This window comes from Methylobacterium mesophilicum SR1.6/6, assembly GCF_000364445.2.
Lineage (GTDB): Bacteria > Pseudomonadota > Alphaproteobacteria > Rhizobiales > Beijerinckiaceae > Methylobacterium > Methylobacterium mesophilicum_A.
Genome location: NZ_CP043538.1, coordinates 3819277 through 3929839, shown reverse-complemented (window position 1 = coordinate 3929839; position 110563 = coordinate 3819277). Strand labels below are relative to the sequence as shown.

General features: G+C 70.6%; 109 protein-coding genes and 4 pseudogenes (2 of these 113 running past the window's edge). 48 read left to right on the top strand and 65 right to left on the bottom strand.

Annotated elements, in window-relative coordinates; translation table 11 throughout:
• From MMSR116_RS18830 to MMSR116_RS18820, 3 genes are all read right to left on the bottom strand, one after another.
• Positions 1–175: the start of a hypothetical protein gene (locus MMSR116_RS18830; RefSeq protein ID WP_010687348.1), read on the bottom strand. 215 nt of this gene lie to the left of the window's left edge; the window shows 175 of its 390 coding nt (coding positions 1–175); it begins with the start codon at positions 173–175; its stop codon lies off the left edge, out of view.
• Between the two features lie 129 nt (positions 176–304).
• Positions 305–1351 (bottom strand): Holliday junction branch migration DNA helicase RuvB, encoded by a 1047-nt coding sequence (ruvB, locus tag MMSR116_RS18825; RefSeq protein WP_010687349.1) that lies wholly within the window; start codon positions 1349–1351, stop codon positions 305–307.
• Positions 1352–1597: a DUF6894 family protein gene (locus MMSR116_RS18820; RefSeq protein ID WP_010687350.1), complete on the bottom strand. Its 246-nt coding sequence runs from the start codon at positions 1595–1597 to the stop codon at positions 1352–1354.
• A 233-nt stretch (positions 1598–1830) separates the two neighbouring features.
• On the opposite strand from MMSR116_RS18820, the gene MMSR116_RS18815 reads away from it, so the two are divergent.
• The 5 genes and pseudogenes from MMSR116_RS18815 to MMSR116_RS18800 all read left to right on the top strand — a co-directional run bounded on the left by MMSR116_RS18815 (position 1831) and on the right by MMSR116_RS18800 (position 9639).
• The gene (locus MMSR116_RS18815; protein WP_191991826.1) at positions 1831–2193 is read left to right on the top strand and encodes a hypothetical protein; all 363 of its coding nucleotides are present in this window, start codon (positions 1831–1833) and stop codon (positions 2191–2193) included.
• 185 nt (positions 2194–2378) lie between these two features.
• A complete protein-coding gene (locus tag MMSR116_RS18810) occupies positions 2379–5393 on the top strand; it encodes a PAS domain S-box protein (RefSeq protein ID WP_010687352.1) in 3015 nt (1004 codons plus the stop codon).
• 227 nt (positions 5394–5620) lie between these two features.
• Complete coding sequence (locus MMSR116_RS18805; RefSeq protein WP_010687353.1) at positions 5621–6181, top strand: PAS domain-containing protein; 561 nt, start codon at positions 5621–5623, stop codon at positions 6179–6181.
• Positions 6162–6422, top strand: a pseudogene (locus MMSR116_RS32415) (chemotaxis protein CheB); the annotation flags it as partial. The gene MMSR116_RS18805 and the pseudogene MMSR116_RS32415, both read left to right, overlap by 20 nt.
• Positions 6423–6540: 118 nt before the next feature.
• Entirely contained in the window at positions 6541–9639 is a 3099-nt protein-coding gene (locus tag MMSR116_RS18800) for a CheR family methyltransferase (RefSeq protein WP_280178348.1), read from the top strand.
• A gap of 164 nt (positions 9640–9803) precedes the next feature.
• On the opposite strand, the gene MMSR116_RS18795 is transcribed toward MMSR116_RS18800, so the two are convergent.
• From MMSR116_RS18795 to MMSR116_RS31965, 8 genes are all read right to left on the bottom strand, one after another.
• A complete protein-coding gene (locus MMSR116_RS18795) occupies positions 9804–10220 on the bottom strand; it encodes a DUF1236 domain-containing protein (RefSeq protein WP_010687355.1) in 417 nt (138 codons plus the stop codon).
• Between the two features lie 44 nt (positions 10221–10264).
• Positions 10265–10504: a hypothetical protein gene (locus MMSR116_RS18790; RefSeq protein ID WP_010687356.1), complete on the bottom strand. Its 240-nt coding sequence runs from the start codon at positions 10502–10504 to the stop codon at positions 10265–10267.
• Between the two features lie 165 nt (positions 10505–10669).
• On the bottom strand, positions 10670–12073 hold the full coding sequence (locus tag MMSR116_RS18785) for an Asp-tRNA(Asn)/Glu-tRNA(Gln) amidotransferase GatCAB subunit A (RefSeq protein WP_010687357.1): 1404 nt from the start codon (positions 12071–12073) through the stop codon (positions 10670–10672).
• A gap of 6 nt (positions 12074–12079) precedes the next feature.
• A complete protein-coding gene (locus MMSR116_RS18780) occupies positions 12080–13000 on the bottom strand; it encodes a DUF1028 domain-containing protein (protein WP_010687358.1) in 921 nt (306 codons plus the stop codon).
• A gap of 149 nt (positions 13001–13149) precedes the next feature.
• On the bottom strand, positions 13150–13896 hold the full coding sequence (locus MMSR116_RS18775; protein ID WP_010687359.1) for an ABC transporter ATP-binding protein: 747 nt from the start codon (positions 13894–13896) through the stop codon (positions 13150–13152).
• Positions 13889–15694 (bottom strand): branched-chain amino acid ABC transporter ATP-binding protein/permease, encoded by a 1806-nt coding sequence (locus MMSR116_RS18770; RefSeq protein ID WP_010687360.1) that lies wholly within the window; start codon positions 15692–15694, stop codon positions 13889–13891. Before MMSR116_RS18770 ends, MMSR116_RS18775 begins: the two co-directional genes overlap by 8 nt.
• Positions 15687–16520: a branched-chain amino acid ABC transporter permease gene (locus MMSR116_RS18765; RefSeq protein WP_010687361.1), complete on the bottom strand. Its 834-nt coding sequence runs from the start codon at positions 16518–16520 to the stop codon at positions 15687–15689. Before MMSR116_RS18765 ends, MMSR116_RS18770 begins: the two co-directional genes overlap by 8 nt.
• Positions 16496–17209 (bottom strand): SDR family NAD(P)-dependent oxidoreductase, encoded by a 714-nt coding sequence (locus MMSR116_RS31965; RefSeq protein WP_244625490.1) that lies wholly within the window; start codon positions 17207–17209, stop codon positions 16496–16498. Before MMSR116_RS31965 ends, MMSR116_RS18765 begins: the two co-directional genes overlap by 25 nt.
• Positions 17210–17847: 638 nt before the next feature.
• Here MMSR116_RS31965 and MMSR116_RS18755 point away from each other — a divergent pair.
• The 7 genes and pseudogenes from MMSR116_RS18755 to MMSR116_RS32560 all read left to right on the top strand — a co-directional run.
• Positions 17848–19569, top strand: a complete 1722-nt coding sequence (locus MMSR116_RS18755) for a long-chain-fatty-acid--CoA ligase (protein WP_158169060.1) — start codon at positions 17848–17850, stop codon at positions 19567–19569.
• A 57-nt stretch (positions 19570–19626) separates the two neighbouring features.
• Entirely contained in the window at positions 19627–20031 is a 405-nt protein-coding gene (locus tag MMSR116_RS18750) for a MerR family transcriptional regulator (protein WP_202882056.1), read from the top strand.
• Positions 20032–20442: 411 nt separating this feature from the next.
• On the top strand, positions 20443–21579 hold the full coding sequence (locus MMSR116_RS18745) for a thiolase family protein (RefSeq protein ID WP_158169058.1): 1137 nt from the start codon (positions 20443–20445) through the stop codon (positions 21577–21579).
• On the top strand, positions 21576–23900 hold the full coding sequence (locus tag MMSR116_RS18740) for a 3-hydroxyacyl-CoA dehydrogenase/enoyl-CoA hydratase family protein (protein ID WP_348529322.1): 2325 nt from the start codon (positions 21576–21578) through the stop codon (positions 23898–23900). Before MMSR116_RS18745 ends, MMSR116_RS18740 begins: the two co-directional genes overlap by 4 nt.
• 4 nt (positions 23901–23904) lie before the next feature.
• Positions 23905–25695, top strand: coding sequence for an acyl-CoA dehydrogenase C-terminal domain-containing protein (locus MMSR116_RS18735; protein ID WP_158169056.1), 1791 nt, complete (start codon positions 23905–23907; stop codon positions 25693–25695).
• A gap of 77 nt (positions 25696–25772) precedes the next feature.
• Positions 25773–26081 carry an SCP2 sterol-binding domain-containing protein gene (locus tag MMSR116_RS18730; protein ID WP_158169054.1) on the top strand — a complete coding sequence of 103 codons (309 nt, stop codon included), beginning with the start codon at positions 25773–25775 and terminating at the stop codon, positions 26079–26081.
• A gap of 61 nt (positions 26082–26142) precedes the next feature.
• A pseudogene (locus tag MMSR116_RS32560) lies at positions 26143–26376 on the top strand (electron transfer flavoprotein subunit beta/FixA family protein); the annotation flags it as partial.
• A 258-nt stretch (positions 26377–26634) separates the two neighbouring features.
• Here MMSR116_RS32560 and MMSR116_RS18720 read toward each other — a convergent pair.
• The 6 genes from MMSR116_RS18720 to MMSR116_RS18695 form a co-directional block, all read right to left on the bottom strand.
• The gene (locus MMSR116_RS18720; protein WP_158169052.1) at positions 26635–27789 is read right to left on the bottom strand and encodes a substrate-binding protein; all 1155 of its coding nucleotides are present in this window, start codon (positions 27787–27789) and stop codon (positions 26635–26637) included.
• Between the two features lie 82 nt (positions 27790–27871).
• Positions 27872–28717, bottom strand: coding sequence for a nitrilase family protein (locus MMSR116_RS18715; RefSeq protein ID WP_010686555.1), 846 nt, complete (start codon positions 28715–28717; stop codon positions 27872–27874).
• Positions 28718–28888: 171 nt separating this feature from the next.
• On the bottom strand, positions 28889–29515 hold the full coding sequence (locus tag MMSR116_RS18710) for an ANTAR domain-containing response regulator (RefSeq protein ID WP_010686554.1): 627 nt from the start codon (positions 29513–29515) through the stop codon (positions 28889–28891).
• Positions 29512–30666: a transporter substrate-binding domain-containing protein gene (locus MMSR116_RS18705; RefSeq protein WP_010686553.1), complete on the bottom strand. Its 1155-nt coding sequence runs from the start codon at positions 30664–30666 to the stop codon at positions 29512–29514. Before MMSR116_RS18705 ends, MMSR116_RS18710 begins: the two co-directional genes overlap by 4 nt.
• Before the next feature lie 223 nt (positions 30667–30889).
• Positions 30890–31222 (bottom strand): hypothetical protein, encoded by a 333-nt coding sequence (locus MMSR116_RS18700; RefSeq protein ID WP_244625489.1) that lies wholly within the window; start codon positions 31220–31222, stop codon positions 30890–30892.
• Positions 31223–31352: 130 nt separating this feature from the next.
• A complete protein-coding gene (locus MMSR116_RS18695) occupies positions 31353–31586 on the bottom strand; it encodes a DUF4160 domain-containing protein (RefSeq protein ID WP_039894468.1) in 234 nt (77 codons plus the stop codon).
• A gap of 337 nt (positions 31587–31923) precedes the next feature.
• Here MMSR116_RS18695 and recD2 point away from each other — a divergent pair, with 337 nt between their 5' ends.
• The 3 genes from recD2 to MMSR116_RS18680 all read left to right on the top strand — a co-directional run bounded on the left by recD2 (position 31924) and on the right by MMSR116_RS18680 (position 36989).
• The gene (gene recD2, locus MMSR116_RS18690; protein ID WP_010686550.1) at positions 31924–34119 is read left to right on the top strand and encodes an SF1B family DNA helicase RecD2; all 2196 of its coding nucleotides are present in this window, start codon (positions 31924–31926) and stop codon (positions 34117–34119) included.
• Between the two features lie 221 nt (positions 34120–34340).
• Complete coding sequence (locus tag MMSR116_RS18685) at positions 34341–34661, top strand: DMT family transporter (RefSeq protein ID WP_158169050.1); 321 nt, start codon at positions 34341–34343, stop codon at positions 34659–34661.
• A 165-nt stretch (positions 34662–34826) separates the two neighbouring features.
• On the top strand, positions 34827–36989 hold the full coding sequence (locus MMSR116_RS18680) for a molybdopterin-containing oxidoreductase family protein (protein WP_158169049.1): 2163 nt from the start codon (positions 34827–34829) through the stop codon (positions 36987–36989).
• A gap of 6 nt (positions 36990–36995) precedes the next feature.
• On the opposite strand, the gene MMSR116_RS18675 is transcribed toward MMSR116_RS18680, so the two are convergent.
• The gene (locus tag MMSR116_RS18675; protein ID WP_158169047.1) at positions 36996–37553 is read right to left on the bottom strand and encodes a DNA-3-methyladenine glycosylase; all 558 of its coding nucleotides are present in this window, start codon (positions 37551–37553) and stop codon (positions 36996–36998) included.
• A 256-nt stretch (positions 37554–37809) separates the two neighbouring features.
• Between MMSR116_RS18675 and MMSR116_RS18670 the strand changes: the two genes are divergently transcribed.
• The 3 genes from MMSR116_RS18670 (at position 37810) to MMSR116_RS18660 (ending at position 41911) form a co-directional block, all read left to right on the top strand.
• On the top strand, positions 37810–39063 hold the full coding sequence (locus MMSR116_RS18670) for a flavin monoamine oxidase family protein (protein ID WP_244625488.1): 1254 nt from the start codon (positions 37810–37812) through the stop codon (positions 39061–39063).
• 5 nt (positions 39064–39068) lie between these two features.
• Positions 39069–40106: a ribonuclease Z gene (locus tag MMSR116_RS18665; protein ID WP_158169043.1), complete on the top strand. Its 1038-nt coding sequence runs from the start codon at positions 39069–39071 to the stop codon at positions 40104–40106.
• Between the two features lie 80 nt (positions 40107–40186).
• Positions 40187–41911 carry an adenylate/guanylate cyclase domain-containing protein gene (locus MMSR116_RS18660; RefSeq protein ID WP_158169041.1) on the top strand — a complete coding sequence of 575 codons (1725 nt, stop codon included), beginning with the start codon at positions 40187–40189 and terminating at the stop codon, positions 41909–41911.
• Between the two features lie 123 nt (positions 41912–42034).
• Here MMSR116_RS18660 and MMSR116_RS18655 read toward each other — a convergent pair whose 3' ends face one another.
• Positions 42035–43264, bottom strand: coding sequence for an MFS transporter (locus MMSR116_RS18655; protein WP_158169039.1), 1230 nt, complete (start codon positions 43262–43264; stop codon positions 42035–42037).
• 92 nt (positions 43265–43356) lie between these two features.
• On the opposite strand from MMSR116_RS18655, the gene gcvA reads away from it, so the two are divergent.
• From gcvA to MMSR116_RS18630, 5 genes are all read left to right on the top strand, one after another.
• Positions 43357–44244: a transcriptional regulator GcvA gene (gcvA, locus tag MMSR116_RS18650; RefSeq protein ID WP_158169037.1), complete on the top strand. Its 888-nt coding sequence runs from the start codon at positions 43357–43359 to the stop codon at positions 44242–44244.
• A 198-nt stretch (positions 44245–44442) separates the two neighbouring features.
• A complete protein-coding gene (locus MMSR116_RS18645) occupies positions 44443–46587 on the top strand; it encodes a helicase-related protein (RefSeq protein WP_158169035.1) in 2145 nt (714 codons plus the stop codon).
• Between the two features lie 480 nt (positions 46588–47067).
• On the top strand, positions 47068–47364 hold the full coding sequence (locus tag MMSR116_RS18640) for a hypothetical protein (protein ID WP_280178347.1): 297 nt from the start codon (positions 47068–47070) through the stop codon (positions 47362–47364).
• Positions 47365–47635: 271 nt separating this feature from the next.
• A complete protein-coding gene (locus MMSR116_RS18635; RefSeq protein WP_010687629.1) occupies positions 47636–47977 on the top strand; it encodes a hypothetical protein in 342 nt (113 codons plus the stop codon).
• A gap of 428 nt (positions 47978–48405) precedes the next feature.
• Positions 48406–48867: a MucR family transcriptional regulator gene (locus tag MMSR116_RS18630; protein WP_010687628.1), complete on the top strand. Its 462-nt coding sequence runs from the start codon at positions 48406–48408 to the stop codon at positions 48865–48867.
• 547 nt (positions 48868–49414) lie between these two features.
• On the opposite strand, the gene MMSR116_RS18625 is transcribed toward MMSR116_RS18630, so the two are convergent.
• Together MMSR116_RS18625 and MMSR116_RS18620 are read right to left on the bottom strand one after the other, a co-directional pair.
• A complete protein-coding gene (locus MMSR116_RS18625) occupies positions 49415–49657 on the bottom strand; it encodes a hypothetical protein (RefSeq protein WP_010687627.1) in 243 nt (80 codons plus the stop codon).
• Between the two features lie 32 nt (positions 49658–49689).
• Positions 49690–49944 (bottom strand): hypothetical protein, encoded by a 255-nt coding sequence (locus MMSR116_RS18620; protein WP_010687626.1) that lies wholly within the window; start codon positions 49942–49944, stop codon positions 49690–49692.
• 167 nt (positions 49945–50111) lie between these two features.
• Between MMSR116_RS18620 and MMSR116_RS18615 the strand changes: the two genes are divergently transcribed.
• Together MMSR116_RS18615 and MMSR116_RS18610 are read left to right on the top strand one after the other, a co-directional pair.
• On the top strand, positions 50112–50564 hold the full coding sequence (locus MMSR116_RS18615) for a LexA family protein (protein ID WP_010687625.1): 453 nt from the start codon (positions 50112–50114) through the stop codon (positions 50562–50564).
• The gene (locus MMSR116_RS18610) at positions 50561–51889 is read left to right on the top strand and encodes a Y-family DNA polymerase (RefSeq protein WP_039894979.1); all 1329 of its coding nucleotides are present in this window, start codon (positions 50561–50563) and stop codon (positions 51887–51889) included. Before MMSR116_RS18615 ends, MMSR116_RS18610 begins: the two co-directional genes overlap by 4 nt.
• A gap of 450 nt (positions 51890–52339) precedes the next feature.
• Here the strand turns inward: MMSR116_RS18610 and MMSR116_RS18605 are convergent, their stop codons facing one another.
• From MMSR116_RS18605 to MMSR116_RS18575, 7 genes and pseudogenes are all read right to left on the bottom strand, one after another.
• Positions 52340–52540, bottom strand: a complete 201-nt coding sequence (locus MMSR116_RS18605) for a hypothetical protein (RefSeq protein WP_010687623.1) — start codon at positions 52538–52540, stop codon at positions 52340–52342.
• A gap of 175 nt (positions 52541–52715) precedes the next feature.
• Positions 52716–52988: a hypothetical protein gene (locus MMSR116_RS18600; RefSeq protein WP_010687621.1), complete on the bottom strand. Its 273-nt coding sequence runs from the start codon at positions 52986–52988 to the stop codon at positions 52716–52718.
• A gap of 262 nt (positions 52989–53250) precedes the next feature.
• Positions 53251–53499: a hypothetical protein gene (locus MMSR116_RS18595; RefSeq protein ID WP_010687620.1), complete on the bottom strand. Its 249-nt coding sequence runs from the start codon at positions 53497–53499 to the stop codon at positions 53251–53253.
• A gap of 108 nt (positions 53500–53607) precedes the next feature.
• Positions 53608–54264: a LuxR C-terminal-related transcriptional regulator gene (locus MMSR116_RS18590; RefSeq protein WP_010687619.1), complete on the bottom strand. Its 657-nt coding sequence runs from the start codon at positions 54262–54264 to the stop codon at positions 53608–53610.
• 324 nt (positions 54265–54588) lie between these two features.
• Positions 54589–54726 (bottom strand): annotated as a pseudogene (locus MMSR116_RS18585) (IS110 family transposase); the annotation flags it as partial.
• Between the two features lie 536 nt (positions 54727–55262).
• A complete protein-coding gene (locus MMSR116_RS18580; RefSeq protein ID WP_158169033.1) occupies positions 55263–55565 on the bottom strand; it encodes a hypothetical protein in 303 nt (100 codons plus the stop codon).
• 26 nt (positions 55566–55591) lie between these two features.
• Positions 55592–57061 (bottom strand): methyl-accepting chemotaxis protein, encoded by a 1470-nt coding sequence (locus MMSR116_RS18575; protein WP_010687617.1) that lies wholly within the window; start codon positions 57059–57061, stop codon positions 55592–55594.
• A 695-nt stretch (positions 57062–57756) separates the two neighbouring features.
• Here MMSR116_RS18575 and MMSR116_RS32555 point away from each other — a divergent pair.
• Positions 57757–58216 (top strand): annotated as a pseudogene (locus MMSR116_RS32555) (IS3 family transposase); the annotation flags it as partial.
• 386 nt (positions 58217–58602) lie between these two features.
• Here MMSR116_RS32555 and MMSR116_RS18565 read toward each other — a convergent pair.
• From MMSR116_RS18565 to MMSR116_RS18550, 4 genes are all read right to left on the bottom strand, one after another.
• On the bottom strand, positions 58603–58797 hold the full coding sequence (locus MMSR116_RS18565) for a hypothetical protein (RefSeq protein ID WP_010687615.1): 195 nt from the start codon (positions 58795–58797) through the stop codon (positions 58603–58605).
• Between the two features lie 108 nt (positions 58798–58905).
• Positions 58906–59199 (bottom strand): hypothetical protein, encoded by a 294-nt coding sequence (locus MMSR116_RS18560; RefSeq protein ID WP_010687614.1) that lies wholly within the window; start codon positions 59197–59199, stop codon positions 58906–58908.
• 231 nt (positions 59200–59430) lie between these two features.
• The gene (locus tag MMSR116_RS18555) at positions 59431–59706 is read right to left on the bottom strand and encodes a hypothetical protein (RefSeq protein WP_158169031.1); all 276 of its coding nucleotides are present in this window, start codon (positions 59704–59706) and stop codon (positions 59431–59433) included.
• 369 nt (positions 59707–60075) lie between these two features.
• A complete protein-coding gene (locus MMSR116_RS18550; RefSeq protein WP_010687612.1) occupies positions 60076–60330 on the bottom strand; it encodes a hypothetical protein in 255 nt (84 codons plus the stop codon).
• A gap of 235 nt (positions 60331–60565) precedes the next feature.
• On the opposite strand from MMSR116_RS18550, the gene MMSR116_RS18545 reads away from it, so the two are divergent.
• Positions 60566–60826, top strand: a complete 261-nt coding sequence (locus MMSR116_RS18545; RefSeq protein ID WP_010687611.1) for a hypothetical protein — start codon at positions 60566–60568, stop codon at positions 60824–60826.
• A 380-nt stretch (positions 60827–61206) separates the two neighbouring features.
• Here MMSR116_RS18545 and MMSR116_RS18540 read toward each other — a convergent pair whose 3' ends face one another.
• Together MMSR116_RS18540 and MMSR116_RS18535 are read right to left on the bottom strand one after the other, a co-directional pair.
• Positions 61207–62070 (bottom strand): class II aldolase/adducin family protein, encoded by an 864-nt coding sequence (locus MMSR116_RS18540; RefSeq protein ID WP_010687610.1) that lies wholly within the window; start codon positions 62068–62070, stop codon positions 61207–61209.
• Positions 62071–62114: 44 nt separating this feature from the next.
• Entirely contained in the window at positions 62115–63419 is a 1305-nt protein-coding gene (locus MMSR116_RS18535) for an MFS transporter (protein WP_010687609.1), read from the bottom strand.
• A gap of 130 nt (positions 63420–63549) precedes the next feature.
• Here MMSR116_RS18535 and MMSR116_RS18530 point away from each other — a divergent pair, with 130 nt between their 5' ends.
• From MMSR116_RS18530 to MMSR116_RS18520, 3 genes are all read left to right on the top strand, one after another.
• The gene (locus MMSR116_RS18530; protein WP_010687608.1) at positions 63550–64479 is read left to right on the top strand and encodes a LysR substrate-binding domain-containing protein; all 930 of its coding nucleotides are present in this window, start codon (positions 63550–63552) and stop codon (positions 64477–64479) included.
• Between the two features lie 344 nt (positions 64480–64823).
• Positions 64824–66185: an NAD(P)H-dependent oxidoreductase gene (locus MMSR116_RS18525; RefSeq protein WP_010687607.1), complete on the top strand. Its 1362-nt coding sequence runs from the start codon at positions 64824–64826 to the stop codon at positions 66183–66185.
• 254 nt (positions 66186–66439) lie between these two features.
• On the top strand, positions 66440–67864 hold the full coding sequence (locus MMSR116_RS18520; protein WP_010687606.1) for a hypothetical protein: 1425 nt from the start codon (positions 66440–66442) through the stop codon (positions 67862–67864).
• Positions 67865–67976: 112 nt separating this feature from the next.
• Here the strand turns inward: MMSR116_RS18520 and MMSR116_RS18515 are convergent, their stop codons facing one another.
• The 4 genes from MMSR116_RS18515 to MMSR116_RS18500 form a co-directional block, all read right to left on the bottom strand.
• Entirely contained in the window at positions 67977–68729 is a 753-nt protein-coding gene (locus MMSR116_RS18515; protein WP_010687605.1) for an ABC transporter ATP-binding protein, read from the bottom strand.
• Positions 68730–68737: 8 nt separating this feature from the next.
• Positions 68738–70564: a branched-chain amino acid ABC transporter ATP-binding protein/permease gene (locus tag MMSR116_RS18510; protein WP_010687604.1), complete on the bottom strand. Its 1827-nt coding sequence runs from the start codon at positions 70562–70564 to the stop codon at positions 68738–68740.
• 7 nt (positions 70565–70571) lie between these two features.
• Complete coding sequence (locus MMSR116_RS18505) at positions 70572–71447, bottom strand: branched-chain amino acid ABC transporter permease (RefSeq protein ID WP_010687603.1); 876 nt, start codon at positions 71445–71447, stop codon at positions 70572–70574.
• Positions 71448–71616: 169 nt separating this feature from the next.
• Entirely contained in the window at positions 71617–72780 is a 1164-nt protein-coding gene (locus MMSR116_RS18500; protein WP_010687602.1) for an ABC transporter substrate-binding protein, read from the bottom strand.
• Positions 72781–73333: 553 nt separating this feature from the next.
• Here MMSR116_RS18500 and MMSR116_RS18495 point away from each other — a divergent pair.
• The 4 genes from MMSR116_RS18495 to MMSR116_RS18480 all read left to right on the top strand — a co-directional run bounded on the left by MMSR116_RS18495 (position 73334) and on the right by MMSR116_RS18480 (position 76301).
• Entirely contained in the window at positions 73334–73873 is a 540-nt protein-coding gene (locus MMSR116_RS18495; RefSeq protein WP_010687601.1) for a twin-arginine translocation signal domain-containing protein, read from the top strand.
• Positions 73874–73883: 10 nt separating this feature from the next.
• On the top strand, positions 73884–75452 hold the full coding sequence (locus MMSR116_RS18490) for a GMC family oxidoreductase (protein ID WP_010687600.1): 1569 nt from the start codon (positions 73884–73886) through the stop codon (positions 75450–75452).
• A complete protein-coding gene (locus MMSR116_RS18485) occupies positions 75452–75721 on the top strand; it encodes a hypothetical protein (RefSeq protein ID WP_039894968.1) in 270 nt (89 codons plus the stop codon). Before MMSR116_RS18490 ends, MMSR116_RS18485 begins: the two co-directional genes overlap by 1 nt.
• Before the next feature lie 127 nt (positions 75722–75848).
• Positions 75849–76301: a hypothetical protein gene (locus MMSR116_RS18480; protein ID WP_010687598.1), complete on the top strand. Its 453-nt coding sequence runs from the start codon at positions 75849–75851 to the stop codon at positions 76299–76301.
• Positions 76302–76459: 158 nt separating this feature from the next.
• On the opposite strand, the gene MMSR116_RS18475 is transcribed toward MMSR116_RS18480, so the two are convergent.
• From MMSR116_RS18475 to MMSR116_RS18445, 7 genes are all read right to left on the bottom strand, one after another.
• On the bottom strand, positions 76460–76696 hold the full coding sequence (locus MMSR116_RS18475; RefSeq protein ID WP_010687597.1) for a hypothetical protein: 237 nt from the start codon (positions 76694–76696) through the stop codon (positions 76460–76462).
• An 81-nt stretch (positions 76697–76777) separates the two neighbouring features.
• A complete protein-coding gene (locus tag MMSR116_RS18470) occupies positions 76778–78088 on the bottom strand; it encodes an adenylate/guanylate cyclase domain-containing protein (protein WP_010687596.1) in 1311 nt (436 codons plus the stop codon).
• Positions 78089–78221: 133 nt separating this feature from the next.
• Positions 78222–79619 (bottom strand): TAXI family TRAP transporter solute-binding subunit, encoded by a 1398-nt coding sequence (locus tag MMSR116_RS18465; RefSeq protein WP_010687595.1) that lies wholly within the window; start codon positions 79617–79619, stop codon positions 78222–78224.
• A gap of 12 nt (positions 79620–79631) precedes the next feature.
• Complete coding sequence (locus tag MMSR116_RS18460) at positions 79632–80552, bottom strand: DMT family transporter (RefSeq protein WP_010687594.1); 921 nt, start codon at positions 80550–80552, stop codon at positions 79632–79634.
• 25 nt (positions 80553–80577) lie between these two features.
• Positions 80578–81846, bottom strand: a complete 1269-nt coding sequence (locus MMSR116_RS18455; protein ID WP_010687593.1) for an arsenic transporter — start codon at positions 81844–81846, stop codon at positions 80578–80580.
• Between the two features lie 69 nt (positions 81847–81915).
• Complete coding sequence (locus tag MMSR116_RS18450; protein ID WP_039894967.1) at positions 81916–83139, bottom strand: metallophosphoesterase family protein; 1224 nt, start codon at positions 83137–83139, stop codon at positions 81916–81918.
• Positions 83140–83490: 351 nt separating this feature from the next.
• Positions 83491–83682, bottom strand: coding sequence for a hypothetical protein (locus tag MMSR116_RS18445; RefSeq protein ID WP_010687591.1), 192 nt, complete (start codon positions 83680–83682; stop codon positions 83491–83493).
• Between the two features lie 264 nt (positions 83683–83946).
• Between MMSR116_RS18445 and MMSR116_RS18440 the strand changes: the two genes are divergently transcribed.
• The 6 genes from MMSR116_RS18440 (at position 83947) to MMSR116_RS18415 (ending at position 89228) form a co-directional block, all read left to right on the top strand.
• Positions 83947–84357 carry a YeeE/YedE family protein gene (locus tag MMSR116_RS18440; RefSeq protein WP_010687590.1) on the top strand — a complete coding sequence of 137 codons (411 nt, stop codon included), beginning with the start codon at positions 83947–83949 and terminating at the stop codon, positions 84355–84357.
• Positions 84354–84836: a YeeE/YedE family protein gene (locus MMSR116_RS18435; RefSeq protein ID WP_051072333.1), complete on the top strand. Its 483-nt coding sequence runs from the start codon at positions 84354–84356 to the stop codon at positions 84834–84836. Before MMSR116_RS18440 ends, MMSR116_RS18435 begins: the two co-directional genes overlap by 4 nt.
• A 266-nt stretch (positions 84837–85102) precedes the next feature.
• The gene (locus tag MMSR116_RS18430; protein WP_010687588.1) at positions 85103–85903 is read left to right on the top strand and encodes a MetQ/NlpA family ABC transporter substrate-binding protein; all 801 of its coding nucleotides are present in this window, start codon (positions 85103–85105) and stop codon (positions 85901–85903) included.
• On the top strand, positions 85903–87054 hold the full coding sequence (locus MMSR116_RS18425; protein ID WP_010687587.1) for a methionine ABC transporter ATP-binding protein: 1152 nt from the start codon (positions 85903–85905) through the stop codon (positions 87052–87054). Before MMSR116_RS18430 ends, MMSR116_RS18425 begins: the two co-directional genes overlap by 1 nt.
• Positions 87055–87100: 46 nt before the next feature.
• A complete protein-coding gene (locus MMSR116_RS18420) occupies positions 87101–87754 on the top strand; it encodes a methionine ABC transporter permease (RefSeq protein WP_010687586.1) in 654 nt (217 codons plus the stop codon).
• Positions 87755–87809: 55 nt separating this feature from the next.
• Positions 87810–89228, top strand: coding sequence for an LLM class flavin-dependent oxidoreductase (locus MMSR116_RS18415; protein ID WP_010687585.1), 1419 nt, complete (start codon positions 87810–87812; stop codon positions 89226–89228).
• Positions 89229–89237: 9 nt separating this feature from the next.
• Here MMSR116_RS18415 and MMSR116_RS18410 read toward each other — a convergent pair whose 3' ends face one another.
• A complete protein-coding gene (locus MMSR116_RS18410) occupies positions 89238–90290 on the bottom strand; it encodes a helix-turn-helix domain-containing protein (protein WP_051072334.1) in 1053 nt (350 codons plus the stop codon).
• Positions 90291–91135: 845 nt separating this feature from the next.
• Between MMSR116_RS18410 and MMSR116_RS18405 the strand changes: the two genes are divergently transcribed.
• Positions 91136–92518, top strand: a complete 1383-nt coding sequence (locus tag MMSR116_RS18405; RefSeq protein WP_010687583.1) for an FAD/NAD(P)-binding protein — start codon at positions 91136–91138, stop codon at positions 92516–92518.
• 7 nt (positions 92519–92525) lie between these two features.
• Here the strand turns inward: MMSR116_RS18405 and MMSR116_RS18400 are convergent, their stop codons facing one another.
• The 5 genes from MMSR116_RS18400 to MMSR116_RS18380 form a co-directional block, all read right to left on the bottom strand.
• On the bottom strand, positions 92526–92891 hold the full coding sequence (locus MMSR116_RS18400; RefSeq protein WP_010687582.1) for a response regulator: 366 nt from the start codon (positions 92889–92891) through the stop codon (positions 92526–92528).
• Positions 92888–94360, bottom strand: a complete 1473-nt coding sequence (locus MMSR116_RS18395; RefSeq protein WP_085988074.1) for a sensor histidine kinase — start codon at positions 94358–94360, stop codon at positions 92888–92890. The genes MMSR116_RS18400 and MMSR116_RS18395 overlap by 4 nt, the downstream gene beginning before the upstream one ends.
• A 201-nt stretch (positions 94361–94561) precedes the next feature.
• Positions 94562–95056 carry a ferritin-like domain-containing protein gene (locus tag MMSR116_RS18390; RefSeq protein ID WP_010687580.1) on the bottom strand — a complete coding sequence of 165 codons (495 nt, stop codon included), beginning with the start codon at positions 95054–95056 and terminating at the stop codon, positions 94562–94564.
• Between the two features lie 79 nt (positions 95057–95135).
• Positions 95136–95357, bottom strand: coding sequence for a hypothetical protein (locus MMSR116_RS18385; protein ID WP_010687579.1), 222 nt, complete (start codon positions 95355–95357; stop codon positions 95136–95138).
• A 142-nt stretch (positions 95358–95499) separates the two neighbouring features.
• Complete coding sequence (locus tag MMSR116_RS18380; RefSeq protein WP_010687578.1) at positions 95500–96000, bottom strand: DUF3016 domain-containing protein; 501 nt, start codon at positions 95998–96000, stop codon at positions 95500–95502.
• Between the two features lie 211 nt (positions 96001–96211).
• Here MMSR116_RS18380 and MMSR116_RS32275 point away from each other — a divergent pair, with 211 nt between their 5' ends.
• Positions 96212–96340 carry a hypothetical protein gene (locus MMSR116_RS32275; protein WP_010687577.1) on the top strand — a complete coding sequence of 43 codons (129 nt, stop codon included), beginning with the start codon at positions 96212–96214 and terminating at the stop codon, positions 96338–96340.
• 9 nt (positions 96341–96349) lie between these two features.
• Here MMSR116_RS32275 and MMSR116_RS18375 read toward each other — a convergent pair whose 3' ends face one another.
• Both MMSR116_RS18375 and MMSR116_RS18370 read right to left on the bottom strand, forming a co-directional pair.
• Positions 96350–96628, bottom strand: a complete 279-nt coding sequence (locus MMSR116_RS18375; RefSeq protein WP_010687576.1) for a hypothetical protein — start codon at positions 96626–96628, stop codon at positions 96350–96352.
• 69 nt (positions 96629–96697) lie between these two features.
• Complete coding sequence (locus tag MMSR116_RS18370) at positions 96698–96946, bottom strand: DUF6894 family protein (RefSeq protein WP_010687575.1); 249 nt, start codon at positions 96944–96946, stop codon at positions 96698–96700.
• Between the two features lie 122 nt (positions 96947–97068).
• On the opposite strand from MMSR116_RS18370, the gene MMSR116_RS18365 reads away from it, so the two are divergent.
• Complete coding sequence (locus MMSR116_RS18365; RefSeq protein ID WP_010687574.1) at positions 97069–97323, top strand: hypothetical protein; 255 nt, start codon at positions 97069–97071, stop codon at positions 97321–97323.
• Between the two features lie 103 nt (positions 97324–97426).
• Here MMSR116_RS18365 and MMSR116_RS18360 read toward each other — a convergent pair whose 3' ends face one another.
• From MMSR116_RS18360 to MMSR116_RS18345, 5 genes are all read right to left on the bottom strand, one after another.
• The gene (locus MMSR116_RS18360) at positions 97427–97891 is read right to left on the bottom strand and encodes a MucR family transcriptional regulator (protein WP_010687573.1); all 465 of its coding nucleotides are present in this window, start codon (positions 97889–97891) and stop codon (positions 97427–97429) included.
• A gap of 617 nt (positions 97892–98508) precedes the next feature.
• A complete protein-coding gene (locus tag MMSR116_RS18355; protein WP_010687571.1) occupies positions 98509–98733 on the bottom strand; it encodes a hypothetical protein in 225 nt (74 codons plus the stop codon).
• A 158-nt stretch (positions 98734–98891) separates the two neighbouring features.
• Positions 98892–99500, bottom strand: coding sequence for a PAS domain-containing protein (locus MMSR116_RS18350; protein ID WP_010687570.1), 609 nt, complete (start codon positions 99498–99500; stop codon positions 98892–98894).
• Positions 99501–99652: 152 nt separating this feature from the next.
• Positions 99653–99802: a hypothetical protein gene (locus MMSR116_RS31400; protein WP_010687569.1), complete on the bottom strand. Its 150-nt coding sequence runs from the start codon at positions 99800–99802 to the stop codon at positions 99653–99655.
• A 98-nt stretch (positions 99803–99900) separates the two neighbouring features.
• Positions 99901–100428 carry a hypothetical protein gene (locus tag MMSR116_RS18345; protein ID WP_039894989.1) on the bottom strand — a complete coding sequence of 176 codons (528 nt, stop codon included), beginning with the start codon at positions 100426–100428 and terminating at the stop codon, positions 99901–99903.
• Positions 100429–100853: 425 nt separating this feature from the next.
• Here MMSR116_RS18345 and MMSR116_RS18340 point away from each other — a divergent pair, with 425 nt between their 5' ends.
• A complete protein-coding gene (locus MMSR116_RS18340) occupies positions 100854–101690 on the top strand; it encodes an outer membrane protein (protein ID WP_010687567.1) in 837 nt (278 codons plus the stop codon).
• A 222-nt stretch (positions 101691–101912) separates the two neighbouring features.
• On the opposite strand, the gene MMSR116_RS18335 is transcribed toward MMSR116_RS18340, so the two are convergent.
• The 4 genes from MMSR116_RS18335 to MMSR116_RS18320 form a co-directional block, all read right to left on the bottom strand.
• Positions 101913–102326, bottom strand: a complete 414-nt coding sequence (locus tag MMSR116_RS18335) for a VOC family protein (protein WP_010687566.1) — start codon at positions 102324–102326, stop codon at positions 101913–101915.
• 76 nt (positions 102327–102402) lie between these two features.
• On the bottom strand, positions 102403–102582 hold the full coding sequence (locus MMSR116_RS18330) for a hypothetical protein (protein WP_010687565.1): 180 nt from the start codon (positions 102580–102582) through the stop codon (positions 102403–102405).
• A 143-nt stretch (positions 102583–102725) separates the two neighbouring features.
• Positions 102726–104060 carry an MFS transporter gene (locus MMSR116_RS18325; RefSeq protein ID WP_010687564.1) on the bottom strand — a complete coding sequence of 445 codons (1335 nt, stop codon included), beginning with the start codon at positions 104058–104060 and terminating at the stop codon, positions 102726–102728.
• Between the two features lie 661 nt (positions 104061–104721).
• Entirely contained in the window at positions 104722–106293 is a 1572-nt protein-coding gene (locus MMSR116_RS18320) for an ABC transporter substrate-binding protein (protein WP_039894964.1), read from the bottom strand.
• Positions 106294–106640: 347 nt separating this feature from the next.
• Here MMSR116_RS18320 and MMSR116_RS18315 point away from each other — a divergent pair, with 347 nt between their 5' ends.
• Positions 106641–106871: a hypothetical protein gene (locus MMSR116_RS18315; RefSeq protein WP_010687562.1), complete on the top strand. Its 231-nt coding sequence runs from the start codon at positions 106641–106643 to the stop codon at positions 106869–106871.
• A 431-nt stretch (positions 106872–107302) separates the two neighbouring features.
• On the top strand, positions 107303–107602 hold the full coding sequence (locus tag MMSR116_RS31960; protein WP_010687561.1) for a hypothetical protein: 300 nt from the start codon (positions 107303–107305) through the stop codon (positions 107600–107602).
• A 39-nt stretch (positions 107603–107641) separates the two neighbouring features.
• Here the strand turns inward: MMSR116_RS31960 and MMSR116_RS18305 are convergent, their stop codons facing one another.
• Both MMSR116_RS18305 and MMSR116_RS18300 read right to left on the bottom strand, forming a co-directional pair.
• Complete coding sequence (locus tag MMSR116_RS18305) at positions 107642–107890, bottom strand: hypothetical protein (protein ID WP_010687560.1); 249 nt, start codon at positions 107888–107890, stop codon at positions 107642–107644.
• Positions 107891–107927: 37 nt separating this feature from the next.
• Positions 107928–108401: a CYTH domain-containing protein gene (locus MMSR116_RS18300; protein WP_039894962.1), complete on the bottom strand. Its 474-nt coding sequence runs from the start codon at positions 108399–108401 to the stop codon at positions 107928–107930.
• A gap of 245 nt (positions 108402–108646) precedes the next feature.
• On the opposite strand from MMSR116_RS18300, the gene MMSR116_RS18295 reads away from it, so the two are divergent.
• A complete protein-coding gene (locus tag MMSR116_RS18295) occupies positions 108647–109105 on the top strand; it encodes an NUDIX hydrolase (protein ID WP_010687558.1) in 459 nt (152 codons plus the stop codon).
• A gap of 278 nt (positions 109106–109383) precedes the next feature.
• Positions 109384–109581 carry a hypothetical protein gene (locus MMSR116_RS18290; protein WP_010687557.1) on the top strand — a complete coding sequence of 66 codons (198 nt, stop codon included), beginning with the start codon at positions 109384–109386 and terminating at the stop codon, positions 109579–109581.
• Positions 109582–110240: 659 nt separating this feature from the next.
• Here MMSR116_RS18290 and MMSR116_RS18285 read toward each other — a convergent pair.
• Positions 110241–110563, bottom strand: the final stretch of a protein-coding gene (locus tag MMSR116_RS18285; protein ID WP_010687556.1) for a PAS domain-containing protein. The gene runs 2497 nt beyond the window's last position; 323 of the gene's 2820 nt are visible here — the last part of the coding sequence; its start codon lies beyond the right edge, outside the window — the gene reads right to left on this strand; the stop codon is at positions 110241–110243.

The window sequence follows — 110563 nt, the reverse complement described above, 5'->3', positions numbered from 1 at the left end:
TGCGCTCCTCCCGGGTCTCGCAGAGGCAGCGGTCGCGATAGGTGCCCAACGACGCCGCGAGCGGCTGCAGGGCGGTGTCGCTCTGCTCGGCGAGGCCGACGATCCGGTCGTGGGTGCCGCCGATGCAGACGGCGCTGCGCGCCTGAGCCGCGTTGAGCGCCTGCAGCGACGCCATGATCGCCGCCGCACCGTCCGTCTGCGCGACGATGCTCCGTACCTGCCTCGCGCGTGACCGAAAAATACGGGTCAGGCGGCGCGCACCGCCGCTTGGCCGAGGCCGGGACAAGGCGCTGACAGGGGGAACTCAGGCGGCGACCGGATCCCGCTCCCGCTTCGGTTGGGCGATGCCGAGATGGCGGTAGGCGTGGCGGGTGAGCACGCGGCCGCGGGGCGTGCGCTGCACGAAGCCGCGCTGGATCAGGTAGGGCTCGATGATGTCCTCGATCGCGTCCCGAGGCTCCGACAGCGCCGCCCCGATCGTCTCGATCCCCACAGGCCCGCCCCCGAACGAGCGCGCGATCAGACCCAGGTACTTGCGGTCCATCACGTCGAGCCCCGCCCCGTCCACGTCGAGCAGCTGCAGCGCCCGGTCGGCGATCGCCCGCGTCACCGTCTCGGCCTCCGCCACGACCGCGAAGTCCCGCACCCGCCGCAGCAGACGCCCCGCGATCCGCGGCGTGCCCCGCGCCCGCCGCGCGATCTCGTTGGCCCCCTCCGCCGACATCCCCAAGCCCAGAACCCGCGCGCCGCGGGCCACGATCTGCTCCAGCTCGTCGATCTCGTAGAACTCCAGCCGGATCGGGATGCCGAACCGGTCGCGCAGCGGCGTGGTCAAGAGACCCGCCCGCGTCGTGGCGCCCACCAGCGTGAACTTGGGCAGCTCGATCTTGACCGAGCGCGCCGCCGGGCCCTCGCCGATGATCAGGTCGAGCTGGTAGTCCTCCATGGCCGGATAGAGGATCTCCTCCACCGCCGGGTTGAGCCGGTGGATCTCGTCGATGAACAGGACGTCGCGCTCCTCCAGGTTGGTCAGCTGCGCGGCCAGGTCCCCGGCCTTGGCGATCACCGGACCGGAGGTGGAGCGGAAGTTCACGCCCAGTTCGCGCGCCACGATCTGGGCCAGCGTGGTCTTGCCCAGGCCTGGCGGGCCGACAAACAGCACGTGGTCGAGCGCCTGCCCGGTCTTGCGCGCCGCCTCGATGAAGATCTGCATGTTCGCCCGCGCCGCCCGCTGACCGATGAACTCGGACAGGCTCAGCGGACGGACCGTCTGATCAACGTCATCCCGGCCCGCGCCCGTCCTCAGCGGGGCCGTCTGCGGCTGCCGGACCGTCTTCGTCGGCGTCGTCATTCAGGCCGCCACCTTCACCCGGTCGAGCGACGGCTCGAAGGGTTGGACCAGCACGCGGCGCCCGGTCAGGTCGTGCACGCTGACGCGCCACTCGGCCCAGTCGCTCCGGCTCGCCAGAGACTGCCGCACATCGGCCGCAACCTGCCGTGCCCGCTCGACCAAGCGCGATGATGCGCGAACCTCGCGACCCCGCGCATCAAACACGCATTCGAGACCGTTGGTACAGTGAAACCGGTAGCGTGCCATCCCTCGCTCCTCCGCGTCGATATGGGCGCGTCCCACTCTTCGTTCACTATATGTTCTCGTTTCGGCAGGATCCAGCCCCGGCGAAGCGCCGCAGGGCGGCTGGACCGCGCCAAAACGATCCTCCGGCGATCCGCAACGATCCGCAACCCGGCCTTGGGAGTTGGAGAACAGTTCGCAGCCGGTCTGAAGGTCCGGCTCCGAGGCGATCAGAGCGATGGAGCGTCGGACGGGTCATGGAATCGGTCGTGGAACGGATCTGGTCTCTTCGATGGATGATCGCCCTTCTGGTCGTGGGCGCGCCCGTCGCGGCGGCCGCGCAGGGTGGGGGCCTCGTCGTCCAGGACACCAAGCTCCACACGCCGCCGGATTCGCACGAGCCCCAGCGCGCGCAGGTCGACCTGCGCAATCCAGGCCCCGATGCGGTGGTGCAGGTGACGCTCCTCTGCACGTTCACCGGTGCCGGCGGCTCGGTCCTCGACACGCAGACGACGTCGGTGCCGCGCGTTCCCGCCCGCGCCAGCGTGCGGGCGGAGGCGATCTATTATGGCTGGCCCCGGGCCAACGGCGCGGCATGCCGGCTCGCCGAGGGGCGTTAGAGCACTCCCTGCCGAACCGGATACCGGTTCCGCGCAAGGGATCGCATCACAACGAGAACCGAGAGTTGTGACCGCCCTGCCCGCGGACACCGCGCGGGCGACGGACGCCCGAGGATCTGCGTTGAGTGCCGGCCCCGTGTGGCGCCGGAGGCCCGTTTCCGGCAGAAGGCCGTCACCAACCCTTTGTGAACGGCAGTCCCGCCCCACGTGACCGTTTCCGCCGCCAGCCCGAACGAGACCGCCCGTGCCTCCTGCCCGCGCACCGGCCCGGTCGCGCGCGCGGCGAGGGTGCCGGATCCGGCCGCCCGGCGCGGGGTCTGACCGTGAACGCCGCCGGAACCGACGACCTCCTGCAGCGCGTCCGTGCGCTGGAAGCGGAGGCCGCCGAACTCCGCGACCGGGCTCAGCGGCAGCGGGCGATCCTCGACAGCACCACCCAGTTCGCCGTTATCGCGACGGACCGAGAGGGCCACGTCACCGACTGGAACACGGGCGCGGAGCGCATCCTCGGCTGGAGTGCAGGCGCGATGCGCGGCAAGTCCATCGCACGCCTGTTCACCGCCGAGGACCGGGCGGCGGGCCGCCCCGAAGCCGAGATGCGCGCGGCCCTGGACCACGGCCGGGCCGAGGATGACGGCTGGCACATGCGCGCCGATGGCAGCCGCCTCTGGGCGTCGGGCGAGATGATGCCGCTGCGCGACGGGGCTGGCGCCCATCTCGGCTACGTGAAGGTCCTGCGCGACCGCACGGACCTGCACGCCACCGGGTTGGCCCTGCGGGCGGCCGAGGGCGGCCTGGTCCGGGCACAGGAGGCCGGCGGGATCGGCCTGTTCTCCGTGGCAGTCGATGACGGAATCGTGGAGCCGACCCCCCATTTCTGCCGCCTCTTCGGCCTGCCGGAGCGCGAGACCTACCCGGCCGCGGCGCTCGAAGCGCTGATCGTCCCGGAGGACCGGCCCCGCGTCGCGACCGCTGGAAGTTTCGAGGACGGCGCGATCCTCCGGGATGTCGAGTACTGCATCCGGCGGCCGGATACCGGGGAGATCCGCTGGATCGCGCGTCGGGGCGACCTTGAGCGCGACGCCGACGGGCGACCCGTCCGGTTCTCCGGCGTGGCGCGCGACATCACCGAGCAGCGGCAGGCCCAAGAGGCCGTCCGGGCCGGCGAGGAGCGCTACCGGACTCTGTTCGAGGCCATCGACGACGGCTTCTGCATCATCGCGTTCTTCGACGGTCCGCACGGCCCGCTGAGCGACTACGTCCACGTCGAGGCCAACCCCGGCTACGAGCGCCACACCGGGATCCCCGACATCGTGGGGCGGACGCTGCGCGACCTCGTCCCGGCGGAGGATGCGGAAGCTTGGCTCACGCTCTACGGCGGCGTGCTCCGCACCGGCACCGCGATCCGGTTCGAGCGCTACTTCGCGCTGGTGGACCGCACCATCGAGGTCTCGGCGGCCCGGATCGAGCCGGCAGCCCGGCGCCAAGTCTCGGTGCTCTTCCGGGACATCACTGCCCGTCGGAAGGCCGAGGATGCGCTGCGCGCCAGTGAGGCCATCGCCCGGACCAACGTCGAACGCGTGCAGCTCGCCCTGGCGGCCGGAGCGATCATCGGCACGTGGCTCTGGGACCTGCCCAGCGACCGCTTCACCGTGGACGAGGCGTTCGCCAAGAGTTTCGGCCTCGACCCCGCCCTCGGGCGCGACGGCCTGACCCTGGCGCAGGTGGTGGAGACCGTCCACCCGGACGACCAGGCGGGGCTCGCCGCGGCGATGCAGGCGGCGATCGCGCGGGGCGGGACCTACGCGCACCAGTACCGGGTCCGCCGCGCCGACGGGCACTATTACTGGCTGGAGGCGAACGGCCGGGTCGACCACGGGCCGGACGGGACGCCCCTGAGCTTCCCCGGCGTCCTCATCGACGTGGAGGAGCGCCGCGCCGTCGAGGCCGAGCGGGACCGGGTCACCGCCATGCTGCGCGCGCTCAACGAGACCCTGGAGCAGCGCGTCGCGGAACGGACCGCCGAGTTGATGCGGGCCGAGGAGGCCCTGCGGCAATCGCAGAAGATGGAGGCGGTCGGCCAGCTCACCGGCGGTCTCGCCCACGACTTCAACAACATGCTGGCCGGGGTCGTCGGCTCGCTCGAGCTGATGCAGACCCGGATGCTGCAGGGCCGGGTCGGGGACCTCGACCGCTACATCACCGCGGCGCAGGGCGCGGCCAAGCGCGCCGCCGCCCTCACCCACCGCCTGCTCGCCTTCTCGCGCCGCCAGACCCTCGATCCGAAGCCGACCGACGCGAACCGTCTGGTCGAGGGCATGATGGAACTCGTGCGCCGCACGGTCGGCCCCGCGGTGGCGATCGAGACGGTGGGGGCCGGCGGCCTGTGGCCCACCTTGGTCGACCCGAGCCAGCTGGAGAACGCGCTGCTCAACCTGTGCATCAACGCCCGGGACGCCATGCCGGCGGGCGGGCGCATCGTCATCGAGACGGCCAACCGCTGGCTCGATCACCGTGCCGCGCAGGAGCGCGACCTGGAGCCGGGCCAGTACGTGTCGCTCTGCGTCTCGGACAACGGTACCGGCATGACCCCCGACGTGGTCGCGAAGGCCTTCGACCCTTTCTTCACCACCAAGCCCATCGGCGAGGGCACGGGGCTCGGCCTGTCGATGATCTACGGCTTCGCCAAGCAGTCGGGCGGGCAGGTCCGGATCTACTCGGAATACGGCCACGGCACGATGGTCTGCCTGTACCTGCCGCGTCACCTCGGCGAGGCGGAGGGCGAGGCGGCTCTGCCGGACCTCGCCCACGCGCCGCGGGCCGAGCAGGGCGAGACGGTCCTGGTGGTGGACGACGAGCCGACCGTGCGGATGCTGGTGACCGAGGTTCTGGAAGACCTCGGCTACGCGGCGATCGAGGCGGCGGACGGCGCCTCGGGCCTCAAGGTGCTGCAGTCGGACGTGCGCATCGACATGCTGATCACCGATGTCGGCCTGCCCGGCGGCATGAACGGCCGCCAGATGGCCGATGCCGGGCGCGAACGGCGCCCGGACCTCAAGGTCCTGTTCATCACTGGATACGCCGAGAATGCCGCGCTCAACCACGGCCACCTCGGCCCCGGCATGCAGGTGATGACGAAGCCCTTCGCCCTGGAGGCGCTTGCGACCCGCATTCGGGGCATCATCGCGGGCGAGGGGTGAGGGGGCCTGGACTCAAGCGGACGGGTTGGGAAGCATCGCCCGGTTGACAGGTCTGGTGGTCCAGGCTTTCCCCCGCAGAGAAGGAGTGCCGCAGTGCCCCGCATCCTCCAGGGCCGGCAGCGCGCAGAGGACGAGCCGGGCGGCGCGTGCCATCAGGACGGGCCGCCCTAGATCGAGCGTTCGGACACACCGCGTCGGACCGAAACGGAGGCGACAGAGAACCTGCCGTGGACACGCATACCATCCCGACCGAACTTAAGGCCTATTTCGAGACCTCCCACATCGCGCTGGCGCTGGCCTCCGTCGGCGACGACAACCCCCTGCTGCTGGTCAACGCGCCCTTTCGCACCCTGACCGGGTACGAGGACGCGGATGTCGTCGGCCGCAACTGCCGCCTCCTGCAGCGCGATGCCGAGAACCGCGAAGCGCGCGCCAAGATCCACGCCTTCCTCGAGGGCGACCGGCTGGCTTCGGTGCGCACGCCGATCGTGAATTTCCGCAAGGACGGGCGGCCGTTCGTCAATCTGCTGTACATGTCCAAGCTGAAGACGCTGTCGGGCGAGGTGCGCTTTCTTTTCGCATCCCAATTCGACGTCAGCCGCTCGCAACCCGAGTTGCTTTCCGCGTACGATACCGAACTCAGCCGGACCTTGTCCCGGCTGAGTCCGACGCTTGCTGAGAGTGGTATGGTCATCGAGGGGTCCCTGATGACCATCGCCAACACGGTCGCCACCGTCGCGCAGGCCAAGCTCACGCTCGCGGATCTCGATGCACCAGGATTTCCATAACGAGCCCGGAGGCGCCGCCTCCGAGGTTCTGGGCGGCAGCGGGCAGGTGGTGCCGGCTCCCTTCGCCGGGCCGGTGGTGGGGATCGGCGCCTCGGCGGGGGGGCTCGAAGCCCTGCGCGAGATGCTGGCGCGCGCCCGGCCGCCGACCGGCATGGCCTTCGTCATCGTCCAGCACCTCGACCCGAACCACGAGAGCATGCTGGCCCAGCTCCTCGACCGGCAGACCGAGCTGCAGGTGCTCCAGTGCGAGGGCGGCGAGCGCATCGCGGGCGACACGGTCTACATCATCCCGCCCGGGCGCGGGCCTCGCCATCCAGAACGGCGTCCTCGAACTCACCCAATTCGTGCAGCCGCGGGGGTTGCGGCGGCCGATCGACGACTTCTTCCTGTCGCTCGCCGTCGACCAGCAGGCGAACGCCGCCTGCGTGATCCTGTCGGGCACGGGGGCGGACGGCACGACGGGCCTGCGCGCCGTGAAGGAGCACGGCGGTGTCTGCGTGGCGCAGCAGCCGGACACGGCGCGCTACGACGGCATGCCGCTCTCGGCCGTGGGGACGGGCCTCGTCGACTACGTGCAGCCGCCCGGCGAGATCGTGGACTGCCTCGCGGCCTTCTTCCGCCGCCGCGGCACCGATACCGGCGGCGGCGAGGAATCCGGTCCGGTCGCCGATCATCTGGACGACCTCTGCCGGGTGCTGCGCACGGCCGTCGGTCACGATTTCGCCGGCTACAAGCGGACCACGCTGGTGCGGCGGGTCGAGCGGCGCATGCACGTGCTGGGCCTCGAATCCGCCCGCGCCTATCTCGCCCGCGTCCGCGCCGACAAGGCCGAGTGCGAGGCGCTGTTCCGCGACCTGCTCATCAACGTCACCCGCTTCTTCCGCGACGCCGAGCTGTTCGAGATCCTCCGCGAGCGGGCGATCGAGCCCCTGCTGCGCACCCGCAACCCGGACGAGGACGTCCGGGTCTGGATCCCCGGCTGCTCCAGCGGCGAGGAGGCCTACAGCATCGCCATGCTGTTCGCCGACGCGGCCCGCCGCCTCGACCTGCCGCCGGCGGTCCAGATCTTCGCCACCGACATCGACGAGCGCATGCTCCAGATCGCCCGGGAGGCGAACTACCCGGCCGCGGCGCTCGCCGACATCCCGGCGCATCTGCGCGAGCGCTACATCGTGCCCCACGCCGAGCGCTTCACGATCGCGGCCGAGATCCGCGACCTGATCCGCTTCTCCAGCCACAGCCTGGTCAAGGACCCGCCCTTCTCCCGGGTGGACCTGCTCTCCTGCCGCAACCTGCTGATCTATTTCGACGATCGGCTCCAGCAATCGGTGGTGCCGCTGTTCCACTACGCGGTGCGGCCCGGCGGCTACCTGTTCCTCGGCCCCTCGGAGAGCGTCAGCCGCTTCGAGCAGCTCTTCCCCGCCATCGACCAGCACGCCCGCCTGTTCGAGCGGCCGCCGGGCGCGCCGCACTACCCGATCGACCTGCCCGGCAGCGCCCGGCGGAGCGAGCCGAGGCAGGGCGGCCGCGGGGAGCGCCGGGGCGAGCCGTCGATCGCCGACGAGACCGTGGCGGTGCGGCGCGTGGTCGAGCGCTACGCCCCGCCCAGCATGGTGCTGAACGAGGACGGCGGCATCATCGCTGCCTACGGGCGCCTGAGCCGCTACTTCGACTTCCCGGTCACGCGGACCGGCGGCACCAGCGCCATCACGCTGGCGCGGCCGGGCCTGCGCGACGTGATCGGCCCCCTGCTCCGCCAGACCCGGGACACGCGCAAGCGGGTCGTCGTCCGGGACGTGGAGATTCGCTCGGATTACGGCACCCAGGCGATCGAGCTGGTCTGCGATCCCCTGCCCGACGGGGCGATGCTGCTGATCCTGCGCGAGACCGGCACGTTCCAGCCGTCGGACGACCTCGACCTCATGGAGATGGACGCCGGCGGCGACCACGTAGAGGCCCTGGAGGAGGAGCTGCTGCGCACGCGCTACAAGCTGCGCTCGGCCGTGGAGGAACTGGAGACGACGAACGAGGAGCTGAAGAGCTCGAACGAAGAAATGATGTCGATGAACGAGGAGCTCCAGTCGACGAACGAGGAGCTCTCCACGGTCAACGACGAGCTGAAGACCAAGGTCGAGCAACTAACAGTTGCCAACGCCGACCTGCGCAACTTCTTCGAATCGACCGACCTCGCCGTCATCGTGCTGGACCGCGAGCTGCGGGTGCGCAGCTACACGGCGGCGGCCTTGACGATCTTCCCGCTTCAGCCGGGGGACCGCGGCCGGCCGCTGGCCGACGTGGCGAGCCGGCTCGCCGGCCAGGACTACCTGCACGACGCGCAGGAGGTCTGCGCCGGCGGCTCGACGATCGTCCGGCGCATCACCACCCGGGACGGTGACCGGACGCTGTCGTTGCGGGTCCTGCCCTATCGCCTGCAGAACGGCAGCGTGGACGGCGCCACCCTGGTGCTCACCGACATCACCGAGGCCCTGTCGCTCGAGCGTCAGCTCGCCGCTGAGCGGGAGCGCCTGGAACTGGCCGTCAAGGCCGGGGGGATCGGCGTCTGGGAGTACAGCCCCGACGCCGGGACCATCCTGGTCGACAGCACCGCCGGCGCGATGTTCGGCCTCGCGCCCGACACCGCCCATCCCACCGCGGCCCTGATCGCCTGCGTCACGCCCGAGGACCGCTCCGGCCTGGAGGCGGCCCTCGCCGAGGCCGCGCACGGGCTGGACGAGTTCGAGGCCCGCATCCGGGTCCGCCCGGCGGAGCACGCGCCCCGGCACATCCGCAGCTACGGGCGCCTGACCCGGAGCGGCGACCGCAAGCGGATCGTCGGCGTCTGCATCGACGTCTCGCCCGAATACGCGCTCGCCGAGACCCGCGACCTGATGCTGCGGGAGATGAACCACCGGGTGAAGAACCTGTTCGCGATCATCGGCGGCATGATCTCGGCGGGCGCCCGGACGCACCGGGAGATCGGGGTCTTCGCCTCCGACATGCGCGACCGCATCTCGGCGCTGGGGCGGGCGCATTCCCTGGCCGATCCCACCGACGGCCAGGGCATGAGCGACCTCGCGGGCCTGATCGGCGCGACGCTCCGGCCCTACCGTGACCACGTCCCGACGGTGATCGAGGGGCCGCTCGTCACCATCAACTGGCGGCACGTGTCGTCGCTGGCGATGATCCTGCACGAATGGGCGACGAACTCGGTGAAGTACGGGGCCCTCGGGGCGGAGGACGGATCGCTGTCGGTGACCTGGGAGCGGACGGACGGACTCGTCCTCGCATGGCGCGAGCGGATGGCCCGCGTCCCGGAGCCGAGGCCCGGACGGGGTTTCGGGACGATGCTGGTGGAGATGTCCCTGCGCCAGCTCGAAGCGACCGTGACGCGCAGCCACGACGCCGCCGAGTACCGGATCACGCTGCATCTGCCGGAGGCGGCACTCCTGCGGAGCTGACGCGCGTTCAGGGTGCGCACGTCGAAGTGAGTCACCCGTCCTTGCGAGCGCAGCGAAGCATTCCAGGGCAGCGCCATGCTGGGCGATGACGCGCGACACTGGATCGCTTCGCTGCGCTGCCAAGGACGGGACGGAGCGCCGGGACGAACCGGCGCCCCACCCCCTCAGTCGATGACCTCGACGATGCGGTGACCGCGATCGACCAGAACCGGCTGGTCGTTGACGATCGTGTAGCGGTAACCCGGCCGCACCCGGTACTCGGTGGGCACGTCGTAATAGGTCACGCTGTCCTCCGGCAGGACGGTGCCGACCCGGACCGGACCGCCCCAGCTGTACGAGCGCACGCCGCGGTCGCGGACGTAGCTGCGGAAGCGCGGGCGGTCGTCGACGCCCAGGATTCCGCCCACCGTACCGGTCGCCGCGCCGACCGCGCCGCCGACGATGCCGCCGACCGGACCGGCTGCGGCCGAACCGGCCTCGGCTCCTTCGGCCGCACCGCGCAGGGTTCCCTGCGCCTGGGCCGAGATCGGGAGGGCGAGCACGCCGGCGGTGGCCAGCGCGAGAAGGATCTTGTTCGTCATGAGGATAACTCCTGGAACGTCAGAGGAAGCGGCGAGGCGGTGCCTCAGTTGCAGCCTTCCTTGTGGACGGTCTTGGAGTTGCCCATGCCGTCCTCCTTGTGGACGGTCTTCGAGCCGCAATCGACGCTGCCGGTGGTAACCTCGCGCTTCTCGACGACGGTATCGCGGTGGTCGACGACGGCGGGGCCGTCGCGGCGGATCACCGTGGTGTCCTCGGCGCTCGCCGGCACGGTCGCGCCGCAGAGGGCCGCGAACAGGGCACCCGAGAGAAGAACAGTACGCATTGATAGCCTCCTGAATTTAACTGAAGGCAGCAACGGCAAGATTGGAAAAGCGTTCCACGAATCCCTGCCCGTATAATGCGCATGCGTTCCGCACGAACCCGGGTATTGATTGCGGACAATTGAATGGAATCGCCCCGTTCGGCGGCCCCCGACGCGCCGATCGCTTCAGCCGACCAGGGGCGGCACCCGGGACCACCAGTCGTGCGCCCGCTCATACTGGTGGGCGACGCGCAGCATCAGGGGTTCGCCGAAGGGCCGCGCGGCGATCTGCAGGCTGATCGGCAGCCCGCGCCGGTCGAACCCGCAGGGCAGCGCGATCGCCGGCAGGCCGGTGAGATTGAACGGGTAGGTGAGGCGCCAGGAAGCCGCCAGGACGCTCTCCGGCCGGCCGCCGATCGCCACGCTGGTCTCGTCCGTCCGCCACGCGGTGAGCGGGGCGGTCGGGCCGACGATCACGTCGGCTTCCGCCAGGATCGCCGCCATCTCGGCCATGATCAGCGCCCGCACCTGCTCGGCCCGCAGGTAATCCGGCCCGGTCACCAGCCGGCCCATCTCCACGAGGTCGCGGACATCCCCGGCGAAGCCCGCCACGTGGCCCAGCGCGATGCTGCGGTCGTGGTAGGCCGTCGAGGAGGCGAGTTCGATGGCGTAGATGGCCCCGAGCCCGTGGCGGAGGGCGGGCGCCGTCACGTCCCGGACGGTGCAGCCCTGACGGGCGAAGAACCGGATCGCCTCCTCGACGGCGGCGGACACCGCCCCGTCGACCGCGTCGAAGAAGTGATTGCGGATCACCGCGACCCGCAGGCCCCGGATCGGCCGGTCCAGCCCGGCCGTGTAGTCGGGGACCGGGGCCGCGCGCGAAGCGGCCGGGTCGTCCGGGTCTGGGCCGGCGAGCACCTGCAGCATCAGGGCGGCGTCGGCCACCGTTCGGGTCAGCGGCCCGGCATGGTCGAGGGACCAGGAATGCGGCACGATCCCCGACCGGCCGATCCGCCCGTAGGTCGGCTTGAGGCCGACGACGCCGCACAGGGCGGCGGGAATCCGGATCGAGCCGCCGGTATCCGAGCCGAGGGCGGCCGGGCAGAGGCGCGCCGCGACCGCGGCGCCGGAGCCGCCGCTGGAGCCGCCGGGCACCCGGTCGAGGTCCCAGGGGTTGCGCGTCGGCGGCGTGACCATGCCCCAGGCGAATTCGTGCATGCGCACCTTGCCGAGGATCACCGCGCCGGCCGCGCGCAGCCGCGTCACCGCGTGGCTGTCCGCCCGCGGGAAGGTCAGGGCCTCCACCGCGGTGCCCGCCCGGGTCGGCAGGTCGGCCGTCGTGTAATTGTCCTTGATGGCGATTGGGACGCCGTGCAGCGGGCCGCGCGGGCCGCCCCGGGCGATCTCGGCATCGGCCGCGCGCGCGGCGTCGAGGGCTGCGGGCGACAGGTGCACGAAGCTCCCCAGATCGCCGTCGAGGCGCCCGATCCGGTCCAGGCAGGCACCGACGAGATCGGCGCTCGACAAGTCCCGCGCCGCGATCCGCTGCGCCAGCTCCGTGATCGGCAGCTGCCAGGGAGCATCACTCATGGGGCATCACTCATGGGGTACCCGGCGGTAGGGCAAGGTCGGATCGAAGACGACGGGCGGATGGATGTCCGCGAGGTCGAGGGTGCGCAGCCGCGCGATCTCGGCGAGGACCGGCGCGAACTGGGCCAGCAGGTACGCGACCCGCGCAGGCTCCTGGCGCAGGCCGACGACGTCGCGCAGGAGGTCGGGGGCTCCGACGGCCTCCGCGCCCGGCCGCTCGGCGGGCGGTTTGAGGAGCATCGCCACGACGTCATCCGGAAGGGCGCCGGCCGGACCGTCCTTCCGGGGCATGCCGGCCACGAACGGCACGAGCTGGCGGCGGGCGACCAGGAGGACGCGGCGCAGCTCGGCGACGGGCTCCGCGTGCTCGTCGACCCGCAGGTCGAGGAGCGGGTAATCCTCGCCGGCGACGATCCGGAGCGAAGCCGACTGCTTGCCGCGCTTGTCGCCGCCGGCGGCGTCGCCGGCCTCCAGGGCGCGCATCAGCCGCTCGTCGAGGTCGCAGGCGGCGCCCCCCGCGAAGGCCTCCGCCATGGCGTCGATCACGCCGGGTCCGGCGAGCATGTTGCCCTGGACGGCGTAGCCGGGACCGGTGCGGTGGCCGGCCGCCGGCGTGCAGCCGGCGCCGGTCCAGGCCGCGCCGGTCCCGCGCGCGTCGACGAGGCCGAGCTGGCGCAGGTCGGGCCGGTCGTCGGTTGCGAGGGCCGCCGCCAGCGCCGCGTCGGGATCCTGCCCGCCGGCCAGCCCGTCGAGGATGCGGGCGGCCAGATAGGGGTTCACCCAGGATTGTGTGGTGACGGCGCCGATCCCGGCCCTGAGGAACGGGCACAGCCCGCCCACCGCCGGGACGGCGCTCGCCACCGCGACGCCGAGCTGGCCGGTCCGCGGGCAGCGGGCGGCGATCGAGAAGGTGTTGAGTTCTCTCATGCGCTTTCGGCTTCCCCCTCCCTACTCCCGATTCACCACCGTCTTTGCGAGCGCAGCGAAGCAATCCAGCAGCGCCCCGTCCGGGAGCGTGGCGCGACCCTGGGTCGCTTCGCTGCGCTCGCGATGACGGTGGCGGATCCGGGTCGACCTCACACCGCCAGATGGTCGATGACGCGCGCCTGCGCGTCCGGCGCCCGCGCCGACCCGCTGTCGACGATCTCGCCGAGCTTGAGGACGGCGTAGCGGTCGGCGAGCGCCAGGGCGAAGGCGACGTGCTGCTCCACCACCAGCATGGACACGCCCGAGTCCCGCTCGGCCTGGAGCACGCCGCGCAGGCGCTCGACCATGGAGGGCTGCACGCCCTCCGAGATCTCGTCGATCAGCAGGAGGCGCGGGCGCAGCATCAGGGCGCGCCCGAGGATCAGCATCTTCTGCTCGCCCCCCGAGAGCGTGCCGGCCCGCTGGGCCAGCCGGTCCTTGAGGAAGGGGAAATGGCCGAACAGCCGCTCCAGCGCCTCCGGCAGCATCCGGTCGGAGGGCACCGCGAGGCGCAGGTTGTCGCGGATCGACAGGTCCTGGAACAGCGGCTGCTCCTGCGGCGCGTAGCCGACGCCGAGCGCGTTGAGCTTGGCGGGGGTGAGGCCGGCGAGCGCCTGGCCGCCGACGGTGATGCCGCCGCCGCGCAGGGCCACCATGCCCAGGATGGTCTTGAGCAGCGTGGTCTTGCCCATGCCGTTCTTGCCGAGCAGCGCCACGATCTCCCCCGGCCCGACCGAGAGGGACACGTCCTTCACGATCGAGACGGCGCCGTAACCGCTCGACACCCCGTCGAGGGCGAGGGCGGCCTCCGCCGGCCCTGCTGCCTCCCGCACCGCCGGCCGTGCTGCCTCAACCATGGCCGCCTCCCGCATAGATGGTCCGGACCAGCTCCGAGCCGACGACCGCCTCCACGGTGCCGTCGAGGACGAGCCGGCCCTGGTGCAGCACCACGATCCGCGACGAGATCTCGCGCACGAAGTCGAGGTCGTGCTCGACCAGCACGGCGGCGATCCGTCCCCCGGCGGTGAGCGCCTTGAGGACGGTGCCGATGGTGGTGCGCTCGGCCTTGGTCAGGCCGGCGGTGGGCTCGTCCAGCAGGATCAGCCGCGGCTCCAGCGCCACCACCATGGCGAGTTCCAGCGCCTGCTTCTGGCCGTGGGACAGGAGGCGCGTCGGCTGCGTCAGCTGGCGGTCGAGGCCGGTCATGCGCAGCACGTCGAGGGCCGCCTGCGGCAGGCCCAGCGTCTCCGCCTGCCCGACCGGGCTCAGGCCGTCGTGGGACGCCCGGGCGAGGCGGAGGCAGTCGGCCACCGACAGGCTCTCGAACACGCTCGCCACCTGGAACTTGCGCCCGATGCCGAGGCCGACGATCCGGTTCGGCGTCAGCCCGGTGATCGGCGTGCCGCCGACGGCGATCGCGCCCTTGAACGGCTCGGTGCCGTCGCTGAGGCAGCGCATCAGCGTGGTCTTGCCGGCGCCGTTGGGCCCGACGAGGCTGACGAGCTCGCCCGCGCGGATCTCGAGGTCGATGCCCTCCAGAACCGTCAGGGCGCCGTAGGCCTTGGCGAGGTTCTCGACCTTGAGGATGGGGGTCGCGGCGGCGGCCTGCTCCGCGGCGGCCACCCGCGCGACGAGGCGCGGCGGCGCCGGCTGCCGCCGGCCCACCGGCAGCGCCCGCCAGAGGCGGCCGACGAGGTCGGCGAGGCCGCCCGGCAGCAGGATGATGATGGCCACGAAGGCCGTCCCCAGGAGGAGCTGCCAGAGGAACGGCAGGTCGCCGGACAGGTTCGCCGCGAGGTAGTCGATCGCGATGGTGCCGAGCACCGGGCCGAGCAGCGTGCCGCGGCCGCCGAGCGCGACCCAGATGACCAGCTCGGTGCCGAACAGGAAGCCGGCATTCTCGGGCGCGACCACCCCGGAGGCGTTGGCGAACAGGAAGCCCGCGAGCCCGGCGACGGCGGCGAGCGCGGCGGTCAGCCGGATCTGCAGGCGCCGCGGGTTGAGGCCGAGATAGGCGCAGCGCGCCTCGTTGTCCCGGAGCGCCACGAGGGCGCGGCCGGCATCGGCCCGGACCAGGATCCAGGCCGCCAGCGTGACCGCGATCAGGAACAGGGCCGCGAGGCGGAAATAGCCCTCGATCTCGAAGGGCAGCACGTCGAAGCCGACGAGGCCGCTGCTGGAGCCGGTCCATTCCCCGCCCGAATAGATGAGCTGCACCACGACGATCGGGACGACCAGCGAGATCACCGAGGCGTAGAGCGGGGTCGAGCGGTGGTAGAAGGACAGCCAGCCGACCGCGAGGCCGAGCAGGGCCGGCACTGCGAGCGCCGCCGCGACCGCCGCGGCGATCCCCAGCGGCGTCGCCCCGTAGGCGGCGAGGATCATCGCGGTGGCGTAGGCGCCGATGCCGAAGAAGGCCGCCTGCCCGAAGGTCAGGATCCCCGCGAAGCCCCAGAGCAGGTCCACCGTGACGGCCAGCACCGCGTAGATCATCGAGCGGGTCAGGACGTTGACCGCGAAGGTGTCGAGGAAGAGCGGCGCGATCCAGAGGGCCAGGGCCGCCAGGGCCGCGACCACGACGGGCGCCGCTCGGGACAGGCGTCGCCGGCGGGGTGCCGCGGCGGCGCGCTCGGCGACGGGCAGGGTCTCAAGCACGGGAGAAACCTTTCGGGCTGATCCGCAGCACGAGGGCTGCGAGCACCGCGACCGCGATGCTGCCCAGGATCGGGCTCACGAAGGTGCTGATCAGGACCTGCGCGGCCCCGAAGACCAGGCAGGCCGCCGCGAGCGCCAGGTACGAGGCGTCGGCGACCATCACCAGCATGAAGGCGCCGATCAGCCAGGAGACGCCCATGTTCGGGTCGACGCTGGTGAGCGGCGTCAGCAGGACGCCGGCGAGGCCCGCGAAGCCGGCGCCGAGCATGAACACGACGAGGCGCACGCGCCCCGTGTCGATGCCGAGGCTGCGCGCCAGGGTCTCGTTCATGATCACCGCCCGGGCCGAGAGGCCGAGCCGGGTCCGCTCGATGGTGAGCGCGAACAGCGTGCCGATCGCGAGCGCGATGCCGAGGGCGACGAGGCGGTAGGCGGAGTAGTCGACGCCGAGGATCTCGACGGTGCCGGCGTAGAGGTTCGGGGTGAGCTGGACGTCGCGGCCGAAGGCCAGGGTGATGAGCTGCCCGACCACGATGCCGAGCCCCCAGGTGGCGAGGATCGCGTCCAGCGGCCGCCGGTAGAGCGGGCGGATGATGAAGTGCTCGGCGAGGCCGCCGAGCGCCGCGCCGATGACGAAGGCCAGCGGCAGCGCCAGCCACGGATTGAGCCCGAGCCGGGCGGTCACCACCGCGCAGTAGGCGCCGACCGTCAGCCACGCCCCGTGGGCGAAGTTGATGATCTTGAGCACGCCGAAGATCGCCAGGAGGCCGATCGCGACGATGAACAGGATCGCCGCCGTGGTCAGGATGTCGAGGGTGAGCAGCATCGGGGTTTCCGGGTGCGCGGGATCGGGGACGGCGCGGCGGGTGACGCTGTGCCCCCTCCCCCCTCCGCGGGGGAGGGTGGCCGTCGCGTCGACCGCGACCGGGTCCGGCGACGGGAGGCGACGCGTTCGACGAAACGGACGCCGGTGGCGCCCATCACCGGGCAGAGGGCGTTCACCCGGATCTTCCAGGGCGCAAGTTCGAGGGCCAGGGACTTCGAGGCGAGGCTCGCCGCTCCCTTGGAGGCGTTGTACCACGTCAGCCCCGGCTGCGGACGCAGGGCCGCCGTCGAGCTGACGTTGAGGATGACGCCGCCGCCCGCGTCGCGCATCAGCGGCGCGATGGCGCGGACGTAGTGGAAGATCGACTTCACATTGACCCGGAACACGCGGTCGAAGAGCGTCCGCCCGCCGTACCGACGCCCAAGTCGAAGGCAGACGACCGGCGCAATCTGTCCCGAGAGCGTAAGCGCGTGGGCCCGCGCGGTCGCGCGAGGCATGGTGATCGTGGCCGGGTTCCAGAAGATCGACGACACGCCGCCCGAGCCCGACGCCGCCCCCGCGTACGACAGACCCTGGGCCTGCGTGCTCTGCTCCCGGATCCCAAACGCACCCGCATGCGCCTCCGTCATTCCACAGACCGAGGCAAGCAGCGCGGCCGCTCCGACACGAAATCCGATGTTGGCAACCATACCTTTTCCCCCAGATCTGCAGATCTCATCGATGCAGAAAGATAATTTTTTGTTTTGTTACGTGTGGCGACTTCTGTCTCAGGCCCGTCACGGCTTCGCCTGGCACTGTGACCTCACCGGACATCGCCGTTCGCAAGATCGGCATCATGACCTATACGTCATCAAAGTGACTTAAGGGGTATAAAACTGCAAGGTTGAGACGCCGCGTTTGGCGGTTGAAACCGGTTGCAGCCGGTCGAGCCGCGGTGGGTGTGCCCTTTTGGCACCAATGCCGGCACAGTTTCGACGCGGACGGCACCGCTTCTGCCTCGCGCGACCGCGCGGGCCCACGCGCTTACGCTCTCGGGACAGATTGCGCCGGTCGTCTGCCTTCGACTTGGGCGTCGGTACGGCGGGCGGACGCTCTCACGCACCCGGTCCGCCCAGCCCGTTCGCGATCCTCGCATCGTCCCACGCGGTCGGCGACGCCCCGCGTGCCACGCGCGTGCGCAATCCGTGGCCCGGGAGCGTCAGACGCCCGTTCGCCGATCGGGCTTGCACGAGTCTGACCTATTGGGATATTAGTTGACGTATACGTCAGTCCTGGCCTGCCTAAGCGAAGCGCTCCCAAAAGAGCCGAGCAGGAGAGGGAGGGGAACATGTCGGCCATTCACATCGATGGCGTGCTCGGCGAAGCGGCCGCGTCCGCTCAAGCACGGCGACAAGTCGCTGGATCGAGCACGCTGCCGGATCTTCTCGATCAAAGCGTGTCGCGCTTCCCGGACCGGCCGGCGCTCGAATTCTGCGGGCGGGCTTGGACCTATCGCGAGGTCGGCGCTCTGGCCGATCGGTTGGCGGCGGGTCTCGCACGACTGGGAGTCGGGCGCGGTGTCCGGGTCGGACTGTGCCTGCCCAACACGCCGTATTTCGTGGTCTTCTACTTCGCGGTCCTCAAAGCCGGTGGAACCGTCGTCAACTTCAACCCGCTCTACACGTCCCGGGAATGCGCGACCCAGATCCGCGACTCGGGGACGACGGTGATGGTCGTGTCCGACATCGCCCGGATCTACGATCCGGTCGCCGCGGTCGCGGACGAGGCGGGGTTGCACCACCTGGTGGTCTGTCCGCTCGCGGACGTGCTGCCCCTGGGCCGGGGCGTTCTCTATCGCCTGTTCAGGCGGTCGGAAACCGCCCGGGTGCCGGCGGATGCGCGGCACGTCCGCTGGGCCAGGCTGGTCGGGCGTTCCGGTGGATCCCGGACGCGTGCCACCGTGCGCCCCGACGATGTCGCGCTGCTACAATATACCGGCGGGACGACCGGCACGCCCAAGGGGGCGATGCTGACCCACGCCAATCTCGCCGGGAATGTCGCTCAGCTGGCCCCGCTCGTCCGGGAGGCGGGCTTGCGGGACGGCCGCGAGCGTGTCCTGGCCGTCATCCCGCTATTCCACGTCTTCGCCATGACGGTGGCGATGAACCTCGCGCTCAAGATCGGCGCGCAGATCATCCTCGTTCCACAGTTCAAGATCGATCAGCTCCTCGCCACCATCGCCCGAACGCGGCCGACCTTCTTTCCCGCGGTCCCGACGCTCTTCGGGGCCATCAACAAGGCGGCGGAAACCGCGACGGTCGACCTTGGATCGATCCGGCTGTGCATCTCGGGCGGTGCCCCGCTGCCGGCCGAAATCGCCGCCCGTTTCGAGGCGCTCACGGGATGCCGCGTGTCGGAGGGCTACGGCTTGACGGAGTGTTCGCCGGTCGTCTGCGTCAACCCGTTCGATGCCCGCCGCCGCGCCGGGTCGGTCGGTCTGCCGCTGGCGGACACGGCCATCGAGATCCGCGACCCGCGTCACCCGGATCGGATCCTGCCGCCCGGCGCGAAGGGCGAAGTCTTCGTCCGGGGTCCGCAGGTCATGGCCGGCTACTGGCGCCGTCCGGCTGAGACGGCCGAAATCCTTCTCGACGGCGCGCTGAAGACGGGGGATATCGGCTACCGCGACGCGGACGGCTTCCTGTTTCTGGTCGACAGGATCAAGGATCTGATCCTCTGCGGCGGATACAACGTCTATCCACGCCAGATCGAGGACGCGCTCTACGAGCACGAGGCCGTCGAGGAGGCGGTCGCGATCGGCATTCCCGACGCGTATCGCGGCGAGAGCCCGAAAGCTTTCGTGAAGCTGCGCGCCGGGCATGATACGACGCCGGAGGCGCTTCGGGTTTTCCTGGCGGCGCGGATCTCGAAGATCGAGCTGCCTCGGGAGATCGAGATCCGGGCGAGCCTGCCGAAGACGGCGGTCGGCAAGCTGTCGAAGAAGGAACTGGTCGCGGAGGAGCGCGACCGCGCCGATCGCGCGGCCCTGGACAGGCGGGCGTCGGCATGACGTTGACGCTCCATAGAGTCCAGGAATACGGTGGCCTCCCGTTCGAGAAGGCTCTCTGTGTCCGACACACTGTATACTGTGACCCAACTCGCCAAGGAATTGGGGGTCACGGCGAGGACAGTCCGCTTCTACGAGGACAAGGGGCTTCTAAATCCGCAGCGGGCCGGGAACACGCGCATCTTCGCGCACCGCGACAAGGTGCGGCTGATCCTCATCCTGCGGGGCAAGCGCCTGGGCTTCTCGCTGCGCGAGATCAAGGACTACCTCAATCTCTACGACGTCGATCCGACGCAGAAGGAGCAGTGGCGCGACCTTCTGAAGAAGATCGAGGGCCGAATCGATCAGCTCGTCGAGCAGCAGAAGGCTCTCGTCGAGACGCTCGGCGAGTTGGAGAAGCTCAAGCACTACGCGCTGGCCGCCCTCGAAACCGCCAAGCCGGCCAACACGCGGCGGGCGCGCTAGAGCGCTCTCTGCCGGTTCGGCGCCAGGAAGCGCGCCCGAACCACGCTTCCGAGCCCTGTCCGGTCGCGCTGCCGCGCTTCACGACCGCGTCCTGCCGGGTATCCGAGGGGACGATCCCACCCATCGTCCTCATCCTGAGGCGCCGGAACGCAGCGGAGGCCTCGAAGGAGCCCTCCAGCCGGCCGCGCGATCCCGGGAGCCCTCCTTCGAGGCTCGCTGCGCTCGCACCTCGGGATGAGGGTGTCGGGTTGGAAGGCCGCCTTTCCGAGCTAGGCCAGTCCCGCCGCGGCGCGTCGCGAGCGGGAACCGCCCGCGGACCCCGTCTCGAAATACGCGCCTGCGCCGCTCCGCTTTCCCGCGGGCGGCCGTCACCCCCGCACGCCCCCTTCGTGATCGTTCCGAGAGGATAGCATGACCGACGTCTTCATCGCGGGCTACGCCCGCTCGCCCTTCACCCTGGCCAAGAAAGGGGCTCTCGCCCGGGTCCGCCCGGACGACCTCGCCGCGCAGGTCGTGCGCAAGCTCGTCGCCGATACCGGCATCGCCTCGAAGGACATCGAGGATCTGATCGTCGGCTGTGCCTTCCCCGAGGGCGAGCAGGGCTTCAACGTCGCCCGGTTGATCGGTCTGCTCGCCGACCTCGACCTCAGCGTCGGCGGCGTCACCGTGAACCGCTTCTGCGGCTCCTCGATGCAGTCGGTCCACATCGCGGCCGGGCAGATCATGCTCGGGGCCGGCGAGGCCTTCATCTGCGCGGGCGTCGAGAGCATGAGCCGCGTGCCGATGATGGGCTTCAATCCGATGCCGAACCCGGCGCTCCACGAGAAGCGGCCCGGCGCCTACATGGGCATGGGCGACACCGCCGAGAACGTCGCCCGCCGCTGGCAGATCACCCGCGCCGATCAGGAGGCCTTCGCGGTGGAAAGCCACCGCAAGGCGGCGCAGGCCCAGGCCGAGGGGCGGCTCGCCGCCGAGATCGTGCCGATCGCCACCAAGGCCGGCACCGTCGAGGCCGACGGCTGCATCCGGCCCGATGCCAGCGCCGAGGGGCTCGCCGGCCTCAAGCCGGCCTTCCAGCAGGACGGTTCGGTCACCGCCGGCACCTCCTCGCCGCTGACCGACGGCGCCTCGGCGGTGCTCGTCTGCAGCGCCGCCTATATCCGCCGCACCGGCCTCAAGCCGCTGGCACGGATCGCCGCCGTCGGCGTCTCGGGCTGCGAGCCGGAGATCATGGGCATCGGTCCCGTCGCCGCCTCGCGGAAGGCCATGGCGCGGGCGGGCATCACCGCGGACGCGCTGAGCGTGGTTGAACTGAACGAAGCCTTCGCCTCCCAGGCGCTGGCCTGCATCCGCGACCTCGGCCTCGACGAGACGACCGTCAACATCGACGGTGGCGCCATCGCGCTCGGCCATCCTCTCGGCGCCACGGGCGCCCGAATCGTCGGCAAGGCGGCCGCGCTGCTCGCCCGCGAGGGCGGTCGCTTCGCGCTGGCCACCCAGTGCATCGGCGGCGGCCAGGGCATCGCCACCCTTCTGGAGCGCGCATGATGACCGGGATCCGCAAAGTCGCCGTCATCGGCGCCGGGGTCATGGGCTCCGGCATCGCCGCCCATGTCGCCAATGCCGGCGTGCCGGTGCTCCTCATGGATGTCGTGCCGGAGGGCGCCGCCGACCGGAGCGCGCTGGCCAAGGACGCCATCGCCAAGATGCTGAAGACGGAGCCCGCCGCCTTCATGTCGCCGCGCGCCGCCAAGCTCGTGGAGGCGTGCAACATCGAGGACCATCTCGACCGGCTCGGCGAGGCCGACTGGATCATCGAGGTGGTGGTCGAGCGCCTCGACGTGAAGCAGACCCTCTACCGGCGCATCGATGCGGTGCGCCGGCCCGGCACTGCGATCTCGTCCAACACCTCGACCATCCCGCTGGACGCGCTGATCGAGGGGATGCCCGAGGCGTTCGCGAAGGACTTCCTGATCACCCACTTCTTCAACCCGCCGCGCTACATGCGGCTCTTGGAGATCGTCACCGGCCCGCGGACCGATCCGGCGCTGGCCGCGGCGGTCGCCGGCTTCGCCGACCGCCGGCTCGGCAAGAGCGTCGTGCGCTGCAAGGACCGGCCGGGCTTCATTGCCAACCGGCTGGGCATCTTCTGGATCCAGAACGCCATCGCGGCGGCGATCGACCTCGGCGTGCCGGTGGAGGAGGCCGACGCCGTGATGGGTCGCCCCTTCGGCATCCCGAAGACCGGCGTGTTCGGCCTCGTGGACCTCGTCGGCCTCGACCTGATCCCGCACACCACCAAGAGCCTGCGGGCGGCCCTGCCGTCGGAGGACGCGTTCCACGCCACGTACCGCGAGATGCCGCTGATCACGACGCTGATCGCGGAGGGCTATACCGGCCGCAAGGGCAAGGGCGGCTTCTACCGCCTGAACCGGGCGGGCGCGCAGAAGACCAAGGAGGCCATCGACCTCAAGACGGGCGAATACCGGCCGTCCGCCAGGGCGGACCTGCCCGGCTTGAAGGAGGCGAAGGGCCCCCGCGCGGTGCTCGACCTGCCGGGCCGCGTCGGCGGCTACGCCTGGACGGTGATCGGCCCGACGCTGGCCTATGCCGCCGGCCTCGTGGGCGAGGCGAGCGACGAGATCGCCGCCATCGATGAGGCCATGCGCCTCGGCTACAATTGGAAGTGGGGTCCGTTCGAGCTGATCGACCGGATCGGCGGCGCCTACGTGGTCGAGCGGCTGGCGAAGGACGGTCACGCCGTCCCGCCGATCCTCGCCGGCCTGGACGGCCGGACCTTCTACCGGGTCGAGGATGGCCGCCGGCAGGTTCTGACAGTCGGGGGCGACTACGAAAACATCGTCCGTCCCGAGGGCGTGCTGCGGCTGGAGGACATCAAGCTCGCGGGCAAGCCGCTCCTCAGGAACGGCTCGGCGGCCCTGTGGGACATCGGCGACGGCGTGGTCTGCTTCGAGTTCACGTCGCAGAGCAATGCCCTGGACGAGCAGATCCTGGTCCTGCTCGGCAAGAGCATCAAGCTGGTCAGGGACAAGCACAAGGCGCTGGTGGTCTACAACGAGGCGACCAACTTCTCGGTCGGCGCGAATCTGGGTCTCGCCCTGTTCGCCGCCAACATCGCCGCCTGGGGGGAGATCGAGAAGCTGGTCTCGCTCGGCCAGCAGACCTATGCCCAGCTGAAATACGCGCCGTTCCCGGTGGTCAGCGCCCCCGCCGGCATGGCGCTCGGCGGCGGCTGCGAGATCCTGCTCCACTCGGACGCGGTGCAGGCCCATGCCGAGAGCTATATCGGCCTCGTGGAGGCCGGCGTCGGCCTCGTCCCGGCCTGGGGCGGGTGCAAGGAGATGCTGGCCCGCTGGCAATCGGCGCCGAAGCTGCCCAACGGGCCGATGCCGGCGACCGCCAAGGTGTTCGAGACGGTCTCGACCGCCACCGTCGCCAAGTCCGCCGAGGAGGCCCGCGACCTCCTGTTCCTGCGTCCGACCGACGGCATCACCATGAACCGGGACCGGCTGCTCGCCGACGCCAAGGCCAAGGCCCTGTCGCTGGTCGAGGGCTACGCGCCGCCCAAGCCCGTGACGCTGACGCTTCCCGGCCCGTCCGGGGCGCTGGCCCTGCGCATGGCGGCCGAAGGCTTTGCCCGGCGGGGCATCGCCACGAAGCACGATCTCGTAGTGGCGGCGGAACTCGCCGCGGTGCTCTCCGGGGGCGAGGCCGACAGCCTCGATCCCGTCGACGAGGCGGCGATCCTCGAGCTCGAGCGCGAGAGCTTCATGCGCCTCGTGCGGACGGAGGCGACCCTCGACCGGTTCGAGAGCGTGATCGAAACCGGCCGGCCGGTGAGGAACTGACGCGATGCAGACCTACAAGGCTCCCCTGCGCGACATGCGCTTCGTGCTGCACGAGCTGCACGCCGACCAAGAGGCCCCGGTCCTGCCGGGCCTGGAAGACTTCACCCCCGACGTCGCCGACGCCATCCTCGAGGAGGCGGCGAAGTTCTGCGAGGAGCGGCTGCTGCCGCTGAACGCCTCCGGCGACGCGGAGGGCTGCCTGCTCGAGAACGGCGCGGTCCGCACGCCGAAGGGTTTTCCGGAGGCCTACCGGGCGTTCCGGGAAGGCGGCTGGACCGCGATGGGGGCGGATCCGGCCTATGGCGGCCAGGGCCTGCCGGCAGGCATCAACAAGCTGGTCGAGGAGATGATCTGCTCGACCAACCTGTCCTTCGGGCTCTATCCGGGGCTCAGCCACGGCGCCTACAAGGCGCTGGCGGACCACGCCTCGGAGGAACTCAAGGCCGCCTACCTGCCGAAGCTCGTGGACGGGACCTGGGCGGGCACGATGTGCCTCACGGAGGCCCATTGCGGCACCGATCTCGGCCTGCTGCGCACCCGCGCGGTGCCGCAGGCGGACGGCTCCTACACGGTGACGGGCTCGAAGATCTTCATCTCGGCTGGCGACCACGACCTTACCGAGAACATCATCCATCTCGTCCTGGCGAAGCTCCCGGACGCGCCGAAGGGCGTGAAGGGGATCAGCCTGTTCCTCGTGCCGAAATTCCTGCCCCGGGCGGACGGGACGCCGGGTGAGCGCAACGGCGTCTCCTGTAGCGCCCTCGAGCACAAGATGGGCATCAAGGCCTCGGCCACATGCCAGATGTCCTTCGACGACGCCACCGGCTGGCTCGTCGGCGAGCCGCACAAGGGCATGCGCGCGATGTTCACGATGATGAACAGCGAGCGCCTGTCGGTCGGCATCCAGGGGCTGGGGGCCGGCGAGGCCTCCTACCAGGGCGCCGTCGCCTATGCGCGGGAGCGGCTCCAGGGCCGCTCGCTGGTCGGCACCAAGCGTCCGGATTTGCCCGCCGACCCGATCATCGTGCACCCGGACGTGCGGCGGATGCTGATGACGATCCGCGCCACCAACGAGGGCTGCCGGGCGCTCGGTGCCTGGGTCGCCCGCAGCCTCGACGTGATGGAGCACCACCCAGACCCCGCCGAGCGGCGCCGGGCGGAGGATTTCGCCGCGCTCATGACCCCGGTGGTGAAGGCGCTGTTCACCGATCTCGGCTTCGAGGCCGCGAGCATCGGCATGCAGGTCTATGGCGGCCACGGCTTCATCCGCGACCACGGCATGGAGCAGTATGTCCGCGACGCCCGGATCTCGATGATCTACGAGGGTACGAACGGCGTGCAGGCCCTCGATCTCGTGGGCCGCAAGCTCCCGGCCCATGCCGGGCGGTACCTGCGCAGCTTCTTCCACCCGGTGCTCGCCGCCCTCGACGCGGCGATCGAGGACGATGACCTGTCGTCTCTGGCCCAGCCGCTGGCCAAGGCTTTCGGCGCGCTGCAACTCGCCACCGCTCACATCGCCCAGCGGGGCCTCAAGGATCCGGAGGAGGCGGGCGCCGCCGCCACGGAGTACCTGCGGCTCTTCGGGTTGGTGGCGCTCGGCTACATGTGGCTGCGCTCCGCCAAGGTCGCCCACACGGCGCTGAAAGCCGGCACGGACGAGCGCGACTTCTACGAGGCGAAGCTCGCCACGGCCCGCTTCTACATGGAGCGCGTCCTGCCCCAGGTCGCGGGCCTGCTGGCGGCCGTGAAGTCCGGCAAGGGCGCGATGATGGCGCTCGACGAGGCGATGTTCTGACGCGAAACCCCCGCGCCCTGCCCGAAGGCCGGGCGGGGGGCATGCGTTCATTCCAGGCGAAACGACGGAGGCGAGCGATGGCGGAACTCGGGCAACTGGTCGAGTCCATCGAGGAACGGTCCGAGGCGCTCAGCACCCTCGGTTACCGGGTGCGATTCGATCTCACCGATGGCGGCAGCATCCTGGTGGACGCGACCGGCGGCGGCGTGAACGTTTCCACCGGCGAAGGCGGCGAGGCCGACACGGTGATGAAGCTGAGTTCCGACAACCTGCTCAAGCTGGTGCGCGGCAAGCTGAGCCCGATGATCGCGTTCTCCACCGGCCGCCTGAAGGTCCAGGGATCGCAGGGCGTGGCGATGAAGCTCGCCGGCTTGCTCGACGCCTGATGCCGCCGCGCAGGACGTGACGCCGGTCACCGGCGATCGGAAGATCTTCAGGAGAGGCAGGATGAAGGTTCTGGTGCCCGTGAAGCGGGTGGTGGACTACAACGTGAAGATCCGCGTGAAGGCCGACGGCTCCGGGGTCGAGCTCGCCAACGTGAAGATGTCGATGAACCCGTTCGACGAGATCGCCGGAGCGGCCGTTGCCGGGCTCACCGGTCCTGCCGGCCCGCGCGCCCGGGCCCGTCCCGCCCGCACGTCACGCCGACGGCGCGGGCGCCGCCGCGGCCCCGACCGCGGACAAGGCGGGGCGCGGGGCCGACGCGGGATCGGGGACGGCGCGGGGGTGACGCTGTGCCCCCTCCCCCTCCGCGGGGAGGGTGGCCCCTGCGTCAGCAGGGGTCGGGAGAGGGGAGCGACGCTTCAGAAAAGGGCGCGACCTTCATGAAGGCCGGCGTTTCATCCTGCCCCGTCGCTCCCCTCTCCCGACCCCCTTCGGGGGCCACCCTCCCCCGCAGAGGGGGGAGGGAGAGAAGCGGCTCCCCCAGCCCCCCGCCCCTCACTGCAGCTTCGGGCACTGCGCGCCGGGATCGACGTCCTTGAAGGTGCCGGCGACCTTCACGGTGCCATCCTTCTGGATCTGGCCGAGGTACATCGTCAGCGGCGCGTGGTGCTGCTTGCTCATGGTGATCGTGCCCCGAGGCCCGGTGAAGCTCACGGTCGGCAGCGCCTCCAGCACCTTGGCGGTCTCGGTCCCGCCGGCCTTCTCGACGGCGGCCTTGTAGAGGTAGATCGCCTCGTATTCCGGCACCGAGAGGTCGTTCGGGGTGCGCAGCTCCGCGCCGAACTTCTTCTGCATCGCCGCCAGGAAGGCCTTGTTCTCGGCGCTGTCGATCCCGGTGACGTAGGAGGCCGAGAGGTAGACGCCCTCGGCATCCGCGCCCATGCTCTTGGCGGTGCCCTCGTCGAGCGCGAGGTTGGCGAAGGGCAGCGTCACCCCCGCGCCGCGCAATTGCTTGGTCAGCGTGACGTTCGGCGCGCCGCCCGCCGTCGAGGTGATCAGCGCGTCGGGCTTGGCCTCCTTCAGCTTGGAGATGATGGCGGTCCAGTCGCTGCCGTCCATCGGCAGGTATTCCTCGCCGACCACCTTGCCGCCGGTCTTCTCGACGTAGCTCTTGGCGAAGCCCAGCATGCCGCGGCCGAAGGCGTAGTCGCTGCCGATCAGGAAGTAGGTCTTGGCGCCCTGCGCCTTGAAGGCGTCCACCACCGGCGGCACCTGCTGCTCCGGCACCCAGGCGTCCACGAACAGGTTCTTGTTGCAGGAATGGCCCTCGTAGAACGAGGTGTAGATGTACGGCACCTTCCCCTTGGTGACGGCGGGCAGGCCGGCGTTGCGGGCCGCGCTCGTCTCCATCGAGATCAGCACGTCGACCTTCTTCTGGTAGATCAGGCTGTCGAAGGCCTTCTGGGCGCCGGCCGCCCCGGAGGCATCGTCGGCCACCTCGAGGACGAGCTTGCGGCCGAGCACGCCGCCCTTGGCGTTGATCTCCTCCACGGCGAGTTCGGCCGCCTGCACCACCGAGGGGGCGACGACGCTGTTGGCGCCCGACAGGCCGACGGGCACGCCGATGACGATCGGCTTGCCGTCGGCGGCCGGCGCGGCCGTGGCCGCGAGGGCGAGCGCCGCGGCGCCGGCGAGGGACCATTTCACCATGAACGAACTCCTGAGGACGGACTGGGGGACGGGCTTGGGTGACGGGCTTGGGTGACGGACCGGGGCGGGGGCGGATCCCGGCTCAGCCGTAGAGGTCGGTGCGGCGGTCGCGCAGGAGCGAGTTGAACGCGTTGAGGTCCTTGCGGCCGGCCTCGTCGAGGTCGACCAAGGCCGAGAGGGTCTCGGTCCCCTCCCGGCTCGCCGGGCCGGCGAGCGGCCAGCCCTTGGGACCGATGATCAGGCTCTGCCCCTCGAAGGGCTGGCCGCGCTCGATCCCGACCCGGTCGGCGCAGGCGATGAAGATGCCGTTCGAGTGGGCGGCGGCCCGGTGCAGGGTGTTGGCCATGGCGGCTTCGCCCTCGGGCTGGTTGGGCATCGGCACCCAGTTGGTCGGGATGCAGACGATCTCCGCGCCCCCGAGCGCCAGCTGGCGGAAGGTCTCGGGGAACCAGCCGTCGTAGCAGATCGCGATGCCGACCTTGCCGAGGGCGGTGTCGAAGACCGGAAAGCCGAGATCGCCCTTGGCGAAGAACACGTTCTCCTGGTCCCAGAGATGGGCCTTGCGGTAGGTGCCGATGTAGCCCTCCGGCCCGACGATCACGGCGGCGTTGTAGAGGGTCTCGCCGGCGGCTTCGGCGATCCCCGCCACGATGTGCACGCCGAGCTCCGCGGCCAGCGCCGCCCAGGCCCGGGTGGTCGGGCCGTCCGGCACCGGTTCGGCCAGCGCGGCGGCCTCCGCGGCGGATTCGAACACGTAGCCGGTGCTGGCGAGTTCCGGCAGCACGATCAGCCGGCTGCCCTCCGCGGCGGCGGCGCGGACGAGATCCGACGCGCGCGCCACATTGGCGGCGACCGCACCGATCTGCGGCTCGAACTGAATGCACGACACCCGTATCGGCGCGCGTGCGGAGGCGTTCGCTCGGATCATGCTGGTTCCAAAACGCAAAAAGCCCCTGGGCGCGAAGTTCATCCGCGAACCAGAGGCTTCAAAGCCGAGATGTGATGCAGCCTGTCTGCTGCGGGGCAGCCTTGCCCGGTCCGGCAACGATACGCCGGGCCGGACGGACCGCAAGATCATAAATGCGGCATGCTGCTGCGATCAGGTCTTTTCCGCCAGCGCGATGCGCAGGCCGAGACCGCTCATCGCCTCGTGGGCCGACACCACGCCCTCGGCGACGCTCGCCATCGGCACCCGGGCGGCCGTGGCCCGCTCCCGGAGCATCCTGTAGGCGGCTTCCTCGTCGATCCGGTTCAGCTCCACGAGCAGCCGGACCGCCTTCTCGACGGTGCGGCGGCCCTTCATGGTCTCCTCCAGCCGGTTGATCTTGCTGGTGAGCCGGCCCTCGTAGCCGCGCCGGTAGCGGGCCAGGGCGAACTGGGTCAGCACGCCCCGGGGATGGAGGGGCTTGTTGAGCACGCCGTGGGCGTTCACGTCGGCGATCGCCTTCAGGGAGGTCGGGCTCTCGTAGGCCACGATGGCGATGACCGCCGGCTCGGTCGCCTCGATGGACGGCAGCAGGTGCATCACCTGCGCGTCGTCGAGCTGGATGAACAGCGTGTCGATCTCCGGCGGCAGGGCGGCGGGGGGCGGCCAGGCGAGCGAGACCGCGCAGCCGAGGCGGCGCAGCTGCTCCAGGAGCGCGGCGCCCTCCTCGTCTCGGGGATGGATGACGAGGGCGCGCGCCCGTCTCAGGTCGTCCAGGATCCTGCGGGCGGGGGCGGTCACGCGGCGAGCCCCTCCTCCAGCCAGTTCGTCTCGAAACGCGACCAGGCCAGGTAGGGATCCGGCCGCACCGGCCGGCGCGCCCGCCAGACGACATCGAACTGCCCGTCCGCGCGGGCGACGCCGATGCCGGGGGTGAGCCAGATGTGCCGCGTCTCGCCGTCGAAGGCGAGCTCGCCCTCCGGTGCCGCGAAGCGCTGCCGCAGGGCCGCCGCGCCGAGGCGCTCGGCATCGAGGGTACCGGCCTCCGCCAGGGCGCGGGCGAAGAGGTGGACCTGGGCGTAGGCGGTCTCCGACCACATGCTGGTCGGGCGCTCGGCCCCGAACCGGGCCTGGAAGGCCGTCACGAAGCGCCGGTTCTCCTCGGACGCCAGGGCGCCGAAATACGGGGCGGCCAGCACGTGGCCGGCGCAGTGCTCGGGGCCGATCGCCCGGATCTGCCCCTCCGCCATGGTGAGGCTGGCGATCGGGCAGCGGGCGCGGTCGATCCCGGCTTCCGCGTAGGCCCGGTAAAGCCGCTCGGCGCCGCGCCCGACCACGGTGGAGAACACCGCGTCCGGCGCGGCCTGCCGGATCTCGGCCACCATGGCGGCGTGGGCCGCGTCATCCGCGTCGAGGGGCGCGTAGCGTTCGCCGACGATGGTCCCGCCCTTCGCCTCGATCAGGTCGCGCATCACCCGGTTCGACTCCCGCGGGTAGATGTAGTCGGACCCGATCACGAAGATCCGGGGACCGTGCTCCTGCAGGAGGTAGTCGGCCAGGGCGAAGACGTTCTGGTTCAGGGTCGCGCCGGTGTAGATGATGTTCTCCGAGTACTCGAAGCCCTCGTAGATCGACGGGTACCAGAGCAGGCCGTTGTGCCGCTCGACGGTCGAGAGCACCGACTTGCGGCTCGCCGAGAGCGAGCACCCGAACACCACCTCGACCCCGTCCTCGGCGAGCATGCGCCGGGCCAGGTTGCGGTAGGCATCGTTGTCGCCGGCCGGGTCGTAGCAGACCGGCTCGATCGGGCGCCCGAGGATCCCGCCGGCCGTGTTGATCTCCTCGATGGCGAGCGCCGTGCCGAGGAAGTGCTCGGTCTCGGTGACGCCGCTCACGCCGCTGCGGGAGAACAGGACGCCGACCCGCCACGTCGCCTCATCCTTGGCCGCCATGGTCCCTCCAGGCTCGCCGCAGGCGCCCGGACGGCGACCGCGTCACCCACCGTCCTACCCGACGGACCCGCTCCGGCGGAAGCCGCCGGACGCCGCTGGACGCCGCGGCGCGTCAGCGCCCCCACAGGCGGCACAGCGGTCCGGCTCGAAAGCGGACAGGGTCACTGTCCGGAACGGGCGCCGACAGCGGACGCGACTTTCCGATCCGCGCTCCTGCGGCCGGCTACCTGTCTGCCCCGTTCCGATCGAGTTGCCGGCACGCAAGCGCGATGGCGCGCGGGATTTCACGGTCCTTGACGTAGTAGGCCACGAGCCGGCGCGCGATGCCGAGCTGAGCGGCAGCGGCATCGAGCGTCAGCTTGTTGCGCGTCAGAAACGCCGAGAAATCTGCGTTGGTCATGGCTTGGGCTGCCATCTCCTCGATGGCCTCCGCGCCGATATCCAGATCCTCGTTGCCGGGCCACACGATCGAGGCGCCGTAATCGCCGAGACGCACGGTATCGAAGGCCACAGCCCCGTCGCGCAGGGGCTTGAAGACCTTGAAGCTGAAGATCATCGGCGCGAGATCGACCGTTTCTGTGCGCCCGGCGCGCGAGCCCGAAGCCCACGTGACCCGCACGGCGTGCCGGCCGTTTCCAGCCTCGACGCGCGACAGCTTGGGGAGTGCTCGGCCTACGGTGACGATGTCAGTCCCGCTCATTGAGACGCCTCCACTCCGTCATCAAGGCTTCGGTCTGGTCTGCCGCCCAGGCCACGGCTTCAGCCAACGCCTTCCGCTCGTAGGTTCCTTCGATCACCCGCAGCGTTTGGATGTCGATCAGGGCGTGGAAGTCAGGACCGATCATGTGGAAGTGCGGTGGGTTGTGATCGCGTGACCGCAGGTCGACCTTGAAGCCATCGAAGCGCTTGAACGTCGGCACGCGAGAGCCGCCTCATCACGGTCCGGCAAATATAGTGCACTACGTGCACTGTCGCAAGAGTCCGGGGACGTGGCGCTGACCACGGGCGGCGTGTCCGTATTCAATCATGCTGTGATCGTCGGACCCCTTCATCGAGGCTGCGACGACGGCACGCTCGGGCGCGGCCGGGAGTCGGGCTGCGGATGCCATCGACCTTATGCCAGCGGACCCGCGCGTGACGACGGGTCGCGGCGCTGTCCCCGCCCCGGAGGCTGCCCCACCGTTGCTCCCCCTGCGGCGAGCCCCGATCTTCGACGCCAGGATGTGCCGTCCCGGGCGCATCCGCGCCGGCCCCGGGATGAACCAGCGAGCGACGCCACAGCCCCCCGACCGCGGCCAGCCCGTCGAGGCGCTGGCCGGGACGATCGAGCGCGTCACCTTCCACAGCCCCGAGACCGGCTTCTGCGTCCTGAAGGTCCAGGCGCGCGGCAAGCGCGACCTCGTGCCGGTGATCGGCCACGCGCCGGCCATCGGGGCGGGCGAGTGGATCACAGCCACCGGCATCTGGCACACGGACCGCCAGCACGGCCTGCAGTTCAGGGCCGACACCCTCAAGGTGACGCCGCCGACCGGGATCGCCGGCATCGAGAAGTACCTCGCCTCGGGCCACATGCGGGGCATCGGCCCCGCCATGGCCAAGCGGATCGTCGCGGCTTTCGGGGAAGGCACGTTCGAGATCATCGAGGCCGATCCCGGCCGCCTCACCGAGGTCGGGGGGATCGGGCCCAAGCGCGCCGCCCGCATCGTCGCCGGCTGGGCCGAGCAGAAGGCCGTGCGCGAGATCATGCTGTTCCTGCACGCCCACGGCGTCGGGACCGCCCGGGCGGTGCGGATCTTCAAGACCTACGGCCACGAGGCCATCGCGGTCATGACCGAGGATCCCTACCGGCTGGCCAAGGACATCCGCGGCATCGGCTTCAAGACCGCGGACGCCATCGCGATGAAGCTCGGGCTCACCCGGGAGGCGCCGCAGCGCCTGCGGGCCGGGATCTCGTTCGCCCTGCAGACCGCCACCGATGCCGGTCACTGCGCCCTGCCGGTGGCCGAGCTCGTCACCCTGGCGGTCGAGCTGCTGGGCGTGGAGGCGCCCCTGATCCGCGCGGCGCTGCTCGAGGTCCTGGAGACCGGCGAGGTCGTGCAGGACATCGTGGGCGACAAGGCCTGCATCTTCCTGGCCGGCCTGCACGCCGCCGAGCGGGCCATCGCCGAGCGGCTGCTGCAAAGGGCGCAGGGCGCGCCGCCCTGGCCGGAGATCGACCTCGACCGGGCGCTCCCCTGGGTGGCGGAGAAGACCGGCAAGACGCTCTCGCCCTCGCAGGGCGAGGCGGTGCGGCGCGTGCTCGGCGCCAAGCTCGCCGTGGTGACCGGCGGCCCGGGGGTGGGCAAGACCTCGACCCTCGACACGATTCTGCGGATCCTGCGGGCGAAGGGCGTGCGGGTGCTGCTCGCCGCCCCCACCGGCCGGGCCGCCAAGCGGATGAGCGAGCAGACGGGGCTGGAGGCCAAGACCCTCCACCGCCTGCTGGAGATCGACCCGAAGCACGGCGGCTTCTCGCGCAACGCGGAGAACCCGCTGGCCTGCGACCTGCTCGTCGTCGACGAGACCTCGATGGTCGACGTGCCGCTGATGAACGCCCTGACCAAGGCGATCCCCGAGCACGCGGGCCTGCTGCTGGTCGGCGACGTCGACCAGCTGCCATCGGTCGGGCCGGGGCAGGTGCTCGCCGACATCATCGCCTCCGGCGCCGTGCCGGTGGCGCGGCTAACGGAGGTTTTTCGGCAGGCAGCCGAGAGCCGGATCGTGGTGAACGCCCACCGGATCAATGCCGGACAGATGCCCGAACCGGCCCCGCGCGGCGCGGAGAGCGACTTCCACCTCATCGAGATCGACGAGCCCGAGGCGGCCGTCGGGACCCTGGTCGAGGTGGTGACGCGGCGCATCCCGGCCCGGTTCGGCCTCGATCCGGTGCGCGACGTGCAGGTGCTCACCCCGATGCAGCGCGGGGTGCTCGGCGCGCGCAACCTCAACCACGCCCTCCAGGCGGTGCTGAACCCGGACCCGGCGATCTCGGTGGAGCGGTTCGGCTGGCGCTTCTCCCCCGGCGACCGGGTGATGGAGAGCCAGAACGACTACGACCGGGAGGTGTTCAACGGCGACCTCGGCACCGTGGCGCGCATCGACCCGGAGGAGGGCGCGGTGATCGTCGAGTTCGAGGGGCGGGAGGTGATCTATCCCTACGGCGAGCTCGATACGCTGGTGCCGGCCTACGCCACGACGATCCACAAGTCGCAAGGGTCGGAATACCCGGCGGTGGTGATCCCGGTGGCGATGCAGCACTGGACCATGCTGGCGCGCAACCTCCTCTACACGGGCGTGACCCGCGGCAAGCGGCTGGTCGTGCTGCTCGGGCAGCGCAAGGCGGTGGCGGTGGCGGTCCGCGGCGGCACGATGAAGCCGCGCTGGACGAAGCTGCGGGACTGGCTGGGCGGGTGAGGAAAATTAGGCGCGGAAGGCGCCGCTTCTCCCCTCCCCCGCAGAGGGGGGAGGGAGGGCGCGTGGTGGATTCAGGCCGCCCATCGCCGCAAGCCGCCGGCCCACCGGCAGCCTTGAACGCCGGTTGCCGCGGCCCCAGCTAGGCCGTGCGAGGCCACGTCCTCCCTCTGCTTGCGCGGAGCACAAGCCCGGGACGGCCCGGCCCTTTCAGGAGGGCCGCCATGGCCTGGATCTATCTCGTCGCCGCCGGCCTGCTGGAGGTCGCGTGGTCCTACGCGATGAAGCTGTCGGACGGCTTCACCCGCCCCTGGCCGACCGCCGTCATGGTCGCCACCATGGTGGGCAGCGTCGGCCTCCTGGCCCTGTCCATGCGCACCCTTCCCCTCGGCACCGCCTACACGATCTGGACCGGCATCGGCGCGGTCGGCGCCTTCGCGGTGGGGGTGGCGGTCCTCGGCGAGCAGGCCAGTCCGGCCCGGCTGGTCGCCGCCGGCCTGATCGTCGCGGGCCTCGTCACCATGAAGCTCGCCGGCGACGCCTGACGCCTCCGAGCTGAACTATGACGCAGGGATACACTGCGTATTTCCGATCTCACCGGCGGCCAGGCGGTGAGATTGGTAATTTTTCTCCTTCTAAGGTACGCAGGTGAAGGATCAGCGATCGAAGCCCGCCGGACAAAGAGGCTTCACGCGCTCTGCGGAGGACCCATGAACGAGATCGTCAAGCCGGACTCCCTGATCGTCGCCGAGGCCGAGAGCCTGACGGAAACCTTCTTCGGGGGCTGCCCGCACGATTGCCCCGACACCTGCTCGATGCTGTTCGACGTCAAGGACGGCCAGCTCCAGGGCGTGCGCGGCAACCCGGACCACCCGATGACCCGGGGCGGCCTCTGCGTGAAGCTGAAGGACTACGAGAAGCGCCACTACCACCCGGACCGGCTGCTCTACCCGATGAAGCGGGTCGGCCCGAAGGGCTCGAAGCAGTTCGAGCGGATCACCTGGGACGAGGCGCTGGACACCATCGTGTCGCGCTGGAAGGCGATCATCGACCAGCACGGGCCGCAGGCCATCGCGCCCTACAGCTACCTGGGCAACCAGGGCCTCGTGCACGGGCTGAACGGCGGCGACGCCTTCTTCAACCGCATGGGCGCCACCGTGACCGAGCGGACCTTCTGCGGCGAGGGCTCGTGCACCGCGTGGCTCCTCACCGTCGGCCCGACGGCCGGCCTCGACCCCGACAGCTACATCCACTCCAAGTACATCGTGATCTGGGCCTGCAACTCGGTCAGCACGAACCTGCACCACTGGGCGATCGTGAAGGACGCCCAGAAGAAGGGCGCCAAGGTCGTGGTGATCGACACCTACGCGTCCCGCACCGCCAAGGCCGCCGACTGGCACATCGCGCCCAAGCCCGGCACCGACGGCGCGCTCGCCATGGCGCTGATCAATTCCATCATTGCGCAGGGCCTCGTCGACCAGGACTACGTCGACAATTACACGGTCGGCTACGAGGAGCTGAAGGAGCGGGCCGCGGACCGCACCCCCGAATGGGCCGCCGAGATCACCGGCGTCTCCGCCGACGACATCCGCAAGCTCGCCTACGAGATGGCGACCGAGCAGCCGGTGGGCATCCGCATCGGCGTGGCGCTGGAGCGCCATTACGGCGGCGGCCAGACCATCCGGGCGGTCGCCTGCATCCCGGCGCTCACCGGCGCGTGGCGCCATGTCGGCGGGGGCATCACCCAGTTCGGCGTCTGGGAGCACCCCTACAAGTTCGACGTCATCTGCCGGCCCGACCTGATCCCGGAGGGCACCCGGGTCGTCTCGAACCTGCAGATCGGCCGGGCGCTCACCGGCGAGATGCAGCTCGATCCGCCGATCATGTCGATGATGTGCTGGAACTCGAACCCGGTCACGCAGGCGCCCGAGACCGACAAGATCGTCGAAGGCCTGATGCGCGAGGACCTGTTCATGGTCTCGGCCGAGCACTTCATCTCGGACACGGCCTCCTACGCCGACATCCTGCTGCCCGCCACCATGGGCGCCGAGATGGAGGACATGATCCTCTCCTGGGGCCACCTCTACCTGACCTACAACACCAAGTGCGCCGAGGCGCCGGGCGAGGCGATCCCCAACAACGAGATCTTCCGCAGGCTCGCCGCGCGGCTCGGTTTCGAGGAGGAGAACTTCAAGTGGAGCGACGCGGAGTGCCTTGAGCACTACGTCGACTGGAACGCCCCGGCCTGCGAGGGCATCGACCTCGCCTACATGCGCGAGCACGGCTTCGCCCGCCTCAAGGTCGGCACGCCGGACGACCGGGCGCCGCACCGGGAGGGGAACTTCCCGACGCCGACCGGCAAGTGCATGCTCAAGGTCGAGGGCGCCACGAACTTCGTCGCCCCGCCGTTCCGGCAGATGTACGAGGGCTTCCAGCCGGGCGAGGCGCTCGACCCGCTGCCGGACTACCTCGGCCCGCGCGAGTCGCACACGAACGATCCCGAGCTCGCCAAGCGCTACCCGCTCAACATCGTCTCGCCCAAGAGCCACTACTTCCTGAACTCCTGCTACGCCAACATGGAGGACAAGCAGAAGGGCCAGGGCGAGCAGTTCGTGCTGATCAACCAGCACGATGCCGATGCCCGCGGCATCCGGGAGGGCGACCGGGTGAAGGTCGGCAACGACCGCGGCGCCTTCAAGGGCGTGGCGCGGATCACCGACGACGTGAAGGCCGGCATCGTGGTGGCGACGCTGGGCTACTGGCGCCAGCTCAACGAAGGGACGGTGAACAGCATCTCGTCCGGTGCCTTCACAGACATGGGCCACGCGCCCTCGTTCTCCGACAACCTCGTCGAGGTCGCCAGGGCGAATTGAGCCCGGTCACGGGCCGACCCGCCGTGCCGGCCGGCTCACGAACCGGGAGCCGGCCAGCAGGAACCGCCAGGGCGTCTCGGCGCCGCGGGTGATCCCGATCCGCCGGTCGGCCACGACTGCGGCCGACCCGGCGCGGGGCACGAACCGGAACGGCGCCTGCGCCACGGGCGCCCCGTCCAGCGCGTCGGTGACGCCCAGCGCCTGGCAGAGCCGGCCTGGGCCGGCGCAGAGCAGCCGCGGCGCCTCCGTGCCCCGGCGCGCCGCCATGGCGGGAAGCCCCTCCGTCGGCTCGAGGGCCCGGAGCAGCACCGCGCTGCCGGGCTCGCAGACGAGGTTCAGGCACCAGTGCATGCCGTAGGAGCGGTAGACGTAGGCGTGGGCGGGGGGCCCGAACATGCTGGCGTTGCGCCGGGTCGGCCCGGCGAAGCTGTGGGAGGCCGGATCGGTCCGGTCGTAGGCCTCGGTCTCGACGATGATCCCGCCCGCCGCGCCGACGAACAGCCGGGCGCCGATCAGCTCGGCCGCCACCGCGGCGGCGTGGCGGGCGAAGAAGGATTCCAGCATCGGGCCTCCGGTTTCGGGCGGGCTACCAGATTCCGCAATCCTGCGATCCGCACCGTCGTTCCGAGGCGCCGCAGGCGAGCCCGGAACGATGCGAGCGCGGATCACGGGGACGATTCCGCGGCCGCCGACGCTGCGTCGGCGTCATCCGGGACGGGGCAACCCGGCCCCCTCCCCTCGGGTTGGCCCCACCACACGGACACGCGCGCCGGGGAGGCGTTGGAATCTGAGCATTTCCGGGACGGTCGATGTCGCCATCGTGGGCGCGGGCGCCGCGGGCCTCGCCGCGGGGCGGCGACTGTCCGCGGGCCGGCCTGAACTGCGGATCCAGGTGCTGGAGGCGCAGGACCGCACCGGCGGGCGGGCGCACACGGTCGTGCCCGACGCCGTCGGCGCGCCCCTCGACCTCGGCTGCGGCTGGCTGCACGGCGCCGAGCGCAATCCGTGGCTCGCCATCGCCGGGGACTTCGGTTTCCACGTGGACCGCACCCCCGCTCCCTGGGACGTGCAGTACCGGGACCTCGGCTTCCCGCCCGCGGACCAGCGCGCCTACGAGGCCGCCTCGGAGGCGTTCCAAGCCCGGCAGGCGGCGGCCCAGGGCGATCCCGTGGACCGGCCCCTCGGGGCGCTCCTCGAACCGGACGATCCCTGGAACGGGCTGCTCAATGCCGTCAGCACCTACGTGAGCGGCGCCGAACTCGACGACCTCTCGACCCACGACGCCGCCCGCTACCAAGTCCACGGATCGGACTGGCGGGTGACGGAGGGCTACGGCCGCCTCGTGGCGCGCTACGGCGACGGCCTGCCGGTGGCGCTCGGCACGCCGGTATCGCGGGTCGACCACGGGGCGGCCGGCCCGGTCCGGCTGGAGACCCCGCGCGGGACGCTCCGGGCCGGCGCCGTCGTGGTGACGGTCTCGACCAATGTGCTGGCCGAGGGCGCCATCCGCTTCGATCCGCCCCTGCCCGGCAAGCAGGCGGCCGCGCACGCCCTACCCCTCGGGCTCGCCAACAAGGTCTTTCTCCACCTCGTCAGGCCGGAGGAACTGCCGGCGGACGCCCACCTGATCGGCAACCCGCGCAGCGCCCGGACGGGCGCCTACCACCTGCGCCCCTTCGGCCGGCCGGTGATCGAGGGCTATCTCGGCGGCGCGCTGGCCCGGGACCTGGAGCGCGCGGGAAGCGGGGCCGCCGCCGCCTTCGCCCTCGACGAGCTGGTGGCGCTGCTCGGCGCGGATTTCCGCCGCCGGGCCACGCTCCTGACCGCCACGCGCTGGGGGCAGGACGCGGCGATCCGCGGCTCCTACGCGTATGCCCGGCCGGGCGCCGCGGATCGGCGCGCGGTCCTGGCAGCGCCCGTGGGCGAGAGGCTGTTCTTCGCCGGAGAAGCGACGTCCCCGGACGCCTTCACCACCGTGCGCGGCGCCTACGAATCCGGGCGCCGCGCGGCGGACGAGGTTCTGGCCGCGCTCGGAGGGCAGGCGGTGGGTCCGTCCCGCGGGCCGGCGCGTTGACCGGCGTGCCCCACCTCGTCCAGGCCCGCCTCGTCAACGACCCGTTCTCGGATCCCGGCGTCCATCTCGACTTCCGCCACGCGCGCCGTGCCCTGCTGTTCGATCTCGGCGACGTCGCGTCACTGTCGGCCCGCGAGCTGATGCGGGTGAGCGACGTCTTCGTGTCGCACGCCCACATGGACCATTTCGCCGGCTTCGACCGTCTGCTGCGGATCTGCCTGCATCGCCCGCTGCCCCTGCGCCTCGTCGGGCCGGAGGGGTTCATCGCCCGGGTCGCGCACCGCCTCCACGCCTACACGTGGAACCTGCTCGGGCCGCACACGCCGGATTTCCGCATCCGGGTCGAGGAGTTCGACGGCACCCGCCTCGTGCGCGCGGCGGAGTTCCGCGCCCCGGAGCAGTTCGCCGAGCGCGCGGTCGCGCCGACGGATCCCGGGCCCGGCCGGGTGCTGACCGAGGAGGAGTTCCGGATCGACGCGGTGCGACTCGATCACGGCATCCCGTCGCTTGCCTTCGCGCTGGTCGAGCCGGTGCGGGTGAATGTCTGGCAGGGGGCGCTGGAGCGGCTCGGCCTCGTGCCGGGCCCTTGGCTCGGCGCGGCCAAGCGCGCGGCGCGCCGCGGCCTGCCGCCGGAGACCGCCGTGCCGGTGGCCGAGGGCCGGACCCTGCCCCTGGGCGACCTCGTCGCGGACCTCTTCCGGGTCGGCCCGGGCCAGAAGGTCGCGTACGTCACCGACACGGCGGACACGCCGGACAACGTCGACCGGATCCGCGCCCTGGCGGCCGGCGCCGACACGCTGTTCATCGAGGCCGTGTTCCGGGAAGCCGACCGGGCGGCGGCCGCGCGCACCCGGCACCTCACCGCCGCCCGCGCCGGGGCGCTGGCCCGGGACGCGGGGGTGCGGCGCGCCGTGCCGTTCCACCATTCGGCCCGCTACGCCGAGGCGCCGGAGGCGCTGACGCGGGAGTTCTGGGCCGCCTTCGCGGGCGGACACCCGAACCTGGCCGACGCGGACCGGCCTCGCGCCGCCGAGGTGAAATAAATCCGACACGGTCGAAGTCTTGCTGGTACGAGAAGCGCCAAACAGGCGGGCAAGCGGCCGATCCCAGCGGACCTCCCAGCATGATGCGGACCCTATCGATCGCGACGCTGCGCTCCGCCGAGCCGGGCGCGCGGGACCGCGCGGCCGCGCCCGCCACCCGGAGCCCCCTGAGCCTGCGGCGCCTCCGGCTGGGCAGCGGCCTGATCCTGTTCGGCTACGTGCTGACCCACTTGGTCAACCACGCCCTGGGCAACGTCTCCCTCGACGCCATGGAGGACGGCCTCGACGTCGTCACGGTTGTCTGGCTCAACCCGCTGGGCCTGACGCTGCTCTACGGCGCGCTTCTGGTCCATCTCGTGCTCGGGCTCCAGGCGCTCTACGCGGCCCGCTTCTTCCGCTGGCGGCCGTCCGAGACCCTGCAGCTGGTCTCAGGCCTGCTGATCCCGCCGCTGCTCATCAGCCACATCGTCGGGACGCGGGTCTCTTTCGCCACCGAGGGGCTCGAGAAGGGCTACGCGCAGGAACTCTACGCCTTCTGGGTGGCCGCGCCGCCGCTGGGCCTGATGCAGGTCGCCGTCCTGATCGTCGCCTGGATCCACGGCTGCATGGGCCTGCACTTCTGGCTGCGCCTGAAGCCGGCCTTCGGGCGCATGGCGCCCTGGCTGCTGGCGCTCGCCGTCCTGGTGCCGGTCCTGGCGCTGCTGGGCTTCGCGCAGGGCGGCCGGATGATCCTGGCCCTGGCGCAGGATCCGGCGTGGCGGGCCGAGGCCCTCCGGCCCGTCCATGTCGGGCTGCCCGATCAGGTGGCGCGGCTCGCCGCCATCCGGGACGGGATGCTGGGGACTTATGCGGGGCTGGTGGCGGCGGTCGTGGCGGCGCGCGGCGTGCGGACGCTGGCGGAGGTCAAGCGCGGCACGATCCGGCTGAGCTACCCCGACGGCCGGATCGTGCGGGTGCCCCGGGGCACCAGCGTGCTGGAGGCGAGCCGGCGCAACCGGATCCCCCATGCCAGCGTCTGCGGCGGCCGCGGCCGGTGCTCCACCTGCCGGATCCGCGTGACCGACGGCAGCGACGGCGCACCCAGCCCCGGCCGCACCGAGCGCTCGGTCCTGGAGCGCATCGGCGCCGGGCCGGGGGTGCGCCTCGCCTGCCAGTTCCGGCCCGAGACCGACATGGCGGTGGTGCCGCTCCTGCCGCCGCAGCCGCGGGCGCGGCAGGCGGACCTCCTCGACCGGGCCCAATCCGGCGAGGAGCGGTTCATCGTGGCGATGTTCGTCGACCTGCGCGGCTCGACCCGGCTCGCCGAGGAGCGCCTGCCCTACGACACGGTGTTCATCATCAACCGCTTCCTCGGCGCCGTGGGCGACGCCGTGCGCGAGGCGGGCGGCTCGACCAACCAGTTCCTCGGCGACGGGCTGCTCGCCCTGTTCGGCCTGGAGAGCGAGCCCGAGGCGGCGGCCCGGGACGCCCTGCGGGCGGTGGAGCGCATCGCCGAGGCGGTCGACACCCTGAACGACCTGCTGGCGGCCGACCTGGAGCACACCCTCCGGTACGGGATCGGCGTCCATGCCGGCCCGGCCATCGTCGGCGCGATGGGCGACGCCACCGACGCCCGCTTCACGGCGCTCGGCGACACCGTCAACGTCGCGTCCCGGCTGCAGGGGCTGACCAAGGCGCTGGGCTGCGTGGCGGTGGTATCGGAGGCGGTCTACCGGGCGGCGCGCGTGGCGCCGGAGGCGATCCGGGACGTCGCGGTGGACGGGCGGTCGGAGGCGGTGCGGGTCAGCGCCCTCGGGAGCGCCTGACGCCTCCGTCCTTGCGAGCGCAGCGAAGCAATCCAGGGTGGCGCCACACTGCCAATAGGTCCCGCTGCCCTGGGTCGCTTCGCTGCGCTCGCGATGACGGGTGATCCGTGCGGAGGGCGCGTGTCACGCCCGGTGCGGGTGCTCCGCCCCCAGCCGCGGCGCCAAGACCAGCATCAGCGGCACCACGGCGAGCGCCGTCCCGGCCGACGCCACCGCGGCCCAGTGCGGGCCGGCCGCGTCGCCGAGCCTTCCGTAGAGCAGCGGCGCGGCGAGGGCGCTGCCGCCGAGCGTCCAGGTGTAGAACACCGCGAAGGCCCGCTCGACGCGGCCCCCGGGGGCGAGTTCCGGCACCGTCCCGTAGAGCACCGAGGAGGTGCCGTTCAGCATCACGCCGAGCACCGGCAGAAGGATCAGCCCGGGGGCGAGCGGCAGCACGATCACCGCCAGGATCGCCAGCGCCGTCCCGGTCTCGGTGAGGATCACGGTCCGCGTCACGCCGAGACGCTCGCCGAGGCGCCCGCACACGGCCTTGCCGAGCGCGCCGCCGACGAAGACCAGCGACAGCGCGAGGCCCACGGTGGTCAGCGCCGCGCCCTTCTCCTGCAGCAGGAACGGCAGGTAGAGCAGGAAGGCCGGCCGGGCGGCGTTGTCGAGCATGCCGATGGCGACGAGGAGCCGGAAGCCCGTGGGGCTCCGCGCGCCGCCGGTGGCCCGATGGGCCACCCGCTTGGACGCTGCCGGGCCCTCGTGTGATGCCGGCTCACGCGGAAGCAACCGCCAGACCGCCAGCGCCACGACGATTCCCGCCCCGGCGATCACCCACAGCGCGTGTCGCCAGCCCGTCAGGGTCAGTAGCAGGCCGACCAGCGGCGGGACCGCCGCCTTCCCGAGATCGCCGGTGAAGTTGTAGGTGCCCAGCGGCCCCCGCGCGCCGGGACCGTAGGCCCGGGCGATCACCGCCGAGGCCAGGGGGTGCTGGGTGCTGCTGCCCGCGCCGCCGAGCAGGAGGCCGATCCCGAGCCCGACGAGGCCGCCCGAGGCCCCCGCGATCGCGTAGCCGGCCGCGCTGAGCAGCGTCCCGAGCACCAGCACGGTCCTGGCGCCCCAACTCTGGGCGAGGCGGCTCGCCGGCATCTGCAGGGCCGCCAGGGCGCCGTTGTAGAGTGAGCGCAGGAATGCGAGGGCCACGTAGTCGAGGCCGAACTCCGCCTGCCAGACCGGCAGCAGCACGTAGATCAGATCCGTGTAGCCGTCGTGGAGGGCGTGGTTGACCCCCGCGGCCGCCAGCGTGCGCCGGGCCTCCGGCACGGGGGCCCGTTCGGACGAGGCGGTCAGATCGGACGCGACGGACATCCAGCTTCCTTCGTGGTTGCCGCGCAGCATGCCGCCCTGGTCGGTGGCTGACAAACGACTTAAGCTGACGCTCGCGTGAGGAAACCTGACCCGTGCACCGCCGCCTGCCGCCGCTCAACGCCCTGAAGGCCTTCGAGGCGGCGGCCCGGCACGGGAGCTTCACCCGGGCGGCGGACGAGCTGCACGTCACCCACGGCGCGGTGAGCCGGCACGTGCAGATGCTGGAGGCGTGGCTCGGCCTGCCGCTGTTCGCGCGCCACAACCGGCGCGTGGCCCTCACCGAGGCGGGGGCGGACTACGCCACCGAGATCGGCGCCGCCCTCGACCGGATCGCCCTGGCCACCGCCCGCCAGGCCGAGCGCGGGCGGCCGCGCCTGCTGCACGTGAACGCGCTGGCCACCTTCACCCTGCGCTGGCTCATCCCGCGCCTGTCCGGATTCCAGGTGGCCAACCCGGCGATCGAGGTGCGGCTGACCACCTCGAACGTGCCCCTGGCGAGCCTCGCGGAGCCGTTCGACGTGGCAATCCGGGGCGGTCCGGACAGCCGTCCGGGCCACGTCGCGCAGGCCTTCCTGTCCGAGCGGCGCATTCCCGTGTGCAGCCCGGCGCTGCTGCAGCGCCTGCCGCTCGAAGGGCCGGAGGATCTCCGCCGGCACACGCTGCTGCACGCCGCGACGCTCCAGCGGGTCTGGCCGGACTGGCTGCGGGAAGCGGGCGTTCCGGACCTGACGCCGCAGGCCTCGGTGACGCTGGAGCACTTCTACCTGACGCTCCAGGCCGCCCTCGACGGGCTCGGCGTCGCCATGGGCCCCGAGCGGCTGATCGCCGACGACGTGGCCGCCGGCCGCCTCACCCTGCCCTTCGCCGGCCCGTCCCTGCCGGCGCGGAGCTACTACACCTACGTCCCCGAGCCGCGGGCGGAGGATCCGGCGGTCCGGGCCTTCTGCGGCTGGCTCGCCGAGGCGGCCCGGCGGCCGTGAGATCCGTCCTTGCGCGCGCAGCGAAGCAATCCAGGGCAGCGCGACATCTGTCAGCGTGGCGCAACGCTGGGTTGCTTCGCTCCGCTCGCAAAGACGGTTCGGAGTGGCGCCCGGGTGCGGTCCGGCGCATGGATCGGATCCGGAACGCGCCCGACACAGTCCGGGTTGGCGTGAGACGCTTCTGCCGAAGGTGACCGCATGGCGCGCAAGCGTCTCCGCCCGACGATCGAGAGCCTGATCGACTCCCTCGGCCGCCTCGGCGTCGCGCCGGACGCGGTCGATCTCGACCGGCTGCTCGCTCAGCTCGAGCTACCCGATTACGGCGCCGAGGTGGAGGACGACCGCGTCGCCCGGGCACTGCGCGAGATGCAGGCGGCCCGGGCCTTCGCGGAGACCGGCATCCCGGCGATCCGGAAGGCGATCCCCACCCTCCGGGCCGTGGTCACCAAGGACCACCGCATCACCTGGCTGATCCGCACCGAGATCCCGCTCCTCGACAACGGCCGCCTGGACCTGCGCCTCGACATCGCCCCCGAGCCGGAGGCGGCCGAGATCCTGGCCCGCATGGCCGCCCGGAACGATCCGGCCCACCGCCTGGAGGCCTTGCGCGAGGCGGTGGCGCGCACCGCGCTCCAGGCCACCCGCGCCCTGCACAAGCCGGTCGACCGGCTGCGGGCGCAGCTCCTCGTCGACCTGCGCGAGGTCGGGGCGGACGCCGCTGCCTACATCGCCCACATGGACCGGTCGCTCCGGTCCCGCGTGTTCACCTACGGTCCGAAGCTCGCCCGCGGCCTCAACGACACGCTGACCCCCGTGCGCCGCCACGCCAAGGCGGTGGCCCGCGAGGGCTCGCGCCTGCGCCGCCTGCGCGATCAGGTCGGCTTCGGGGCGTATATCGAGCGGTTCACCGCCGCCCGGCGCCTCAACCGCAAGATCCTGTTCCACATGGGGCCGACCAATTCCGGCAAGACCTACGCGGCGCTCCAGCACCTGACCGCGGCCGAGACCGGGGCCTACCTCGCCCCGCTCCGGCTCCTGGCGCTGGAGAACTACGAGACCCTGCGCGAGCGGGGCTTGCGCGCCGGCATGATCACCGGCGAGGAGGTGCTGGGCGAGGCCAACCCGACCCATACCGCCCGCACCATCGAGACCGCCGACCTGACCCGGCCGATCGACGTGGCGGTGATCGACGAGATCCAGATGCTGTCGGACCCCGACCGCGGCTGGGCCTGGACCAACGCGCTGTTCGGCGTCGCCGCCAGGACCGTGATCGTCTGCGGCTCCGACGACGCGCTGTCGTATGTCCGCCGCGCCGCCGAGGCCGCCAACGAGTCTCTGGAGGTGATAACCTTCACCCGCAAGTCGCCGCTCCTGTTGCTGGAGGAGCCGGTGCCGCTGGAGAAGGTCGAGGCCGGCGACGCGGTGGTCGCCTTCTCCCGCCGGGCCGTGCACGAGAACCGCGAGATCCTGGTGGCGCGGGGCCACCGGGTGGCGACGATCTACGGCGCCCTGTCGCCGGAGGTCCGCCGGGCCGAGGCCGCGCGCTTCCGCTCCGGCGAGGCCAACGTGCTGGTCACCACCGACGCGATCGGCATGGGGCTGAACCTCGGCCCGCTGAAGCGGATCGTGTTCTCGGCGGTGCGCAAGTGGGACGGCACCGCCGAGCGGGCGCTGACCCATTCCGAGATCCGCCAGATCGCCGGCCGGGCCGGCCGCTACGGCCACCAGGATGTCGGCTACGTGGCGGCGACCGACCCCTACGCCGCGGAACCGATCCGCACCGCCCTCTCGGGCGCCCCGACGGCCCCGGCGGCCGACACGCGCTTCTTCGTCCGTCCGGATCTCGGGGCGATCCGCTCGGTGGCCGAGGAGATGCGCACGCACAGCCTGCACGAGGTGCTGACCCACTTCGCCCGGGCGACCTTCTACGCGGGCTCGCCGTTCCAGCCCTCGGCCCTGGAGGAGGTGCTGGAGGTCGCCCGGATCGTCGACCGGGCGCGGCTGCCGATCGAGGAGAAGTTCGCGTTCTCGGTCTGCCCGATCGACCGGCGCGACGAGATCGCCATGAGCCTGCTGGAGCGCTGGTGCCAGGCCAGGGCCGCCGGCCTCACGGTCCCGGCCCTGCGGGGCAACCTCGCGGGCGAACTCGACTATCAGGAGCGGACCGTGAAGCTCGCCAGCGCCTATCTGTGGCTGTCGCGGCGCTTCCCCGAGACCTTCGACGACGTCGACGCCATCCGCCACATGCGAGGCCGCGCCAACGACGCCATCGAGCAGCACCTGCGGGAGACCGCGACCCGCAAGGCCGAGCGGCGGAGCCGGCGGACGAGCGGGGCGCGGTGAGACGCAGCATCCGGGCATGAAAAAGCCCGCCGCGCTTCAGGACGCGGCGGGCTTTGTAATGTGATGGCGAGATGATGTTGGTTGCTGGGACCAGCAACACCCGATCTCGGCGTGATCCGACGATTCGTTCCGTGCACAGATCGTTGGCCATGAGGGAATGCCACGCCCTACTCTCGCGCCTGATCGAAGGAGTTATACTGAAGTGAGCGGAGTAGTTGCTCGAGCCGAGACGGGCTCGGCGCCCTTCAAGCCCGGCACCTCATAGCCCGGCACCTCGGTCGCGGTGTCGAACACCCCGGCCATCAGATCAGCACCCCGCCACCGAAGCTGACGAAATTCACGAACAACGTGCTGGAGGCGAAGGCGATCGGCAGGCCGAATACTACTGGATCAGCCGGCGACATAGCCTAACCGTAATTACCCACGGGGTAGCTTGGTCGTCGGTTGAACGCCCGCGGCTGCGCTCCTGCCGAGCCAAGCTTGCCTCTTGCGCGGGTCGTCTCTTGCGCGGGGCGAATTTCGCTGATTCCTTCGTGGGATGCGATCTTCGAGTTCGGCAAGGTCGACGCCATCGGCCATTCCGGCATCATCGTGGTCCTCCTGGCCATCGCGGCCGACGATGCAACGGCAACCGTGCGGGCCCGGCAGGCGCTGATGGCGCCGGCCTACTATGGCGGCGCGCTCGCAGCCTTCCTGGTGCTGTACTATCTCGGCCACGCCGCCCTGTTCGACGCGGCGCCCCGGTTCCACGAACTCGCCAAGCTGGCGGTGATCTGAGGCGGGCAAGCGGACTGGACCGGTGGCCTGCCGCCGTCGTCGATCCGTGTCGAAGGCGTGGTCGCAGCCTGTGACCGCCGTGAACCACGCTCAGGACGTGCGCGACGCGGGTGCATGTGCCAGGCAGGCTGCGCCAGTTCATGCCGCCCGAGATACGGTTGGCGGTCGCGCCGGTGTCCTGGGACGAGCCCGGGCGTCATCTTCGTTCCACGGCTCCAGATCGTTAAGTGTTCAGCGTTAGCCGTCGCTCTCCAGGATTGGAGAAGGCACGATGGCCCGGCTCGGTTACCTGATGGTCGACGGTCTCGCGTTCGTACTGGCCGGCATTGGACTGACGGCAGCAGTAATGGGCCAAGCGCCAAAACTGCCGACTTCGGCCACGGTGCCGCCGGCAGCGCCGGCCGCGTTGGCCGAGCCTGTCACGACCGGCGCTCTCACGCCGAAGGGCGACGATGTGGCCGCCAGCAAGGCGGTCGCGCAGCCGGGACCGGTCGCTGGATCCGCCGGTGGCGCAGCCCGGGTCTGGGTCGACCCACCGCACCGCTGGACCGCCGCCGGCCGAGGGGAACCGGCGATTGATCAGGCCACCGGATTGCGCCTCCCGCGACCATAGTCCCGCCACACGATCGAGCACGGGACGAGCGCATGAGGCTGCCGCCGCGCCGAGCCCGCTTCGTCCTGGCGGCGCTCGGAATCGTCGTGCGGGCGCGGCTTGCGGATGGGGCTTGCGGGCGCGGCTTGCGGACGGGGCGGTGCTGTCGCCCGAGAGCCCGTTCGAGGCCGTCCTGAACGTCGTCCGTGCGGATGGCTGAGCTACAGCAGCGCCGCTGCCATTCGTGCGGTTCCGATATTCAGCTGTAGCATGGCTCCTCGGATCCCATTCCTATCAGCATTCGTATTGTCCTCGACAGCACTTCCAAGCTGTAAAATCGGATGGCTCAAATCTGTGCGGCAGATTGACAGCATTGCGTGTTTTCAACTTGCCGGCGGAGTTCGACCGGCACATGTCGACCCTGAGGGCGCACATCAGGAACGTACAGCATGTCAGAAGAAAACGCTGAGCTCGGCTCCAACGTCACCGCATTGACTGGCGACATCGTCGCTGCCTACGTCTCAAACAATGCCGTTCCGGTAGCGGAACTGCCGAACCTGATCCGGAGCGTGCACGGAGCCGTGGCAGGCTTGGCTTCCGGCAGCTCAGCCAACCCAGCTTCGGCAGAGCCGATCGAACGGCCTTCCGCCGCCGAAATCCGCAGGTCGATTCAGCCAAACGGGATCGTCAGCTTCCTCGACGGTCGATCCTACAAGACGCTCAAGCGGCACCTCACGGCTCACGGGCTCGAGCCCCAGGCCTACCGCGCGCGCTTCGCTCTTCCGGCGGATTACCCGATGGTAGCCCCCCGCTACGCCGCCCAACGCTCGGCGCTGGCCAAGGCGATCGGTCTCGGCCGCCCCGGTGCAATGGCCCATGCTGAGGCGAAGGGTCGTCGCAAGGCCGCCTGATCGCACTGACGCGGCGGAAAAGCAGCTCCTGCGCCCACGGGACGCCGCGCCCACGAAGCAGCGGGGTCTTCGCGTTTCGGGGCGCATCGGCATCGCGCTCATCGCCGGCCGCGCCGGAGGCGGCCGGGTCGCGGATCGGCGGCGGTCGCCGAGCTGACGGAACCCCGTGCCCGCCAGCGCGCAGACTGATCCGCGATAGCGCAGCGACAGATCCCTTCAGCCCCGCCGGCACCGGCGCGCCGGGCATTTTCGTTGAAGCTGAAAGGTCGCTCGATCTGTCATCGAGCCGGGGTTTCCTGTTTTCGTGGCGCTGGTACGGTCGCAGCCGTGTCTCCCCCTTCGACTCTTCAGAGACGCACCAGCCTTCCGCCCGCCCGGTTCGCCGCGGCGGGCTTTTTCGTGCGTCGACCTGCTAGGTGTTTGATCCCGGCGCGGCCGCGGCGATCGCCGCCGATCGGATCGGATCGGATCGCCTTCGGTCCGATGGCCGGCGACCGCCTCGCCGCGGGCCGGGCGGGCCGGTCTGGGAGTTCGTGGCGCGGGGACGTCAGAACGGCCACGCCTCGTCCTTCGGCTCCGGCATCCCTCCCTCGCCGGGTGCCACGAGCTCCACGATCTCATCGAGCGGCTGCGTCACCCGGATCGTTCGACCCGCCGCCGTGATGAAGGTCTCGTTGCGCATCAGGTCGGTATCGCTCAGCGCCTGGACGCTCGTGACACGGAGCAGGTGCCGACAGCCATCGCCGTCTTGGACCTGCAGGAAGTTCCCGACCCGTCGAACGGCCGACATGTCGCTCTCCCAATCCTTCTGCATGCCGGGCTTCAGCCGCCCTGCAGGCTCTCGGCGAAATCGTCTGGGATCTCGCCCCACTGCCCGAGGATCGTGACGCCCTCCAGCTCGCCGGTCTCGTCGTCGGCCACCACCTTCAGCGCGGCCGCGCCGGGCATCCGCTTGGCCAAGTTCTCGGCCTTCTTCAACGCACCGCTCTCTGTCTGAGCGGGCTCCTGGCGAGCCGGCCGCAGCCTCTTGCGATGGAGCTCGAAGGGCTGCACCACGAACGCCGTCTTCATCGCCATCTTCGCCTCACTTCTGCAAAAGGCGGCGTAAGCTGACGCCACGATTCGCCTTCTACCCCACTGTCCACACCCGTCCACGGCGCATTTTGGTTCGATGACCTCGCCGATTGAACCACCGGGCCGCCTGATGTTTGTTCTTCGTCTGTTCTAGCACGGCGGGACCACGGGTGCACCTCAACCGGATCGACGAACTGCTGGTCCAAAGCGCTGACGCCGTCCGCATCCCACTGATCGGACAGGCGCTGTGCGCCGGCTTCCCCTCGCCCGCGGACGACTTCGTCGAGGATGCGCTGGAGCTGCCGCGCTGGCTCGTGCCGAACCCGCCCGCCACCTTCCTGTGGCGGATCAGTGGATCGTCCATGGAGGGCGCCGGCATCTACGACCGCGATCTCGCCTGCGTCGACCGCAGCCTGAAGGCCGGTCACGGCAGCATCGTCGTGGCCGCGATCGACGGCCAGATGAGCTGCAAGCGCCTCGTCATCGAGGGCAACGTCGCCCGGCTCGCCTTCTGCAATCCCGAGATGCCCGCCTTCGCGATCGAGGAACTCGGCGAGAGCGTGCTCTGGGGCGTGGTGCGCTTCTCGATCCGCTGGCATGTGGCCCGCGGGCAGCTCTCGTGAGCACCCCCGACGCGCGCCTGCGTGACCGGATAGGCGGCGGCCGCGCCGTGGCGCTGATCGACGGCAACAGCTTCTACTGCGCGTGCGAGCGCGTGTTCGATCCCAGGCTCGCCGCGGTGCCGGTGATCGTGCTCTCCAACAACGACGGCTGCGCCATCGCCCGCACGGCCGAGGCGAAGGCGCTCGGCATCAGGATGGGCGACCCGTATTTCAAGATCCGCGACCTGTGCCGGGCCCGGGGCGTGCGGGTGTTGTCGTCGAACTACACGCTCTACGGCGACATGTCGGGGCGCACCAACGCGGTCTACCGTCGGTTCAGCCCGCAGGTGGAGATCTACTCCATCGACGAGAGCTTCCTGAACCTCGCCGACGTGGCGCCGGCCTTGCGCGTCGAACTCGCCCGGGACCTGCGGGCCACCGTCCGGACCTGGACGGGCATTCCCACCTGCGTGGGCATCGGGCCGACCAAGACGCTGGCCAAGCTCGCCAACCACATCGCCAAGTCCGTGCCGGCGCTCGACGGCGTGTGCGACCTGACCGACCCGGTGGCCTACGCGCACTGGCTGTGCCGGATCGACGTCGCGGCAGTGTGGGGCATCGGCCGCGCCTCGCTCGCCAAGCTGGAGGCCATGGGCGTCGAGAGCGTGGCGGACCTGCGCGACCTGGACCCGCGGCCGGTGCGCAAGGGCCTGACCGTCGTGGGCGAGCGCATCATCCACGAGCTGCGCGGGCTGGCCTGTCTGCCATTGGAGATGGTGCCGGCCCGGCGGAAGGGCTGCGCGGTGACGCGCTCGTTCTCCAGCCGGGTCGAGGACCGCGCGACCCTTGAGGAGGCGGTATCGGCCCACGCGACGCGGCTCGGCGAGAAGCTGCGGCGCGAGGGGCTCGGCACCAACCATGTGTCCGTCTTCTATCACACGAGCGAGCACGACCACGGTGCCCCGATGCGCTCCGTGTCCATCACGGTCACCTTGCCGGAGCACACGTCGGACACGCTGGCGCTGATCAAGGCGGCGCGGCACGGGGTGGCGAAGACGTGGCGCGAGCCGGGCGAGCGGCCCTGGCGGTACGCGAAGGCCGGCCTCGTCACCAACGACCTCGTGCCGCTGTCGCACAGCCCGCGGGCGCTGATCGGCGCGCTGGACCGGGCGCGGTCGGGGCCGCTGATGGCGGCGATGGATGCGTGCAACGCGCGCTGGGGTCGCGGCGCGGTCGTGCCGGCGCGGGCGGGCTTGGTCAGCCGGCGCGACTGGAACACCAAGTTCGAGATGCGCACGCCGCGCTACACGACCCAGGTCAGCGAACTGCCGGTCGCCCATGCGTGACGGTCGTCGCTCACGTCTCGGCGTTCCCGCGGATGCCGCGCGTGGCAAGCCATTCGCGCCCGGCCGGCGTGAGGCGCCCCGCGTGCCGACCGGTTTGCCCGCGGGTCGCGCGTTCCCCGACGTCCCTGAACTCGCGCAGCGCCGGCATCGCGGTTGGATCGGCGTCGTGGCACAGGCCGCCGGGGCTGGCGGCGACGGCTCGCAGCGCTGCAAGGTGGCGACCGCGGGCTGGCGCCGGCGGTTCGGCGGGCGCGCCGACGGCTCTTGCGGCGGACCGGGCGAGTCCATCATCCCGTACTCGATCGCGAGCGCGAGCAACGCGCCATCCATCAGCGTTTCGCCAGCGACGCGCCGAGCGGAAACTCGTCGCTCCAGGGTTCGACGCTAGGGCCGCGGGCCCGGAGCGCGTCGGCGGCCTCCGCGCCAGGACCGGCAATCTCGCTCCCGTCGCTACTGCGCCGCGATGAGCATCCAATTGCGGGCCCGGGCCAGACGATCATCGTCCGGCAACAGCGGCATGTCGGCGATGACGCGCTCCACGATATGGCGCGTGGTCGCCTCGTCGAGGCCGAGGCCCTCCGCGAAGCCGTAGAGCTGCCTCATCAGGCGGGCGACGACGACCTCGTGCTCGTGGTTGGGCTCCTCGCTCAACGCTTCGTCACCCTCCGCCGCCGCTCCAGCGGCAAAGCCTTGCCGAGGAGGCCGATCCTCTGGATGATCGGCTCGGCCGGCGTGCCGGAGGTCGTTTCGCACGCGCGCGCGACCGCCGCTCGGATGGGCTTCAGCGCCTCGACAGGATCCGTCGGAGGCGCAGGCTCTGACGCCATCACCGCCACCTCTCCTCCTTGCAGGCGAGAAGGTAGGACACGTGCATGCAGCGCGATTGCGCCGCCTGCGATCTCGCGTCCGCCATGCAGGCCTCCATGCCCATGGAGAGCAGTCCACGATCCAGGTCTCTTTCGGAGGCGCACGTGAAGATCGGCTCGAAGCCCTCGAAGCGGCTGACCTGCCAGAAGATGGCGACGATCGAGAGCAGGCAGAATGCTGCGACCAGGATCTTGCTGTCGTAGAACCAATGCCGGCCCGCGGCTGTGGCCACCGCCTCGCTCACCCCGTCACCGGATGGGCCGGCAGGATTGTGGTCCGGACCATGGTGCGCCTCCCCGCCACCTTGTCTTCAGCGCCTCGGCCGCGCCCGCGTTCGTCCGGACCCTCTCGACGCGGTCGAGGGTCCAGGCCTTCGCGAGCGGGTAGGCCTCGCTTGCCTAAGTCGATGCCCTGGGTCGAGGCGATCACCATCCACGAGAGCTACTGCAAGCCAGAGGCAGCGTCGAGCAGCCCGTGACGACGCAGGACCGTCCTCAATCCGGGTGTACGTCCTTCAATTCGAACAGCATCGTCCCAGGCCTCAGATCGGCCGAACCTTCTCCCGCCAAGATGACCAGCGGCCAATGCGACGTGTCGTTCGGACGACCCGAGTGGCGGCGCGTATGCTTCGCCCACGCCGTCGCTTCGCGAATGGCAACGTCCAGATCGCGAGCTTCGAAGTGGAAGCGCTTGAACGAGGTCTGGCCACTCAGTTGGCCCAACGTGAAATCGTAAAGCGGCATGGACCTGTTCCAATGGAAGATGCGCATTGCAAGCCAGAGGCTTCGCCTTGTCGCCGGGCGCTGAAGCCTGGATCGAAGCGCCTGGATGGCTGACCGACGCGGCGCGCTTCAATGCCGAAGCCGATACGTGTCGCGCTTGGCCTCTGTGTCGATGACGGGAGGCAGGCTGAGCTGTCGGGCGAGCGAGACCAGATCCTTGAGCCGGCCCGTCTGGGTCTTGCGGCGCAGGTTGAGCCGGTGGGTCTCGACGGTGCGCACGCTCAGCGCCAGCCGCCGGGCGACCTCCTTGTTGCTGAAGCCGGAGCTGAGGAAGCGCAGCACCTCGGCCTCGCGGGGCGTGAGGCCCAGGCTGTCGGCCGCCTCGCTCGCCGCCGCACCGGGCTGCTCCGGCGGCGTCAGGCAGTCCGAGCCCTCCGCGAGCGCCAGCAGCGCGGCGCCGAGTTCCCGGGGCGACTTCGAGCGCGCCACGAACGCGTCGACGCCCGCAGCCAGCAGCGCGCGCAGGTCATCCGCCGCGAGCGCGCCGAAGGCCACCAGCGTGCGCAGGTTGGGCTGACGCTCCTTCAGGCCGACGATGCGGGCGATCCCGTCGGCGAGCCGGATCTCGTCGAGGAAGATCAGCGCGACGGTCGTGTCGGTGTTCGCCCGATCCAGATCCGCCTCGCCGATCGTGTGGAGCTCGGGCATGTGCTCCAGTGTCGCGCGAACAGTCGCGCTCAGGTCCTGCGGTTCATCAAGGATCAGGACGCCAACGGCCGTACTCATGACCTCGCACCTCTCTCTCCCGGCTTGAGACAAGTGGCCGGGCTCGGGTACGTAGTTTCAATTCTTATTCCAGATTTTTCGCGCCGATATTGATCAAAAATGCACCTTCCAGCGGAAGGTAAATACCTGTGGCGCACAAGATTGTCTCAATCTGGAACGCCCAGTTTCGAGGGGCGCGCTGAATCAACTTTCCCAGCGAATGACTGTCTGCCCAAGCTGCCACGTACCCAGGTGAAACGCATCGTCAGGTGCGCGCTCGCGACAGCGGCGCTCCGAAGTCGCCCTTCTTCGCGTCCTCCCGACCGCGCTTGATGCGGCGATCCGATCGGCGATGCGGAGGCGGGCCGCCAGTTCGAGCGCAGGGCGCAGGCCCCGCGCCCTCTCGATCCCGAACCCGGCGAGCAGGCCGCGGATCATGGTCACCAGCTGCGTGCGTTGCTTGGCCAGCCGGTCGCGCGTCCGGGACGCGTACCGTATGACATCATGGCACCGTCTTTAACGCAAAGCTCATTGTGGAAGATGGACGGCAATCTCTGTTGTCGTGCTGACGGAGCTCTGCGCTTTCTTTGGACGCCGATGTGATCCTGAGCCCGCGCAGCAGGGATCCGCGCATTTGCCCCCATCCGGCAACAGCACCTGAGAGAAAATCTCTCGGCAGCATTGCACCTTGCAAATCAAGGCACAGCAATATCGGAGACTCTGTCAGAGATCGGCCGGGGCTGCCAGATATGGCTCAGCTCTGACGACTGGTATTGAGGTCGCCAGCAGGCCGCCTGCCTGAGCCGGATTTGCACCGGTCCGCCTCTGGGCTGCAACGCACGGAAGCGGACCTCGCTGTGTCGGTCAGATGTTTACAATCATCAAGGATAATATCGAACAAGATAGGGTCCGGTGGGGTGCAAGTTTCCAGATATGCGCCCGTTTTATCTTCACAGGATACTTACTGTGAAGGCAATGACGTCGCTATTAAAATATCAAATTTGATATCGAATTTTGGACTATTCATGTATTTGATTCGGCAGCTCATTTGATTTGACAGCCAATTTTTGTACATTTGCGATGCACATGTGGATAGCGGAAAGCAGGCCGACCCCGAAGAGGCTTGCTGTAGAATCATCCGTTTCGATCGTTTCGACAGCAGCGCGGAGTTTTTCCGCTAATACCATCAAGTCTTGGGCTCCCGCGTGAATGTGTGGCAGCCGCGATCCAAGATCGATTCCACCGTCATGCGCTTGGCTCAGGCCCAACGCGAGGCGGCACATATGTGCTCCGTCGCGGCGCGCCGTAGGGAAGATGCTCACGTTCGACATCAGTCTTTGCCCCTCGATCAAGCGGCCATGCTGTGGGAGGCATCCCGTACTTGTTGGGACGCACTCGCGATCTCTCGTGTGGCGATCGCGATGACGCTCACACCTTGGCTGATCTCTGTCACGGCGGCCGTCATCGCGTGCATGCTGGCCGACATCTCCTGCGCGACCGCGGCTTGCTGCTCGACCGAGGCCGAGATCGCGCTTGAGATCGCATTGACCTCGCCGATCGTCTCGCCAATGCCCGAGATCGCAGCGGCGGCCTCGGTCGCGGCGGCCTGGGTCTGTCGGATCTGAGCGCTGATGTTGTCGGTCGCTTTCGCGGTCTGGGCTGCCAACTCCTTGACCTCGGCAGCCACGACCGCAAACCCTTTGCCGGCTTCCCCAGCCCGCGCCGCCTCGATGGTCGCGTTCAAGGCGAGCAGGTTCGTTTGGCTGGCGATGCCGTTGATCATATCCACCACCTCGCCGATGCGCTGGGCCGCGGCCGCGAGGCCGCCGACGACGATCGAGGTCGCTTCCGACTGATCGACGGCGCGCCGCGATACGGCGAGGGCGCGCCCCACCTGCTGGCTGATCTCACGAACCGACGCCGCCAGTTCCTCGGCACCGGCCGCGACATTCTGCGCGTTGCCGGCCGCCTGCTCGGAAGCGCTGGCCGCGCCAACCGCCTGCTCTGACGCCTTTGAGACAGATGCGGCGATCCCGTCGAGGTCGGCGTCGACCGCCTTCTGAAGGCGATCCCGCTCAAGGCGCTTGTGGGCTGCCGCTGTGATGTCGGTGGCAAACTTCACGACCTTAACCAGCTTGCCTGACGCATCAGCGACAGGGTTGTAAGTCGCTTGGATGTAGACGACGCGTCCGCCCCTCCCGACTCGTTTGTACTCGGCCTGTTGGAACTCTCCTTGACGCAGGCTGCTCCAGAACCGATCGTATTCCGGGCCAAGCTCAGCCGGATCTACGAACACACGATGCTGTCTTCCTCTGATCTCGTCGAGAGTGTAGCCGACCAGAGCTAGAAAATTTGGGTTGGCGGTGATGACGGTGCCGTCGAGATTGAACTCGATGATGCCCTGCGATCGGTCAAGCGCACGCAATTTGCCTTCGCAATCGGCATTCCACAGCTTCTGCTTGGTGATATCGTGCGCGAATTTGATGACGCCGTAAGGTTTGCCGTTGCGGCCGATCAGCGGTGAGTAGCTCGCTTGGATCCACACTTGGCGGCCGTCCTTGCCGATCCGCTTGTACTCCGCTGTCTGAAACTCTCCCCGCCGCAGTGCGGCCCAGAACTGTTCATAGGCTGATCCCTGTTCTGCGGGATCTACGAATGTTCGATGGTGTTTACCTTTAATCTCATCGAGCTTGTAACCCAGCGCATTCAAGAAATTGTCATTTGCCCATCTCACCGTGCCATCGAGCGCAAATTCAATCACAGCCTGCGAAGCGTAGGCTGCATTCAACTTCGCATCGTTTTTGCGATAGGCGAACATCAGATTTTCCTCGATCCTATAAGTGCTCAAAAGGCCGGTTTTAGTTGTACTCGATCGTATTTTGCTAGATTCTTGATTGCGCGACCGGTGCGCATTCACGGCGCCGAGAATTTGTGACGGGATTTGTATCAAACCGCACACATGGAGGTCCGGCTTGAGAGATGTGGAAGAAAACCTGCCATGCCGTGAGGCATGTGCCGCCGCCTATGCCGGCCCACCGATCAGGCCGGAGCTTTGCCAAGACCGACGTGGTGAGCGCATCAGGAGCTTCAGCCCGTGGGATTTCCGCCAGCATGCCGACTGATGCACGACGACACCGGGTCGAGGGTTCGCCGGATGGCCGGACAATAACTGCTTTTGGAACAAGCCGATGGCTGTCCTGCGGACGACCCGGTTCGGTTGCGGCAAGCTGCTCAGGCTGGAAACTGGTCGATCCGCCCTCATGCGGCGATACAAGAGCGTGGACGCGGCCATCTTGTCCAATCGAAACTCGTCGCAGTGTGTCGGAGAGTGGGCCTGCGGGAAGTCTGATGGCTTGGAACAACGGCGCTGATCTATCCTACAAGTCGCGCTGAATAATCAGTCCGTACCAACCTTGACCAAGCTACCTCTCATACCCTGAGGATCAATGATAAGCTTGAACCAAACAGGAGTTCGCAGGACGTACCACGCCACTCTGACGCCGGGCTGAATCCATTGCCACCACCTCGGTGAGAACACCTTGTCGATCGGAGGCCGCTAGCACGCGCAGCTGTGCATCCACGCGCAGAACCCTGGTGCGGGCTGGACTTGCACCGCAAAGTGGCGCGCTCTCTTCCTGGAGGAGGGGCCCGATGGCAGACCGGAGGCGGACATGGCCACTGAGCTCGAGCGCCTGCGACGCGAGCACGCGGTGCTGCGCCAGGAGCGGGAGATCCTGAAGCGGGCGACGGCCTTTTTCGGCCCGAGGAGGGACGTCGATGAGGTTCCGCCTTCGTCGAGGCGGCCAAGAACGACTTCCCGGTCGCGCGCCTGTGCAAGGTTCTCGACGTCAATCCGAGCGGCGCCTTAGCCTCGAAGAAGCGTCCGGCCTCGATGCGGCAGCGCGAGGATCTCGTCCTGCTCGCCCATGTCCGGCGCGCCGGCCGGTTACATCGATGGCTTCCACAATCCCCGACGCCGTCACGCGGCGCTCGGCTTCACCAGCCCCACCCAGTTCGAAAGGGGCATCGCTCCCCAAACTGCTCTCACTCAACTGAAGCTAGTCCAAGCTGAAGCTAGTCCAAGCACGACCTGCTCCTCGTCTTCGGTCTTGGCTGATCCTCTCAAACAGCTTGGCCCAAAGCTAGCCGGCCAAGCGCCAGCTATTCGCCGCACGATCAGGAACCGGGCGGCGTGCCGCGGAGCCTGATCGTCGCGGCTTGCGGGCGATCGGCCTTCCGCCCGCCATCCGGCGCACGACGCTGGGCGTGCAGCCCCGGCTTCTCGTTGTCATGCGCTGTCCGACGTCATGCATTGTTCGACGCCGGACCGGCATCGGCTTCCGCGGAGAGCGTTCTCGCCTAGCCCGTCTGGTCCCGCCGGGTCAGCTGTTTGACCAGGGCGGCCAGCTTCTCCTCGGCCGCCTTCAGCGCGACCCGCGAACTGTGTCCGGGCGGCGTACCGTCAGCGGCCGCGCGCAGTCTCGCGATGATGCCCTGGGTTTCCTCGACCTCGGCATCGAGCGCCGCGCGCTCACCAGATCGGTCTCCAGCCATGTCGGTCCTCCTGGGCTTGCACGCCCTCGCGCAAGCCAGGGCAGCGGCCCACTGAGTTAGGCCATCCGCCCCGCGAGACGAGCCTCACGCGGCGTATCCCCGGCCGCTTCAATCGCGCCGCGCTTCGGCACTGGCGCGTGCGAGCACGGCCCGGAGCGCCGCGCGGCCCTCCACCGCGAACCAGGCGCGCAGCATGCCGCTGGTCTCGGGTCGGTCGCCCGGCCGCTCGCGGAACAGGTCCGCGTAGCGGGCCAACTCGCGCTCGACGAACATGTCGAGGTAAGCGGAGCCCTTCGCCTTCGCGAGGTCGACGAGGGCGTCCTCAAGGACACGCTCCATCATCTCCCCGACCATGGCCGAGACGTAGACCGCTTCCGCGCTGCCCTGCTCCAGATCCTGCAATCGACCCTCGATGACCGCGACGGTTGCCCCTCGGCTGCGTCACCGTCCTATGCGCCACCGCAGGTCCGACGCAAGGCGCGCCGCAACGCCCGCGGACGCCGCAGCAGCCGGCAGGGTGCCGCCGGACGCGCAGGCGGGACAGGAAGACCCGCCCGGTCCACGTCAAGGAGGTCCACGTCCAGGACGGCCGTTCGCCGCTGCGGGGCGCCGTGATGCCTCAGGAGGCCCGGTTCAGGCGGGCTGGCGTCTGCGCCTGCGCCGCAGAACGACGACCGTGAAGCCCGCCAGGAGCAGGCCGAGGCCGGCATTCAGCTCAGGCGTCGGCGCGCCACCGGACCCGCTCCCCCAACTTGGCTCCGCCGCGCTCATGGATCCGAAGCCGAGAAGGGTGTCGCCGGACCGACCGCCCGAGCCGGCGAAGGCCGAGCTCTTGCCCTGGCCGCCGCCGCCGGCCGCGGAAGCTTCAGATGTGCGGACCCCACTCGTCGAGACGGCGGCGAGGCTCACGTGCAGATCGCCCACGGACGGCCGGCCGGCCTGATCGTTCGTGACAGCATTGCCGCTTCCACCCGCGACCGGGCCGCATAAACAGCGACCGATCTCAGTAAAAAAGCATATTCCTACGTAGTTCATGGCCGATGCTCAAATTATTGGTCATGTATCGACTCATTACAGGAAACGTTCCCATCGCAACATCGGGTTGCGGTGAACGGTCGTGAATCACAGTAAAAACTGCGTTTAAGCTTAGCGCGATTGCGCATCCCGCGATTGCGACCGTGTCCGGCGCGGGATTCCGATGACGTCTGGGCACGGCTCCAGGCCTCTGTGGACGCGCGCCCTTGCGCCGAACCGGCGTCCACGTCGGTGGGGAACGCTCTAATGCGCCGGTCCGCGCGCGGACGGGCGCCAGCTCATCCCGTAATCCGGGCGGGCGTCGGCCTGCGAGATGGCCGAGCCGTCCGCATCGAGCCGCGTGAGTCCGCCGACCAGCGCCAGCATCCCGAGCCCGATCGCCACCGAGGCCAGGAGCACCGTGGCTTGGTCCGCGTGCCGGCCAGTCCGGGCGATCGCGAAGGCGCCCAGCGTGAACACGAGTGCGGTGGCAGAAGCCAGCTTGAGAGCGTCGAGCATCGGCGCGCCTCCCGGGGAAGCCATGCGCGGATGACGGGTCCTGCGCAAGGCAGCTCTCACGCCTGACTGGTCGACCCGGTCAAGCGCGCCGTGCTCGGGGGCCGCATGCTCCACGGCCATGGCTGCGGCAGAGCCTTCGGTCGAATGTCCCGGTAAGCCGTCCTCCCGCCCGCGGCCGGTTCTCGGCGCGATGACGGGTTCCGATCCAGCGCGTCAGGACATCCGGACACCGACCATGAGACAGCTCCTCGCGTTCACGTCGGCCATGATCGTGTGTGCCGGTGCCGCTCTGGCACAGACCGATCCGCCGGACCGGGATTGCAGCCACGATCCCGAGACGACGGGCTCGCTCTCCCTCGACCCGCGCAGCCTGCACCTCCCGGCCGCGAGGCCCGGAAGGGTCGAGGTGACCCCTCCCGAGGACAGCTGGCAGGAGGAGGCCCGTGAGAATGCCGAGCAGCGCAGGCGCGATCTTCTCGCCTGCGGTGTGGATTGAGGGAGGCTCGCCGCTGCACTCGCCGCTGCGGCCTGCCGGCCGGCCGCGGGGTTGGACCTCGATCCCGCGCGGCTCAGCCGATCGCCCAGAGCAGCGGCAAGGCTCCGATCAGGAACAGGGCGGACGAGAGGAGGACGGCGGCACTCTCGCGGTGCCGGAGGAGAAGAGCGTGGGGGAACGCGAGCATGACGCAAGCCGGATCGACGGTGGGCGCCGGAAGGAACGCTCCCGAATCGTGACCGAACGGGGGCGTCCGGCGGCCTCCGCGGGCGATCCGCGGAGGCTGTCGCTTCCCGGTGACAGGTGGCGTCCCGGGCCGGGAGACGGATCGCGGCGGGAGGGCCGGCCCCGCGGGCCGGCCCTGCGACCGGTCCGCGACCTCAGGCGAACATGTCGGGCTGGGTCTCGGCGATGTGGCTGTACAGCGTCTGGAAGTGCAGCCAGCCGATATAGTCGCTGCCCACGTGCTCGCGGCTGTAGCGGGCGGTCTTCTCCGAGAGGAGCTGCGGCTTGATGCCGGTCGACTCGACCAGGAGCTGCTGCTGGCAGGCCCGCTCCAGGGCGATGAACCAGAAGGCCGCGTCGTCGATGCTGTGCTGCGAGCAGGTCAGCAGGCCGTGGTTCTGGTGCAGCACGCCGCGGTTGCGGCCGATCTGCTGGGCGACCGAGAGGCCGCTCTCCTTCTCTACCGCCACGGCGCCCGCCGAGGCGCCGATCACCGCGTGGCTGTTGTAGAAGGCCGCCGCGTCCTGGCTGATCATCTCGAGCGGCCGGCCGGTGGCGCACCACGCGGTGCCGTAGGTGGTGTGGGCGTGGCACATGGCCATCACCTCCGGGTACTCCTCGTGCACGGCGGCGTGCAGCACGAAGCCCGCGCGGTTGATGGCGTGGCGCCCCTCGACCACCCGGCCCTTGTGGTCGGCCAGGATCAGGTTCGACATCCGCACCTGCGAGAAGTGCACGCACATCGGGTTGGTCCAGTACAGCTCCGGACGCTCCGGGTCGCGGATCGTCAGGTGCCCGGCGAAGCCGTAGTCGAAGCCGTGCATCGCGAAGGCGCGGCAGGCGGCCACGAGGTGCTTCTTGCGGTAGTCGCGCTCCTCGGCGTGGTTGGCGAATTCGGGGATCTCCGGGAAGATCAGGCCGGCCTGCTCGGGCTGGTAGATCGAGGTCCGCTTGCGGCCGGCATCGTCGTTCGGCAGGTCGAGGGCGGCGGTCTCGTCGTGGGAATGATCGTCGAGCATGGCGTGTCCTTTCGTCGGGTGAGAGGGGATGGGGTGAGGGGGCGTCAGCGGTTGACGAGGCGCTTGGGCACCGTCAGCGCCAGGAGGCTGCCCAGGGCGAGGCACGCGGCGAGGGTGTAGACGCCGAGGCTCGTGGACTTGGTGGTGTCGATGATCCAGCCGATCAGGTAGGGGCTCACGAAGCCCGCGAGGTTGCCGACCGAGTTGATCACCGCGATGCCGGTGGCGGCGGCCGCCCCCGCCAGGATGGCGGTCGGCAGGCACCAGAACTGAGCGAGCGTCACCAGCACGCCGATGGTCGCCACGGTGAGCGCCGCCTCGGCGACGATCAGGTCCGTGCTGAACCGGATGCTGACCAGCCAGCCCACCACCCCGACGAGGCCCGGCACCGTGATGTGCCAGCGCCGCTCCCGGGCCGCGTCGGACAGGCGCCCGACCGTGACCATCGCCACCGCGGCGGCGCCGTAGGGCAGCATCGTCAGGAGGCCGATCTGCAGCGGGTCGGAGACGCCCGCGCCCTTGATCAGGGTCGGCAGCCAGAAGCCGACGCCGTAGAGACCCATAATGAAGAAGAAGTAGATCCCGCAGAGCAGCCAGACCCAGCCGCTGGTGAAGCCGTCGCGGAAGCGGTGGGCGGTGACGGTGGCGCCGTCGGCCGCGATGTTGCGGGCGAGCAGCGCCTTCTCGTCGGCGCTCAGCCACTTGGCCTTCTGGATGCCGTCGTCGAGGTAGGCCAGCACGCAGAAGCCCAGCACGAAGGACGGCAGCGCCTCGATCAGGAACAGCCACTGCCAGCCGGCGAGCCCGCCCATGCCGGCGAAGGCGTTCATGATCCAGCCGGAGACAGGGCCGCCGACGAGGCCGGCGACCGGGATGCCGGTCATGAACAGCGCGATGATGCCGCCCCGGCGCTCGGACGGGTACCAGTAGGTCAGGTACAGGATGACGCCCGGGAACAGCCCGGCCTCGGCGAGGCCCAGCAGGAAGCGCAGGACGTAGAACCACGTCGGCGAGGTCACGAACATCATGGCCGCCGAGATCACGGCCCAGCTCAGCATGACCCGGGCGATCCAGACCCGGGCGCCGACCTTGTGGAGGATCATGTTGCTCGGCACCTCGAACAGGAAGTAGCCGATGAAGAAGATCCCGGCGCCCAGCCCGTAGACCGTCTCGCTGAACTGCAGGTCGCTCAGCATCTGCAGCTTGGCGAAGCCGACATTGACGCGGTCGAGATAGGCGGCGACGTAGCAGGCGAACAGGAACGGCACGAGGCGCCATGTGACCTTGCGGTAGACCCGCGTCGTCTCGTCGATACTGGGCTCGACGAGGGTCATGACCCCCTGTGCCATCCGGATGTCTCCCTAGACTTGTCGTTCCGCAACCGTCTGCGCGGCGCGGGCGGCACTATCGTGCGCCGTCGATTCGTTGACAAACGACGATTTTTCACGCTTTTCATGAATTCAATTCATGGATTGACGCATGCGGCGGATCCCGAGCTTCCCCGCCCTGCGGGCCTTCGAATCTGCGGCCCGGCTCGGCAGCTTCGCCCGGGCGAGCGCGGAGCTGCACCTCACGCCCTCGGCGGTGAGCCACCAGATCCGGGCGCTGGAGCGCTGGTTCGAACGGCCCCTGTTCCGGAGGGCGAACCGGCAGGCGACGCTCACCGCGGATGGCGCGCGTTTGCTCGCGGGACTGACAGGCGCCTTCGACGCGATCGAGGCGCTCTGCGCGGAACTCAGCCCGCCGCCGCCCGCGGCTCTGGCCGCCGCGCTCGCCGTCCACTGCACGCCGAGCTTCGCGGCGAAGTGGCTCGGTCCGCGGCTGCCCGCCTTCGTGGAGGCCCATCCCGGCATCGCCATCCGCCTGTCCACCAGCGCCGACCCGGTGGATCTCGGGCGACACGGGGAGATCGACATCCTGATCGCCTACGGCCGGCCGCCCCGCGGTCCCGGCCTGACCGTCGAGTCCCTCGGGCCGGAGGAGATCGCGGCCCTGTGCACGCCGGAGGTCGCCCGGGCGGCGGGGCCGGTCGGGCCGGGGCTCGCCGAGCGCTTCACCCGGCTCGACTCGTCCTTCAGCCCGGTGCGCTGGCCGGACTGGTTCGCCCAGAACGGCCTGACCGTCCCGGCCGGGACCGCGGGCGCGGCCTTCGACCGGGGCTCGCTGGTGATCTCGGCGGCCGTCCAGGGGCTCGGGGTCGCCCTGGAGACGCTGCGGTTCGCGCGCGACGAGCTCGGCGCCGGACAGCTGGTGCGCCTCGGCGGCGACCGGGCCGAGAGTCTCACCCGCGACCTCCACTTCATCTGCTACCGCGAGCGCGACGAGACGCTGGCGAAGATCCGAGCCTTCCGCCGCTGGCTGCTCGACGTGGAGGCGGAGAGCCGGGCGGGGCAGGAGACATCCGCCTGACGCGCGCACCGTCGCGGGGCGAGATCGCTTCGGCGACAGGCCCCGGGTCTCACGCCGTCGTTCCGGGGCGCCGCAGGCGAGCCCGGACCCGAAGGGGCACGCCGGAGGCGGGCAACCCAGATCCGCTGTCGGCGCAGGGTTTTGGCACGTCGGCGGGTCTGGATCCCGGGCTCCGCCGCGCGGCCCCGGGACGACGAAGGGGCCATCGCGCCACGCTTTTGGTCTCCGCCGTCGCGGTCCTTTGCGTGGGCGTCTGCGCCTTCCAGTGCTAGGTCCGTCTTCAAGCACAAGGCCAACGCGGCGGAGCCCGGCCCCGACCGTGCGCCGATCAGGGAGAACGCCCCATGTCCCTCTTCGCAAAGCTGCAGCGGCGCGCCGGCGAGGGCCGGCCCGTCCGGGTCGGCCTGATCGGGGCCGGCAAGTTCGGCTCCATGTACCTGTCCCAGGCGCCACGCACCCCCGGCATCCACCTGACCGCGCTGGCCGACCTGTCGCCGGACCGGGCGCGCGCGTCGCTGCGCCGGGTGGGCTGGGACGACGCCCGCTTCGCCGCGCGCGGGCTGGAGGAGGCCGCGCGGGACGGCACCACCTTCGTCACCGCGGATGCCGACGCGATGATCGCGAGCCCCTTCGTGGACATCGTCATCGACGCCACCGGCAGCCCCGCCGCCGGCATCCGCCACGCGCTCAAGGCCTTCGCGCACGGAAAGCACGTCGTGATGGTCAACGTCGAGGCCGACGTGCTCGCCGGGCCGCTGCTGGCGCGCAGGGCCGCCGAGGCCGGGGTGATCTACTCCATGGCCTCGGGCGACCAGCCGGCGCTGATCGCCGAGCTGGTCGACTGGGCGCGCACGATCGGGCTGGAGGTGGTCTGCGCCGGCAAGGGCACCAAGTACCTGCCGGCCTACCACGCCTCCACGCCCGACACGGTCTGGGGCCATTACGGGTTCAGCGAGGACCAGGTCGCGGGCGGCGACTTCAACCCGCAGATGTTCAACTCCTTCCTGGACGGCACCAAGTCGGCGCTGGAGATGGCCGCGGTGGCCAATGCCTGCGGGCTGACGCCCCCGCGCGACGGCCTCGCCTTCCCGCCCTGCGGCGTCGACGACCTGCCGAGCGTCCTGCGGCCCGCGGCGGATGGCGGAATCCTGGCGGAGCGCGGCACGGTCGAGGTGGTCTCGTCCCTGGAGCGGGACGGACGGCCGGTGTTCCGGGACCTGCGCTGGGGCGTCTACGCGGTGTTCGCGGCACCGAGTCCTTACGTGCGCAACTGCTTCGCCCAGTACGGCCTGAAGACCGACGACAGCGGGCTCTACGCCGCCACCTACAAGCCCTACCACCTGATCGGCCTGGAACTCGGGATCTCGGTGGCCTCCATCGCGGTCCGCGGCGAGGCCACGGGGGCGACGGGCGACTGGCGCGGCGACGTGGCGGCCACCGCCAAGCGGGCCCTGCGGGCGGGGGAGACGCTCGACGGGGAGGGCGGCTTCACCGTCTACGGCAAGCTGATCCCGGCGGCCGACGCCCTGGCGCAGGACGCCCTGCCGATCGGTCTCGCCCACAACATGGTCCTGAAGACCGACGTTCCCGCGGGGCGGATCGTGCGCTGGAGCGACGTGGCGTTCGACGCGGGGCAGGAGGCGATCCGCGTCCGGCGCGACATGGAGGACCTGTTCCGGACGGAGTGGGGTGGCGCGGCTGGTTGATCCGGATCCGGATGACATCAGAAACATCGCCGCTTCTCTCCCTCCCCCCCTCTGCGGGGGAGGGCGGGAGAGGGGAGCGACGGTGCAGACCGAAGCGCCGGCCTTCACGACGGCTCTATTAAATCCTGAAGCCGGGCTCCCCTCTTGCGGGACTACGTCCCGGCCCGACCGCCTTCGGGGGCCACCCTCCCCCGCACAGGGGGGAGGGAAATCCGCGGAGCCGTTCAGCCCCTCTCCGATGGAGACGTGTGAACATGCAAGTCCGCAGACTATCCGCACTGCGCCGCGCCTTCCTCCTCGCGGCCCTCGCCTGCGCGGGGCCGGCGCGGGCCGGCTGGACGGGGCCGGAGGGCCAGCCGCTCTTCGTCAACGAGGCGAATCCGAAGGGCTACAACTACGCCCCGAGCCTGATCACCGAGAACGGGACCACCGACATCTGGTGGTGCGGGCAGGGCAAGACCGACGTCATCTATCATCGCGCCTACGACCCGCAGACCGGCTTCTCGCCGGCCCGGATCGTGTTCCAGCCGACGCCCGGGTCCTGGAACCGCCAGTACGTCTGCGATCCGAGCGTGATCAAGGGCAGCTTCACCAACCCGGTCGACGGCCAGCGCTACGCCTACGCGATGTACTATTCCGGTGCCGACAACCTGCCGGGGCACAACAACCAGACGGGGCTCGCCTTCTCCAACGACAAGGTCACCTGGGTGGATTATCCGAACCCGGTGATCGCGCCCCTCAACCCGGCCGTCGCCCAGGGCAATTACGGCGCGGGGCAGCCGGCGACCGTCAGCCTCGACGGCCGGTCGAGCCTCATGGTCTTCACCACCGACCTGACTGGGCCGCAGGGCGTGGCCGGCTTCGGCGACCTCTACGTGCGGCGCACGGCCGACGGGGTGCATTTCGATCCGCCGGTGCGGGTCCCGAACGGGACCGCCGACGGCACGACGATCAACCCGAACTCCGATTTCGGCTACGACCCGGCCTCCGGCGAGATCTACGTGATCACCGGCCTCGCGGGCCGCAACTGCCAGCAGGTCGCCTGCAAGGATCCGGCTCGCAACCCCGATCGCGAGACCTACCAGATGGGTCTCTACCGGATGCCGCTCAAAACCCTGCTCAGCGGCACGCCCGCGCGCTGGACGCCGGCCGGCACCCTGAACTCCGACGTCACGGGCTTCTATCTCAATCACAGCCCCGGCTTTCAGCGCGATGCCCGCGGAACCCTCACGCCGTTCCTGCCTGCCGTCACGGTGTTCTTCTCGGGCGGCGATCCCTATCCCGGCACGTGGCGCATCGCGACCGCGACGCTCGACCCGGCCTCCGACCGCGTGCCCCTGAAGCGGGCGGTCGGGCCGGCCGGGCACTGGGTCACCACGGGCTACACGGCGCCGGACTACACGATCGAATCCACCCTCGGATCCGTGTTCACGCTGCCCCGGCCCGGCACCGCGAAGCTGATGAGCTGCGTGGCCGGCGCCGACCACTTCCTCAGCCGCGACCCGAACTGCGAGGGGCACACGCCGCTGGGGCAGACCGGCTACGTCTACGAGGCCCCGCACCGGGGCAGCCACCCGCTCTACCGCTGCAACGCCGGCGGCCACGACCACTTCGTGTCGCTGGACAAGGGCTGCGAGGGGCAGACCGCCGAGGGCCTTCTGGGCTACGCGCTGGACTGAGCCGCCGTCGTTGCGAGCGTAAGCGAAGCCATCCAGGGCAGCGCCACGTTTTCCGAACCTCGCGCGACCCTGGGTCGCTCCGCTTCGCTCGCGATGACGGTGGGAAACACCCTCACCCCGCCGCCAGCGCCTCCGCCTTCGCGCGCCCGCCGAGATAGGCCGACCGGATCTCGTCATTCGCCCAGAGCGATTCCGGATCGCCCGAGAGGACCAGCCGCCCGGTCTCCAGCACGTAGCCGCGGTCGGCCACCGAGAGGCCCATTCGGGCGTTCTGCTCGACCAGCAGCACCGTGGTGCCGCGGCGGCGCACCTCGGCGATGATCGCGAACACCGCCTGGACGATCACCGGGGCGAGGCCGAGCGAGGGCTCGTCGAGGAGCAGGATGCGGGGCTTGGCCATCAGGCCGCGGGCGAGCGCCACCATCTGGAGCTGGCCGCCCGACAGCGTCCAGCCCAGCGCGTCGCCGAACCGGCGGATATCCGGGAACAGGTCGAACATCGCCTCGACCTCGTCGCGCAGCGCCCGCTTGGACAGGCCCGACCGGTTCGAGGCGCCCAGCATGATGTTCTCGCGCACCGTCAGCCCCGGGAAGACCCGGCGGCCCTCCGGCACGTGGGCGACGCCGAGGCGCACGATCGCCTCGGGCTTCAGGCCCTCCAGGGGCTTGCCCTCCAGCAGGATCGTGCCGGCGGCGGGCCGCACCAGTCCCGAGATCGCCTTCAGGGTGGTGGACTTGCCGGCGCCGTTGGAGCCCAAGAGCGTCACCACCTCCCCGGCGCCGACCGAGAAGGACAGGCCGCGCACGGCCTCGATCTCGCCGTAGCGGACCACGAGGTCGCGGATCTCCAGGAGGGGCGTCGTCATCGCGGCACTCACACCGGTGCGAGGTCGGTCTTGAGGCTCGCCGCCGGGCCGGCGGCGGCGTCCTCGCCGAGATAGGCCTGGATCACCGCCGGCTCGCGCAGCACGGTCGCGGTGACGCCGTCGGCGATGCGGCGGCCGAAATTCAGCACGGTGACGTGGCTCGCCACGTCGCTCACCAGCGTCATGTCGTGGTCGATGATCAGGATGGTCAGGCCCTTGGCGGCCATCCGGCGCAGGAGCACCGTCAGGGCGTTCTTCTCGCTGGAATTGAGCCCGGCGGCCGGCTCGTCGAGGAGGAGCAGCACGGGGTTGCCGGCCAGCGCCCGGGCGATCTCGATCAGCCGCTGGTGGCCGTACGAGAAGCCCGAGATCGGCTCCTCCGCCCGCCCCTCCAGGCCGACGAAGGCCAAGGCCGCTCGGGCGCGGGCCTCCAGGCTCGCCCGGTCGCTCGCGCCCAGCGGGTTGTTGGGCCGCTCGGCGCCGATGACGACGTTCTCCAGGGCGCTCATCGAGCGGAACAGGCGGATGTTCTGGAAGGTGCGCCCGATCCCGGCGGCCGCCCGCCGGTGCGGCGGCAGGCGCGTGACGTCCTGCCCGGCGAGCCGCACGGTGCCGCCCGTGGGGCTGTAGAGGCCCGAGAGGACGTTGAGCGTCGTGGTCTTGCCCGAGCCGTTCGGGCCGATCAGCGCGTGGATGCCGCCCCGCGCCACCGTGAAGCTCACCGCGTCCACGGCCTTGAGGCCGCCGAAATGCTTGGCGAGCTCCGACACCTCCAGCATCGGCGCCCCGGAGGCCTCGCCCTGGCTCAGGGTCAGCTCGGCGGCGGGGGCCGGGGCCGGGCGGGCCCGGCGCAGGCGCCGGACCTGATCGCCCAGAAAACCCCAGATCCCGTCCGGCATGAACACCACGATCAGGATCACCGCGAGCCCGTAGATCGCGAGGTAGAGCCCCGGGATCTCCTTGAGGAAGCGGAGCCATTCCGGGATCAGGATCAGCAGGGCGGTGCCGATCACGGCGCCGACCGGCGAGCCGACGCCGCCGAGCAGCGCCATCGTCAGGAAGACGATCGACTCGGCGAAGGAGAACTGGTCCGGGCTGATATAGGTGAAGCTGCCGGCAAACAGCCCGCCGCCGAGCCCCGCCAGCAGCGCCCCCAGGGCGAAGGCCGCGACCTTGGTGCGGTAGATGTCGATGCCCGACACCCCCGCCGCCAGCTCGTTGTCGCGCACCGCCCGCATGGCGCGCCCGAGGCGGGTCCGCGGCATGTGCCAGACCAGCCAGCCGACGATCGCCAGCACCAGCACGCAGAGCGCGAGGTAGCTCTGCCCGTCGGCGAACAGGGCCGGGCGGCGGATGTTCGGCACGCCGTCGGGCCCGTGGGTGACGGGGATCCAGTTGGTCAGCACCAGGGTCAGGATCTGCTGGAACGAGATCGTCACCATGGCGAGGTAGTGGCCGCCGAGGCGCAGCGTCGAGGCGCCGAGCGCAGCGCCGAGCACCACCGCGAGGCCGAGGCCGGTGATGAGGCAGATCCAGAAGTTCAGCCCCCCGTCGACCGTGCCGAGGCCGACCGCGTAGGCGCCGATCCCGAAGAAGCCCGCCTGGGCGAGGTTGATCTGCCCGCACAGACCCAGCACCACGGTGAGCCCGATCACCGCGATGGCGTAGGTCGCCGCCTGCATCAGGATGTTGAGGGCGTAGCCGTTGAGCGGCGTCGTGGCGGCGAGCGCCACGAGGCCGGCGGCCAGGACCGCGTAGGCGAGGCTGCCGAGGGGGAACCGACGCGGGGCGGGCACCGGCGCCGCGGCGGCGATGGGGGAGGGGGTGCCGCTCATGCCGTCCTCACGCCTTCTCCGCCACGCGCTCGCCGAACAGGCCCTGCGGGCGCACGACCAGGAAGACGATCAGGACCAGGAACGCGAAGGCGTCCTTGTAGGGCACCGAGACGTAGGCCGCCCCGAAGGTCTCGATGATGCCGAGGGCGAGACCCCCGATGATCGCCCCGGTGACGTCGCCGAAGCCGCCGATGATGGTCGCCGCGAAGGCCTTCAGCGCGATGGTGGCGCCCATCTGGATCGACACGAACAGCACCGGCGCCACCAGGATGCCGGCGATGCCGCCGAGCACGGCGCTGTACACGAAGGTCAGCATGATCATCCCGGCCACCGGGATGCCCAGCAGGGCGGCCATTTCCTTGTCCTGCGAGGTCGCCTGCAGCTTCTTGCCGACGAGCGTGTGCTCGAAGAACCAGTACTGGAACGCCACCAGGGCCGCCGTCACCGCGATGATCAGCAGGTACTGGCTGTCGAGGAAGACCGGGCCGAGCAGGAACCCCTGCGTCTCGAAGACGGGCGGGAGCACCTGCGGCTGCGGCCCGTAGAGGGCGAGCGTGGTGTTGGCCAGGAAGATCGATGCGCCGATGGTGGAGATGATCACCGGCAGGTAGCTGCGGTGGCGCAGGGGATAGTAGACGCCGAGGTTGAACAGGGCGCCGAGCAGCGCCATCCCGCCCAAGGTGAGGAGCAGCGACAGCCAGTAGGGCCACTGGAGGTCGACGGCGAAGACCACCATCAGGAAGGCCGCCACCATCGAGAACTCGCCTTGGGCGAAGTTCACCACGTTGGTGGCGCGGAAGATCAGCACGAAGCCGAGCGCCACCAGGGCGTAGACGGAGCCGATGCCGATCCCGGTGAAGAGAAGCTGCAGGATCAGGTCCATGCGGTCCGCACTCTCATGTGTCCTTCGGTGATGGGTCCGATGGTCCTGGAGCCGTGCCCGATCGCGGGCGGCTTATGCCGTTCACGCAGCCGGGTCGGAGACGTCTCCGCGCCTCTCCCTCCCCCCTCTGCGGGGGAGGGAAGGCGCGCCGGCAGGAAACACGCGCATCTCAACCCTTGTAGAAGTCGATCCGCCGGTCGAAGACGATGTTGCCCTTGTCGTTGCGCACGACGTTGTAGCCGTGCAGGCCGTCGCCGTTCTTGTCGAAGTTGTAGGTGCCCTCGGCGCCCTCGTGGCCGCGCACCGCCAGGATCGCCTCGCGGATCGCCTGCGGGTCGGTCTTGCCCGCCGCGTTGATCGCCTTGGCCAGCACCGTCACGGCGTCGAAGGTCCAGGACGACTGGTTGTCGGGGGCGATCTTCATCACCGCCCGGTAGGCCTTGCCGTAGGCGCGGGCGGCGTCGCTCGATTCCTCGGCGTAGTCGGCCACGCCGTAGGTGCCGTACAGCGACGGCCCGGCGAGCTTCAGGGCGGTCACGTTGGTGATCGACGGCGAGCCGACCCAGGGCGCGGTGACGCCGAGCTGGCGCAGCTGCCGGGCGAAGATGCCGATGTCGTTCTCGAAGGTGAAGTACGAGCCGATCACGTCGGCGCCCGACTGGCGGATCGCCAGCACCACCGGGGTGAAGTCCTGGCTCTGGTTGGTGTAGCCCTGGTCGAGGGCGACCGTGGCGCCGCCCTTGCCGAGGCTCTCGGTCAGCGCCTTGGCGCCGCTGGTGCCGAAGGCGTCGGTGGAGTGGATGATCGCCCACTTCTTCTTGCCGAGCCCGTTGACGCCGTGCTCGGCGATCACCTGGGCCGAGAAGCTGTCGTTGGGCCGGAAGCGGAACAGCCACGGATTGCCGAGCTGTGTCAGCACCGGGTCGGTGCCGCCGAAGCAGACCGGCTTGCCCGTCTTCAGGATGTCGGGCGCCATGGCGTGGTTCTGGGTCGATCGGATCGAGCCCAGGAAGCCCACGAGGTCGCTCTGCGAGGCGAGCTTGGAGAAGGCGAAGACCGCGCCGGGATTGGTGGTCTGGTCGTCCTCGGTGACGATCTCCAGCGGCTTGCCCAGCACCCCGCCCGCCTTGTTGACCGCCTCCAGGGCGATCTTGGCGCCGGCGAGCGCGTAGCGCCCGGCATCGGCGCCGGGGCCGGTCACCGGCAGCACCATGCCGATCCGCACCGTCGACCCGGCGCCCTGCGCGCAGGCCGAGCGGATCACCCCCGGCGCCAGACCGCCCGCGAGCGCGGAGGCGGCACCGGTCAGAAAAACGCGACGCGTCGTCGTCATTGGCGTATCCGTCCCATCGCCGATGCTCGAGGCCCGGCGTTGGCGTGGATGCTCCATACCGGATGCCAAGATGTCCATCCCGCCAGCCACCCGAGCTTCACGGAAATGAGAGGATGGCCCGGGATCGTCACTCGGGATCACGCGCGGTGAATGCGGATTGCGGGATGGGCTGTCGTCGAGCAGGGGGCGTCGTACGACACCCGCGCCGTCATTCCGGGCTCGCCTGCGCAGTTCCGGAATGACAGGTTAACAGTCCTGGCGCAGAGGGCAGTCATGGGAGCCCAGGCCCCTGATCTTGGGAGCAGCGGACGCCCGCAATCGCTCCGTGAGGCTTGGCAGTTCGTGAGGCTTGGCAGTCGGACTGGATGTGATCTTTTTTGAATGTTGTATTCTCATCGAGTCGTCTGAAGGAAAACATCTGGATGACAGTGTCATCGCGGCATTCGGGCGCCGGGTATTCCGGTGGACAGGCGCCGGAGCACACGCTTTAATCGTTCAAAATCGAGATGGCCCCGCCGAAGGGGCAGGCGGGTACCATCCGCCGGGAGGAACGATGAGGCTCGTAGACAGGCGCACGCCGGTCGACCGGCGGACTTTCCTCAAGGGTGCGGCCGCCGCCGCACCGGCGGCCGCACTGGCCTCCAGGGTCACCTCCGAGGCCTGGGCCGAGGGCGCGCAGGCGCTCACCCCCCACAGCCTCAAGACCCTGGTGCTAATGGCGCGGGACATCTACCCGCACGACCAGCTCTCGGACCAATACTACCGCACCGCGATCCTGCCCTGGGACGCCAAGGCAGCCGCGGATGCCGGCACCCGCACCCTGCTGGAGGAGGGCGTCGCCGGCCTCGACGCCGCCGCGAAGGCCCAGCACGGCAAACCCTATCTCGACGTCGGCTGGGAGGACGACCGGGTGCCCCTGCTGCGGGGCATCGAGACGGGCGAGTTCTTCAAGAAGATCCGCGCCGATCTGGTCGTCTCGCTCTACAACCAGAAGCCGCTGTGGCGGAAGCTCGGCTACGAGGGCTCCTCGGCGGAGCACGGCGGCTACCTGGAGCGCGGGTTCAACGACATCGACTGGGTCGACAAGGTCTGAGGGGGCACCGATGGCACGCTTCGACCTCACCGACGACTCGGTCGTCGTCATCGTCGGCTCCGGCGCGGGCGGCGGGACGCTCGGCAACGAATTGGCCCAGCGGGGCATCAAGACCGTGATCCTGGAGGCCGGCGACCGCTACGAGATCGCCGATTTCGTCAACGACGAGTGGGAGAGTTTCGCCCAGCTCGCCTGGAAGGACGCGCGCACCACCTCGGGCGACTGGCGGGTGGCGCGCGACTTCCCCAACCTGCCGGCCTGGATCGTCAAGGCGGTGGGTGGGACGACGACCCACTGGGCGGGCGCCTCGCTGCGCTTCGAGGACCACGAGTTCCGCACCCGCGACCATTACGGCGACGTCGCCGGAGCGAACCTCCTCGACTGGCCGGTGACGCTCGCCGAGCTGGAGCCCTGGTACGCCCGCGCCGAGGACAAGATGGGCGTGACCCGCACCAACGGCCTGCCGGGCCTGCCGGGGAACAACAATTTCAAGGTGCTGCAGGCCGGCGCCACCAAGATCGGCTACCGGGAGGTCCATACCGGGCGCATGGCGATCAACAGCGTGCCCCGGGACGACCGCTCCTCGTGCATGCAGATCGGCTTCTGCTTCCAGGGCTGCAAGTCGGGGGCGAAGTGGTCGACTCTCTACACCGAGATCCCCAAGGGCGAGGAGACGGGCTATCTGGAGGTCCGCCCGAAATCCATGGTGGTCAAGATCGAGCACGACGCGGCCGGCAAGGTTACCGGCGTGGTCTACGCCGACGCCACCGGCGCGATGCAGCGCCAGAAGGCCCGGATCGTCGCGGTGGCGGGCAACTCGATCGAGAGCCCGCGGCTCCTGCTCAACTCGGCCTCGGCGCGGTTCCCTGACGGCCTCGCCAACTCCTCCGGCCAGGTCGGGCGCAACTACATGCGGCACACCACCGGCACGGTCTACGGGATGTTCGAGCGGCCGGTGCACATGTACCGGGGCACCACCATGGCGGGGATCGTGCGCGACGAGGCCCGCCACGACCCGTCCCGGGGCTTCGCGGGCGGCTACGAGCTGGAGACGCTCTCGCTGGGCGTGCCGTTCATGGCGGCGTTCCTCAATCCCGGCGCCTGGGGCCGCGGCTTCACCTCGGTGCTCGACAACTACGCCAACCTCGCGGGGATGTGGATCGTCGGCGAGGATCTGCCCCAGGCCCAGAACCGCATCACCCTCGACCCGGCGGTCAAGGACGCGCAGGGCATGCCGGTGGCGAGCGTCCACTACGACGACCACCCCAACGACACGGCGATGCGCGCCCACGCGTTCCGCCAGGGGGCGGCGATCTACGAGGCGGTGGGCGCCACGAAAACCTTCCCGACCCCGCCCTATCCGAGCACGCACAACCTCGGCACCAACCGGATGAGCGCCAAGCCGCAGGACGGCGTGGTCAACGCCCTCGGGCAGACTCACGACGTGAAGAACCTGTTCGTCTCCGACGGCAGCCAGTTCACCACGAGCGCGGCCTGCAACCCGACCCTGACCATCGTGGCCCTCGCCATCCGGCAGGCCGACACGATGGCCGGGATGATGAGCCGGGGCGAGATCTGATGATGCGCCCGCGCCGCTTCCGGACCTGGTCCCTCGCCCTCCTCGTCGCGGCGCTCTCGGGCGCCGCCCAGGCCCAACCCCGCCCCGGCGACGCGCTGCCGCCGGACGCGGCGGCGACGCCCGGTACGAACAACAGCACGGTCGGCAGCACCGGCCAGACCCCGAACGTGGCTTACCCGCAGGCCCCCGCCGCCACGCCGGCCGCCGAGGGGGCCGACCGGGCCCGCCCGCCGACCGAGCGGGAGAAGGAGGAGCAGAAGCTGCGCTGAGATCCGCCGCGTCCTTGCGAGCGGCGCGAAGCAACCCAGGGCAGCGCGACCTCGGCAAACGTGGCGCAGCTGGATTGCTTCGCTCCGCTCGCAAAGACGGCTGGCCCCGCATCGACAGGAGGAATCCATGTGGACTGACGCGCATCCCGTCGCCGTGGCGCCCCCCGCCCGCGCAGCCGGTCGGATCGGGCCGGCACGCCTCGCCCTCGTCCTGCTGACGGCCGCCGCCCTGCTCGGCACCGCCGCCGTGGCCGTACGGTCGCCGGCCGTTCCCGTCGAGCCCGACCTCGCGCGGGTGATCCGCTTCATGGCGGTGATCAAGGGCGGGTTCGCGCTGGCCGCGCTCGCGGCCGGTTTCTGGCGCCTCGCCCGGCCGGCGGCGCCCTGGCGGACGGCGATCTACGTGGCCGGCCCGCCGGCCATGGCGGCCGGGGCGCTGGCGCTGGGGACGCTCCACAGCCCCGCCCTCGCGGCGGCGGCGCTGCATCTCGGCCTGCTCGCGGTGGTGGCGGCCGCTCTGACCGATGCCGACTTCCTGCCCGACCGGCCGCTCCTCGGAAGGCACTGGGGAAGGCGCTGACACCGCTTCCGCGCCGCGTCGGCAGGCGCGAGAGCGCTCGTAACAGAAAGGGAGCTCACCGGCCGCGGCGCAGTCCCAGACCGTGCCTCCGGCGCGCGAAAGCAGCCCGCGGGCCGGTCTCGCTCATGAACTTGAACAGGTTCTCGGCTTTGGCGCGCTCAGCGCAGGGCGAGCATCTGCACCGCCTGCGTGGCGACGTGCTGTACCGTCGGCAGATCGTAGGCGTAGACGCGGCCGGCCAGGATCGCCAGGGCCAGCGTCCAGAAAACCGCGCTGCCGACGCGCCGGGCGGTGCGATCGCCGGCCGTGTCCGCACAGGTGCGCGCGACGCCGTCCGCGACGGGCTCGCCGAACGGATCGAAGGTCGTCGCCTGGGTTTCGGAGAGGCTGCGCATGTCGGGAAATGTCGCGTCCGGGACGTCTCCGCGCAATGGAGGCGTCTTTCGTATTTCGCGGGTGCGAGAGACACTTGTTCTCTACCCGCGCCGGGTTGCGAACATCTTCTTCTCTCGGTCCCGATCAGGACCCGGCAAGCCCGATTCATGCCCCCGGCCGGAGCCGTCCGGGGTCGTTCCCGCCGGGGTGTGATAGGGCATGGGTTCCCGGCGGCCCCGCAGGGGCTCGCGGCTGACCTGGCGCCACGCCCCAGGGGGCTCTCCGGCGGCCCGGCGCGCCGCCTCGGAGGCCAGGATCGGGACGCCGTGCTGCTTGGTCGCCTGCTCCAGGCGGGCCGCAACGTTGACGGCGTCGCCCAGCACCGTGAACTCGTAGCGCGCCTCCTCGCCGATGATCCCGCAGAACACCTCGCCATAGTGGACGCCGACCCCGATGCGCACGGGCTCCGCCCGCGCGGCCCTGGCGGTCCAGCGGGCGATCACCGCGACGAGGTCCCGGGCGAAGGCGAGGGCGCGGGTGGCGTCGTCGGGCCGGGGCTCGGGCAGCCCGAACACCACCAGGGCGCCGTCGCCGATGAACTTGTCGACCACGCCGCCCCGCAGCCGGGCCAGCCGCGTGACCCGCCGCCGGAAGGCGGACAGGAACTCGGAGAGGGCGTGCGGGTCCAGGCTCTCGGCCAGGGCGGTCGAGCCGCGCATGTCGACGAACACGATCGCGGCGTCTTGGCGGCGTCCGGCCCTGAGACTCCCGTCGTCGTCGGCGAGCCGTAGGACCAGCTCCCGCGGCAGGAAGCGCGACAGCCGGTTGCGCCGGTTCGCCTCCCGGAGGCCCGAGATGGCGAACAGCACGAACAGCACGGTGAGGAGGCCGACCAGGATCCAGATCGCCAGGGCGATCCGTGAGACCTCCGCCTGGCGCCGCTCCATCCTGTCCGCCTCGTGCGCCTCCATGCGGCGCACGAGGTCGCGGATCGCGTCCATCACGGGCTTGCCCCGGCCCTTGGCCACGGCGGCGCGGGCCGCCGCGGCGTCGCCCCCGCGGCTGAGGGCGACGCTGGCGTCGAGTTCGTCGAGCTTCTCGCGGATCAGCCCGGTCAGGACGTCGCACTCGGCCCGCTGGTCGGGATCGTCCTGGACGAGGTCGCGCAGCAGATCGAGCTGGCGGTCGACGTTCACGCGGCCTTCCGTGAAGGGCAGCAGGAAGGCCTCGTCGCCGGTGAGCAGGTAGCCCCGCTGGCCGGTCTCGGCGTCCTGCACCGCCGACAGCACCCGGGCGAGGCGCCCGTCGACCGCCACGGTGTGGCGCACGGCGTCGATGCCGCGCTGCTGGTAGAGGAAGGCGCCGAGCGCGATGGCGGTCATCACCAGGATCGTGGCGAATCCCACCGTCATCCACGTCACCGTGCGCGAGCGCAAGGTCCGCCTCACCCGTCCGGCGACCCGCGCCCGCATCGGAACATCGGTCGGCGCCGGAACGGTCCGATCGGCGGCTGGAAGACGCCCGCTGGTGGTCGAGACAGCCATGTCAGGCGCCGGCCGCCCCGTGCAGCCGGACGGGGCGGCCTGTCCGCGCCTCGGCGGCGTCCGCCCGTGTCCGGCAATCCGCGATGGTCGCCCGGGCCGTGTCGATCGCGACCGCGGCGGCCGACATCGTCTTCGTGTCGGGCTCCCGTTCCCGGGCGTAGCGCACCACGTCCATGGCGAGCGCGTCGACCTCGACAGTGAGCGCCTCGATCGCCGCCGGGTCGCGCAGCGCCCGGGCCTGCCCGGCGATCTCCAGGAGCCGGTCCATGATCTCGTCGATCCGCTCGCGGCGCAGGCCGGCGAGGCGCTGCCGGATCCAGGCGAGCACCGACACGAGGCCGCCGGCCAGCGCGCCCAGGAGGTAGAGCGTGTCGCCGTAGCGCTCGATGAAGCCGTGCTGGTCGCGCTCGTAATAGTCGATCGCGCCGGGATGGATCGGGATGCGGGCGCTGGTCGCCGCCACGGTCGTGTCGTAGGCCGGGGCCTGGACGTACTCGGCGGCGTCGGTTCCTTGCGCGGCGGCGGTGCGCTTCTCGAAGAGCTGCTGGGTCACGTCGGCGGCCACCACGCGGCTCAGGGAGGCGCGCGCCATCAGCCGGTAGGAGGCGCCCACCGTCTTCACGTCGTCCGCCGGCAGCTTGGGACGGCCGCCGAACAGGCCCCCCGGGATCGTCACCGCCTGGAGCCGGGGAAAGCGCTCGATCACGGCGCCGTCGTCCTCCACGGCGACGAAGTCCACCCTGCCGCCGCGGGCGACCCCCTGCACCGCCGCCACCAGGGCCAGCGCCTTGGGTGCCGAGGGGGCGATGATGCTGACGAAGGCGTCGATCCGCTTCTCGCGGAAGGCGCCCGCCACCGCCTCCTGGTCGACCGGGACCAGCCGGACCGTGGAATCCCGCGCCGGGCCCTCCGCCTCCTCCAGGGTGAGGCCGTAATAGCCGAGGATGTTCCGCAGGAGCCAGAGGTCTGCGTCGCGGTGGGCCGCGATGCCGAGCCGCTTGCCGGCGAGCTTCGGGAAGCTCTTGATCCCGGCCTGTTCCGGGGAGGCGATCACCATCGCCTGATCGCGCAGGATCGCCAGGGTCAGCCCGTTGGTCGGCAGCAGCACGTCGGGGCGGACCACCGCGAGGTCGGCCCGGCCGTCCTGCAGGGCGGCGGCGCTCTCGCGCACGTCGTCGAAGGACAGGATCTTCAGCCGGACGTTCTCGCGGCCGGCGTCGAGGGCGTCCGCGTAGGCCTTGATCAGACCGGGCTCGGTGCCGTCGCGGGGGGCGACCGCGATGGTCAGGACCGTCGCCTGGAGCAGGACCCACGCCGCGACCCCGCCCGCGCCGAGGAGCGCGGCGCCCGCCAGCAGCAGGATCTCGCGGCGCAGGAGCCAGGCGGGGAGGGTCCACATCGCGCCGGGACCTCAGAACAGCGAGATCAGCACGATGCCGGCGACCATCACGGCGGCGCCGATCAGGCGCGGCGGCCCCGCCTTGACCTGCTTCATGCCGAACCAGCCGAAATGGTCCAGCGCCACCGAGGTCAGGAGGTTGGCGGTGATGAGCAGGCCGTTGAAGGCGCCGGCCCCGACCTTGTCGACGAAGAGCAGCCCGGCGAACACCGCCACCGCGCCGGTGATCCCGGCGAGCGGCATCCACCAGCGGACCCCCGCGATGTCCTCGCGGGTCGGCAGCGGCGAGGGCCGCAGCAGGAAGACAAGCGCGAACACGAACACCACGGGCACGAACGACACCGTGGCGGCGAGCCAGGGGTTCTCCAGGGCGCCCCGGAGCTGCGCGTTCCAGACGACGCCGATCGCCATGAGGGCGCCCGCCACGAGGATGAACGGGTAGAGCAGCTTGCCGCCGACGCCGGACTCGCCGCCGTCCTTCTTGCCGCCCGAGCGCGCGATGAAGGTGACGCCCACCGCCATCAGCAGGCCGCCGAGCCAGGGCATCGGCTTGAAGCCCGCGGCCTGCAGGCCGAACAGCCCGAGCGCGTCCATCGCGAGCGAGGTGAGGATGTTGGCGGTGAGCGTCAGGCCGTTGAACGGCCCGGCGCCGACCTTGTCGATGAAGGCGAGGCCGCCGAACACCGCCACCGCGCCGGCGAGCCCCCCGAGCGGCGCGTACCAGGGCATCTTGCCGAGGGATTCGAGGCTCGGCAGCGGCGTCGGCATGGTTAGGAACAGGGTCGTGAACACGAAGACGATGGGCAGGAACGACACCGTCGCGGCGAGCCACGGGTTGACGAGCCTGCCGCGCAGCTGCGCGTTCATGGCGTTGCCGATCGCCTGCAGCGCGCCCGCCACCAGGATGAAGGGATAGAGGAGGGCAGCCGTCACGCGCGCGGACCTTGGGTTCGGGGGGTCAGAGGAGGAGCAGGCCGGCCAGCGCCAGCACGAGGGCCGGGGGCATCACCAGCAGGCCGAGCTTGAGGAAGGTCCAGGCGCCGACATCCTGGCCCTCGCGGCGGATGGCGGTGAGCCACAGGATGGTCGCCAGCGAGCCCGTCACCGAGAGGTTGGGCCCCAGATCGACGCCGATCAGGATCGCGCCCGCCACCTTCTCGGGGACGTGGGAGGCCTGCACGGCGGCCCCCGCGATCAGGCCGGCCGGCAGGTTGTTGACGAGGTTGCACAGCACCGCGATCAGGCCGCCCGCGCCCCAGGCGGTGGCCTCCGGGGCGGCCTGTGCGTAGCCCTTGAGGAGATCGGCCAGCATGGCGAGCACGCCGGTCTTCTCCAGGGCCTCCACGAGCACGAACAGGCCGGCCACCAGCGGCAGCACGCTCCACGACACGTCCTTGGCCACCTCGACGAGGCCGCCGCGCTTGAGGAGCAGCACCACGATCGTGGTGGCGAGGCCGGCCACGAAGGTCGGCAGGCCGAGATCGAGGCCGAGCGCCGAGGCGCCGATCAGCACGCCGCCGGTCGCCACGATGCCGATCCCCGCCACGAGGCCGGTGCGGGTGAGCGCTACGGCCTCGACGTCGGTGGCGACCGTCTGGCCGCGCAGGGTCTTCGCCTGCGTCAGCCGCAGCACCGCGTAGGTCGTCACGATGGCGAGCAGGGAGGGCAGGGCGAACAGGCCGAGCCAGCGCACCAGCGGCGGCATGTGCTCGGCGAAGACCACGAGGTTGGCGGGGTTCGAGATCGGCAGCACGAAGCTCGCCGCGTTGGCGATGAAGGCGCAGATGAACAGGTAGGGAAGGGGGTTCTCCACCTTGGCGGCCTTGGTGGCCGCGTAGACGGCCGGGGTGAGCACCACCGCGCAGGCGTCGTTCGACAGGAACACCGTCACGACGGTGCCGACGAGGTAGACGAGGGTGAACAGCCGCGTCGCCGAGCCCTTGGCGGCGCGCACCGCGATTCCGGCGAGCCAGTCGAACAGGCCCTCCTTCCGGGCGACCTCCGACATCAGCATCATGCCGACGAGGAACAGGTAGACGTCGGTCCCCTTCAGCACGCCTTCCCAGGCGGTGGCGGGGGCGAGCAGGCCGAGGGCGACGAGGGCGCCGGCGCCGAGCACCGCCCAGATCGCCTCCGGCCAGGAGAACGGCCGCAGGATGACGCCGAGGGTCGCGAGGGCCGCGATCGCCCAGGTCGTGATGTTGGGGGTCAGCGTCAGCGCGCCCATCGGGTCCGGTCGTCCTCTATCGGGGTTTCGAATCGTGCGGTGCGGTGTGGAGCGCTTCGGGGCTGGGGACTACCAGTCCCGGCCGTGGCGGTTCGGGCCGAGCTGGTCGCCCCGGAGACCCTTCTCGGGCCAGGCGGAGAGCCGGTGGGCGTCGCTGCCGGGGCGGTCATGCGCGGGGGGCGGCACGAAGCTCGGGCCCACGGGCTCGATCACCTCGGTGTCGTCCGTGCCGGAGCCGTCCGCGACCGTGACGGCGAGGCGGCGCATGCCCTCCCGCCACGGGATCCGGGCATGGACCGTGCGGGGGCCATCGGGCCGCATCGGGTGGGGCGGACCGCCATCGACGCGCAGGTGGCAGCGCCAGTCGGCCTGCGGCCGGCCCGACAGCACGAGGGCCCGCGCCGAGATCGTGCCGTCGGGCACGTCGAGGGGCGCGGTGGCGAGGCGCCGGTCGGCGGGGCTCGTGACCATGACGAAGGGCAGCGCCCGGTCGAGGGGCTTGAACCGCCAGCTCGTCACGGGCCCGTCGATCGCCGCGACCGCGTAGCCCACCGAGCCGTCCTCGTTCTGTCCGACCGAGCGGGCCGCCGCGTAGAGCGTGCGCCCGTCCGGGGCGAGCTCGTTGTAGTGGGTGTGGCCCATCTCGACGAGGCGCACGCCGTGGTGGCGGATCAGGCCGGAGAGTTCCTCCCGCTCGTCGGGCACGCGGAGGTCGTCCGGGTAGGTGTGGGTGAAGATCGCGCAGGGCAGGCCTCGTTCGTCCGCCTGGGCCAGCTCGTCGGCGAGCCACGCGAGCTGGCGCGGACCGAGGCGGAAATCGAGGCCGAACCCCTTCTCGCCGTAGCCGGCGCTGATCATGTCGAGGAACAGGCAGCGCACCCCCGCGACGGTCTCGGCGTAGTAGGTCTGCGTGACGGGCGCCGGGTCGCGCGGGCGGGGCAGGTCGTGCCGGAGCGCCGCGTGCCCGCCGCCGCGGGGGCTGCCGGCGACCGCGGCGAACAGGGCGCCGAAGTCCGTCATCGTGCCGTACTGGCGGTCGTGGTCCCCGGCGATCAGGCGCACCGGCAGGTCCGGGTGCCGGTCGAGCGCGTCGCGCAGGAGGGCGTACTGCTCCGCCCGGCCATCCTCGGCGAGGTCACCCGGCAGGTAGGCGAAGTCGAGGAGGCCGTTCCCGTGCAGGCCCGCCACCTCGGCGAGGATCGCCCGCAGGTCGTCGGCGTTGCGGTCGCCCGCCCGCTCCAGATGAAGGTCGCCGATATGCGCGAAGGCGAACACGCGGTGATGCACGCTCATCGCGCGCCCGAGGTGCCGGATGCGACGGCATCCGACCTGCGCGATCCGTGAACCCCCTGAGCCATCGTACCCCCCGGACAGGCCCGACACCCCCGGCCGGAGATCGGCCGCGGCTGTTGCGACCGGCCTGACGTTTCGGACACGGCCGGGTTCCGGTGCTCGGAGGTGGCGTGCGGGAGCGGGCACCTACTTTTTCGTGATCGATGCTCCGAAGACGGGTCAGAGGCGGGAAGTGTCGGGAAAGCAGACACCTCGTGTCTTCTTCCCCGACATGCCTCGCGCCTTCGGGGACGACAGTTGCGCGGTCCGGGCAGAGCTCGCCGGGCGCGGGCAGAGACTTCCGCAGACGGCTCAGTGCACGCGGCGGAACAGGTCCGGCAGGTAGCGCTCCAGCGTATCGTGCCCCTCGAACTTCACGTCCACGGTGGGTGCGGCGCCGCCCGGCCGATGCACGCCCACCACCCGGCCGCGGGCATGGCGCCAGATTCCCAGGATCTCGGCGAGGTCGAGTCGCTCGAACATGACCTCGTCGCCCTGCGACATGGCCGGAGCGGGCCAGGCCGCCCGATGAGGTCGGCGGGGTGCCGCATCCTCTCGGGAAGGCTCTTCCCCCGCCTCCCGGGACGCGGAGGAGGTTTCGTTCGCGGAGTGCTCGCGGAAGAGCATGATCTTCACTAAGCCGTTGCGATATCGTGATAATTGCAGCTGAAGCCGGATCCGGCAAGGCTTGTTCCGGCCCCGAGGGAGCGCTACCAATCCGCACGCGGCCGCGCCTGCGGCCAGGCGAATCGCGACCCGGGACCGTCCATGGGCACCTACCTCCCCGCGTTGGCCGGCGGCCTGCTGATCGGCGCATCGGCCGCGCTGCTGCTCCTCCTGAACGGCCGGATCGCCGGCATCAGCGGCCTCGTCGCGAGCCTTGGCCGCCCGGGCGGCCACCGCCTCGCCGATGCCGCCTTCCTGCTCGGCCTGGTCCTCGGGCCGCCGGCCTTCGCGCTGCTGGCCGGGCACTGGCCGGACATGCGAATCCAGGCCGGGTTGCCGGTCCTGGCGCTGGCCGGGCTGCTGGTCGGCTTCGGCACCCGCCTCGGCTCCGGCTGCACCTCCGGGCACGGCGTCTGCGGCCTTGCCCGGCTGTCGCCGCGGTCGATCGTGGCGGTGCTGGTGTTCCTCGCCACCGGCATGCTGACGGTCGCCGCCGTGCGGGGGCTGGCGTGAGCGTGGCCCTGCGCGTCGCCGTGGCCCTCGCGTCGGGGCTCATCTTCGGGCTCGGCCTCGCCCTGTCGGGGATGCTCGACCCGGCCCGCGTGCGCGGCTTCCTCGACGTCGCGGGCGCCTGGGATCCGACCCTCGTCTTCGTCCTCGGCGGCGCCGTCACGGTCTCGGGGCTGGGCTATTTCCTGAGCCGCCGCCGGTCCGGACCGGTGCTGGGGACCCGGTTCGATGGGCCCAGCAAGCGCCGGATCGACGCGCCGCTCGTCGGCGGGGCGGCCCTGTTCGGGATCGGCTGGGGGCTCTCGGGTTTCTGCCCCGGCCCGGCCGTCGCGGCGCTCTCCACGGGCGCGACCCCGGTCCTCGTCTTCGTCGCCGCCATGCTCGCCGGGATGGCGCTCCACGATCTCGGGCGCGGCGCTGCGGAGCGCCGGGACACGGCCGCGCCGCCCCTGGATCCGCGCGGTGGAGGCACCCCGGCCTGAACCCAGTGGGTCGCAGCATTCCGATTTAAGAAATCGCGCGAGCGGAGATCGTTCGTATCGGCAGATCTCGATCTTTAGAATGTTCGGCCCGGTGTACTTGATCTAGACAGTGCTCAACAAGATCAGCCGGAGGCACTTGCGCCGCTCATCCTGCGGGATGGCCGGCCGTGCGCCGGTGCGCGCAGGAAGGCCGCCTCCGCGCACGATCCCGCCCTCCACACCCTGCCCTGGCTCGATCGAGCCGCCGCGAGCCAGAGTTCCGCCCGATGACGTTCCTGCGTTTCCTCGCCGCCCTGGGACTCGCCCTCTGCGCAGTCTCGGCCCGGGCCGAGAGCCTCAAGATCGGCACCGTCCCGGGCGCCTACAGCGACGCCGCCCACGTGGCGGCCCGGGAGGCCAAGGCCCAGGGCCTCGACGTCCAGGTCATCGAGTTCAGCGACTGGACGACGCCGAACGTCGCGCTGGATGCCGGCGACGTCGACGTGAACTTCTTCCAGCACCGGCCCTTCATGGAGAACGCCGCGAAGCAGAAGGGCTACCAGTTCGCGATCGTGGGCCTCGGGATCCTGCAGAATATCGGCCTGTATTCCCTGAAGCATAAGAGCTTCGCCGAGATCCCGACGGGCGGCACGGTGGCGATCGCCAACGATCCCGTGAACCAGGGTCGCGCCCTGCTGCTGCTCCAGAAGGCCGGGCTGATCACGCTGAAAGACGGGGTCGGCTTCCTCGGCACCCTCGACGACATCACCGCGAACCCCAAGACACTGCGATTCACCGAGGTCGAGGGGCCGCAACTCGTCCGGATCACCCGCGACGTCGATCTCGCACAGGGCTACCCGCACTTCATCGTGGCGTCCGGCAGCTTCGACCCGACAAGCGGCCTGATCTACTCCGGCATCGAGGACAAGCTCTTCGCCGTGAGCTTCGTCACCAAGGCGTCCCGCAAGGACGACCCGGCCATCGCCAAGTTCGTCAAGCTGTTCCAGAACTCGGACGCCGTGAAGCAGCAGATCCGCAAGTCCTTCGCCGACAGCGACAAGCTGTACCTGCTGGCGTGGCAGAACTGATGGTCGGCCTCGTCTTCGACAGCCTGCGCGATCCGGGCGACCGGATCGCCGCCGGACCGCGGCGCCGGACCGCCGCACAGGCGACCGTGACGACCTCGCCCGGCCGGGCCGCCGGCACGGTGCGGTTCGAGGCGGTCTCCAAGACCTACCGGACCGCCGCCGGGCCGGTCCAGGCCCTCGACGGCGTCGATCTCGCCATCCCGGCCGGGGCGATCTTCGGCATCATCGGCCGCTCGGGGGCGGGCAAGTCGAGCCTGCTGCGCACCGTCAACCGGCTGGAGTCACCGAGTTCCGGCCGGGTGCTCGTCGACGGCGCGCCCATCGACGCCCTCGACACGGACGGCCTCGTGGCCCTGCGCCGCCGCATCGGCATGATCTTCCAGCACTTCAACCTGCTGGCGGCCAAGACCGTCCGGCAGAACGTGGCGCTGCCGCTGTCGGTGGCGGAAATTCCCAGGGCCGAGATCGGCCCCCGGGTCGCGGAGGCGCTGCGCCTCGTCGGGCTGGAGGACAAGGCCGACACCTACCCGTCCCGGCTCTCCGGCGGGCAGAAGCAGCGGGTCGGCATCGCCCGGGCGCTCGTGAGCAGCCCCGAGATCCTGCTCTGCGACGAGGCGACCTCCGCCCTCGACCCGGAGACGACGCTGGCAATCCTCGACCTGTTGCGGGACATCAACCGCCGGCTCGGGATCACCGTCATCCTGATCACCCACGAGATGAGCGTGATCCGCGAGATCTGCAGCGACGTGGTGGTGCTGGAGGGAGGCCGCGTGGTCGAGACCGGGCCGGTCTGGCGCGTGTTCGGGGCGCCCGAGCACCCGACGACGCGGGCGCTCCTCGAACCGCTCACCCGCGGCCTGCCGGCGGATCTGGCGGCCCGGCTGCAGCCCCACCCCGTGCCCGGCGGGTCCGCGATCCTGCGGATCACCTGTGCCGGGCAGGGCGCGCCCGACCTCACGGGCCTCGCGGCGGCCGCGGGGGCGCCGGTGCGATTGCTTCAGGCCGGCATCGAGCGGATCCAGGGCCACGCGGTCGGCCGGATGCTGGTCGCCGTGCCGGGGACGGATCCGGACGTGGCGGAGCGGCTGCGGGCGCTCGGCGGGGAGGTCGAGCGGCTCGGCTATGTCGGCCCGGACTTCGAGGCGGCGTGAGGCCGCCGGCGAGCCGCTGTAACCGCACCCAACCCGGAGCCCCGCCATGACCCCGCAGATGATCGACCGCCTCTGGCAGGCCTCCCTGGACACGCTGTTCATGGTCGGCATCTCGGCCGGGATCGCGGTGCTGGCCGGCATCCCGCTGGCGCTGTTCCTCGTCACCTCCGGGCCCGGTGGCATCTTCCCGGCGCCGCGGGCCAACCGGGTGGTCGGCACCCTGGTCAACGGCTTCCGCGCCGTGCCCTTCATCGTGCTGCTGGTGGCGCTGATCCCGTTCACCCGGCTGGTCGCCGGCACCACCATCGGCGTCTGGGCGGCGATCGTGCCCCTCTCGGTGAGCGCCACCCCGTTCTTCGCCCGGATCGCCGAGGTCTCGCTCCGGGAGGTGGATGCCGGCCTGATCGAGGCGGCGCAATCCATCGGCTGCCGGCGCCGGCACATCCTCGCCCACGTGCTCCTGCCCGAGGCGCTGCCCGGCATCGTCGGCGGCTTCACCATCACGGTGGTGTCGATGATCGGTGCCTCCGCGATGGCGGGCGCGGTGGGCGCGGGCGGGCTCGGCGACGTCGCCATCCGGTACGGCTATCAGCGCTTCGACACCACCGTGATGATGGTGGTGATCGCGATCCTGATCGCCCTGGTCTGCCTCGTGCAGCTCGTGGGCGACACCGCGGTGCGGCGGCTGCGCGCCCGCTGACGGATCCGCATCCCCAGGCGATCCGCCCTGATCCTGCGACCGGGAGGCCGCCACCATGACCCTGCACCTAGACGATTCGGCCTCCGAAACCACCGGAGCGACGCCGGCTGGACGGAAGCAGATCCTGTTGAACGCCTTCGACATGACCTGCGTGGGCCACATCAACCACGGCCTCTGGACCCATCCGCGCGACCGCTCGTCGGACTACAACACGCTGTCCTACTGGACCGGGCAGGCGAAGCTCCTGGAGCGCGGGCTGTTCGACGGCCTGTTCATCGCCGACATCATCGGCGTCTACGACATCTACGGCGGCGGCATCGACGTCACCGCCCGGGAGGCCGTGCAGCTTCCGGTCAACGACCCGACGCTGATGATCTCCGCCATGGCGGCGGTGACCGAGCATCTTGGATTCGGCGTGACCATCAACGTCCACCAGGAGGCGCCCTACACCTTCGCCCGCCGCCTCTCGACCCTCGACCATCTGACCGGCGGTCGGATCGGCTGGAACGTCGTCACCGGCTATCTCGACAGCGCCCATCGCGGCCAGAGCGGCGGCGCTTTGCCGGCGCACGACCGACGCTACGACTACGCGGACGAGTATCTGGAGGTGCTCTACCGGCTCTGGGAGGGAAGCTGGGACGACGCGGCCGTGCGCCGCGACCGGGAGGCCCGGGTGTTCAGCGATCCAGCCCATATCCGGCCGGTGGTGCACCGGGGCGAGTTCTTCTCGGTCGCGGGCTATCACCTGTCGGAGCCGTCGCCGCAGCGGACGCCGGTCCTCTACCAGGCGGGCGCCTCGGGCCGCGGACGCGCCTTCGCGGGCCGCCACGCGGAATGCGTGTTCATCTCCGCCCGCGATCCGGCCACCGCCCGCGACGCGGTTCGCGCCATCCGGTCCGAGGCGGTCGCGGCCGGCCGGAAGCCCGACGACGTGAAGGTCTTCGTCGGCCTCGCGGTCATTCCCGGACGGACGCGCGCCGAGGCCGAGGCGAAGCGGGACGAGTACCTGCGCTACGCCAGCCCGGAGGCGGGCCTCGCGCATTTCTCCGCCTCCACGGGGATCGACTTCGCCCGCTACGGGCTCGACGAGCCGATCCCCTACGCGCCGGGCAACGCGATCCAGTCGGCCACCGCGGCGGCGGCCAAGCGCGGGCTGACGAAGCGCGACCTCCTCGCCGAACTGCAGCTCGGCGGCCGCTACGCGGTGCTCACCGGCGACGCGGTCTCGATCGCCGACGAACTGCAGGCCTGGATCACGGATGGCGAGGTCGACGGGTTCAACCTCAGCCGGATCGTCGTGCCGGAGAGCTTTTCCGATTTCATCGACATCGTGATCCCGGAGCTTCAGGACCGCGGCCTCTACAAGACCGCCTATGCCGAGGGCTCCCTGCGGGCCAAACTCTTCCGCCGGGGCGACCGGTTGCCCGGGCGCCACCCGGCCGACACCTTCCGGCACCCGGCCGCCGCGCGGTGAGCCGCCGCCTCACAGACTCTCGATCCAGTTGCGCAGGAGTGCCCCCGGACCGTGGCCCGGACCGGTCTCCAGCCGGTGAGGCGCGTCGCTGGGGATGAAGCCGAAGCGGCGCTTGAACGCGCGCCGGAAGGTCCGCTCGTCCGAGAAGCCGACCGCGTAGGCGACCTGCGAGATCCGCGGCGGCCGCCCCGGCTCGTGCCGGGCGAGCATCCGCATCGCCGCCATGAGGCGCCGGTCGCGGATATAGGTGACGATGCCGTTCGGCGCGAACAGGCGATACAGCGTCGAGCGCGACAGTCCCAGCCGCGCGGCGATCACCGCCGGCGTCAGCTTCGGGTTGCCGAGTTCCGCCTCGACGAGGCGCCGGACCCGGATCCGGACGTCCTGATGCGGGAACGGGCGCTCGTCCGCCTGCCCGCGCAACCAGCTGGCGCAGAGCTGGGTGATCGCCGCCGAGGCCGACAGGGCCTCGCGCCGGTCCAGCAGGTCGCCGCAGGCGACCACGTTCGCCACGAAGGTGTGGACCAGACGCCCGAACGGGTCGCCGTCATGATCGAGGGGGCGGCCGTGCAGGGCGTCCGGGTGGCAGCCCTGCTGCTCAAGCAGGGAGCGGGGGATCAGGACGTTCGTGGCGTCCACCGGACCGGCCACGATGCGCACCGGCTGCGCGAGGTCGAAGACGATGCACTGCACCTCGGTGACGGGATGGACGCACCGCTCCGTCTCCACGCGGCTCTGCCCGCTGCGGTAGAACTGCAGCAGGATGTGGTCGAGGCCCTGCTGGGTGACCATCTCCCGCGACCGCACCAGCGTGTGGGCCGGCGCGATCACGTCGCCGACGATGAGATCGCCGAGATGGTAGCTGCGCATCGCGATCGGGCGCGTCAGATCGGTCTCGGGCCGGAAGCCGACCGCGAAGACCGGTGCCAGATGCTCCCGCCATGCCTGACCGAGCGCGTTCGGATCATCGGGTGGCTCGAAGCGCAGGCAGGCGATCCCGGCTCCCTGCGTCTCCTCGATCTCCGGTGAGGCCGGGGCGGAGCCGGACTTGTCAGAGGACATCTGCGAGGCCGTCACATGAGAACACGCGGCCGGCATCCGGCCGAAACGCCGATCGCGCGTTCCAGCCATCCCACGGGTGCCTGACGGTAAACTGGGAAGACGCAGGGATCATCCGGCATCGGAAATCGAGGGCCTGCAGATGGAGCGGAGACGAGCGGACACGGCAATCCGACTTTCGTTTTGACCCATACCTGCAAAGACGGTCCGATAGCCACGATCGCGTGGCATGAAAACCGTCCGCTGTTTTGATGCATCGCCCGGGAATCTTGCGTCTCAAGGACGTCGCCGGCCGTGCCAGATTCGCCCACGAATCCAGCCCGAGACGGCGGGGGCGAGATGCAGGGCTCAAGGCCCGAACGAGGCGCGAGACATCGCATCGCGGCCGGAAAAGCTGATCGTAGCCTGACTTCGGCCTTCAACGCGCGGGCTGCGAACCGTCGGCCTCGACGCTGCGCATGGGGCGGCGCCGGTCAATGCCACACGGAATTGGGGCCTCGCCGCATGGTTAATGTTTCACGTGAAACGTGGCCTTATCCGTCGGTCACGACGAGACACGGCCCGGTGCCGTGATCGAGCCGCTGTGTGATCCCCAGGCCTCTCAGGATGACGGGGTGGATCGGAGGGTCGATCCAAGGCTTCCGGATTTTATATCGTGTGTTGTCCCCTCGGTACGCAGCGGATCTGGAGCGCTGGCCATGGCAGCTCGGTCTGCGCACGAATGGGTCTGCCACGTCACACCGCATCGTCACGCCGCATCATTGTTATCGATGCGCCCGGCTCATGCATGTGGTTGACAGGTCGATGCCGGCCGAAATCCTAACGATCGAAGTCCCTGGAGACTCTGTGTGGCCCTGACTTCCGCTCGGGACGCCCTGCACCTCGTCGTCGTTGGTGGTGGGTTCACCGGCGCGGCGCTCGCCATCCACGCGGTGCGGGCGGCGAACCGGCCGCTCGATATCACCGTGCTGGAGCCCCGGGCCGAACTCGGGCGCGGCATCGCCTACAGCACGCGGGATCCGAACCACCGCATCAACGTGCCGAGCGACCGCATGGACATCGCCGCTGCGGCATCGGGGGCGGCATCCGCATGGTTCCGGGCGCGCGGCCTCCTGAACGGCGCGGGGGAGGACGACAGCTACGTTCCCCGGGCGACCTACGGCGCCTATCTGGCTGACCTGGTCCGGCGAACCTGCGAGGCGGCCGGGGATCGGGTGCGCCTGCGCCATCGGCGGACGATCGCCACCGCGGTGATACCGCAGGACCGGGGCTGGCGGGTGGAGACCGGGACCGGCGCGGCGGTCGCGGCCGATCGCGTCGCGCTCTGCTTCGGCCACGGGCTTCCGGCCCCGCCGTGCCCCCTTGGCCCCGGCGTCGCCGCGAGCCGCGGCTTCATTCCGAACCCCTGGGCGGACGATGCCCTGGCGGCACTCGGTCCCGACGCCTCGGTCCTGATCGTCGGCACCGGCCTGACCATGGCCGACGCGGTGACGAGCCTGCGCGCCAACGGCCATCGCGGCCCGATCACCGCGCTGTCGCGGCGCGGCCTCCTGCCCCAGGCGCACGGCGTCTTCCTGACCACCCTCGACGTGCTGGGCGTCCGCCGTCCGGAGACGGCCCTGGAACTGCTGCGCCACCTCCGGCGACAGGCCGCGGCGGTCGATCCGGCCCTCGGCTGGCAGCCCGTCGTCGATTCCTTCCGCAAGGTCCTGCCGGATGTCTGGGCAACCCTGCCGCCCGGCGAGAAGCGCCGCCTCGTCCGGCATCTCCTGCCGTACTGGGAGGTGCACCGGTTCCGCATCGCGCCGCAGATCGCGGCCGGCCTCGCCCGGGCGCGGGCGGAGGGACATCTCATCGTCGCGCGGGCCGCGGTGACGGGGCTGCGGCTCTCCGGGGACGGGCGCCTCGCGGCCGAGCTGCGCCGGGGCGGCAGGCCGGAGCAGCGCCTGTTCGACGCGGTGGTGCTCTGCACCGGGCCGCAGCGCGACAGCGCGCGCAATCCGCTGGTGGCCGGCCTGCTCGCGGCCGGCACCGCACGGCGCGACGCGGCCGACCTCGGCCTCGCCGTCGATCGATGCAGCCGCGTGCTGGATGCGGCGGGAGCACGCCAACCCGGCCTCTACGCCTTCGGCCCGATGACCCGGGGCAGCTTCGGCGAGATGACCGGCGCCGCCGACATCGCCCACCACATCGAATCCGTGGTCGGCGGGCTGCTCGCCCCGGTCCGGTAGCGGCGCCTCAGCCGAACAGGGCGCGCGCCACCGCCTGCGGATCGATCGGCTTCTGACAGAGGGCCACGGCCCCGTGGGGCGGTGGCACGGTGCCGGGATCGTAGCCGGTGGCGAACAGGAACGGCACGCCGCGCGCCTGCAGGGCGTCGGCGACGGGGTAGACGAGTTCATCCTGCAGGTTGATGTCGAGCACCGCCCCGTCGATCGTGTCCGTGCGGGCGATCAGCGTCAGCGCCTCGTCCACGCTGGGGACGGGGCCGATAACCTGGGCACCGCCCTCCTCGAACCAGCTCTTGAGATCGACGGCGATGAAGTAATCGTCCTCGACCAGCAGGACCCGCCTGCCGGTGAGGGAGTGGGCAGAAGCGGTCACGCGGTTCTCCCTGTGGCTTCTCCGTCGGGGAGGGGGAGGTTGATGGTGCAGTGGAGCGCCGTGTCGCTCAGCGCGTAGCGGGTCTTCGCCTTGAGCGCGTAGGGCAGGGCCCGCTCGATCAGTTCGCGCCCGTACCCGCCCTGCGTGACCGGGCTCTGGCCGTCCCGCGCGCGGACGAGGCCCTCTTCCACCCATTCCATGTGGAGCCGGCCGCCATCCTCCGCCCTGCAGGTCCGCCACGTCACGCTCAGGCGTCCGTGCGGCGTGGTCAGGGCGCCGTATTTGAGCGCGTTGGTCGCCAGCTCGTGCAGGGCGAGCGCGAAGGTCTGCACCGTCGCCTTGCGCAGGCGCACCACCGGCCCGTCGAGCCGGATCCGCGCCTCTAGGGCCGGGGCATCGAGGGCGGCGAGTTCGGTCTCGATCAGGGCCCGCAGCGTGATCGGCTCTTGATCCGAGCGCGACAGCAGACCCTGGACGCGCGAGAGCGCGGACAGCCGGTCGTTGAACTGCTCCTTGAAGCGCTCGCCCGGCCCGGTCACCGCCATCGTCTGCTTGGCGATGGCGCGGACGACGCCGAGGAGGTTGCGGGTGCGGTGCTGCAGCTCGGCGACCATGACCTGCTGCTGCTCCTGGAACTGGCGCAGGTCGTCGATGTCGGTGGACGTGCCGAGCCACTCGACGATCCGGCCCTGGCCGTCGCGCACCGCCGTGGCACGGGTCTGGAACCAGCGGTAGCGCTTCGCGCCGACGTTGCAGAGCCGGTGCTCGTACGAGAGGTGGCCGCTGACGGCCGCGTCCCGCCACGCCGCCTGGGCGGTCGCGACGTCATCGGGATGGACCGCCTCGAGCCAGCCCCAGCCGAGGCTCCCGCTGTCGCTCTGGCCGGTATAGGCGAGCCATTGCGGGCTCGACCAGATGCAGGTGCCGTCGATCGCGGCGCGCCAGACCAGTTGCGGGATGCCCTGGGTCAGGGTGCGGAACAGCGCCTCGCTCTCGCGCAGGCGCCGCTCGGCCAGCACCCGCTCGGTGCTCTCGACCACGATCGCGATGACGCCGGCGGGGCGCCCGGCCTCGTCGAAGACCGGCGAGTAATCGAGGTTCATCCAGACCGGCTCGGGCCGGCCGTAGCGATGGAGGGTGAGTTCCTGGTCGCGGTAGGAGAGCGTTCCGCCGGCCAGCCCGACGCGCATCACGTGATCGTTGAACGCGGCGACTTCCGGCCAGCCCTCGCGCACCTTGGAGCCGAGGAGCTGCGGATGTCGGCCGCCCGCGAAGCCCGAATAGGCATCGTTGTAGATCATGATCCCGTCCGGCCCCCACAGCAGCACGATCGGCACCGGCGACAGCAGCAGCGTCCGCACCGCGAAGATCAGGCTCTGGGGCCAAGTGTGGATCGGGCCCAGGGGGGTCCGGCTCCAGTCGTAAGTGCGGACGAGATCGGACAGCTCGCCGCAGCCGCCCGGGAGGATCCAGGCCTCCCGCCCATGGAGGCCGGCGGTCTGATCGTCTGACGGGTCGAGCGCAGGACGGGCAGAGATGGCGGCGATCCCGCGGCAGGCATGAAGGCGCCGTGGGGGCGCCGGCCGGACCGACCGAGCCGCCGATCCGGCCGCGACGCTACTATACGGCGATTTCCCTGTGTAGGGTCCAGCGGCTCCGCGACGCCTGGATCAGGCCGCGGCCCTCTCGACGGCCTCGGCGAGGCGGCTCGCGGCCTCGTCGCCCTTGTAGATCTCGTCCACCGCCTGCTTGAGCCTGGACGCGTCCTCCGTGCGGCCGAGGGCCTTGGCGTAGGCGGCCGCCGAGCCGAATCCGGCCAGGCCGTAATGCGACATGCGCTGGTACTGCGCGATGATCGCCACGTCGCGCAGCTTGCCGTCGCCCGGGGCTTCCTTGACGCCGTGCTTCAAGGCCTCGGCCACGAGGCCCTCCATGCCCTTGCAATGCTCGGGCTTGGTCTCGCCGCCATTGGCCTGGATCAGGCTCTTCAGCACGTCGGTGTGCTTCTGGATCCCGCCCACCGCGTGATCCAGCATCTGCTTCAGCTTGGCGTCGCTGACCTGACCGCCGAGCTGTTGCACGGCCCTCACCATCTGATCGTTGGCCGACCAGAGATCCTGCATCTCGTCGAGGTAGATCTCTTTCAGGCTGCCGGGTGCCGACATCGAAGCCTCCTGATGGGTTGCCGATGCCCGGTGAACCCCGGTCGAGAAGCGGTGTTCCGGGGAGCGTCCGGGGGCGCCGTCAGGCGCCGCGATAGCCCCCGGCGCCGTTGCCGGACGGGCTCTCGTGCCGGGGCTGCGCGCCGGTCGTGGTGTCGAAGGCGCCCATGTCGCCGGGTTCGGACTGGCCCGGCGAGCGGGCTCCCTGCGCCCGCTTCGCCACCGGCTCCGGCGGATAGGGGCGGCCACTCGGGGGATCCTCGGCAAGGGTCTCGCGGGCGGGGCCCGGGTCGGATTCGGGCATCGCGGCCTCTTGGTCGTGGGACGGTCGTTCTGGGCAAGGATCCGCGGCCGACCCGGTTCCGGCTCCCGGCACGATGCCCCGGCCCGCCGTTCCTTCATCATCCATTCCCGAGCGCCGGCGCCCTTCCTTGCGGCCTGAAACTCTAGCCGTTCTCCGGGAAGCGCCGGGCGAACCAGTCCCGCAGGATCTGGCGCTCGTAATAGAGGCCGCCGGTGGAGAAGCGCGGGTTGGACGTCAGCAGGAAGTTGATGTCGGTGACCGTATCCTCGCCCTGCGCGACGATACGGCCGCCACGGCGCAGGGTGTAGGCGAGGCGGATCCGCGGCGGCGTCGCGTCGGTCACCACCCGGAGGCCCGTCGGCGTCGAGAAACCCGGGCGGTCGAAACCCGCGAGGTCGACATCGAGGACGGTGATGTCGAGCCGCTCCCCGGGCCGGAGGCGGGCGTTGCCGAGATCCTGGAAGATCCGGGTCAGCTCCGCCAGGGTGACCCGGAGCGGCAGCCCGGATCCGAACCGGTTCTCGGCATCGGTGAAGCGCTCCGGTGCGGCATAGCGCACCTGCACGTCCGCCAGCGCCGGCCCGGCGCTCAGCAACGCCGCGAGGGTGAGACCGGCCCAGGCACCGGAAGCGCGCGTCGTCATCCCGAACCTCGTCCCGCCTGTGCCGATCGCGGCGGCCGGGCCGGGCACCGCTCGTCGGTGAGAACCGCCTGATGCCTCCGCCGTTTCCGCATTCCGGCCAGCCGCGGCCTGCGACGCGATGGCCGCGGGGGCGTTCATAGTCTCGCCGTGTTCCGGGCGCCACGTGGCGACTTCAGCCCGGAAGGGCCCCCAGTTCTGGGAGAACGACGGCATGATGAACTCTGTCCTGGCCCTGCTCACGGTCGTCGTGGTCCTGGCGGTCACCGCGCTGATCAAGCTGCCGCTCCTGCCGTTCCGGCTCATCGGCCGCCTCGTGCGGAGCCGTCCGGCCGCCGCCTGACCGGACGGGTCACGGCGCCGCGTCGATGGTGAAGGCCATCCCGCGGCCCGGACCGTGGTCGGAATAATCGACGAGCGCCAAGCCGCGCTCGGCCAGCGTCGCCGCGACGGTCTCCCGCTCCTTGCGCACCATCTGGCCGACCGCGAGGGGCGTCAGCCGCGGGCTCGCCCGGCGCAGCTGATCGACCGCGATGCTGGCCGGCACGCCCTCGCCCTCGGCGATCCGTGCGAGGGCGAGGCCCAGATCCCGGGCCTTCGTCTCGGCGGCCGTCTTCGGCTTGAAACCCATCCTGCTCCTCCTTCTCTCCGGTCCGAGTCTCTCCGGTCCAGGTCTCTCAGACCCAAGAGCCGGTCCCGCTCACGCGGCCCGGGCGTCGACGTTCACGTCCGGAAAGGCCTTGATCCAGACCCGCCGTCCGCGCGCGTCATAGACCTCGACCTGCCAGCCGAACCAATCGAACCGCTCCACGACCCGCTCCATCAGGGCGAGCGCCACCCGCTCGGCATGGACCCGCATCTGCGCCGCGTTCGGCAGCCGACTGCCCCTCAGGTCGGTCACCAGCTCGTGGCCGTCCGTGCAGTGGAAGCGGTAAAGCCTCATCGGCATTGACGTTTCCTCGATCAATCCACAGCGCTCCACCGCGATCCGAAAACGCGTCGCTCCGCCGGTTGAACTACCCGGGCCAATGCGCTTTGTTCATGAAATGTTCTAATCGGATTCGAGCCGCGATGCACGCAGATCCCGACGATGCGCCTGTGGAGATTCGTCTCAGGGAGGCCGAGCTGATCGCCGGCGCCTACCATCGGGCGGCGCGGGGCGATGTCTGGGGGGCCCTGGTGGCGGCCATCGCGGACGCACTCGCCGACCTCGACGAGGCGGAGCGCTGCATCGCGCGGCAGGGCGCGTTGATCTCGCGCGGCTATGCCCGCGGGCGAACGGGCGCGTGCGGGTCTGTCCTAATCCCGCGCCTGGATCGGCGGTGACGGCGGTTCGGGCGCGTCGGAGGCTCTCGTTCCGCTGCGGCGCGCATCCGCCGTCCGTCATCCCGGCGCGGCCCCGGGGGGCCGGCCGGGACAGGAAGACCGTTCAGGCGGCCCGGCCCTTGCGCTCGCGCTCGGCCATTGCGCCGGGCTGTCCGAGGCCGATGGCCTTGGCGAGGGCGGAGCGCTGCTCGGCGTAGCTGGGGGCGACCATCGGGTAGTCGGCCGGCAGGCCGTAGCGCTCACGGTAGCTCTTCGGGTCGAGGCCGTGGCTGGTGAGGTGGCGCTTGAGCGTCTTGTAGGTCTTGCCGTCGATGAAGCTGACGATGCCGTCGGGCCGGACCGACTTGCGGATCTGGGCCGCGCCGGGCTTGTCGACGTCCGCCGGGGCCGCCGCGCCGGTCTCGACCGTCAGCGTACCGGCGACGAGGCCGGCGATCGCGCCGTGCACGCGGGCGATCAGCGCCGGCAGCTCGGCGGGCGGAACGGAGTTGTTCGACACGTAGGCGGCGACAAGCTCGGCGGTGAGCGCGGTCAGGGCTCCGGCCTTCTCGTCGGATGCTTCGATCATAAGATGTCCTTTAGAACATGGTGCGGCTGGCTATAATCTGGGCTGCGGAAAGATTTAAAGGAAGTAGATTCGACTCATTATGGTTAATATATCGTAAAGATCCGGCGATGCGTGGACGTGAAGCCGGCTCCGCATCGCGGGAGGCCGAGGCGTTTCTTCAGGCGGGGACCGCCCGGTGAGGCCGGATCGTCGGCCGCAGGCCTGTGACGGAACGCGACGCGCGCCTTCTCCCGGGCAGGCCAGGGGAGAGGCCCCTTCTCAAGCGGGCGGGTGCGCGCGCTGAGACCACGAACCTGTGTCGTTCCCGGCCATCGCGGGGCTGGGTCGGGGGATCGGAGATCCCACGCAGGGGCGGTGCAGGCGGCACCGTTTCGCTGGACCCTTCACGAACCCCCACCCCTGGCCCGTCCCCACGCCCTCGAGCGATCCCGGGCGAGGCCGGGATCGCCAGGGGCGGGGACAAGGGTGCTCGTGTTCGGACAATGGCGTCAGACCGAGGCGGGTGGCTCCGCAAGCCCTGGGCGCGGGCGCGCGGGGTATCGGACCCTCGCCCGCCGACCCGGACCGGCGGGATGGCCGCGCCGTATCCGCGTGGGGGGCCGTCGCATCCGGCCGCGTCAGCCGGCCCCGTACCCGCCCTTGCGGTTGTCCGGCTGGCGCGGCGTCGGCCTGTCATCGTAGCCGCCGCTCTCGGGGGCCGCATCGGAAGCGGGATCCGCGGGGCCCGGCGCGTGCGGGCCGCTTCCGCCGATCGCGGGATCGACCGCCTTCGTCTCACGGGCCGGCCGACCCGGCGGAACCGAGCGGAAGGCTTCCCGCGCGGCCTCGACATCCTGTCCCATGCACCCCTCCTGTCCAGCCTTTCCGCAGGCTGTGACAGGCCAAAACCGCAGTCCAGGGCAAGTTCCCGAGCCCGCGCGCGAGGCCGGCGGTCCGTCACGCACCTGTGCCGGGCGCCTCCCGCTTCCCGCCGTCCCCGGCGGATGCCGGTTGCGCCGGGTCAGTGGGATCCGTGATCGCGCGCAATGGCGCGCCCGAGGCTCATCAGCAGCATGTCGGTGGCGATCCGGACCTCCGCGGCCGCGTCGTCGCCCAGCGTCCGCTTGAGGGCGATGGCCAAGTCGGTGGCCCGCTCCAGGGGGTTGCCCACCGCAGCCTCGCCGCTGAAGACGTAGCGATCCTCGCCCTCGCGCATCTCGGTGATGTCGATGATGATGCCGCGGGCCCGCACCGGGTGGCCGATCGCGTTCTGGAAGGTCCGCCCGCGGCTGAGCAGCCAGCGCACCGTCCCGTCCGCGGCCACGACGCGGTACTCGGCCAGCACCAGCCCCCCCGCCCTCACGGTCCGCTGGACATGATCCAGCAGCCAGTCGTGGTCGTCCGGATGCACGGCCGCCAAGGTCTCGGGACCGCTGATCTCGGTCTCGGCGCGCGAGGGGTCGCCGGTCAGGAGCCGCGCCGCGCCGGTATCGTACACCATGGTGCTGCGCACGATGTCCCAGTCCCAGGTCCCAACCACGCAGGAGGCGTCCAGGGCGGCGCGCAGCCTGTCGAGCGGTTCGCTGAAGCCGTCGATCGCGTTGATCGGCGCCTTCGAACGCTGTCCCATCGCCCAAAACCTCCCTGACCGTTCAGACTAATCTGGCGCAAGATCGTGCCAATTCACCCCGGTCCGCAGCAATATCACGGCTCCGCGATGAATCGACCTGTCGTCCGGCTCATCCGCGCGCAGGGCCGCGCGGGCGGCGGACCGGCCGCTGGCTACTTGCGCTGGCCGGTGGGATTGGGCGTAGCGGAGGTGTCCGGCGATACGGGCGGGTTGACCGGAGTTACCGTCGACCACGTGGCGGCGATCAGCACGATGGCGGCCAGCATGGCCGCGAAGATGCCGATGAGGGTCAGGCGCTTCATGGGCTGAACAGAGGTGTCCGGACGGAGAGATCGATGCCCGGGAACCGTCGGGACACCCGGAACGATCCCGCCGCCTGCCCGACATCCCGTCGCGTCCCCTACGGCTTGGGGGGCGCCGCCGCCGGTCGAGGAGCGGAAGGCTCGGTCCGCACCCGCGCCAGGGCGGCGGCGGCGCCCTGGGCCAGCGCTTCGAGCCGGCAGACGGTCGCGTCGTCGGGGATGACCGACGCGCACCAATAGGCACCGAGCGCGGCCGTCGGTTCGGGCGAACCGATCGGCACCATGGCGAGGCTGCGCATCGAGGTGAGGCGGTAGAGCTCGGCCGGGACGCGGACATCGCATTCGATGTCCGGCACGATCGCGGTCGCGTCGTTGAGCATGGCCCAACCCGAGACGCAGGCCGTCAGCGGAAATTTTCGACCGCACCAGAGCGGCTCGATGGCGTCCTCGGCCACGTAGAACGATGTGTCGCCCTCCCGCAGAACCACGGCGATGCCGTCGGACCCCGCGATGGCCCGCGCGGTCCGCTTGAGGATGGTCACGACCTCGCTGAGCGAGCCGGCGGCTGCCAGGGCTGCCGTGGCCTGCGCCAGACCCCGGTCGGGTAGGAAAAGCGTCTCAGCCATGACGATGGCGTAGCGGAAAGAAGCTGCCGGGTCCACGCGGCAGTCTACGATGGCGCCCGCGGCCTTCGGGGTCGCCCCGCGAGGCGGACCTGCCGGCGAGCGCGCTTCGGATCAGTGCGACGACAACCTGCGATAGGATTTCGGCGCCGTCTGATACGATCGAGGCGAGCACCCGCGACGGCGCCGGAGATCTCTCCCCGGATACCGGCGGTATTCTGCGGCCAAACCGCTGTTCCGCAGCAGAACTCCTCAAATAGTTCCCTCCGATCGATCACGACACCGCGATGATGTGCTCTAACGCACCTTTCGGCCGAACCGTTCCGGACGGGCTCGGGCGCTGTTGCATCCGTGCACTATCGCCCGAGGACATCCTGCAGTTCCTGTCGCACCGCACACATCCCGTCCAACGGGAGACAGAGGACCAGATGATCAAGAAGCTTCTTCTCGCCAGCGCCGCGACGGCGCTCCTGACCGGCGCCGCCTCGGCGGCCGACCTTCCGCGCCGTGCCGCGCCGCCGCCGGTGTTCACCCCCGTGCCGGTGTTCACCTGGACCGGCGCCTACTTCGGTATCAACGCCGGCTACGCCTTCGACGCCAGCGACCGCAACACCGGCAACACCTTCGGCGTGCCCTTCCCCTACGCCGCCCCCGGCACGGTGGCCACCTTCCGCAACCGCAGCCAGGACGGCTTCTCCGGCGGTGGCCAGGTCGGCTACAACTACCAGTTCACCCCGGGCTCGGGCGTGGTCATCGGCGTCGAGGCCGACGCCCAGTACCTCGACTTCGGCCGCAACCGGAACAACGCCTTCCTCTCCGGCGCCCTGGCCCCCGGCTACTACGTCACCGACCCGCGCGGCCTCTCCAGCCTCGACTTCTTCGGCACCGTGCGCGGCCGCCTCGGCTACGCCTTCGACCGCACCCTCGTCTACGGCACCGGCGGCTTCGCCTACGGCTCGGGCAGCGCCGACCGCTCCTTCGGCGGCTTTGCCGGCAACGACAGCTTCCGCACCGGATGGGCCGTCGGCGGCGGCATCGAGTACGCCCTGCCCACCGACTCCTTCCTGAACTTCTTCCGCTCCTCGGCCGTCACGCTCAAGGTCGAAGGCCTGTACGTCAACCTCGACCGCAACACCCGCAACCAGGGCGCGTTCGTCATCAACGCCGCCAACAACGTCCCGGCCGTCTACAGCCCGATCGGACGACGCGCCGACGAGTTCGCCGTCGTCCGCGCCGGCCTGAACTACAAGTTCGGCTCGTACTGAGACCACGCCGCAGCGGTCGGGATCCCGACCGCTGCGCGCACCCCGCGCGATGCCGATCCGGCATCTGGAGGGGCCGCTTCCGCGAGGGGGCGGCCTCTTCGCCGTTCAGGCCGTGTCCTTCAGGCCGACGTCCCTGCGATCGGACGAACCTCCCCCGCTTGCGCTCGCGAGGACGACGATGCGCGGCCGGCTGCTCGGCGGCGACGGGCTCGTCCGGCCGGCTCAGTAACCCTTCCAGAGGCCGGGGGTGGCGAGTTCGAGCAGGTGCCCGTCCGGATCGCGGAAGTAGACGCTGATGCCGCCCCGTGGCCAGCGCGTGCGCCCCTCGATGGTCACGCCGGAGGCCGCGAGATGGTCCTCCCAGGCCGCGAGGGCATCGGCGTCGATGGAGAACGCCACATGGGCCGGACCGCGGCCGTCATGGGGCGGGATGAGGCCGCCCGGCGTCGCGATCGGCTGCAGGGAGCCGCCTTCCGGAAAGAGCAGCAGGACGCCGCGGCCGGCGACGTCGAAGCTCCGCATGCGGAAGTCGGTGTAAATGCAGGGCAACCCCATAGTGTCGCGGTAGAAGGCCTCCGCGCGGTCGAGATCCGCGACGTACAGCGCCGTCTCCAGGATGGCGTTGAGCTTGGGCATGACGACCTCCCGTCAGCCGCTCAGGCGCGGCGGCCCGCGGCCGCCCGGCGGGGATTCCGGCGTCGGGTCGCGGGCCTCACGGTCCCCCGGCGGTCGCGCCGGCGATCACCATCTGCAGGGCCTCGAGGTCGATCCGCCCCGTGATCCGCGCGTAGCCCGGCTCCGACAGGTCCACCTGCGGCGCGGGATCCTCCGCTTCGGCCTGGCGCTTCAGCTCCGCCAGGATGGCGTCCCGCACGGCGTCGTCCAGGGTCATGGTTCCCGCTCCCGGTCATCGGCGCGCCCGGCCCGCGGGATCCGATCCGGTGCGGATCGGCCCCGCGCCGGGCGATGCCTGCACCGGGGCCAACCGGCCGATCCCGGTCCCGGTTCGCGGCCGGGCCGCGTCCAGGCGGTCGCTCAGGCGGTCGATGGGCGCGGCGCGCCCGGGTCCGGCCGCGGGGTCCGGCCCGGGACCAGCGACAGGCCGGCGGAGATCAGGGCGAACAGCACCAGCGGCACGAGGCTCAGGGTGAAGCTGCCGGTCCCGTCCTTGATGGCGCCGATCAGGTAGGGGCCGAGGAAGCCGCCGAGGTTGCCCACCGCGTTGATCGCCGCGATGCTCGCCGCCGCCGTGGCGGGGGGCATCTGCTCGGTGGCGAGCGCCCAGAACGGACCTTTCAGCATGTAGACGCCCACCGCCGCCACCGTCAGCGCGGCGACCACCGGACCGAGGCCCGTGAGCACCGTGCCGCCCGCCAGCCCCAGCGCCAGGACCAGGAACGAGAGCGCGAGGTGCCAGCGCCGCTCGGCGGTCTTGTCGCTGTGCCGGCCCCAGAGGATCATGGCCACCGAGGCGAAGCCGTACGGGATGCTGTTGAGGAGGCCGGTCTCGACATTGCCGAGGCCGAAGCTCTTCACGATCTGCGGCGTCCAGAACGAGAGCCCGTAGCTGCTCGCCGTCGAGCCGAAATAGATGGCGGCGAACAGCAGGAGCCGCCGGTCGCTCAGGATCTCCCGCAGCGGCGGCTTCGCCGGCTGGCCGCGCCGTGTGTTGCGCGCCGCCTCGGCCTGGAGCTGCCGCTCCAGCCAGTCCCGCTCGGCCGGCGGCAGCCAGGCCGCGTCGCGGGGGCCGTCCGGCAGCAGCCACAGGACCGCGACGGCGAGCAGCACCGCCGGCAACCCTTCGAGGATGAACAGCCACTGCCAGCCGGCGAGGCCGAAGCCCGTGACGTTGAGGAGCGCACCGGAGATCGGCGAGCCGAGGAACGACGAGATCGGGATCGAGATCATGAAGACCCCGATGATCCGCGCCCGGTAGGCAGAGGGGAACCAGTAGGTGAGGTAGAGGATCACGCCGGGGAAGAAGCCGGCCTCGGCGAGCCCCAGCAGGAAGCGCAGGCCGATGAACGACCACGGCCCCTGCACGAGCGCCATGGCGGCGGAGATCAGCCCCCAGGTCGCCATGATCCGAGCGATCCAGAGCCGGGCCCCGAAGCGCTCCAGCATCAGGTTGCTGGGGATCTCCATCAGGAAGTAGCCGAGGAAGAAGATGCCGGCGCCCCAGCCGAATACGGTGGCCGACAGGCCGACATCGTGGTTCATCTGGATCGCCGCGAAGCCGACATTCACCCGGTCCAGGAACGAGACGAAGTAGGCGAGGATCAGGAACGGCACGAGCCGCCAGCCGATCCGGCGCATCGCCGAGCGTTCCAGGGCGGCCTCGTCCGGGGAGCCTGTCGCCAAGCCTGTCATCGAGCGTGTCCTCGTCGCGTCAGGGAATCCGCGCGGCGTCGAGGGCGTCGAGGCACCGCCGCGCTGGCGATGAGACGGACATCCCGGGCTTCCTCGCGGGCCGGTCAGCTCTGGCGGCGACCTGTGCCGACCCTGCTTAACCCGTTCCCGACGCGGCTGGGAAGCGCTCACGGAGCTTCAATGGACCGGATCTGTTGACCGTGACGGTGTATTCGTCTGGCAGGATACCGTGGAAGAACGCCGAACCGGCGACAGAGTAGGCTCTTGCAGAGGTGCCGCAGGGGCCGGTTGCCGGCTCGTCTTTGCGCGCGCAGCGAAGCAAACCGGGGATGCGGGGCCTCGGTCAGGCGGGGCGCCGCTGGATTGCTTCGCTGCGCGCGCAAAGACGCGAAGCCGATTCTGCACGATCCCTGGACAGGAACGCGACCGTTTCTCCGTTCGGGGAGCCGGAAGAAGGGCGCGCACGAGCCCCGACCCGCCGATCCCGCGCCATGGGCCAGGGCGGCGAAATCGGGTTCCCGCATTGCAACGCTTCGGTGTGTCGATTTCCGTGTAACGACAACGCCGTCGTTCCGGGCCCCGCTGCGCAGTCCCGGAACGACGGCGCTGTCGATCCGCGGTTCCGCCAAGCCTCGTCAACCCGCGTTCGTGGCCCTGCGCCTCACCCCTTCTTGACGTTCCAGAACACCGGCACGCCCTCGAGGACCCCCGTGAGCGACGGCTTGTACGAGGTCTGGTTGAAGTACTGCCCGAGGGGTAGGTAGGGCAGGTCGATGAAGGCCTGCTTCTGCAGGTCGCCCGCGAGCGCCTTCCGCGCGGCGGTGTCGGGCGCGTCGAGCCACTGATCCCGCAGGGCCTCGATCCTGTCGCTGGTGGGCCAGCCGATGGCGGCGGTCTGCCCCGTCCCGCGCAGGAAGGCGCTGACCGCCGGATTCGCCTGGTCGAGCCCGGCCCAGAAGGTGCAGAAGGCGCTCCAGCCGCCCTGCGCGACCGGGTCCTTCTTGGCGCGCCGCTGCACCACCGAGCCCCAGTCCATGATCTGGTAGTCGACATTGAAGCCGGCACGGGTGAGCATGTCGGCCGCGACGTCCGCCAGCGCCTTCAGGCTGGGGAAGTCGGAGGCGCCCATCAGCACCACCTTCTCGCCCTTGTAGCCGGCCGCCGCCAGCGCCGCCTTGGCGCCCGCATAGTCGCGCTTGGCCGTCAGCGCGTCGAGGCCGACATCGCTCGCCATCGGCAGGCCGGGACAGAAGAAGCCGGTCGGCACGTGGATCAGCTTGGGGTCGGTGCCGGTCACCGCCTGCATGAAGTCGGTCTGGTCGACGACCTTCAGCAGCACCTGCCGGATCGCCGGGTTGTCGAAGGGCGGCTGGAGCTGGTTCATCCGCAGGCAGCCGATCAGGCCGGTCGGGTCGGTGATCCGCGTCGTCAGCCCGCGCAGCGTGGGCACGAGATCGGCCGGCGGCTGCTCCCACCAATCCATCTCGCCCGTCTGCATGGCCGAGGCGGCGGTCGCCTGATCGGGGATGATGGTCCACTCGACCCGGTCGACGAAGGCGCGCTTGGGACCCGACGTCCATTGCGGCGTGCCGCCCTCGCGGGGGACATAGCCGTCGAAGCGCTCGTAGACCACCCGGGCGCCGACCACGCGCTCGTCCGCCTTGAAGCGGAACGGGCCGCTGCCGACCATCTCGGTCACCTGCGTGAACGGGTCGGTCTTCGCGAGGCGCTCCGGCATGATGGCGCAGATCGAGGAGCCGACCTTGCCGAGCGCGTCCGGCAGGAGCGCGAAGGGCTTCTTCAGGCGGAACTGGATCGTCCGGTCATCCGGGGCCGAGAGTTCGTCCGTGTAGGCCATGAGGGTCTGGCCCATGGCGTCGCGCTTGCCCCAGCGGGCGACGCTCGCCACACAGTCGCGGGCCAGTACGGGGCTGCCGTCGTGGAAGGTCAGCCCGGGCCGCAGGGTCAGGCGCCAGAGCTTGCCGTCGTCCTCGACCGTGTGGCCGGCCACCATCTGCGGCTGGGCCGCGTAGGCCGAATCCGTGCCGTAGAGCGTGTCGAACACCGCGAGCCCGTGATTGCGGGTGACGTAGGCGGTGGTCCAGATCGGATCGAGCACCGTCAGGTCGGCCTGCGGGATGAACTTGAGGGTCCGGGCGGCCGTACCCTGCGCCAGTGCCGGGGCCGCGAGAGCGGCGCCCGAGAGCGCCACGAAAGTCCGTCTGTTCAGCATGCCAGCCTGTTCCATCCGGTGAAGACCGATGGATCGTAGCATGCGCCGGGCCATGGATTGATACGGGGTATGCCAAGCCGCTTCGCGGCTCCGGCTTTCCGCCGTCGGGATCGCCGGACCCGTCCCGGTGCCACGGCTCGGCGCCAGCCGGCTTAGTTTGTCAAAACCACATTGGGCCTGTGGAAAGCTGTGTGAACAAGCTTTCGTCAAGATAAAGACTTTATCTGTGGCCACTGGAGAGACGTCACCGGGCCCGGCCAACGGGGTGCCGCTCGGGGGCGCTCCCGACTTCGGCGCTGCTGCCAGACCGGTCCCGTCAGCGGGCGGGGCATTCCAGGATTGTCTTGATGAACTTCATCGTGTCCGCACGCCTGTCCGCGCGCCGGTTCGCCTATCAGCACGCGTCCCTGCTTACCGCCCTGGACCAGGGCATGAGCCTGATCGCGGCCGGGATGGCCGAGGTGACGATCACGGACGGCAATGGCCGGACCCGGACGCCGGCCGCCCTGTACCAGTCGCTGTTCGAGGCCGGCCGCGCCCCGTCGAAGGCCGCGCCGGTTCCGGCCCGGGCCGCCTGATCGATCCGGCGGCGCGCCCGCCTCCGGGCGGTTTCGCCGCCGCCGGCCCTTAATCGCGGCGAAAAACCCAGAGAAACCTGATGGGTACGGATTTGTCTTTCTGGACATTTCCGCAGATCAGGCTTAGCCTATGTGTGTTCGTGCCGTTGAAGTGCCGGCTCGAATGCTTCCGGAGATCGTTTTACATGAAGCGCCGCAGCGCGCGACCATTCATGGTCGAAGTCAAGAGCACCCGTGGCGCACGCGCAACGTTGACCTCCCCCGACATGCGGTCGCGCCCGGACGCCGGCCTGTGGCCGGAACTGGCTCAGGCCGCGGTGGCGCCGCCGCAGCCGTCGCCAAGACCGGACGTTCCGGCGCCTTCGGCGCAGCGGCCGGAGCAGAAGGAGCCGCCGGCGCCGGCCCGGCGCGTTCTGCCGAGCCTTGTCCCGATGTTTGAGGTCCCGGCCGAGCCCGAGCCCGAGCCTGTCGCGCCGCCGGCCCGGCGGACGCGGCGCGAGCGGGCGCCCGCGGCGGCTCAAGCCACGCGCGCCGAGCCCGTGGTGGAGCCGGCACTGCAGGTCCCACCGGCCGCTCCCCGTCCTGAACCTGCCGTCGCAGCGTCGCCCCTGCGCACGTCACCGGCCGCGGCCGGCGAGGACCCGTCGCCCCGCCCCACGTCGTGGCGCCGCACGAAGGAATTGCGGCTCGGCGAGCGCTGGAAGCGGCGCCTGCCGCACTACGCCCGCTGAGGAGCGCCTTGAGCCTGCAGGTTGCGGCGTTCCGCAGCCTCAGGTGAAGAACGGTCTGAAGTTCTCGATCCAGCCGCGCAGCCACGCCTCGCAGCCCTGCTGGGCGCCCGCGGCATCCTGCCCGTGGCCCCAGATCTCCTCGGCGAGGGGGCTCCACCACGTCCAGAGCCGGTTCGAGCCGTCGTACTCGCAGATCCCGACCTGGACGGCGCCGACCCGCCCGATGAAGCGCGGGAGCGGCACGCCGGCGGTCACGTCCTGGGTCCAGGTGATCAGGCTCTGAGGCATGCCCTGAGAACGGCGCCCGAGCCCGGACGTTCACGTCTCACGCCGCCCGTCGCTCCGGCAGGGCCCCGGCGGCCAGCCGAGAGTTGCGGTAGCGCGCGTCCGCCGTGACCTCGCCCTCGATCCAGGGCGGCAGCACCACCGGCTGGTCCTCGCGCTCGAGTTCGATCTCCGCCAGGATCAGGCCCGAGAGCGCGCCGCCGAACACGTCGACGTCCCAGACGGCACCGGCATGATCGACCCGATAGCGGGTCTTCTCGAGGCGCCGGCCGGCCGGCACGGCGGCCAGCAGGGCGGCCCCGTCCTCCGGCTCGATGGCGAACTCGATCTCGTCCCGGCAGGCGCCGCGCCGGGGGCTCTTCCAGGTGATCAGCGCGCGCTCGCCCGCTTGTCGGATGCGGATCGTGTTGGCGTCGTCGGTGTAGAGATAGCCCTGAACAAAATGCGTTCCCGACCGGCACAGGGCCAGCACGGACGGGTGCGCGATGAATTTGCGCTCGATCTCGACAGGCATGCCGCAACTCGCTGCCATGGGCTGGAAGTGGTTACGCGGACAAGGGCGCGCAACACAAGCGGTGCGCGCGCCGCTGAGCACAGCGTTACAGGCATGGCGCGCCGACCAGCGCGACCGGATGTAAATTCGCCATCTTCAACTATGTAAAAGCACGGGGCGCTCGGCGATTGCAGAATCACGCCCGGAACAATCGTCCCCTTTTATCCTCGAGGTCAGCGCTGAAGACGGTATCCAAGCGGCCCAACATGAAGAAGCTTCTGCGGAAGGCGCAGGCCAAGCCGCTCAAGCAGGTTGCGGCCCTTCCGTTCCGGGTCGGTGCGGACGGCCGGCTCGAGGTGCTGCTGATCACCTCGCGCGATACCGGGCGCTGGATCATTCCCAAGGGCTGGCCGATGATCGGCCGGAAGGCGCACCGCGCGGCCGAGCGCGAGGCCTACGAGGAGGCCGGCCTTCAGGGGCGGATCGCCGCGAGCCCGGTCGGCCGGTACCGCTACGAGAAGCGCCTGGATCACGGTCTGGCGCTCCCCTGCAAGGTGCGCGTCTTCCCGCTGCGGGTCGAGGTCCAGCACGAGCGCTGGCCGGAGCGGCATCAGCGCACGCTGCGGTGGTTTCGCCCGGAGGAGGCGGCGCGCCTCGTCCACGAGGACGAACTCCAGCGCCTGCTGAAGGGATTCGCGGCGCCGGATCGCGACGGCCGCGCCTGAGCGTCTCCACAGCGGAGGGATCGGGCGGACGATCCGGCGCGGAGCGAACCCCCGCGCGGAGCGGGTCGTCCACGGGCCCCGCCGCGCAGGGCTGATCCGGCGCATGGTGCCCGGGTGACGGGAGTTCTTCGGCCCAGGGGCGCGGTTCCGGCGCCGGCCGGTCGGAGGAACCGGCCCTCCGCCCGATCGTTGGTCCAGCAGATTGGATCATTTCTAAGGTCCAAGGCGACTCTCCCTGCCGGGCGGCCCCGCGCCGCCGATTTCCCAGGAGCCTGACCATGAACGCGAAGTGCGAGACCTGCCGGTTCTTCGATGAGCACAAGGGCAACGGTGTCGTCGCGCAGAACGATGCCGGCCTGTGCCGCTTCAACCCGCCCGTGAGCCAGCCCGCCCCCGAGTCCAAGGGGCTCTGGCCCGTGGTCGCCGCCCAGGATTGGTGCGGCCACTACACGCCGGAGATGACCGCCGCGGAGTAAGCGGACCGGGCGGCGTGGGACAGCTTGGTCCCCGCCGCCCAAAGTCGTCATGCGAACCGATCGTCCTTGCGAGCGCAGCGACGCGATCCGGATACGCCGCGGTTCCTGACCGCGCGCCAGTCCCGGATCCGTGGCCCCGCCCGTGGGGACGTCCGCGCGTCCACGGGTGCGCTTGCCGCCCGAACGGCGCGGTTGGCGCGGCGGAGCGAGCCCGGCCGCAGGACGCCGATGGATGGTGTATCCCCCGGCGGGTTCCGAACCCGGCGACGATTTTCGGCCTGTCCGGCCGTGACTGCCGGGCGACGCGCAAAAAAAAGACCGCCCTTGAGGAAGCGGTCCGAAGTCTAGGGAGGAAACGCCCACGAGGGGCTGCAGCACGGCGACGCCGTCGCGGTGCTGCACTGCGGTCAACCCGAGTCGGATGACCTTGTTCCTGGGCTCGCGATCACCGCCGCGTTCCCGCTCGGAGCCGGCCGGGGAAGTCCGCTCCAGCGTCGTCAGCCCCTGCAGGGACGCCGCGGCCGGATCGAGCGACGCAGCGAAGCGCCCCAGGGCTGGCGCGAGGCCGAACGACGTGGAGCCCAACCCCGGAGGCGCTTCGCTGCGCCCACAAGGGCGGCGGCGCCGAAGGGATCAACCGGACACGGTCTCAGTCGTGCTCAGTCGTGCGCGAGCTCATCTGCAGCGTGGCGCGGCCGGATCCGCCGTTTCGCCGCCCCGTAGAGCACCTGGGCGAGCTGCTGGGCGGAATAGGGTTTGCGCACCAGGGCGAAGCCGTGGGTGTCGTCCTTGGCGAGGACGTGGCTGTAGCCGGACGTCAGCACCACCGGCAGGTCGGGGCGGCTCGCCTGCAGGTGCCGCGCGAGGGCGAAGCCGCCCATGCCCGGCATGACCACGTCCGAGAAGACCACGTCGAACCGGTCCGGCGTCCTGTCGAGTTCGGCCAGTGCCTCCTCGGCGGATTTCGTCCAGACCGGCGCGT

Bases quoted from the DNA above. Each gene is read 5' to 3' on its own strand.
- ruvB (WP_010687349.1), bottom strand. From the start codon at position 1,351: ATGACGACGCCGACGAAGACGGTCCGGCAGCCGCAGACGGCCCCGCTG.
- MMSR116_RS18820 (WP_010687350.1), bottom strand. From the start codon at position 1,597: ATGGCACGCTACCGGTTTCACTGTACCAACGGTCTCGAATGCGTGTTT.
- MMSR116_RS18815 (WP_191991826.1), top strand. From the start codon at position 1,831: ATGGAATCGGTCGTGGAACGGATCTGGTCTCTTCGATGGATGATCGCC.
- MMSR116_RS18795 (WP_010687355.1), bottom strand. From the start codon at position 10,220: ATGACGAACAAGATCCTTCTCGCGCTGGCCACCGCCGGCGTGCTCGCC.
- MMSR116_RS18790 (WP_010687356.1), bottom strand. From the start codon at position 10,504: ATGCGTACTGTTCTTCTCTCGGGTGCCCTGTTCGCGGCCCTCTGCGGC.
- MMSR116_RS18785 (WP_010687357.1), bottom strand. From the start codon at position 12,073: ATGAGTGATGCTCCCTGGCAGCTGCCGATCACGGAGCTGGCGCAGCGG.
- MMSR116_RS18780 (WP_010687358.1), bottom strand. From the start codon at position 13,000: ATGAGAGAACTCAACACCTTCTCGATCGCCGCCCGCTGCCCGCGGACC.
- MMSR116_RS18775 (WP_010687359.1), bottom strand. From the start codon at position 13,896: ATGGTTGAGGCAGCACGGCCGGCGGTGCGGGAGGCAGCAGGGCCGGCG.
- MMSR116_RS18765 (WP_010687361.1), bottom strand. From the start codon at position 16,520: ATGCTGCTCACCCTCGACATCCTGACCACGGCGGCGATCCTGTTCATC.
- MMSR116_RS31965 (WP_244625490.1), bottom strand. From the start codon at position 17,209: ATGGTTGCCAACATCGGATTTCGTGTCGGAGCGGCCGCGCTGCTTGCC.
- MMSR116_RS18755 (WP_158169060.1), top strand. From the start codon at position 17,848: ATGTCGGCCATTCACATCGATGGCGTGCTCGGCGAAGCGGCCGCGTCC.
- MMSR116_RS18745 (WP_158169058.1), top strand. From the start codon at position 20,443: ATGACCGACGTCTTCATCGCGGGCTACGCCCGCTCGCCCTTCACCCTG.
- MMSR116_RS18740 (WP_348529322.1), top strand. From the start codon at position 21,576: ATGATGACCGGGATCCGCAAAGTCGCCGTCATCGGCGCCGGGGTCATG.
- MMSR116_RS18735 (WP_158169056.1), top strand. From the start codon at position 23,905: ATGCAGACCTACAAGGCTCCCCTGCGCGACATGCGCTTCGTGCTGCAC.
- MMSR116_RS18730 (WP_158169054.1), top strand. From the start codon at position 25,773: ATGGCGGAACTCGGGCAACTGGTCGAGTCCATCGAGGAACGGTCCGAG.
- MMSR116_RS18720 (WP_158169052.1), bottom strand. From the start codon at position 27,789: ATGGTGAAATGGTCCCTCGCCGGCGCCGCGGCGCTCGCCCTCGCGGCC.
- MMSR116_RS18715 (WP_010686555.1), bottom strand. From the start codon at position 28,717: ATGATCCGAGCGAACGCCTCCGCACGCGCGCCGATACGGGTGTCGTGC.
- MMSR116_RS18705 (WP_010686553.1), bottom strand. From the start codon at position 30,666: ATGGCGGCCAAGGATGAGGCGACGTGGCGGGTCGGCGTCCTGTTCTCC.
- MMSR116_RS18700 (WP_244625489.1), bottom strand. From the start codon at position 31,222: ATGATCTTCAGCTTCAAGGTCTTCAAGCCCCTGCGCGACGGGGCTGTG.
- recD2 (WP_010686550.1), top strand. From the start codon at position 31,924: ATGAACCAGCGAGCGACGCCACAGCCCCCCGACCGCGGCCAGCCCGTC.
- MMSR116_RS18685 (WP_158169050.1), top strand. From the start codon at position 34,341: ATGGCCTGGATCTATCTCGTCGCCGCCGGCCTGCTGGAGGTCGCGTGG.
- MMSR116_RS18680 (WP_158169049.1), top strand. From the start codon at position 34,827: ATGAACGAGATCGTCAAGCCGGACTCCCTGATCGTCGCCGAGGCCGAG.
- MMSR116_RS18675 (WP_158169047.1), bottom strand. From the start codon at position 37,553: ATGCTGGAATCCTTCTTCGCCCGCCACGCCGCCGCGGTGGCGGCCGAG.
- MMSR116_RS18660 (WP_158169041.1), top strand. From the start codon at position 40,187: ATGATGCGGACCCTATCGATCGCGACGCTGCGCTCCGCCGAGCCGGGC.
- MMSR116_RS18655 (WP_158169039.1), bottom strand. From the start codon at position 43,264: ATGTCCGTCGCGTCCGATCTGACCGCCTCGTCCGAACGGGCCCCCGTG.
- MMSR116_RS18645 (WP_158169035.1), top strand. From the start codon at position 44,443: ATGGCGCGCAAGCGTCTCCGCCCGACGATCGAGAGCCTGATCGACTCC.
- MMSR116_RS18635 (WP_010687629.1), top strand. From the start codon at position 47,636: ATGGCCCGGCTCGGTTACCTGATGGTCGACGGTCTCGCGTTCGTACTG.
- MMSR116_RS18630 (WP_010687628.1), top strand. From the start codon at position 48,406: ATGTCAGAAGAAAACGCTGAGCTCGGCTCCAACGTCACCGCATTGACT.
- MMSR116_RS18625 (WP_010687627.1), bottom strand. From the start codon at position 49,657: ATGTCGGCCGTTCGACGGGTCGGGAACTTCCTGCAGGTCCAAGACGGC.
- MMSR116_RS18620 (WP_010687626.1), bottom strand. From the start codon at position 49,944: ATGGCGATGAAGACGGCGTTCGTGGTGCAGCCCTTCGAGCTCCATCGC.
- MMSR116_RS18595 (WP_010687620.1), bottom strand. From the start codon at position 53,499: ATGCCGCTTTACGATTTCACGTTGGGCCAACTGAGTGGCCAGACCTCG.
- MMSR116_RS18590 (WP_010687619.1), bottom strand. From the start codon at position 54,264: ATGAGTACGGCCGTTGGCGTCCTGATCCTTGATGAACCGCAGGACCTG.
- MMSR116_RS18575 (WP_010687617.1), bottom strand. From the start codon at position 57,061: ATGTTCGCCTATCGCAAAAACGATGCGAAGTTGAATGCAGCCTACGCT.
- MMSR116_RS18565 (WP_010687615.1), bottom strand. From the start codon at position 58,797: ATGGCTGGAGACCGATCTGGTGAGCGCGCGGCGCTCGATGCCGAGGTC.
- MMSR116_RS18550 (WP_010687612.1), bottom strand. From the start codon at position 60,330: ATGCTCGACGCTCTCAAGCTGGCTTCTGCCACCGCACTCGTGTTCACG.
- MMSR116_RS18545 (WP_010687611.1), top strand. From the start codon at position 60,566: ATGAGACAGCTCCTCGCGTTCACGTCGGCCATGATCGTGTGTGCCGGT.
- MMSR116_RS18540 (WP_010687610.1), bottom strand. From the start codon at position 62,070: ATGCTCGACGATCATTCCCACGACGAGACCGCCGCCCTCGACCTGCCG.
- MMSR116_RS18535 (WP_010687609.1), bottom strand. From the start codon at position 63,419: ATGGCACAGGGGGTCATGACCCTCGTCGAGCCCAGTATCGACGAGACG.
- MMSR116_RS18530 (WP_010687608.1), top strand. From the start codon at position 63,550: ATGCGGCGGATCCCGAGCTTCCCCGCCCTGCGGGCCTTCGAATCTGCG.
- MMSR116_RS18525 (WP_010687607.1), top strand. From the start codon at position 64,824: ATGTCCCTCTTCGCAAAGCTGCAGCGGCGCGCCGGCGAGGGCCGGCCC.
- MMSR116_RS18520 (WP_010687606.1), top strand. From the start codon at position 66,440: ATGCAAGTCCGCAGACTATCCGCACTGCGCCGCGCCTTCCTCCTCGCG.
- MMSR116_RS18515 (WP_010687605.1), bottom strand. From the start codon at position 68,729: ATGACGACGCCCCTCCTGGAGATCCGCGACCTCGTGGTCCGCTACGGC.
- MMSR116_RS18510 (WP_010687604.1), bottom strand. From the start codon at position 70,564: ATGAGCGGCACCCCCTCCCCCATCGCCGCCGCGGCGCCGGTGCCCGCC.
- MMSR116_RS18505 (WP_010687603.1), bottom strand. From the start codon at position 71,447: ATGGACCTGATCCTGCAGCTTCTCTTCACCGGGATCGGCATCGGCTCC.
- MMSR116_RS18500 (WP_010687602.1), bottom strand. From the start codon at position 72,780: ATGACGACGACGCGTCGCGTTTTTCTGACCGGTGCCGCCTCCGCGCTC.
- MMSR116_RS18495 (WP_010687601.1), top strand. From the start codon at position 73,334: ATGAGGCTCGTAGACAGGCGCACGCCGGTCGACCGGCGGACTTTCCTC.
- MMSR116_RS18490 (WP_010687600.1), top strand. From the start codon at position 73,884: ATGGCACGCTTCGACCTCACCGACGACTCGGTCGTCGTCATCGTCGGC.
- MMSR116_RS18485 (WP_039894968.1), top strand. From the start codon at position 75,452: ATGATGCGCCCGCGCCGCTTCCGGACCTGGTCCCTCGCCCTCCTCGTC.
- MMSR116_RS18480 (WP_010687598.1), top strand. From the start codon at position 75,849: ATGTGGACTGACGCGCATCCCGTCGCCGTGGCGCCCCCCGCCCGCGCA.
- MMSR116_RS18475 (WP_010687597.1), bottom strand. From the start codon at position 76,696: ATGCGCAGCCTCTCCGAAACCCAGGCGACGACCTTCGATCCGTTCGGC.
- MMSR116_RS18470 (WP_010687596.1), bottom strand. From the start codon at position 78,088: ATGACGGTGGGATTCGCCACGATCCTGGTGATGACCGCCATCGCGCTC.
- MMSR116_RS18465 (WP_010687595.1), bottom strand. From the start codon at position 79,619: ATGTGGACCCTCCCCGCCTGGCTCCTGCGCCGCGAGATCCTGCTGCTG.
- MMSR116_RS18455 (WP_010687593.1), bottom strand. From the start codon at position 81,846: ATGGGCGCGCTGACGCTGACCCCCAACATCACGACCTGGGCGATCGCG.
- MMSR116_RS18450 (WP_039894967.1), bottom strand. From the start codon at position 83,139: ATGAGCGTGCATCACCGCGTGTTCGCCTTCGCGCATATCGGCGACCTT.
- MMSR116_RS18445 (WP_010687591.1), bottom strand. From the start codon at position 83,682: ATGTCGCAGGGCGACGAGGTCATGTTCGAGCGACTCGACCTCGCCGAG.
- MMSR116_RS18440 (WP_010687590.1), top strand. From the start codon at position 83,947: ATGGGCACCTACCTCCCCGCGTTGGCCGGCGGCCTGCTGATCGGCGCA.
- MMSR116_RS18430 (WP_010687588.1), top strand. From the start codon at position 85,103: ATGACGTTCCTGCGTTTCCTCGCCGCCCTGGGACTCGCCCTCTGCGCA.
- MMSR116_RS18425 (WP_010687587.1), top strand. From the start codon at position 85,903: ATGGTCGGCCTCGTCTTCGACAGCCTGCGCGATCCGGGCGACCGGATC.
- MMSR116_RS18420 (WP_010687586.1), top strand. From the start codon at position 87,101: ATGACCCCGCAGATGATCGACCGCCTCTGGCAGGCCTCCCTGGACACG.
- MMSR116_RS18415 (WP_010687585.1), top strand. From the start codon at position 87,810: ATGACCCTGCACCTAGACGATTCGGCCTCCGAAACCACCGGAGCGACG.
- MMSR116_RS18410 (WP_051072334.1), bottom strand. From the start codon at position 90,290: ATGTCCTCTGACAAGTCCGGCTCCGCCCCGGCCTCACCGGAGATCGAG.
- MMSR116_RS18390 (WP_010687580.1), bottom strand. From the start codon at position 95,056: ATGTCGGCACCCGGCAGCCTGAAAGAGATCTACCTCGACGAGATGCAG.
- MMSR116_RS18385 (WP_010687579.1), bottom strand. From the start codon at position 95,357: ATGCCCGAATCCGACCCGGGCCCCGCCCGCGAGACCCTTGCCGAGGAT.
- MMSR116_RS18380 (WP_010687578.1), bottom strand. From the start codon at position 96,000: ATGACGACGCGCGCTTCCGGTGCCTGGGCCGGTCTCACCCTCGCGGCG.
- MMSR116_RS32275 (WP_010687577.1), top strand. From the start codon at position 96,212: ATGATGAACTCTGTCCTGGCCCTGCTCACGGTCGTCGTGGTCCTGGCG.
- MMSR116_RS18375 (WP_010687576.1), bottom strand. From the start codon at position 96,628: ATGGGTTTCAAGCCGAAGACGGCCGCCGAGACGAAGGCCCGGGATCTG.
- MMSR116_RS18370 (WP_010687575.1), bottom strand. From the start codon at position 96,946: ATGCCGATGAGGCTTTACCGCTTCCACTGCACGGACGGCCACGAGCTG.
- MMSR116_RS18365 (WP_010687574.1), top strand. From the start codon at position 97,069: ATGCACGCAGATCCCGACGATGCGCCTGTGGAGATTCGTCTCAGGGAG.
- MMSR116_RS18360 (WP_010687573.1), bottom strand. From the start codon at position 97,891: ATGATCGAAGCATCCGACGAGAAGGCCGGAGCCCTGACCGCGCTCACC.
- MMSR116_RS18355 (WP_010687571.1), bottom strand. From the start codon at position 98,733: ATGGGACAGGATGTCGAGGCCGCGCGGGAAGCCTTCCGCTCGGTTCCG.
- MMSR116_RS18350 (WP_010687570.1), bottom strand. From the start codon at position 99,500: ATGGGACAGCGTTCGAAGGCGCCGATCAACGCGATCGACGGCTTCAGC.
- MMSR116_RS31400 (WP_010687569.1), bottom strand. From the start codon at position 99,802: ATGAAGCGCCTGACCCTCATCGGCATCTTCGCGGCCATGCTGGCCGCC.
- MMSR116_RS18345 (WP_039894989.1), bottom strand. From the start codon at position 100,428: ATGGCTGAGACGCTTTTCCTACCCGACCGGGGTCTGGCGCAGGCCACG.
- MMSR116_RS18340 (WP_010687567.1), top strand. From the start codon at position 100,854: ATGATCAAGAAGCTTCTTCTCGCCAGCGCCGCGACGGCGCTCCTGACC.
- MMSR116_RS18335 (WP_010687566.1), bottom strand. From the start codon at position 102,326: ATGCCCAAGCTCAACGCCATCCTGGAGACGGCGCTGTACGTCGCGGAT.
- MMSR116_RS18330 (WP_010687565.1), bottom strand. From the start codon at position 102,582: ATGACCCTGGACGACGCCGTGCGGGACGCCATCCTGGCGGAGCTGAAG.
- MMSR116_RS18325 (WP_010687564.1), bottom strand. From the start codon at position 104,060: ATGACAGGCTTGGCGACAGGCTCCCCGGACGAGGCCGCCCTGGAACGC.
- MMSR116_RS18320 (WP_039894964.1), bottom strand. From the start codon at position 106,293: ATGCTGAACAGACGGACTTTCGTGGCGCTCTCGGGCGCCGCTCTCGCG.
- MMSR116_RS18315 (WP_010687562.1), top strand. From the start codon at position 106,641: ATGAACTTCATCGTGTCCGCACGCCTGTCCGCGCGCCGGTTCGCCTAT.
- MMSR116_RS31960 (WP_010687561.1), top strand. From the start codon at position 107,303: ATGTTTGAGGTCCCGGCCGAGCCCGAGCCCGAGCCTGTCGCGCCGCCG.
- MMSR116_RS18305 (WP_010687560.1), bottom strand. From the start codon at position 107,890: ATGCCTCAGAGCCTGATCACCTGGACCCAGGACGTGACCGCCGGCGTG.
- MMSR116_RS18300 (WP_039894962.1), bottom strand. From the start codon at position 108,401: ATGCCTGTCGAGATCGAGCGCAAATTCATCGCGCACCCGTCCGTGCTG.
- MMSR116_RS18295 (WP_010687558.1), top strand. From the start codon at position 108,647: ATGAAGAAGCTTCTGCGGAAGGCGCAGGCCAAGCCGCTCAAGCAGGTT.
- MMSR116_RS18290 (WP_010687557.1), top strand. From the start codon at position 109,384: ATGAACGCGAAGTGCGAGACCTGCCGGTTCTTCGATGAGCACAAGGGC.